Below are 112,649 nucleotides of genomic sequence, written 5' to 3' on the forward strand. Positions count from 1 at the left end.
ACGCTGGTCACCGATGTCGAGCTGGACGAGCTGGCCCAGGTCTATCACCTGCGCCTGGAACTCGCGGCACTGATGGGTCGCCTGTCGCCGGTCCAGCCGGACGCGGCGGCAGTGGAACGGATCGAGGCCCTGATCGAGCGCTGCGACGAGCAGTCCGCGGGCGGGCTCGACCACATGGCGTTCGCCCGCCTCAACATGGCCTTCTTCGCCGAGATCATCGCCATGATCGGCAACCAGCCGCTGCGCGAGATCAGCGAGCGCCTCTACTACCAGACGTCCCGCATCGTCCTGAAGCTCCTGCCGACCATGAACCTGCAGGAGGAGTTCTCCGCGTTCCGCCAGGAGATGGTCGAGATCCTGGCGGCGGTGCGGCTGGGCGACATCGTGTCGGTGGGCCATCTGCGCCGCGTCCATATCTCGATGAGCTTCCAGCGCATGCTCCGCCGGGCAGGCGCCGCCCACCGCTGAGCGGGCGTGGACAGAACGGGCGCGGCGTCCGATCATCCCGGCACCACGACATCCTGGGGGAGAAGGTCCGATGGCGCTGTTGATCCGTGGCGGCACCGTGGTCAACGCCGACCGCAGCTTCCGCGCCGACGTGCTGGTGGATGGCGGCCTGATCCAGGCCGTGGGCGAGAAGCTCGACGCACCCACGGGGGCCGAGGTGATCGACGCCGGCGGCGCCTATGTGATGCCGGGCGGCATCGACCCGCACACCCATCTGGAGATGCCCTTCATGGGCACGGTGGCGGTCGAGGACTTCTTCTCCGGCACGGCCTCGGCGCTGGCCGGCGGCACCACCATGCTGATCGACTTCTGCATCCCCGGGCCCGGGCGCAGCCTGACCGACGGGCTGGACGACTGGCAGTCTTGGGCGAAGAAGGCCTGTGCCGACTATTCCTTCCATGTCGCCATCACCGAATGGACCGAGCGCACCGCCCAGCAGATGGCCGAGGTGGTCGACCGCGGCGTGACCAGCTTCAAGCACTTCATGGCGTACAAGGGCGCCCTGATGGTCGACGACGAGATCCTGTTCCACAGCTTCTCGCGCTGCCGCGACCTGGGTGCTCTGCCGATGGTCCATGCCGAGAACGGCGACGCCGTCTTCCTCCTCCAGCAGCAGCTCCTGGACCGCGGCATCACCGGCCCGGAAGGCCATGCGCTGTCCCGCCCGCCCCATGTCGAGGCCGAAGCCGCCAACCGCGCCATCATGATCGCCCAGACCGTGGGCTCGCCGCTCTATATCGTCCACACGTCCTGCCGCGAGGCGCATGAGGCGATCGCCCGCGCCCGCGCGTCCGGCCTGCGCATCTATGGCGAGCCGCTGATCCAGCACCTGGTCCTGGACGAGAGCGTCTACTGGTCGACCGACTGGGAGTTCGCCGCATCCCGAGTGATGAGCCCGCCCTTCCGCTCCAAGGAGCACCAGAAGTCGCTCTGGGACGGGCTGGTCGCCGGCTCGCTCCATGTGGTCGCCACCGACCACGCCGCCTTCACCCTCCAGCAGAAGAAGATGGGCCTGGACAACTTCACCCTGATCCCGAACGGCACGGGCGGGCTGGAGGAGCGCCTCAAATGCCTGTGGCATTTCGGGGTGAACACCGGGCGGCTGACCCCCAACGAGTTCGTGGCCGCGGGCTCGGCCAACTGCGCGCAGATCTTCGGCCTCTACCCGCGCAAGGGCGTGATCCAGGCCGGCTCGGACGCCGACCTGGTGGTCTGGGACCCCAGGGCCAGCGGCACCATCTCGGTCAAGACCCATCACTCCAAGATGGACACCAACGTGTTCGAGGGGATCCGGGTGGAGGGCCTGCCGGCGATCACGATCGCCAATGGCAAGGTGGTCTGGCGCAACGGCCAGCTCGACGTGCAGCGCGGTGCCGGAAGGATGATCGAGCGCAAGCCCGGCAGTGCCGTCACCGAGGCGCAGGCCAAGGTCAACGAGCGCACCCGCCCGCAGGGCGTGCGCCGCACGGTGAGCGCCCAGCAGACGCCCTGACCTTCAGGGCTTCGTACGGGCCGAACCGTTCAGAGATTGCTCGCCAGCTGCGCCTCCGGGGCGTGGCGGGCGCGCTGGGGATCTAGGTCGGTGCAGGCCGGGGCCAGAATCGGGGCCGGCCCGGTGTCGAGCTGCCGCTCGACCGCGGCATGGCGCACCACCATGCCCTCCTCGGTCGTGATCAGGAACACCTCGACCGCGCAGCCATCCAGGTGGAAGCGCCACCACTGCGCTGGGCCGGCGTTCATCACCATCTCCGGCTTGCCGAACATGGCGTCGAGCTGGCGGGCATTCATGCCCACCAGGTCGAGCCGGCGCGGCAGGGCATCCGCCGCGATGACGGACGCCGGCTCGGCCGGCGCCATGGCCGCCGGCGGCGGGGGCACGCTGCAGCCCGTCACCAGGACGAGCAGGCCCGCCACCGCCAGGCGGGAAAAGCTGGACTGCCGCTGCATCAGCTGGCGACTGCCTCCTGGACCGGCTGCGCCTGGGTCTGTCCCTGGCCCTGGGACGGGGCCTGGGCCTGCTCCGGCCGCCCTTCGATCATGCTGACCGAGCCGGACAGGAGCCCGCCGCGCTCGATCTCGATCTCGCCATAGCGGACATTGCCCTTCACCTTGCCCGAGGCGCGGATCAAGAGCCGCTTGCGCACGGTGAGCTCGCCCTCGTACACGCCGCTGATCTCGGCCTCCTCGACCTCGCAGCCGCCGATGAACCGACCGGATGCGGCGATCTCCAGCGCCCTGGTCTCGTTCAGCGTGACCTCGCAGAACCCCTCCACGACCAGCCGGTCGCAGGCGGTGATCTCGCCGGCCAGCCGGATCCCCTGGCCGACGATCAGCCGCTTGCCGGCCACGTCGTCGACCATCGCGGCACCGGGCCTGGGTGCCATCACGCTGGCCGCGGTCGGTGCCGGCGCCTCCTCGCGCTTGGGCACGGCCGGCATCATGGGCGGGCGCTGTTCCAGCGAGGGGCGGGCGGCGGGCGCGGGCTCCAGCTTCTCGGGACGAGGCGGCTCGTTGTCTTTCCTGCGGAACATGCGGTCACCGTCGGCTTGGGGTTCGTCGGAAGGGCTCCGACCTCCACAGAAGCGTCCCACGGCCGCGAGGCCGCGGATACGAGTCCGGCTCTAGCACTCGTGCCCGGCGGGTAGAACCCGGCACGTCCCGCACCCGGACGAACGCGACAAGGATGCCGTTTCCGGTAGGCCCGGCAAAGATGCCCGCCGGTGCCGGCGCCAGCCGATCAACCACACGTTGCATAAGCGACACAAAATCGCGTGCTCATGCCCGCCGTTGCCCGCTCCGGTGACATCGCTATGGTCCGGCCGCAGCACCATTGGAGTTTCCCGAACATGCCGGCAGCCGCTTCCTTGCCCGACCAGCTCGACGTCGTGGGCCTAGGCAATGCCATCGTCGACGTCGTGGCCGATGCGGACGAGGCGCAGCTCGCGAGCCTGGGCCTCGTGAAGGGGGCGATGACCCTGGTCGATGCCGAGCGCTCCGAGTTCCTTTATGCCCATATGGGGCAGGGGGTGGAGCAGTCCGGCGGCTCCTGCGCCAACAGCATGGCGGCACTGGCCGCCCTCGGCGCCGATGTCGGCTATGTCGGCCGGGTCAAGCAGGACCAGCTCGGCAGCATCTTCGCCCACGACATCCGCGCCACCGGGGTGATCTTCCCCAACCATCCGGCCACCGACGGCCCGGCCACCGCGCGCTGCCTGGTCTTCGTCACGCCCGACGCCCAGCGCACCATGCAGACCTATCTGGGCGCCTGCGTGATGCTGGACGAGAGCGATGTCGACGAGGATCTCGTGGCCCGCGCCAAGGTCACCTATCTGGAAGGCTATCTCTGGGACCGTGATGGCGCCAAGGCCGCCTGCCTGAAGGCGGCGGGGATCGCGCAGGCGAACGGCCGCAAGCTGGCGCTGACCCTGTCCGACAGCTTCTGCGTCGACCGCTGGCGCGCCGAGTTCCGCGACCTGGTGCGCGACCGGGTCGACATCCTGTTCGCCAACGAGAGCGAGATCACCAGCCTGTACGAGACCGACAGCTTCGACGAGGCGATGGCGGCGGTCCGCCGCGAGGTGGATCTGGCCATACTGACCCGCGGGCCCGCGGGCTCGGTGATTGTGGCCGGCGACGAGGCGCACCCCGTCGAGGTGGTGCGCCCGGCCCAGCTCCTCGACACGACCGGGGCGGGCGACCTCTACGCCGCGGGCTTCCTCTACGGCTACACCCACGACTTCCCGCTCGCCGCCGCCGGCCGCCTGGGCAGTGCCTGCGCCGCCGCGGTGATCGAGCAGTATGGTGCCCGGGTGCGCCGCCCGTTGCGCGAGCTGATCCGGGCCGCGATGGGCTGAGCCCGCCCGGCAACTGACCGGCCAGCGCCGATGCCGCCCTCCAGCCGGCTGGCCGGGATCGGCTGGGCGCTGTCCGGCGTCCTGGTGTTCACGATCATCTTCGCCGCCGGCAAGCTCACCGGCGGCGAAGTGCCGCTCGCCCAGCTCGTGACGCTGCGCCTGCTGGCGGCCTTGCCGGTCCTGGCGGTCTGGCGCCTGGCCGCGGGCAAGCGGATCCCGCTCTTCACCCGCGCACCCGGCTGGAGCGTCCTGCGGGTGCTGGCCGGCTATGGCGGGCTGATCTGCGCGCTGGAGGCGGGCGTGCGCCTGCCGCTGGCGCAGGCCAGCACGCTGGGCCTCCTGGAGGGCGTGCTCGCGGTCCTGTTCGGCGCCCTCCTGCTCCACGAGCAGGTGAGCCGCCGCCACACGCTCGCGGCCGCGGTAGGCCTCGTCGGCGCGGTGCTGGCCGCGGAGCCCTGGCAGGTCGACTGGCAGGCCTCGATCGGCGTGCCGATCGCCCTCGGCAGTGCCGTCCTGTTCGCCCTGGAGGCGGTGGTCATCAAGAAGCTGGTCGAGCTGGACGAGGCATGGACGGTGATCTTCACCGTCCACGTGCTGGGCCTCCTCATCCTGGCAGTGCCGGCCGCACTCACCTGGCGCGCCCTGGACTGGCCGACCACCCTGTTCGTCCTGAGCCTGGGGCCACTCGGCATCATCGGCCAGTTCATGAACGTGCGCGCCTGGCGGGCCCTGCCGGTCTCGGTGATCGGCCCGCTCACCTATAGCTGGGTGCTGTTCGCCGGCCTGCTGGGCTTCGTCATGTTCGGCGAGCTGCCGGGCCTTTGGACCCTGGCGGGGGCTGCCTGCATCCTGACCGGCGGCGTGCTGCTCGCCCGCGACGGGCGCTGAGCCAGCCGGCACGGCCCGCGCTGGACCGGCGCCGCAACCGCCATCATGCTGCGTGCGCCCGCACGGTGCGCGGCATCCGGAGGCGGCCATCGCCCAGATCGTGAACCATCCGGCCCATGCGGGCTGGCAGGCGCTGCAGCGGTTCCGGGCCACCGGTGCCGCCGAGGCGCTGGTCGAGGCCGCCTGCAGCGTGATCGAGGGCAGGCAGGCCGCGGCACCGGTGCAGGCGGCCCTGGCCGAGCGCACCGATGACCTCGTGCTCGGTGATGCCTATGCCGACACGCTGCTGGCCCGGCTGCTGCTGGAGGAGCGGGCCGACGACGACGGCGCGGATGCGCCCTACGCCCTGCCCGACCAGGGCGAGCCCGGGCGCTGCCATCCCTTCGTGCCGGCCGCCCTGGCCGACAGCCTGTTCCAGAACCTGGCCGATGCCGAGCACCCTGCGGTCGTGATCGCCGGCTGGCTGCAGGTGATCTTCCCGACGGCTTCGGTCGAGCCACGCTGGACCCACCATCTCAAGGAGATCCCCGATCACGCCAGCGCGCTCGTCCAGGACGTGGTCCGGCGCATCTGTGCCGCACCCGGCGGAGGTGGGGAGGAAGTCGCCGAGCTGGTCCTGATCGCCGCCGCCCTCCTGGAGCCCTCGGCACGCGATCGCCTCCCGAGGGCGCCAGCGGCGGTCGCCCGGCTCGACAATGTCTGGCGCGAGGAACTGCCGCAGGCGATCAACGCCTGGGCCTGGAGCGACGACGCGTTCGCCGGCTTCCTGCCGGTGCTGGAAGCCCTGCTGGCGCTGCCGATGGAAGGCGAGCCCGAGGACGGCTCCGGCCTGATCCACGCCCGCCCGAACCTCCTGCTCGAGATAGCGAACATGGTGAGCCGCTACGATATGGACCGCGGTCCGCGGGTCATCGAGAACTGGCCGCCGGACCAGCCGCTGCCCGTGAACTTCATGTCCGAGAAATACCCGGGCAGCGGATACGAAGTCATGTCGATCGACCCGGCGCCGGAGCAACTCGCGGTGCGCCCGGCGATCCTGGCCGCGGCCAAGCGCTTCTCCGCCGTGGTCGCCGATGCCCACCACCTGGCCTGCCCGCTGCCGCGCCACCTGATGCGCGGCCTTGCCGCCGACCTGCGCCGATTCGATGCGAGCCCCCGTGACGTGGGCTGGCTGTTCCTCCTGGCGGATCAGATGGTCCCGGACTGGGACTTCAACTGGCTGGGTGATACCACCGACTGGCCAGACGACGCGATCGACTGGCCCTTCTTTGATCGGCACCGCCACCCCGCCACCACCCGCGCCCCGATGCTGGGCGACACCATCGACGAGATCCGTGCGCTCGGCCTGGACGCGCTGGCGGACGCATTGACGGTCTGGCTGCTGGGCACCCAGGTCCTGTTCTGGGAGGGTGACCTGGGCCTCCCGCCGGCGCGGGTGCGGTCGCTCGTCCTGGCGATCACCACCCGCGAGACGACGATGCGCGCAGCACTGGACCGGGTGGTGGCGGCCTGCGCCGAGGCCGCCGGGCGCGGTGCCCGCCACGCCGCGGTCTATGCCCGGCTCCTGCAGAGCCTGATCACCCCGCCCAGGCGATCCAGCCTGGTGGCACTGGCCGGCCCCCGCTGACGGCAGCAGGGGCCATGCCCTGTCAGCGCATCGCCTGCTTCAGCGCCTGGTCGAGGTCCGCGATGATGTCGGACGCCGTCTCGATGCCGACCGACAGCCGCACCACGTCCGGGCCGGCACCGGCCGCCACCTGCTTCTCCGGGGGGAGCTGGCGGTGCGTGGTCGACGCCGGGTGGATGATCAGCGAACGGGTGTCGCCGATATTGGCCACGTGGCTCAGCAGCTCGCAGCTGTCGACCACCTTCACGCCCATCTCGTAGCCGCCCGTGACCCCGAAGGTGAAGACCGAGCCCACGCCGTTCGGGCAGTACTTGTCCAGCAGCGGGGTGCGGTTCTTCTCCAGCCGCGCATAGGACACCCAGGACACCGCCGGATGCCCTTCCAGGAAGGCCGCGACCTTGTCGGCATTCTCCGCATGGCGCTGCATGCGCAGGGGCAGGGTCTCGATACCGTTCAGGATCAGGAAGGCATTGAACGGCGACATGGCCGGGCCCATGTCGCGCAGCCCGATCGCCTTGTTGCGCACGGTCAGCGCGAAGGTGCCGAAGGTCTCGTAGAAGCTGAGGCCGTGATAGGCCGCCGTCGGCTTGGTCATGAGCGGGAACTTGTCGTTCTGCGCCCAGTCGAACCGGCCGCCCTCGACGATGCCGCCGCCCACCGAGTTGCCCTGGCCGCCCAGATATTTGGTCAGCGAGTGGACGACGATGTCCGCCCCCCATTTCAGCGGATTGCAGAAGTAGGGGCTGGGCAGGGTGTTGTCGACGATCAGCGGGATGCCCGCCGCATGCGCGATCTCGGCGATCGCCTCGATGTCGGCGACGATCCCGTCCGGGTTCGACACGCTCTCGATGAACAGCGCCTTGGTCTTCGGCGTGATCGCCGCCTTGAAGTTGCTGGGCTCGCGCGGGTCGACGAAGCTCACATGCCAGTCGAACTGCGGGAAGGTGCCGCTCATCTGCGCGATCGAACCGCCATAAAGGCGGTTCGACGAGACCACATGGTCACCCGGCGAGAGCAGGTTCAGGAATGTCAGGAACTGCGCGGCATGGCCCGACGCGGTGGCGCAGGCGGCCGTGCCGCCCTCCAGGGCCGCGAGGCGCTCCTCCAGCACCGACACGGTCGGGTTGGTCAGCCGGCTGTAGATGTTGCCGAACTTCTGGAGGTTGAACAGCGCCGCCGCGTGGTCGACATCGTCGAACACGTAGGAGGTGGTCTGATAGATCGGCACCGCCCGCGCACCCGTGGTCGGGTCGGGGGCCGCTCCCGCATGCACCGCCAGCGTCTCGAACCCGTAGCCCGTCTCTTCCGCCATCGACTGTCTCCCATCCGGCACGTGACGCGGTGCTGCATGAGAAGCCCATAACTTTCAAGCTCCGCCGGTTTCCGGCATGGTCCGCACCCATGAAGCTCGCGCGACGCTCCCTCCTGGCCGCCCTGCCCGGCCTCCTGTCCGCCTGCGCCTCGATCGGGCCCCTGACCATCGTGCGCGACCAGCGCGACTACACCGAAGCCATCGCCGATGCCGCCAAGCGCCAGGTGCTGGGCGCGGTGGTGCGCCTGCGCTACGGCGACCATGTCAGCTTCCTGGACATCGGCTCGGTCGTGGCCGGCTACCAGTTCGAGACCGGGATCGGCACCGGCACCTCGCTCACCAGCGGCCTGGATCTCGGCGAGAACGTCCGGCTCTCGGTGGATGGCCGCTATGTCGACCGGCCCACCATCACCTGGCAGCCGGTGGCCGGCGCCGCCTTGTCCGAGCGGCTCCTGCAGCCCTTGCCGCCGGGCGTGATCGCGGTGCTGGGCCTTACCGGCTACCCGCCCGAGATGGTGTTCGGCCTGACGGTGGCCTCGATGAACGGCCTGTCGAACGGCTCGACCCGGCCCGGCGAATCGATCCCGGCGCATCCGCGCTGGGAGATCGTGATCGACCGGTTCCGCGTGCTGCGCACCACGGGCGTGCTGGGCATCCGCACCGAGCGCGACGGGCTGGGCCGGCCGCGCTTCGTGCTGGTCGACGAGAGCCGCGGCACCGACCGCCGCGTCCAGGACATCCGGATCCTGCTGGGCCTGGACCCGGAGGAGAACGAGTTCCCGCTGGTCTACGGATCGGGGGCCGGCAACGGCCACGAGATCCGGATGATCACCCGCCCGCTCCTGGAGGTGCTGCTCGAGGTGGCCGGGCGCATCAAGGTGCCCGCTGTCGACGTCGAGTCCGGCCGCACGCCCGCCACCGTCACCGACGTGCCGAGCCAGCCGGTCCTGCGCATCGAGGCGGCCGAGGAGCGGCCGGACGGCGCTTATGTCGAGGTCGACTATGGCGATGGCTGGTTCTGGATCGACGATCGCGACTATGCCAGCAAGCGCACCTTCACCTTGCTGATGCTGCTCGTCTCCCTGGCCCAGACCGATTCCGACCGCCAGCAGCCGCTGCTGACCATCCCGACCGGGTGAGGGCGCAGCGGCGCGGGCAGGCGCGGGCGGCCCTGGCTAGCTGCCGATGTCCTCCATGCGCAGCTCCGTCACGCCCATCAGGGTGATGTCGCCCAGGCCGAACATGCGCGGGTCGAGGTGATGCAGCTGCCCGGTGTGGATGACCAGCGCCTGGGCCGTCCGGTCGCCGAGCGTGGCCGTGGCGACTTCGAAGCCGATGTCGCCGGCATCCAGGGCGCCATCCTGGTTGCTGTCCAGCATGTCCGCCGTGATCGCCAGGAAGAAGTCGCTCTCCGGGTCGGGGCCCCGGTTATCCGTCCAGCTGATCGAGAGCTGGTCCTCGCCGCTCACGAAGTCGGCGATGATCGGGTTCAGGTGATTGCCCTGCTCCGGGTCAAGGCCGGGGTTCCCCGGCACCTCGAACTCGATCCGGAAGCTGTCGGCGCCGGTGCCGCCCCACATCCGGTCGGTCTGGCCATCCGTGCGGAGCTGGCCGAGCCCGGTCACGGTGAGGACATCGTCGCCGGCTCCGCCGATCATCACGTTGTCGCCGGACCTGCCGTAGAGCTGGTCGTTGCCATCCCCGCCATCCAGGCGATCATTGCCTTCGCCGCCCTGGAGGAAATCGTCGCCGGCTTGGCCGTAATAGGAGTTGTGCCCGCCGCCGCCGACGATGACGTCGTGCCCGTTGCCCCCGAAGACCAGGTTGTGGCTGCCCGGAACCGGCTGCCCAGCCCAGCTGGCGGACATGCCGCGGAAGTGGTCGTCACCGTCGCCGCAGTCGATGAAGTTCACGCCACCGCCGTCGTCGATATGGTCGTCACCGCTGCCGGCATAGACGATGTCGTTGCCCAGGCCGGCGAAGACGTTGTCGTCGCCGCTTCCGCCCGAGATGAAGTCGTCGCCCATCCCCCCGAAGAGCTGATCTTCGTCGGCTCCGCCATAGAGCCGGTCATCACCGTCACCGCCGCTCAGATGGTCGGCATCCTCGTCGCCGTGGATGACGTCGTTGCCGGCCCCGCCCTCGATGAGGTCGAGGCCGCGCCCGCCGAAGACGAGGTCGTGGCCGGGGCCGAGGTCGATCTGGTCGTCGCCCCCAAAGGCATGAACAATGTCATGACCGGCTAGGCCTGAAATCCGGTCCCCGCCGCTGCTGCCATGGAGAATATCGTTTCCGATCGTGCCAGTCCGGGTTACCATATTATCCATCCCTGAATTATATCATCATTTTGTAGTTGCCTGAGCGGATCGTGTCAAAGGGGTCATGATTTCCGCCTTGCTGGTCCGACGGATGGTCAGCATTCGGTGGCACGCTCCCTTCAGCGCGCCGCCAGGCAGCGGCCCGGCGCCGGTCGATCTGCACCACGTCGAGTTGCAGGCACATGACGTCGGCAAAGGGACCGCAAGCCCGGGCCTGCTCCTGGAGCTTCCTTACCGCTCAGGTCGCCTTGTCACGCAGGGGCGGGAACAAGCCCGGCACCGATGCCGCCGCGGCGCTGGCAGGTCGACTATGGCGATGGCTGGTTCTGGATCGACGGCCGCGATCATGCCAGCAAGCGGACCTTCAACTTGCTGACGCTGTTCGTTCCCCTGACCCAGGCTGATTACGAGCGCCGGCAGCCGCTGCCGACCATTCCGACCGGATGAGGCATGGCCCGGGCAAGGCAGGTGGCAGTCACCTCTGCCACCTGCGCCCGCTCAGCGGACGATGTCCTCCATGCGCAGCTCCGTCACCCCCATCAGGGTGATGTCACCCAGGCCGAACATGCGCGGGTTGAGGTGATGCAACTGCTCGGTATGGATGACCAGTGCCTGCTCCGTCCGGTCGCCGAGCGTGGCCGTGGTGAGCTCGAAGCCGATGTCGTCGGCATCCAGGGCGCCGTCCTTGTTGCTGTCCAGCATGTTCGCGGTGACGGGCATGAAGAAGTTGTCGCCCGGGTCGGAGCTGCGGCTGTCACTCCAGCTGATCCACAGCTTGTCCTCGCCACTCACGAAGTCGGCGATGATCGGGTTCAGGTGGTTGCCCTGATCCAGGCTGCCGTGAAAACCATGGATTACCTGGAACTCGATCCGAAAATTGTCCGCGCCGGATCCACCCCATAGGCGATCGCTCTGTCCCTGTTCACGAAGCTGCCCATGCCCGTTCACGGTAAGCGCATCGTCGCCAGCACCACCGATCATGACATTGTCGCCCGCGTCACCGTAGAGCTGATCGTTGCCTTCCCCACCGTCGAGCCGGTCATTGCCGGCGCCACCTTGCAGGAAGTCGCCGCCGGCCTCGCCATAGAAGCTGTTGTGCCCGCCGCCTCCGAAGATGCCGTCACCCCCATTGCCGCCATGGACGACGTAGTGGATGCCCGGGACCGGCTGTGCGCCCCATGCCTCGGAGAGCCCGCTGAATCGGTCGTTGCCGTCACCGCAGTCGATGAAGCTCACCCCGCCCAGCTGGTCGATGAAGTCGTTGCCGCTGCCGCCATAGATGATGTCGTCCCCCAGACCGGCGAAGATGTCGTCATGGCCGGCGCCGCCCGAAAGGAAGTCGTTGCCCATGCGCCCGAACAACTGGTCGTCGCCGGCCCCGCCATAGAGGCGGTCGTCACCGTCGGCACCGGTCAGCCGGTCGGCATCCTCGTTGCCGTGGATGACGTCGTTGCCGGTCCCGCCCTCGATGATGTCGCGGCCGCGCCCGCCGTAGGCGAGATCATGGCCGGGGCCCAGCTCGATCCGGTCGTTGCCTGCGAACCCATGGACGATGTCATGGCCGGCCAGGGCCAGGAGCTGGTCGTCACCCGTCGTGCCGAGAAGAAGATCATTGCCGATCGTGCCGGTCCGGGCTGCCACTTCCTGTCTCCCTGCTGCGCCCTCCGGAAGTAGTTGTCTGACCAAATTGTGTCAAAATCTTCATCGAGAAGGGGCTATACGCTCGGCGGTATGGAAACCGGCAGCCGCTCAGTGCCCGATGTCGAACAGGTCGCGATGCTGCCGCGGCCGTGATGCCAGGTACTGGGCAGGTGCCGTGACCTGCCCGCCGAGATGGGCAGCCGCGTGCCAGGGCCAGCGCGGGTCGTAGAGGATCGTGCGCGCGAGCGCGATCAGGTCGGCATCGCCGGTGGCGACGATGGCCTCGGCCTGGTCGAACTCGGTGATCAGCCCGACCGCGACCACCGGCATCCTGATCGCTGCCTTCACCGCCCGGGCGAGCGGCACCTGGTAGCTCGGCCCCACCGGGATCCGCTGGGCCGGGTCCAGCCCGCCGCTCGACACATGGATGGCGCCGCAGCCGCGTGCCTCCAGCGCCTGGGCGAACGCGATGGTCTGGTCGATGTCCCAGCCGCCATCCACCCAGTCCGAGCCGGACACGCGCATCGTGACCCCGCGATCGGCGGGGAATGCGGCGCGCACCGCTTCGAACACTTCCAGCGGAAAGCGCATGCGGTTCTCCAGGCTGCCGCCATACGCGTCGTCGCGGCGATTGGAGAGCGGCGAAAGAAACTCGTGCAGCAGGTAGCCATGCGCGCCGTGAATCTGGATGGCCTCGATGCCCAGCCGCGCGGCCCGTCGCGCCGCCGCCACGAACGCATCCCGCACCCGCGCCAGGCCGTCCCGGTCGAGCGCCGCCGGCGGGTGCTCGCCCGCCTCATAAGGGACCGCGGACGGCGCCACCGTCTGCCAGCCATTCGCCTGGCCGGGCGGGATCTGCGCGCCGCCCTGCCACGGTACTTCGGTCGAGGCCTTACGGCCGGCATGGGCCAGCTGGATGGCGACCGGCATCTCGGACCAGCGCCGCACGCTCTCCAGCGTGCGCGCGATCGCCGCCTCGGTCCCGTCGTCCCAGAGCCCGACATCGGCATAGGTGATCCGCCCTTCGGGCAGGACGGCGGTCGCCTCGATGGTCAGGAGCGCCGCGCCGGAAAGCGCCAGATGGCCCAGATGAATGAGGTGCCAGTCGGTCATGCAGCCATCGACGGCCGAATACTGGCACATCGGCGCGATGACGATCCGGTTGGCCAGCTCGAGATTGCCGACCCGGATCGGCGTGAACAGCGTGCTCATGCCGGGTGCTCCTGCCATGGCCGCCAGGGACGAGCCGGCGGTCCCGCCGCTCCAGCCTGACGAGCGTTGGAATGCGTTCCGACGAGGATCCAGGACGCCGAAGGCGGGCTGCCCCGTTCAGACCAGAGCAACGCATGCCTGCGGCAGCAGTTCCGGCATGGTCATGCGCAAGCCATGACCGGCCTGCATGCCCAGCCGGGCGATGCAGGTGCCCGACCGGGCCACGCCGGCACCTCGGCTGCCTGAGGGACAGGATCAGCGGCCGCCCGGCTATACGGCGCGAACGCAAGTAAGCAGGCTTGGGCTGGCGCGCCGCGGCTCCCGGTCGCCCGGAGGCCGCAGGAACGACGGCCTTCCATGCCAGGTCGTCCGATGCGATGATGGCAGGCTGTTCCGGATGAAGGGGCCGGCAACCTGCACGGAACTGATTTTCTGCGAAACGAACCCGAGGACCCGGCCTGTTTCAACGACTTGAACAGTTTCGACAGCCGGGATCCGGCCGGATCAGGGCCTGGCCCGGAACTTCGAGAGCTGCATGGCCTGGCCCTTCTTGGACGAGATCATGCCGCGGTTGACCCCCATCCAGCCGATCTCACCGAACAGCCGGCCGTACTCGATCTTGGGGCAGCGATCCATCACCACGGTGAGGCCGGCGGCCTCCGCCTTGGCCGCGGCCTCCTCGTGGCGCACGCCGAGCTGCATCCACACCACCTTGGCGCCGATCCGGACCGCCTCGTCCACGATGGGCGGCGCGTCCTCGGAGCGGCGGAAGATGTCGACCATGTCCGGCACGAGCGGCAGGGACTGGAGGTCCGGGTAGACCGTCTCGCCCAAGAGGGTCTGGCCGGCATAGCGCGGGTTGACCGGGATCACCCGGAAGCCTTTGCCCTGCAGATAGAGCATGGCGAAGTAGGACGGCCGCATCTCGTTCATCGATGCGCCGACCATGGCGATGGTCTTCACCTCCTTCAGGATCCGGCGGAGGTCGGCATCGGCGTAGCGCAAGGGGGCGGTCATGGAGGTCCAGGCGGCTGGGAAGGGCAGGGTGAGGGGGCAGATCAGCCGTTCGGCCAGACCGGCTTGCGCTTCTCAGTGAATGCGGCGACCCCCTCGCCGAAGTCGGGGCCGGCCGCGTTCTTGACGATCACTTCCGTGGCGTGCCGGTAGGCCTCCTCCAGCCCCAGGCCTGCCCCCTCGTGGAAGGCCCGCTTGCCGAGTGCGATCACGTCGAACGGCTTGTCCGCGATCCGGGCCGCGAGGCTGCGCACCGCCCCGTCCAGCTTCGCCTTCGCCACCACCCGGTTCACCAGGCCCAGGCGCAGCGCCTCGGCGGCATCGATGAAGTCGCCGGTGAACAGCATCTCCAGGGCGGCCTTCTGCGGCACGGCCCGGCGCAGCGCCACGGCCGGCGTCGCGCAGAACAGGCCGTACTTCACCCCGGACGTGGCAAAGCGGCTTTCCTCGGTGCAGACCGCGAGATCGCAGGCGGCGACGAGCTGGCAGCCGGCCGCCGTCGCGATCCCGTCCACCCGCGCCACCACCGGCTGCGGCAGGCGGGCCAGCTTCACCATCACCCGGGAGCAGTGGCTGAACAGCTCGGTGAGCGCTGCCTCGCTGCGGTCGGCCGCCAGCTCCTTCATGTCGTGCCCGGCCGAGAAGGCGGCCCCATGCCCGGTCAGCACCACGACCCGCACGGTGCGATCCTCGGCGATCTGGTCGAGCTGTGCCTCCAGCTCGGCCAGGACCGGCCGGGACAGGGCGTTGAAGGCTTTTGGCCGGTTGAGGGTGAGCGTGGCGACCCCGTCCCGGTCGTCCCGCAGGATCAGTGGCTCGTTCTGGATGCTGGTGCCGGACATGGCGGACTGGTCCCGGAAGCGCGGATGCGGCCCGTGAAGGGCTGGCTGGAACCCTCCATATAGTGTCGGACCGGGCTCTCCCACCCCCTGATGGCAGGGGATCAGATGCCGCCCCCGTCCCGGGTATGGGCGTCCCAGCCCAGCATCGCGATCCCGGCCACGGCCTCCAGCTCGCCGCGGCCAGCACCGTCGCGGGCCAGGATCGACATGCCGCTCTGGACGGTCTGGACGAAGCGGGCCAGTGCCTGGACGTCGGTGGAGGCCGGAAGCTCACCCTCGGCAACCGCCTGGTCCAGGCGTGCCTCCAGGCGGTCGAGCATGGCGGCCCGCGCCCGGCGCATCCGCGCGTCGAGTTCGGCATGACCCTCGCCGTCGACCGACGAGAGCGTCACCATGCAGCCCGGCGGGTTGCCGTCGCACGTGTTGGTCAGCGCCGCGGCGGAATCCAGCAGCAGGCATTCGACCGCCTGCCGCGCCGTCGCTGCGGCATCGTACCTGCCCCAGACCAGCTCGCTGTAATGGTCGGCGTAATAGCGCAGCGCCTCGAGATAGAGCGCCTCCTTCGAGTCGAAGGCGGCGTACAGGCTGGGCGAGCCGATCCCCATGGCCTCGGTCAGGTCGGCGATCGAGGTCGCCTCGTAGCCCTTGAGCCAGAACAGGCGGGTGGCCTTCGCCAGGGCCGCCTCGCGGTCGAAGGCACGGGGCCGCCCGCGCGGGCGGGCCGCTGCCGTTTCGTCGGCTGACACGATCTGCCCCGATTTCTGCATCGGTCACTACATTATATCCCTTGATCGGCCTCCTCAACGCTCCTAGCTATTTATGTATCAACCGATACAGAAAGATCGAGCCATGAGTGAACTGACTGGCAAGCGCGCCCTCGTCACGGGCGGCTCGCGCGGCATCGGCGCCAGCATCGCGCTGGCGCTGGCCGAGAAGGGCGCGGATGTGGCCATCACCTTCGAGCGCTCGGCCGATCGTGCCGCCGCGGTCGTCCGGGAGATCGAGGGCAAGGGGCGTAAGGGGCTCGCGATTCAGGCCGACATTGCCGATCCCGCGGCCGTGAAGCGCTCGGTCGAGGAGGCGGTCGAAGGGCTGGGTGGCCTCGACATCCTGGTCAACAATGCCGGCATCGCCCATCATGGTCCGTTCACGGACATCAGCCTCGCCGAGATCGACGCCCTCCTGCACGTCAACGTGCGAGGACCCGTGCTGGCCGCGCAGGCGGCCATCCCGCACCTGAAGCAAGGGGGGCGTGTCATCTCCATCGGATCGGGCCTGGGCGAGCGCGTCCCGTTCCCGAACGTGACGGTGTACTCGCTGACCAAGTCGGCGCTCCTCTCTCTGACGCGGGGCCTGGCCCGCGAGCTGGGGCCGCGCGACATCACCGTGAACCTGGTTCAGCCGGGTTCCACCGACACCGACATGAACCCGGCCAATGGCGATCAGGCCGAAGGCCAGCGCGCCCTGACCGCGCTTGGTCGCTACGGCACGCCGGACGACGTGGCGGCCGCCGTGGCCTTCCTGGCCAGCCCCGCGGCACGGCAGATCACCGGGACCGTCGTCACGGTGGATGGCGGCGCCATCGCCTGAACCGCCCCTGCCGATCCCGACGTCCCACCAGAACGGAGCAGCCGAATGGCAAAGCCGGAATTCTTCATCACCCCCGGATACGGGGAACGCCTGCTGGAACAACTGCACTACGCACAGGCGGTGAAGATCGGCGACCGCGTCGAGATCTCGGGCCAGGGCGGCTGGAACGACGAGCTGGAGATCCCGGAATCGCTCGAGGAGGAGATCGCCCAGGCGTTCCGCAACGTGGAGCGGACCCTGGCCGCCGCCGGTGCCGGCTGGGAGCATGTCGTGCACGTCAACTCCTACCATGTCGGCGGCTTCCCCCCGGAGGTCAATGCGACGATGGCCAGGCTGTACCGCCACTACATGCCGGATCATGCCCCCATCTGGACGCAGCTCGGCGTGGCGGCCCTGGGGCTGCCGACGATGCGCATCGAAATCCGCGTGACCGCCATCCTGCCCTGAGGCAGGCCTTCCCCGAGCCTCGCAGCGAGAACAAGGAGCGGTGTCGGCTGTCGCCTTCGCCGCTCCTGCCGCCCTGCCAGTCCGGGCTGGTCCCGCGGGCATGGATACGGCAAGAGGGGCCGGAACCGGCCGCATGGAATCCCTGACCCAGTGTCGAACGCGTCTTCCTCATCCCCGGAGCCCCTGGATGCCGCGGGCTTCGAAGCCCTGGCACGCGGCAGCGTGCCGCTCGCCGAGACCCTCGGCCTGAAGGTCGACCGGTTCGATCACGACGGTGCGGTGGTGCGCCTGCCCTGGTCGGCCACCGCCCTGCGCCCGGGCGGCTCGGTGTCGGGCCCGGCCATGATGACGCTGGCCGACATCGCCTTGTGGGGTGCGATCCTGGCCAGGATCGGCCACGAACCCTTGTGCGTCACCACCGACCTGACCTTCCACTTCCTGGCCAAGCCCCGCCATGCCGATGTGCTGGCGGAAGCCCGCCTGCTCCGGCTCGGCCGTACGCTGGCGATTGCTGAGGTCAGGCTGATGTCCGAGGGCAGCGACCAGCCGGTGGCGCACGCGGTCGGCACCTATGCGATCCCGCCCAGGCCACGGGACGATGGCGCGCCGGCTTGACAGGGAGCGGGGGCGGCCGCTAAACGACCGCGCACCGCTGGAGGCATCGGCTCCCGGCGATGAACGTCTTGTGGCTGCCGTCAGGTAGCGTTGATGGCAGAAGTGAGTTGATCTGATGGGCACCTATTCCGCCAAGCCGGCCGACATCCAGCGCGACTGGCTGTTGATCGACGCCGAAGGCCTCGTCTTGGGCCGGCTCGCGAGCTACGTGGCCAACCGGCTGCGCGGCAAGCACAAGGCGATGTACACGCCGCACATGGACACGGGTGATCACGTGGTGATCATCAACGCCGAGAAGGTGGTCCTCACCGGCAACAAGCGGACCCAGAAGGTCTATTATCGCCACACCGGTCACCCGGGCGGCATCCGCGAGGCCCGTGCCGACAAGATCCTGGACGGTCGCTTCCCCGAGCGGGTCATCCAGAAGGCGGTGGAGCGGATGATCACCCGCAACCCGCTCGGCCGTGACGTGATGCGCAAGCTCCACGTCTACAAGGGTGCGGAGCATCCGCATCAGGCGCAGCAGCCGACCCAGGTCGACTTCGCCGCGCTGAACACCAAGAACGCCCGCACCGCAGCCTGAGCAGATCCATGGCCGAGACCGCCCGTTCCTTTTCCGAACTCGCCCGCCTGCGCCCCGCCAATCCGGTGGAGCCGGTGGCCGCACCCGCACAGCCCAAGATCGACCCCCAGGGCCGCGCCTATGCCACCGGCCGCCGCAAGGAGTCGGTGGCCCGGGTGTGGGTGAAGCCCGGCACCGGCAAGTTCACGGTCAACGGCAAGGAGATGCCGGCCTACTTCGCCCGGCCGACCCTGCAGATGATCGTCAACCAGCCGTTCGAGCAGATCCAGGCGGTCGGCCGCTACGACATCGTCGCGACCGTGGCCGGCGGCGGCCTGTCCGGCCAGGCCGGTGCGGTGCGCCACGGCATCAGCCACGCCCTGGTGGCCTATGACCCGGCGGCCCGCCCGGCGCTGAAGGTCCGCGGCTTCCTGACCCGCGACTCGCGCATGGTCGAGCGCAAGAAGTACGGCAAGGCCAAGGCCCGCCGCAGCTTCCAGTTCAGCAAGCGCTGAGCCGCAAGTCAGCTTCGAGCTTATTGGGAAGGGCCGGGCGGCGACGTCCGGCCCTTTTCGCGTCTTCTTCCGGCCATTGGCGCGCGTCGGGTTGCGGCGCGCCAGATCCCCTGCAACACTGGCGGCCGCCAGAACGAAGCCCTGCAGGATGGTGACATGCCCGAGAGTTGGACGTGGCCGGCTTCTTGCCGCTGCGCAGCGATCTTCTGTCGGGGGTACCGTCGCTGATGACCAGGGTCCTGCAGATTTCCGACACCCATGTCGGCTTCGCCAAGCGACACTTCCTGGACAACTGGCGTAAGGTCCAGGCCTGGGCGGACAGCCAGGACGCCGACCTGCTGATCCATACCGGCGACGTTACCCTGGATGGCGCCGGCGATGCCCGCGACATCCCCTACTGCGCCGAGCTCCTGCAGGGCCTGGACGTCCCCTGGCAGTCTGTGCCGGGCAACCATGACGTGGGCGACCCGGATTCCCTGGCCCAGCCGGTCAACGACGCACGGCTGGCCGCCTGGGGGGAGGGGTTCGGCACCGGCAACTGGATCATGGACCTGGAGGAATGGCGGCTGCTCGGCCTGAACTCCATGCTGATCGGCAGCGGCCGGAGCGAGGAGGCGGCGCAGCTCGCCTGGCTGAAGGACAGCATGGCCGGTGCCGGCACGCGGCGGATCGGCTGGTTCCTGCACCGGCCCTTGTTCATCCATGAGCCCGAGGATCCGGACATGGGCTACTGGGCGGCCAAGCCGGAGCCGCGCCAGGCCTATATGGACCTCATCGGTCGGCACGATGTCGGCCTGGTCGCGTCCGGTCACCTGCACAAGTCGCACGATTTCGAGCTGGACGGGGTACGCTATGTCTGGGCGCCGTCCACCGCCTTCGCGCTGCGCCCGGACCAGCAGCCGGGGATGCCGGGCGAGAGCCGGCTGGGTGCCGTGGTCTACGAGTTCGCGGGCAGGGAACTGTCCGTCGCCCGTGTCGACGTGCCGGAACTGCAGATGTTCTGGATCGACGACGTCCTGCACGAAATCTATCCCGGCAGCTCGGTCTCCTGACCGTCCTGCGACCCGTCTGACCGGATCGGCCCTTCCATGGCGCAGCTCGACCTTCGCGGCATCAGCAAGTCCTTCGGCGACACCGCCGTCCTGCGGGACATCGACCTCTCGATCGCCGATGGCGAGTTCCTGACCCTGGTCGGGCCGTCGGGCTGCGGCAAGTCGACCCTGATCCGGATCATCGCCGGCCTGGAGCCGCAGACCGCCGGCAGCATCGCGGTGGATGGGGCCCCGATCGACCATCTGCGCCCGCACGAGCGGCGGGTCGCCATGGTGTTCCAGAGCTATGCGCTCTACCCGCACATGACGGTGTTCCAGAACCTGGCCCTGCCGCTCACCATGGCCCGCCTGACCATGGCCGAGCGGCTGCCGCTCCTCCGCCTCCTTTCGCCCCGGCGCCGCCGGATCATGGCGGGGATCGGCCAGGAGGTCGGCGCGGTCGCCGAGCAGTTGCAGATCGACCGGCTGCTCGACCGCCGCCCGGCCCAGCTCTCGGGCGGCCAGCGCCAGCGCGTGGCGCTGGGCCGCGCGATGGTCCGCCATCCCGCCGTGTTCCTGATGGACGAGCCGCTCTCCAACCTGGACGCCAAGCTGCGCGTGCACATGCGCAGCGAGCTGGCCGACCTCCATGCCCGGCTGCGCGCCACCTTCGTCTACGTGACCCATGACCAGGTCGAGGCGATGACCATGTCGGACCGGGTCGCGATGATGCATGGCGGCCGGATCATCCAGCTCGGCACGCCCGCCCAGCTCTATGACCGTCCGGCCAACCTGACGGTGGCACAGTTCATCGGCAGCCCGACCATCAACCTCATCAAGGGCCGGATCGGCAGGGATGATGCGATCGAGATCCCGGGCGGCCGGATCGGTCTCGCCACCGGCCTGCCGCCCGGTGCGGAGGTCACGGTCGGGCTCCGGCCGGAGGCGGTGGTGCCGGCGCCGCTGGTCCCCGCCTTCCAGGATCCCGTGCGCCTGCCGGCCCGGCTGCACCGCCGCGAGAATCTCGGGCCTGAGCAGATCCTCCATTTCGACCTCATGGGTACGGAGAAGGCCGGCCTGACCTGCCGGGTGATGGGCAGTGAGACGGTCGTGGCGGACGAGCCGGTCGACCTGCTGTTCGAGGCCAGTGCCTGCCATGTCTTCGATTCGGCGGGCGAGCGGGTCGACCTGCCGGCACCCGTGACATCGAGCCCGCCGCCGGTTCGCCCGGTGGCACCGCTGGCCGGAGGTCCCGGCGCATGAGTGCCGCGGCGCTGCCGTTCCGGCGCCAGCTCCTCTGGCAGAAGCTGACCGGGGCCGGCTTCGCCCTGCCGGCCTTCCTCCTGCTGCTGGCGCTCCATGTCGTCCCGCTCCTGGTGCTGGCGGGCCTGAGCTTCACCGACTACGAGCTGGGCGTGGTGACGTTCGAGTGGGTGGGGCTGGACAACTACGCCCAGGCCTTCTCCGACGAGGTGTTCCGCCGCTCGCTGGTCAACACGCTCTATTACGTCGCGATCGTGCTGCCGGGCTCGGTGATCCTCTCGCTGCTAGTGGCGGTCCTGGTCCACCAGCGCAAGCGCACCCGCTCCTTCTACGAGATCATCTACTTCCTGCCGGTCACCTCGACCCTGATCGCGATGGCGACGGTGTGGCAGTTCCTGCTCCACCCGAGCCTGGGCGTGATCAACGCCGCCCTGCGCAAGCTGGGCTTCGGCGAGGTGCCGTTCCTGAGCGACCCGGACCTGGCCCTGCCGACGCTCGCCATGATCGGCATCTGGCAGCTGGTCGGCTTCAACATGATCCTGTTCCTGGCAGGATTGTCCTCGATCCCGCGCGACCTCTACGAGGCCTCCGCGATCGACGGGGTGGGCAACGGCGTCGACCGGTTCCTCACCATCACCTGGCCGCTGCTGGGCCCGACCACCCTGTTCGTGATCGTCACCACCTCGATCACCGCCTTCAAGGTGTTCGACACGGTGGCGGTGATGACCAAGGGCGGCCCGCAGGGTGCCACCGAGGTGATCCTCTATGCGATCTACCTCGAAGGCTTCTACTATTTCCGCACCGCCTACGCCTCGGTGCTGACCCTGGTCTTCCTGACCTTCGTGGTGATCTTCTCGGTGATCCAGACCTTCGTCCTCGACCGGCGGACCCACTACTGATGCAGGCGACCCTGTCCACCCGCACCGCACCGGCTGGCGAGGTCTCGCCGGCCGCGGTGATGATCCGCCGGATGAGCGGCCTGTTCTTCGTTCACGCCTTCCTCCTGGCCGGTGCGGTCTTCATCCTCCTGCCGTTCGTCTGGATGCTGGTCACCTCGATCAAGCCGCCGGAGGAAGTGTTCAGCGCCGAACTGTCCTTCTGGCCCGACCGCTTCTATGGGCTCGAGAACTACAGCTTCGCGCTGACCGCCGCCCCGGTGCTGCGCTTCGCTTTGAACGGCGTGATCGTCTGTACCGGGATCCTGGTGGTCCAGCTCCTGATCGCGATCCCCTGCGCCTACGCGTTGGCCAAGCTCCAGTTCCCGGGCCGCCACCTCCTGTTCGTCCTGGTGCTCCTGGCGCTGTGCATCCCGATCCAGGTCCCGGCCCTGCCGATCTACATGGCGCTCGCCTGGCTGGGCCTGCTCAACACCTATTTCTCGATGATGGTCCCGTTCTTCCTGTCGGTGTTCGGGATCTTCCTGTTCCGCCAGTTCTTCCGCAGCTTCCCGGACGACATCATTCACGCCGCGCGGCTGGACGGGATGAGCGAGTTCGAGATCGTCTGGCGGATCGTGACGCCCAGCGCCTGGCCGGCGATCGCCGCCTTCTCGGTGTTCTCGATCGTGGCCCACTGGAACGATCTGTACTGGCCGCTCATCGTCATCAGCGACATCAACCTGGCGCCGCCGCCGCTCGGCATGATGTATTTCGCCGATGCCGAGACCGGCTCCAACTATGGTGCGCTCACCGCCGCCGCGACGGTCCTGACCGCGCCTTTGGTGGTGACCTTCCTGTTCGCCCGGCGCAGGTTCATCGAGGGGATCACGATGACCGGTGTCAAATAACGGTCGCTGCCGGGCTTTAACCAGCGATCCGCATTGCTCAGGGGGAAGATGGAATGAAGCGACGCACTCTGCTTGCCGGCACCGCGCTCGGCGCCACCACGCTGGGCGCCATGCGGCTGGGCATGCCGGCCTTGGCCGCCGAGGAGGTGACGCTGGACGTGTTCTACACCCAGCCCTCCTTCTCGCAGTTCCACGAGCCGATCGCTGCCGAGTTCATGAAGCAGCGCCCGGACATCAAGATCGTCTACCGGGCGCCCGCGGCGGACTATGACGAGGGCCATCAGGTGATGCTGCGCGCCGCCGTCACCAACCAGCTCCCCGACGTCTATTATGCCGGCTACCACCTGCTGGCCGAGCTGACCCACACGCTGGAGCGCCGCGGCCAGATCATGGACCTCGGCCCGCTCCTGGAGGCCGAGCCCGCCGAATGGCGGGAAGCCAACTATGCCCCGGCCATCCTGAGCGTCGGCCAGGTCGACGGCGTGCAGCGCGGCCTGGGCGTCGCGGCCTCCAGCTGCGTCATGTACGTCAACGAGGACCTGGTGCGGGCGGCCGGCGGCGACCCGGACAACATGCCGACGACGCTGGACGAGATCATCACGCTCGCCGGGAAGATCAAGGACGCCACGCCCGGCGTGTCCGGCATCACCTACAACGTGCATGACTGGCCGGACGACTGGCTCTGGCAGACCCTGATCTTCCAGGCAGGCGGCGAGCTCTACGACCCTGCCACGGGCAAGGTCGCCTACGACAACGAGCTCGGCTTGCACGTCCTGGAGGATGCGCGGCGCTTCGTCGCCGAGGGCGGCATGAAGCTGATCAACTTCAACGAGTCCCGCCAGCAGTTCGTCGCCGGCCAGACCGGCATCCAGTTCGACACGCCGGCCCGCGTCCGCCAGGTCACCGAGCTGATCGGCGACAAGTTCAAGATGCGGACCGTGGCCTTCCCGGTGAGCAACAAGGAAAACGGCAAGCTGCCGACCGGCGGCAATGCCGCGATCATCACGGCGAAGGATGAGGCCAAGCAGAAGGCCGCCTGGGAGTTCATCAAGTTCGTGACCGGCCCGCAGGCCCAGACGATCGTGGTCGAGACCACCGGCTACATGCCGACCAACAAGCTCGCGACCGGGCCAGACTATCTGGGGCCGTTCTACGAGGCCAACCCGAACTTCGCCACCGTCACCAGCCAGATCGACCGCTCGCGCCCGTGGCAGGGCTATCCGGGCGGCAACTCGGTACGCATCTGGCGCACCCAGCGCGACATCATCGCCAACGTGATGCGCGGCGATGTCGAGCCGAAGGACGGCTTGGCCCAGATCGTCGAGCAGACCGAAGCGCTGATGAAGTGAGCCGAGCCTCGGCGCAGGCTGGCTGAACGAGGGCCGGGCGGCAGCGTCCGGCCCTTTCTCGTCGGTGGCCGTACCCGGAGCATCCCACGCTCGTGCAGGTGATCTTGATCACTGTCCCGCCCGCACGGCGGCGCGTACCCGTTCAGGTCCGGGCATCTGCCTGGACCGAGCAGCTCCGGAAGGATGCAGATGGACACGGCCAAGCTCAGGCGGCGCGACGGCAGCGCGCTTTCCCATGATTCGATCGAGACGTTCCGCAACGGCTTCCACGGCCAGGTGATCCTGCCGGGGGACGCCGGCTACGACGCGGCGCGCCGGATCTGGAACGCCCAGATCGACCGGCGGCCCAGCCTGATCGTACGCTGCGCCGGCGTGGCCGACATCGTCGCCGCGGTGAACTTCGCCCGTGCCGAGAACGTGCTCCTGGCGGTGCGCAGCGGCGGCCACAACGTCGCCGGCCGGGCCTTGTGCCATGGCGGCATGGTCATCGACCTGTCCGGCCTGCGCGGCGTGTTCGTCGACCCTGAGCGCCGTACCGTACGGGTCCAGGCGGGTGCCACCCTGGGCGATGTCGACCGGGAGACCCATCTGCACGGCCTGGCGGTCCCGACCGGCGTGGTGTCCCGCACCGGCATCGCCGGGCTGACCCTGGGCGGCGGGGTCGGCTGGCTGGTGCGCCGGTACGGGCTGACCTGCGAGGTCGTCACGGCCGCGGGCGAGGTGGTCACCGCCAGTGCCGAGCAGAACCCCGACCTGTTCTGGGGGCTGCGTGGTGGCGGCGGCAATTTCGGCATCGTCGCCTCCTTCCTGTTCCAGGCGCACCCGGTCAGGACCGTGCTGGGCGGCCTCCTGATCTACCCGCGCGACCAGGCGGCGGCCCTGCTCCGCCACTACCGCAGGGTGATGGCCGAGGCGCCGGACGAGCTCACCGCCTATGCCGGCTTCCTGACCACCCCGGACGGGGCTGCGGCGGTCGGGTTGATCGTCTGCCATTGCGGCGATCCGGCCGAGGGCCAGCGCGCCGTCGCAGCACTGCGCGCCTTCAGCCTGCCGATGGTCGACGCGGTCCAGCCCATGCCGTTCCCGGCGATGCAGCGCGTGCTCGACGACGCCTTCCCGGACGGCACGCACAACTACTGGAAGTCGACCTTCCTCCAGGCCCTGACCGACGAGGCGATCGACCTGGTGATCGAGCATGCCGACCGCATGACCTCGCCGATGTCGGCGGTCGTGGTCGGGCTCTATAGCGGAGCTGCCAGCCGGGTGCGGCCGGACGACACCGCCTTTGCCTTCCGCCACGCCCAGTTCAATGTCGGGCTGATGGCGCAGTGGCGGGATGGCGCCGAAAGCGCCCGGCACATCGCCTGGGCGCGGCAGGCCTGGGAGGCCCTGCAGCCCTTCTCCAGCGGCGGCTACATGGGCAACTTCGCCAGCGAGGAGGTGCCCGAAGCGGTGCAGCGTGCGTTCGGCAGCAACCATGCCCGGCTGGCGAGGCTGAAGGCGAAGTACGATCCCGCCAACCTGTTCAGCCTGAACCAGAACATCCTGCCGGCGGCGGACAGCGTGGCGCCGCTCTGACGCAGGCCGGTGCGGACGGGCTTGCCTCCGCCGATGGCCGGCGCGATGGACCCTGCGACGCATCCGGAGAGCATGGCCCCATGACGCCCGAGGAGTTCCGCCGCCACGGCCACGCCCTGATCGACTGGCTGGCCGACCACCAGACCAGCCTGCCCGGGCGCCCGGTCCAGGCTCCCAGCCGGCCGGGCGAGCTGCGCGCCGCCTTGCCCGCGGCACCGCCAGAGACGCCTGAGCCGTTCGAGGCGGTGATCAGCGACCTGGACCGGCTGATCGTCCCGCATCTGTCCTTCTTCCAGCATCCGCGCTTCTTCGGCTACTTCCCGGCCAATGCCCTGCCGGCCGGGGTGCTGGGCGATCTGGTCAGCACCGCGCTCGGCGTGATCGGCTTGTCCTGGCAGTCCTCCCCGGCACTCACCGAGCTGGAGGAGGTGGTCACCGACTGGATGCGGCAGATGACCGGGCTCTCGACGGCCTGGCAGGGGGTCATCGGCGACACTGCGTCCACCGGCACGCTGGTGGCCCTGATCTCCGCCCGCGAGCGCGCCACCGGCTATGCCCTGGCCCAGGGCGGCCTGCAGGCGGAGGCGGCCCCGCTCACCGTCTATGTCTCGGCCGGCAGCCATTCCTCGGTGGAGAAGGGCGCGCTGCTCGCCGGCATCGGCCGCGACCATATCCGGATGGTGCCCACGGACGCCGCCCATGCCATGCGCGCCGACGCGCTGGCCGAAATGGTGGCCGCCGACCTGGCGGCCGGGCGACGCCCCATGGCGGTGGTCGCCACCACCGGCACCACCGCCACCACGGCCCTCGACCCGATCGCCGCCATCGCCGATGTGACGACCCGGTACGGCATCTGGCTGCATGTCGATGCCGCCATGGCCGGCAGCGCCATGATCCTGCCGGAATGCCGCTGGATGTGGCAGGGCATCGAGGCCGCCGACAGCCTGGTCTTCAACCCGCACAAATGGCTGGGCGTCCCGTTCGACTGCTCGCTCTATTTCGTGCGTGACCCGCAGCATCTGGTCCGGGTCATGTCCACCAACCCCTCCTACCTGCAGTCGTCGGTGGACGAGGAGGTGCGCAACTTGCGCGACTGGGGCATCCCGCTCGGCCGGCGCTTCCGCGCGCTGAAGCTGTGGTTCCTGATTCGGGAGCAGGGCGTGGAGGGCTTGCAGGCCCGCCTGCGCCGCGACCTGGCCAACGCCCAGGCCCTGGCGAAGCTGGTCGCGGAAACGCCGGACTGGCGCGTCCTGACACCCGTGCCCTTGCAGACGGTCTGCGTGCGCCACGAACCGCCAGGGCTGACCGGCGAAGCGCTCGACCGCCATACCCGCGCCTGGGCCGAGGCAGTCAACCGCTCCGGCGCGGCCTATCTGACCCCGGCCATGGTGGACGGGCGCTGGCTGGTCCGGGTCTCGATCGGCGCACCCGGCACGGAACTGGCCGACGTGACGGCCACGTTTGCCGCGATGCGCCGCGAGGCGGAAAAGGCCCTTTCGGGCTGAAGCGGAGGCTCAGCCCAGCTTCGGTAGCTCGGCCAGGGCCTTCTTCACCATCGCCTCGACCCGTGAGCGGTCCTCGCCGGCAATCGTCAGGCGCGGGGCGCGCACCCGCTCGCTGCCGCGCCCGACCAGATGCTGGACCAGCTTGATGTACTGGACCAGCTTCGGGCTGGTATCGAGATGGAACATGGGCGTGGCCCAGCGGTAGAGCGGCAGCGCCTCGGCATAGCGGCCTTCTGCCATCAGCTCCCACATCCGGACCGTCTCGGCCGGGAACGCGTTGGCGATGCCATGCACGCAGCCAGCCGCACCCAGCACTGCGCTTTCCATCATCAGGTCGTCGACGCCGCAGAACAGGGTGTAGCGGTCGCCGGTCAGGTTCACGATGTCGGTGAGCCGGCGCGGGTCGTCCGAACTCTCCTTGATCGCCACCAGGGTCTTCTGGTCGGCCAGCTCGACGAAGGTCTCCGGCTTCAGGTCGACGCCGTAGACCATCGGGTTGTTGTAGGCGAGCACCGGCAGGTCGGTGGCATCCAGCACGGTGCGGAAATGGGCGACGTTCTCGCGCGGGTCGGCCTTGTAGATCATGCCCGGCAGGACCATCAGCCCGTCCAGGCCGATCTTCGCGCAGTCCTCGGCATAGCGGCAGGCTTCCCTGGTGAGGTTCTCCGCCACGCCGGCCACCACCGGCACCCGGCCCGCCACCAGCTCCTGGGTGGCCTTGAGCACGTCGCGCTTCTCGTCCGCACTGAGCGAGCCGTTCTCGCCGACCGTGCCGAGCATGATCAGTCCGTGCACGCCGCTCTCCAGCAGCCACTCGACATGTTTGGCGTTGGCTGCGAAGTCGATGCTGTCGTCGTCCTTGAACTGGGTGGTGACGGCGGGAAACACGCCGTGCCAGTCGATCGCCATGCCAGGTCTCCCGAGGTGAGGGGGGCGGATCAGGTGATGGTGAAGAGCGGTTGGCCCAGCTCGTCCAGGCGTGGCGTCACGCCCAGGCCCGGACCGTCCGGCAGGCGCATGATCCCGCCTTCCCGGCGTGGTGCGCCATCGGCGAAGCTGCGGGTCACGTAGCCGTTGAAGTCGGTGGCGGCGAACAGGTTGCGCTCAGGCGTGCTCGCCGCCGCATGGGCGATGGCCGCGGTGGCGACGTCGCCGCCCCAGCTGTCCTCGACGATCATGAGCAGGCCCAGCCGCACGCACAGGTCGCGCAGGAGGCGGGCCTGGGTCAGGCCGCCCAGCTTGCTGAGCTTGATGTTGACCATGTCCATGGCGCGAAGATCGGCCGCCCGCAGCAGGGGCTCCAGCCCGTCGATGCTCTCGTCCAGCACGAAGGGCAGGGTGGTCCGCTCGCGCACCGCACGGCATTCCTCGAAGCTCTGGCAGGGCTGCTCGATGAACACGTCCAGGTCGCGCACGGCATTGACCACCCGCAATGCGTCTGCCGGCAGCCAGCCGGTATTGGCATCGGCGACCAGTCGGTCGCCCGGCTCCAGCACCGCGTGGCAGGCGCGGATCCGGGCGATGTCCTCGTCCGGGTCGCCACCCACCTTGAGCTGGAAGCGACGATAGCCGCTGTCGCGGTGCGCCTGCAGGTTGGCGGCCATCTCGTCGGCCGGGAGCTGGCTGATCGCCCGGTAGAGGGTAACCTCCTTCTGCATGATCCCGCCCAGCAGCGTCGCCACCGGCAGGCCGGTCGCCTTGCCCAGCAGGTCCCAGACGGCCATGTCCAGCCCGGACTTGACGAAGGGGTGGCCCTTGAGCCGGCCGTCCATCGCCTGCCAGAGCCGGCCATGCTCGCGGGGATCCAGCCCCAGCAGATGCGGCCCCAGCTCGCGGATGCCACCGCGCACGCCCTCGGCATAGGCCGGCAGGTAGACCGGTCCCAGCGGGCAGACCTCGCCGAACCCGCAAAGCCCGGCATCAGTGTCCAGCGCTACCAGCGTGCTGTCGAACACCTCGACCGATTTGCCGCCGGCCCAGCGATAGCTGCCCTCCTTCAGCGGCAGCTCGATGCGCCAGACGCGGATCGCGGTGATCCTCATGCCGCCTTCTCCCGCCGGGCGATCCAGCCGGTGAGTTCGTCCCGGGTCCGCTCCAGATGATCGACCAGCACGGCCGTGGCACGTCCCACGTCCCGGGCCGCCACCGCATCCACCAGGCGGCGGTGCTCCGCGATCGCCCGTGGTGCTATCCCCTCCAGGCCCAGATGGGCTGCGACATAGGCTTCCATGCGCTCGTCGAAGCCCTGCGCCAGCGCTGCGATGCGCGGCCGCCCGGCCGGTGCATAGAGCTGGCGGTGGAAGGCCCGGTTCGCGGCACCCCAGCGCTCACGCTCGCCGCTGTATAGCGCCTGCTCGAAGCCCGCCGCCGCCTGCTCCAGCGCCGCCAGCCCGTCCGCCCCGAAGCGCGGCACGGCCCGGCGGAGCAGATGCGGCTCCAGCAGCAGGCGCAGCTCGAACAGCTCCGCCACCTCCTCGGCCGACAGTCCGGACACGAACGCCCCCCGATGCGGCGCAAACCGGACCCAACCCTCGGCATCCAGCCGCTGCAGCGCCTCGCGCACGGGAATCCGGCTCAGCCCGAACATCTCCGCCACCGCCTCCTGGCGCAGATGCGCCCCCGCCGGCAGCTCGCCCGACAGGATCCGCCGGCGCAACTCGGCGACGACCTGATTGGCGGCGGTACGATGGATGCTCGGCATGACCGTCCGGCGTGGTGGCTGCTGGATTGGATACAATATCCATTATCTAGTCGCAAGCATCAGCTCGGGCGGCTAAGAGAGGGGGCGGTGGCTCGCGACGGAGGTACCGGCTGACAGACGGCGGCAAGGCTCCCTGTGCAAGCTAGAGGCCACAGTGGCGGTGCCGCCATCGCAGCCGGACGCATGGCGAACGTCTGGCAGCGGCCCATGGGCCGCTCATCGGACGTCGGCAGCGCTGGTCAGAGGCTCAGAAAGCCAAGGCGCAAATTGGGCTGGCCGACAGAATTGGTCAGGCGGGCGGATCTTCTGCTCGAAGGAAGATAGGCAGCCGGTTGCCGGTACAGCCGCCGGCGACCATCAGGATCGGCAGCTCAGCCCGGCGGCCGTCCCGTGGTCGCAGGCAGGGCGCCGACCAGGCGGCCGTCCGGGCTGCTGGCCGAGAGCCAGATGCCCCAGGCGACCATGGCCAGGCCGATGACCAGGCTCCAGTGCAGCGGCTCGCCCAGCAGCAGGGCGCCGATCAGGGCGGCCAGCACCGGGTTGACCGTGACCGAGATGGCGACGCGGGTGGGCGTGGTGTGGAGCAGGGCGAATGCCCACAGCCAGAAGGTCAGCGCACCGCCGAACACACCCAGATAGAGCACTGCCGCCCATTGCCCGGTCTCGAGCCGGGCGAGGCTGGCAAGGCCGCCCGTGCCCGCCGAGACCATGCCCAGGCACAGGGCACCCACCACCATGCCGAACGTGGCGAACGGCACGGCACCCAGCCGGCGGACCAGCCGCCTCGACCAGACATTGTAGAGCGCCATGCAGCCGGCCGCCGCGACCATCAGCAGGTCACCCCGCCAAGCACCCTCGGGGGCCTTGGCCAGGGAGAGCAGCAATGCCGCGGCGACCCCGGCCATGGCGACCAGCACGCCCAGGCTCTTGCGGAGCGTCAGGCGCTCCACCCCCAGCAAGGCAGCAGCCAGCATGGTCAGGAGCGGCAAGGTCGATAGGGCCAGGCCGCCGCGCGCCGCGGTGGTGAAGATCAGGGAGGCGTTGAACAGGATCGGGAACAGGCCGAAGAACAGGAGGCCCAGCCCGATCAGGCCCGGCCAGTCGTCCGGCTGCGGCCGGCCGCCAGGTACGCGCAGCGCCAGCGGCAGCAGCAGCAGCGCGCCGATGCCGAAGCGCAGCGCACCCAGGGTCAGCGGATCGAGCGCTTCCGCCAGATAGCGGGTGGCACCCACCGACGTGCCGCCGAGCCCGCTCGAGAGGACGGCCGCCAGCACGCCCAGCCATTCCATCGCCTGTCCGCTCCCGCCATGTCGCTTGCCGGCGGAATAGCTTCATCCTACCCATCAAGGAATGGCATTGGCCTGATAAGCATCATCACAGGATATGATGGGTACGCCTGACCTGGACCCCGACCTGCTCAAGGCGTTCGTGGCGGTGGCGGACCTCCGCTCCTTCACCCGCGCGGCCCGCCTGCTCCACCGCACCCAGTCGGCGATCAGCATGCAGATCCGCCGGCTGGAGGAGCGGCTGGGCACGGCGCTGTTCCACCGCAGCACCGTCCAGGTCGAGCTCAGCCCCGCCGGCGAGAACCTGCTGGACTATGCCAGGCGGATCCTGGCGCTCCAGGCCGAGGCGCTGGCCAGCCTCCGGACCCCAGACCTGGCCGGCACCGTCCGGCTGGGCGTGATGGATGATTACGGCACTCAGGTGCTGCCGGGCCTGCTCGCCGCCTTCACCCGCTCCTACCCGCAGGTCCAGGTGGCGATGGAGACGGGGCTGACCGGGGGCATGCCGGAGCGGCTGGGCGCGGATCTCGACCTGGTGGTCGCCCTGCATCCGGAAGGCTCGGGCGAGGGCCAGTTCCTGTGCAGGGAGCAGCCCTGCTGGGCGACCGGCCCGGGCCAGGCCTACCACCGGCTGGACCCGCTGCCGCTGGCGCTCTACCCGCCCGGATGCCTGTTCCGGCAGTGGGCGACCCGCGCGCTCGACGGGGCCGGGCGGCGCTGGCGGCTGGCCTTCGTCAGCCACAGCCTGGCGGCGGTTGCCGCCATTGCCGCCGAGGGCTTGGCCGTCACCGTGGTGAAGTCCACCACCTTCCCGGCCCGGCTCCGGCGCCTGGATGCTGCCGACGGCCTGCCGCCCCTGCCGGCCGCCGAGCTGCGCCTGCACCGCTCGCCCAGCCTGTCTCGGGCCGGTGCCCTGCTGGCCGAGCATCTGGCGGCAGCACTCGGCACCGGCGCTGCGGACCAAGGCCCGCTCAGGCCGCGCGTCGAAGCGTCGTGACCTCGATCGGGGTGCCGCCGTCCAGATCGTCGTCCTGCGGCGGGTACATCCGGTCGAGCTGCGCACGCACCACCAGCACGCACAGCATCGCGAAGATCAGGCACTCCAGCGCGATCGAGACGGCCCATGCTGCCTTCAAATGCTGCGCATGGTGCAGGACGGCTTCGGCGCGCGTCATTGGCTGGTATTGCGGGATCTCCACCACCTTCCGTTCTTCCGTTGCTTCGCGGACGGCGGTGCGGAGCTGGGCCACCATCGTGCGCACTGGTGCCAGATCGGAACTGATGGTCCGGTGAATGATGGGGGCCTGATCCGCCAGGTTCAGCCGGGCCGCTTCTGCCGCGGGCTTGCCGGCATCGGCGAGCCTGCGCGCGATTTCGGGCTCATCTCCTGCAAGCGACGCCTGTCTTGCCTGATCCAGCTGGGCGCGCGCTCTTGCGATCAGGTCCTCGCGGCTGGTGATGATCCCGCCCGCTGCCTCCTGCACCTCGGCCAGCTTGGCCGACATCTCGCGGAGATCCCGGGCAATGGGCCCGACGCCCATCTGGCCACTCAGGGCGCCGATGGCCGCCTCATCGTCGGCCAAGCGGGCCAGGGAGTTACGGGCCGCAGTTATCTCCTGCAACACGGCATGGTCCGACCCAGCCTGGTCCTGGACCTTGCGCAGCGCCGTCTCGAGCACGTCGAACTGGGCCTGATGGTGGTGGCGCAGCGCCACACCACCGCCGAGCGCGCTGGTCAGCCACCAGGACGAGGTAAGGATCGCCAGCCCCGTCACCATCCCGCCCAGGAGGAGCACCAGCGAGATCATCGCGCCTTGCGCGCGTTGCGACATGCCTAGGACATAGTGCCAGGACGTCGACAGAAGACAGGCGAGGCCGATGGCGGCGCCGATCGGAATCAGCCATGAGCTGGCGAAGCCATCGGTGGCGAGCGCACCATGCATGCCCCAGAACGCGCCCAGGCCTGTCAGGACGCTCCCGACGATCGCCATAGAGGAGGCGAGACGAATATCGGCCATGTTCTATTCCTGCGTGAAAAAATGGATGGTTCGAGAATAATCGTGGATGTGCCGGGAAATGCCGCGCAGCGCAATCATCCAGTGCGCAGGGCCGGGCTGAATATGGTTAACAATTTGGGAGGCAGGGCAAAAAGCAGGAATCGAAGCACGAGGGCACCGCGTTGATTAAGAACATATCCGGATATGGAGAATGAGGGCTTTGAACTTGGGAGGAAGGTGCTGCCGGCGGATGATCCGACCGGTCACGGCGCCAGCTGGCCACCCTTGACCAGGGCGATCAGGCCCACGCCCAAGGCGATCAGCAGGCCGCTGGCCAGGCCGGAGGTCACTGCCGACCAGAACCGCTCACGCGCATTCTCATAGGCCCGCGCCAGCCGGATCGCGTTCTTCACCCCCTGCTCGTCGTCCAGGCCGAGCCGCGTCATCAGCCGGTCGACCGCCTGGCTCACCGCCCGCTCCGCCGCGCGCCGCGCCAGGATCTCGATCTCCCCCAACAGCTCGCGCTGCTCGTCACCCGGTAGCCGTGCCGGGGCAGGGGCAGGCAGGGCCAGTGCCTGGAGCTGGCGGCGCAACTGGCCGGTCCCGGCCGTGGCGAACAGGAGCGGGATTGCGGGAAAGGCCTGGCCCAGCGCGTCCACGATCTCGCTGCCCTCGCCGTCGGGCAGGGTCAGCTCCGACAGGATCGCGTCCGGCTGCCAGCCCGGCCGCTCGCGCAGCAGCATGGCCTCGGCCAGCCCGGCGGCACTGCGCAGGTCGAGCCGTTCACCCGGCTCGCGTGCGAGGCCGGCGGCAAGGCTGGGGTTGGTCGCCAGGATCAGGACACGCACCGGGCCGCTCCGAGGCATGGGACGGAACCCGATCTCTACCAGAAGTTGCGGCGAGGTTAAAGACTTTGATCCTATTTCGGATCACAATCCGCTGGTAAGACGCGCCTCGTCCAGGCCGCGCACCGGAAAACCCTCCGCGGCCAGGCTGTTGCGGATCTGCTGGGCATGCAGGGCATTGCGCGTCTCGATCGTCACGTCGACATCGGTCAGCATCACCGAGAGCCGCGCGAACGCCCGCTGGTGGGCCACGTCCACCACGTTGCCGCCGCAGCGCGCGATCAGCGCGGTCAGCTGGGTGAGGCTGCCTGGCCGGTCGGGCAGGCTGACCCGGAAGCGCACCATCCGCTCGGTCCGCACCAGCCCGCGCAGGATCACCGCCGAGAGCAGCCGGCTGTCGATGTTGCCGCCGCTCAGCACGAGCCCGACCTTGCGGCCGCGGAAGCGGTCGGCATTGGCCAGCAGGGCTGCCAGGCCCGCCGCACCCGCACCCTCCGCCACGGTCTTCTCGATCTCGAGCAGCATCAGCACGGCGGTTTCCAGCGCCGCCTCGTCCACCAGCATCACATCGTCGACCAGCGTATCGATGATCGGCAGGGTCACCTTGCCCGGCTGCTTGACCGCGATGCCTTCCGCGATGGTGGGGCCGCCCGCCTCGGTGGGCAGGCCGCGCCGCAGCCGCCAGACGGTGGGATAGAGCGCCGCCTCCACGCCCACCACCTCGATGGCCGGCTTGCGCGCCTTGGCGGCGATGGCCATCCCGGAGATCAGCCCGCCGCCGCCGACCGGCACCACCAGCACCTCCAGCTCGGGCACCTCGTCCAGCATCTCCAGCGCGAGCGTGCCCTGGCCGGCGATCACCTGCGGGTCGTCGAACGGGTGGATGAACAGCAGATCCTCGGCCGCGGCGATCTGGCGGGCATGGTCGGCCGCCTCCTCGACGCCGCTGCCGGACAATTCGACCCGGGCCCCCAGCTTGCGGGTGTTCTCCACCTTCACGATCGGGGTGAAGGCCGGCATCACGATCGTGGCGGGGATGCCGAGCCTGGCCGCATGGTAGGCCACACCCTGGGCGTGGTTGCCGGCCGACATCGCGATGACGCCGCGCGCCCGCTTATCCGGGTCGGCCTGGAGCAGCCGGTTGAGGGCACCCCGCTCCTTGAAGGAGGCGGTGTACTGGAAGTTCTCGAACTTCAGGTAAACGTCGGCCCCGGTGATCTCGGACAGGGTGCGCGACAGCCGCAGCGGCGTGCAGGCCACCGCACCGGCGATCCGCGCCCGTGCTGCCTCGATATCGGCGGGCGTGACGCTCACGGGTAGAGCGGACCGATGGTGAGCCCGCTGGTCTCGGCGAAGCCGGCCATGACGTTCATGTTCTGCAGGGCTTGGCCCGAGGCGCCCTTGACCAGGTTGTCGGTCACCGAGAGCAGGATCGCCCGGCCCGCCGCGCGGTCGGGATGCACCGCGATCAGGCAGTGGTTGGAGCCGCGCACCTGCTTGACCGAGGGCAGGCTCTTGGGCGGCAGGACATGGACGAACGGCTCGTCCGTATAAGTCTCCGCCAGCCGCTCCTGCAGGTCCGAGACCTCCACCCCGTCCTTCAGCCGGACATAGATGGTGGCGAAGATCCCGCGGCCCATCGGCACCAGATGCGGGGTGAAGCTCACCTCGACCCGCCCGCCCGCGAACTCGCCCAGGCACTGGTCGATCTCCGGCGCGTGGCGGTGGTTGCCGACGCCATAAGCCGAGAAATTGTCGGACGCCTCGGCGAACAGGAGGTTCTCGCGCAGGGAGCGGCCGGCCCCGGACACGCCGGACTTGCCGTCGATCACGATCGGGTCGCGCTCGATCAGCTCCTCAGCCAGCAGCGGGATCAGCGGCAGCTCGGCCGTGGTCGTGTAGCAGCCGGGATTGGCCACCAGCCGGGTCGTGCGGACCTTGTCGCGGTAATGCTCGGTGAGCCCGTATACCGCCTCCTTCTGCAGCTCGACGGCGGCATGGGGCTGGCCATAGACCTGCTGGTACTGCTTCGGGTCGTAGAGGCGGAAATCGGCCGACAGGTCGACGATCTTCACGTTGTGCGGCAGGTCGCGCAGCACCTCCTGGGTGGTGCCGTGCGGCAGGCAGCAGAACACCACGTCCAGCGTCGAGAAATCGACGTCCTCGATCTTCACCAGCTTCGGCAGCTTCTGCACCGCCAGATGCGGGAAGACCTCACCGATCTCCTTGCCGGCCATGCGGTCGCCGGTCAGCGTCGTGACGCGCAGCCCGTCATGCTGGGCAAGCAGGCGCAGGAGTTCCGCACCCGTGTAGCCGGACGCACCCAGGACACCTACCGCGAGTTTCGACGCTGCCATGTTCCTCACTCCTCCTGCAGAGGCAGATAGAGCCGGAGTGGTCGCTTGTGCAACGCAATGGACAGCAACACGCGGATTAGCTAGGTTGGCTACGAGAGGAGGGCATGGATGATCGTCAACATGCACGAGGCGAAGAGCCAGCTGTCGAAGCTGGTCGAGGCTGCCCTGCGTGGCGAGGAGGTCATCATCGCTCGGGCCGGTAAGCCCGTTGTCCGAATCGAGCCCGTGGAACCCGCCGGGCTTCGGCCGATAGGCGGGCTGGAAGGCAGGCTCGACCGGCAAGCCATCGCCTTTCTCGAGGAAGACCTGGGCGAGGAGTGGTGGGGCGACGTGCCGGCTCCGGCCGAGGCTCCATAATCTGTGGAGATGCAGCGCTTCCTGCTCGACACCAATATCGTGGTGCGCTGGCTGTACGAGCCAGAGCGGATTCCCGCGGACATCCAGGATCGGCTGCGGCGGAGCGTGACGGCGCCCATGTTCAGCGCCGTTACACCCTACGAGCTGACGCTGAAGTCCAACATCGGCAAGCTCGGCCTCGACGTGGCCGACCTGCTGGAGCGGCTGGCCAGCTATGGCTTCAGGGAGCTGCCGGTGCGTGCCGTGCACGCGGTCGAGGCCGGCCGGCTGCCCCTGTTCCACCGTGACCCGTTCGATCGCCTGCTGGTCGCCCAGGCGCGGATCGAGGACTGCATCCTCGTCACGACCGACGCGCAGCTTGCAGCGTTCGACGTGACGGTCCATCACGTCCCGCGCTGAGCGGAGATAGTTCCTGTGAAAACCCTCGTCATCGGCAGCGGCGGCCGCGAGCATGCCTTGTGCTGGTCGCTGGCGGCCTCGCCCATGGTCACCGAGGTCCTGTGCGCGCCGGGCAATGCCGGCATCGAGGCGGTAGCGCGCTGCATCCCGGTTGCGGTCGACGACATCGACGGCCTGGTCCGCCTGGCGAGGGACGAGGAGGTCGGCCTCGTGGTGGTCGGGCCCGAGCTGCCGCTGACCCTGGGCTTGGTCGACCGGCTGGCCGGTGAAGGCATCCGCGCGTTCGGGCCCAGTGCCGCCGCCGCCCGGCTGGAAAGCTCCAAGGCCTTCACCAAGGAATTCTGCACCCGCCACGACATCCCCACTGCCCGCTACCGCACCTTCACCCAGGAAGATGCCGAGGCGGCCCGTGCCTATGTCCGGGCCGAGGGAGCACCCATCGTGATCAAGGCCGACGGGCTTGCCGCCGGCAAGGGCGTGGTGGTGGCGACCACGCTGGACGAGGCGCTGGCCGCGGTGGACGACGCGCTTGCCGGCGGCTTCGGTGCTGCCGGCGCCACGCTGGTGATCGAGGAATGCCTGGTCGGCGAGGAAGCGTCGCTGTTCGCGCTCTGCGATGGCCGCCATGCGCTCGAGATCGGCACTGCCCAGGACCACAAGCGCGCCTTCGACGGCGACCAGGGGCCGAACACCGGCGGCATGGGCGCCTATTCGCCGGCACCGGTGCTGACCGATGCGCTGGTCGAGCAGGTGATGGCGCAGATCATCCGCCCGACCCTGGCTGGCATGGCGGAAGAGGGGCATCCCTTCACGGGCTTCCTGTATGCGGGCCTGATGCTCACCGCCGACGGCCCGAAGCTGATCGAGTACAATGTCCGCTTCGGCGACCCGGAATGTCAGGCGGTCCTGCCCCGGCTGATGACCGACCTCTGCCAGCTCCTGCTGGGCGCGCTGGACGGCCAGCTGCACCACATGAACCTGCGCTGGCTGCCGCTCCATGCTCTGAGCGTGGTGATGGCGGCCAAGGGCTACCCCGGCAGCTATGCCAAGGGCACCGAGATCCGTGGCACGGAGGGACTCGAATCGGACGACCTCCTCCTGTTCCATGCCGGCACGCGCCGGGAAGGCGGGCGGCTGCTGGCCCAGGGCGGGCGGGTGCTGAACGTGACCGGCCTGGGTGCCACGCTCGCCGAGGCGCAGGCCCGCGCCTACGCGGCGGTCGACCGGATCGACTGGCCGGACGGCTTCTGCCGCCGCGATATCGGCTGGCGGGAGCTCCAGCGCCGCTGACCGCTTGCGCTGGACGGCCTTCCACCTAAGCTTGCGCCGCTCTCTGCCTGGGAACCGCCATGTCCTCGACCCTCGTCACTCCGATCGACCGGCTCTGGCCTACCGACCGCCCGGTCCTGCGCAATGTCGTGCTGGTGCTGTTCGGCACGCTGCTCCTCTACGCCTCGGCCAAGGTCCAGGTGCCGTTCTGGCCGGTGCCGATGACCATGCAGACCGCCGTCGTGGCCCTGATCGGCATGGCCTATGGCTGGCGCCTGGGTGCCGCCACGGTGGTCGCCTACCTGGCCGAAGGCGCCATGGGCCTGCCGGTGTTCACCGGCACGCCTGAGCGCGGCATGGGCCTGGCCTATCTGGTCGGCCCGACCGGCGGCTACCTCCTGGGCTTCGTCGCCGCGGCCGCGATCGCCGGCCGGCTCGTGCAGTCCGACCGGAGCCTGGCCCGCATCGCCGCCGCGGTGGTGGCGTCGATCCTCACGATCTTCACCCTAGGCGTCGCCTGGCTGTCGGTGCTGGTGGGCCCTGAGGCCGCCATCGCCAACGGCGTCCTGCCGTTCATCCTGAGCGAGACCGCCAAGATCCTGCTCGCGATCGCCGTGGGTGCCGCCCTGCTGCGGAGCCGCCGCACCGGGTGACCCAGCCCGTTCCACCCGATCCGTCGACGGTCGAGGCGGCCGGGGCGCTCCTGCGCGCCGGCCGCCTCGTCGCGTTTCCGACCGAGACTGTCTATGGCCTGGGGGCCGACGCGACCCAGGACGAGGCGGTGCGCCGCGTTTATGCCGCCAAGGGCCGGCCCGCGCACAATCCCCTGATCGTCCACCTGCCCGACGTGATGGCTGCGGAGCCCCTGGTCCATCTGGACGAGCGCGCCCGCCTGCTGGCAGCGGCGTTCTGGCCGGGTCCGCTGACCCTGGTCCTGCCGGCCCGGCCCGGGAACGGGATCTCCGTCCACGCCACGGCGGGCCTGGCGACGCTGGCGATCCGTGTCCCGGTCCATCCGGTCGCCCAGGCACTGCTGCGCTCGGCGGCCCGGCCGGTGGTGGCCCCCTCGGCCAATCCGTCCGGCCGGGTGAGCCCGACCAAGGCCGTCCATGTGCAGGAGGATCTGGGCGAAGCCGTCGCCCTGGTGCTGGACGGTGGCGAATGCCCGGTCGGCCTGGAAAGCACAGTGATCGACCTGTCCCGCCCGGACCGCACGGCCCTGCTCCGCCCGGGCGGGCTCCCGCGTGAGGCGATCGAGGCGGTGCTGGGCCCGCTGGCCGGACCCTCGGGCGACCCGGCCCGCCCGGCGGCCCCGGGCATGCTGGCCTCACATTACGCGCCGGCAGCCCCGGTCCGCCTGGACGCCGAAAACGTGGCGCCGGACGAAGCACTCCTGGCCTTCGGCACCGACGTGCCGCCCGGTGCGCTGGCCACCTTCAATCTCAGCCCGTCGGGCAACCTCGCCGAGGCCGCCGCCAACCTGTTCGCCATGCTCCGCGCCGCCGACCGGGCCGGCGCTGAGCGCATCGCGGTGGTGCCGATCCCCGGCAGCGGCCTGGCCGAGGCGATCCGCGACCGGCTGCGCCGCGCGGCTGCACCGCGCGGTTAGGTGCACGATCCCGCCATGTAGGCTGACAGGTCGAGCCTGAACTGATCGAGTTCTCTGGCCGAGAACTGCCAGATGGACTCGTAGGGCGTGAGGCCGCACGGAGTCTTCAGGCGCAGGGCGTAGTTGTAGGCGCCTTCGAACAACTCCAGGTGCGCCGTTAGCTGGTCGCGGCTGTCGTAGTCGTACAGCTTGACCGTAGCGTTCCCCGGGTCCCTGCCCGGGGCAGGCTCTTGATCGTGCGGTTCATTTGCTCGACCTGTCCACGATCCGGCATGACGGCTTCGGTGTCCTGCTGTCCCGCAGATCTTCGGATCGGCGTCATGGCGAGCCCATCCGGGACGTGGGCGCCGGGAGCACGTAAGTGCGGGTAGGCCGACCCTTGAACCATGACCTGCGAGTCCGACCCGGTATTCGGCCGCCTATCGAGCATCAAGATTGGGCTCAGACAGCGGTGACGCGTCGCATCCAGATTGTGCGGCAGCACACGGCTGAAGACGATCGTGCAGTCGATCCTGCACGCGTACCTCGTGCCACTCTGTCCGCACGACGACCTGTTCGGGCCGTGAGGGCGGGCTTGGCTGCTGACACAGCCTTTGCGGACCGAAGAGAGCGACGCGGTCGTTTGGCACCTGCGCGGGCACGGCCGGCTGAACGAGGACCTGAAGGTGGTCGAGCGCGAGCTGGCGCGCGAAGCGCGGGCTGACCCGAATATCACGCGGCTGATGACGATCCCAGGCGTCGACATGGTCGTCGCAGTCGGGCTGATCGCGGCGATCGAACCGGTGGCGCGGTTTGCCGGTCCGGATCGGCTCGTGGCCTATCTCGGACTGAACCCGAGCATGCACCAGTCGGGAACAGGCAAGCCGCGGCATGGACGCATCACCAGGCAGGGCCGCACGCACCATGCTGGTCGAAGCAGCTTGGCAGGCGGCGCGTAGGCCGGAGCCGCTATGTGCCTTCTTTCAGCGTATTTCGATACGGCATGGTCGCACGTCGCGGCGATCTACACCTCTGCAATGTCGATGCGGCCCTCGGTCGAGCCCGTGGGCAGGATCCGCTGCCGGGTAGTCGGCAAATCACTTCTTGTCGGGTTGTCGCCTTCGACCTCCGGCCACGGCTGATGCCGTGTCTCGCCAAGCAGCGGTACAAGGACGAGCGGTCAGGTGCGGCTGCAGGCTATGGAGGCAATCGTCCAGCGGCAGGAGCGTGTGCTTGGCGGAAGGCGACGATCATCGCTTCCTCTTCAGGTGCCGGCACGATCAACCGAACTTCCTTTGGCCCCACGGGCGCGTCCGCGGTCGCCCGCCGCGCAGCACCACTTCCGGATCGTAGTCGGGCTGACGCCATAGCGCTTGACCAGCGCTCTCACGTTCTCTCGGCGTAACTGGGCGCCTGACGAACCGCCTCTGTCGTACGGGCGCAGCTATGAAGAACGTGACCCAGAGCGCATCTCTTGCCGCATGATGATCGACCATACCACCACACCCCAGGGTCAAGATCCAGAGGCTGTTACGTACTACGGCGAGTTCTGCTGCTCTTGGTTAGGAGGACGAAGCCGCAACAGGCATCAGGCAGTTTGACGGTCTGGAAGGAGATGCCAAGTGTGGCAGTAGCCGGAGCGGGTTGCTCGCCGGCGCAGCCTCAGCGACCTGGCCAGATCCATGTTTTGGTCAGCTACGTCCTGGGCGATCTCGGCCAGGATCGCCACGGCTGAACGATCATCGGCATGGGCGGGCGTGATGTGCAGCGACAGCAGGTGGCCGGGTGCTCACAGCCCAGTGCAGCTTCAAGTCTGGTGCCATGGTGCCCAGCACAGGCGCCCCTGCCGCCGCTCTCAAGGGCTGAGCGGAGTGTCCGTGTGGGACGGTACCGCCGCGTAGCCCCGGGGGCAGGCGGAGCACGGCGCAGGTCATGCGCCAGCATGTGGAAGCAGTCCGAACACCAAGCCACGCCTGAAGGACAGACAGCGCAGCCCGCTGCACATCTCCCAAAGCGGGTACTCACGTTGCCCGGCATCCTCCGACAGCAAGTTCGGACAGAGTCGCCAGCGCCCATGCGTCGTCGGATAGATCGGACAGGCCCCGCTTGCGGGATGGCATCCATCCCGGATGAGCACGCCGGCAGGTCCGTAACAGGCTCCAGGCGGCACAGGTCCGCACGTGCACGCGACAGGCCTTGCCTAGCGCTGCGTCGCAACTACGCTCGCCGAAATGTCTGCGGCGGCCGCGCCGCGCCTGGCCGGTTCCGTATGGGCCGGTCCCTTGGGAGACGAAGATGATCCGTCGTTCGGCGCTTCTCGCTGCAGCCAGCCTCCTCGGCCTGTCGCTGGCCGCACAGGCCCAGGACTTCCAGCCGGCCCTGCTCTTCGACATGGGCGGCAAGTTCGACAAGTCCTTCAACGAGGCCGCCTATAACGGCGCCGAGAAGTTCAAGGCCGAAACCGGGATCTCCTATCTCGAGTTCGAGGTGACCAACGAGAGCCAGCGCGACCAGGCGCTGGAGCGCATGGCCAGGCGGGCCAGCATCGTCGTGGTGGTGGGCTTCGCCTTCGGCACCTCGCTGGAAGCCATGTCCGAGCGCTATCCGGATGCGAAGTTCACGATCATCGATGCCAGCGTCGACAAGCCGAACGTCCAGTCGATCCTCTTCAAGGAGCACGAGGGCAGCTACCTGGTCGGCATGGCCGCGGCCCTGAAGAGCCAGACCGGCAAGATCGGCTTCGTCGGCGGCATGGACATCCCGCTGATCCACAATTTCGAGTGGGGCTACGAGCAGGGTGCCAAGGCGGCCAACCCGGACATCCAGTTCACCGCCAACTATGTCGGCACCACGCCGGCTGCCTGGAGCGATGCCACCCGCGCCAAGGAACTGGCCTTCAGCCATTATGACGGCGGCGCCGACGTGGTCTATGCCGCGGCCGGTGCGGCAGGGCTGGGCGTGCTGGAAGCGTCCAAGGACAAGGACAAGTTCTCGATCGGCGTCGACAGCAACCAGAACCACCTCTATCCGGGCAACGTGCTGACCTCGATGCTGAAAAGGGTCGACGTCGCCGTGTACGAGGCGTTCAAGTCGGCGCAGGACGGTAGCTGGAAGCCGGGCCTGCTCAATCTCGGCCTGAAGGAGGACGGGGTCGACTACGCGCTGGACGAGTACAACAAGGACGTGCTGACCCCTGACATCGTGACGAAGCTGGACGAGGCCAAGGCCAAGATCATCTCGGGCGAGATCCAGGTCCAGGACTACTACTCCAAGCAGGAGTGAGTGGCACTAGGCCGAACCGCACCGAAGCGAATCCCGATCAGGCGAAGCCACCCGATCGGGAAGAGGTCGCTCCAGGTTCATTGGCTAAGGCAAATTCCCCCATCGCGGAGCGCCGATGTTCCAGCGCCAGCAGCCCTCGTCGGCCCCGGCCGCGGTCGAGCTTCGCGGCATCGACAAGCGGTTCGGCCCGGTCCACGCCAACCGCGCGGTCGACCTGACGGTCCGGGCCGGCACGATCCACGGGATCATCGGCGAGAACGGCGCCGGCAAGTCGACCCTGATGAACATCCTCTACGGGTTCTATCAGGCGGATGCCGGCCAGATCCTGATCGACGGGCAGGAGGTGCGCATCACCGGGCCGCAGGACGCGATCCGGGCCGGGATCGGCATGGTGTTCCAGCATTTCATGCTGGTCGAGACCTTCACCGTGCTGGAGAACATGCTGCTGGGGGCGGAAGGCGGGCCGCTCCTGGCCGGCGGTGCCGCGCGCGCCCGGGCGGAGGTCGAGCGCCTGGAGCGCGAATACCGGCTGGACGTGCCGCTGGACGCACTGGTGTCGGACCTGCCGGTGGGCGTGCAGCAGCGCGTCGAGATCCTGAAGGCCCTGTTCCGGGGTGCGCGCATCCTGATCCTGGACGAGCCCACCGGGGTGCTCACCCCGCAGGAGGCCGACCATCTGTTCCGCATCCTGAAGAGCCTGCGCGCCCAGGGCCGCACGGTCGTCCTGATCACCCACAAGCTGCGCGAGATCATGGCGGTCACCGACCAGGTGAGCGTCATGCGCCAGGGAGCCATGGTGGCGCACCGCCCGACCGCCGGGACTTCGCGCGAGGAGCTGGCCGAGCTGATGGTCGGGCGCAAGGTCCTGCTGCGGGTCGCCAAGGGCGAGGCGCGTCCCGGGCCGGTGGCGCTGAAGGTGGACGATCTGGTGGTGACCGACCGGCAGAGCGTGCAGCGGGTCAAGGGCGTCTCGTTCGAGGTCCGCCGCGGCGAGATCCTGGGCATCGCCGGGGTGGCCGGCAATGGCCAGTCCGAACTCCTGGAGGCGGTCACCGGCATCCGGGCCGCCAGTTCCGGCCGGATCGAGCTGGACGGCCATCCGGTCCGGGGCGGCGAGGGGCGGCCAGAGGGGCTGGGCCACGTGCCCGAGGACCGGCTGCGCATGGGCCTGGTCGCCGGCTTCCCCGCCTGGGAGAACGCGCTGCTGGGCTACCAGGACCGCCCGGACTGCGTGAGTGGCCCGTTCCTGGACCGCCCGATGCTGCAGCGCCGCTGCGGCGAATGGATGCGGATCTTCGACGTGCGCCCACCTGACCCCGACTATGCCGCCACCGCCTTCTCCGGCGGCAACCAGCAGAAACTGGTGCTGGCCCGCGAGATCGAGCACGACCCGGTGCTGCTGGTGGTGGGCCAGCCGACCCGCGGCGTCGACATCGGCGCCATCGAGTTCATCCACCGCCGCCTGATCGAGCTGCGCGACGCCGGCAAGGCCGTGCTGCTGGTCTCGGTCGAGCTCGACGAAATCATGGCCCTGGCCGACCGCATCCTGGTGATGTTCGACGGCCACTTCACCGGCGAGGTCGAGGGCAGGGCGGCCGACGAGAAGCGGATCGGCCTGCTCATGGCCGGCGTGCGCAAAGAGGCTGCGTGACCAGGCCGATCGGGGACGATGGTCGTGACGCCGGCAGGGACCGAGTGCCGTCCTTGCCTGTGCACCGGCGGAACACCCGGGAACCATCTGCATCGGTCAGGCGGCACTTCGCTGGCCGGCTGCCTGGGTCGCGGCACGGTAGCTCATGACCGCCTCCAGCCAGGCATCCCCGTGATCCAGCACGTCCCAGATCGACAATGGGCGGTCCGGAAACCTGACGTAGGGTGACTCGGTCTGCCGTACCAGCGCGCCAGGAATGGCATCTGCCATCTCCTCCAGATAGGCGATCGTGATCGATCGGTCGGTCTGGAGCCACCAGACATAGCTCGTATCGGCATGGCCGTTCTGATCGACCACCAGCACCCGCACGCGGTCTCCTTCGGTCGGGAAGGCGACGATCAGGGTCTTCCTGACATAGATGAACAGGCCGATGTCCTGGCCCTTCTCGACCAGAGCGAGCAGACGGATGGAGGTTTCTGGGCGCCGCGCATCCAGGGCTGAGAAGAACTCCGCCTCCGTGATGTTGCTTGCACGCCGCGACCCCGCCGTGTCCGGCGGCGGCATGATGTGGACCGTTGGAACGGGCACCCCGGGTCGATCTTCCAGCAGGACGATCCCGCGCACCACGTTGGTTGTCTGCAGCGGGATGGATGGCACGACCACCCGCCCATGTCCGCGCAGATCGAAGATGGCGAGCTCGACCAGTGCCAGGGTGAAATGCAGCCCGGCATGCTGCTGCAGATAGTCGGCGATGGCCTGCATCGCTTCGGTGATCCCATCGCCTGCCACGATCAGCAGGACCCGCCCGAGCCGGAGGTTGCGGGCAACGGCATCGACGAACGTCGCTTCGTCCAGGTCGCTGTCGGCCAGTCGGTAGAGCGGGCTCTGGTCGCGCCGGGCGCGGCGGACGGCCTCCTCGAGCGCCTCGTAGTCCAGCCGGACCAGATCCTTCGGATAGTCGATGACCTGCGCCAGGACCTCCCGCCTTGCCTGCGGGTTGCGCCACAGCTTGCACTCGACGAGCACCAGATTGCCGTCCGGCGTCATCAGGAGGTTGTCGAGGCTACCTGAGCGCAGCGGCAGTTCCTGGCAGACCGGCACGATCCGCGTGAAGCCCGGCTCGATCCGCTCGATCGGCAGAACGGCCGGATGCTCGTGCACGAGCCGCTGGATCCAGCCCTCGTCATAGAGCGCGCTGCCGGACCGGTCGGCGGCCGGCAGCACTACCGCCTGGCCCTGTTCCGGCACGAAGACCGGTGCTGACTGCTGGCGCACGACCCCTCCGACCACGAACGATCCGGCTCATCTGGCAACCCATAGGAACCGAGCCGCGGCAGATCAGGATGCCGATCTGCCATGGATGGTGATCGGCAGCGGAGCGAACGTAGCAGGCAAATCTTACCAAATGATTGAGCGGCTCAGGCTCCTGTGAACCGGCTGCGAAGAGAGGGATCGGCTCTGTCGGCCGGCAGGCGCTGTGGTCAGTTGATCCGTCGCCCCGAGCCCGCCAAGCTCACGGCAGGGTGCTCGGGTGTGGAGCGCAGGTTGACCGTCCTGAAACGTGGTGGTCGAGGTAGGGGCCCGCGGGGAACGTGCGAGCTGGCAGGTCCGGGGGAGTGGTTGCCGAGATGGCGATGGTGAAGGACGACATGGCTCCAACCGACCGAGGCTCCCCCTGATGGCCATGGGCGGACGCAGCCCACTTCCAGCCTGGGCCGATTACGGCCTCCTGCCGCTGCTCAACCTGGTGGTAGCGTTCCTGATTGCTGGCCTCGTCGTGCTGGCGCTGGGCGAGAACCCACTGGAAGCGTCCGGCTACCTGGTGCGCGGCGCCTTCGGCAGCCCTGAGCTGCTGAGCTGGACCCTGTTCTACGCGACCAACTTCGTGTTCACCGGCCTGGCGGTGGCCATCGCCTTCCATGCGGGCCTGTTCAACATCGGCGCGGAAGGCCAAGCCTATATCGGCGGGCTCGGCCTGACCCTGGTCTGCCTGTATCTGGGCGACCTGCCGTTCTTCGTGATCCTGCCGTTGGCTACCATTGCGGCCGCGGCGTTCGGCGCCGCATGGGGCTTCATCCCGGGCTGGCTGCAGGCCAGGCGTGGCAGCCACATCGTCATCACGACGATCATGTTCAACTTCATCGCCGCGTCGATCATGACCTACCTGCTGGTCTATGTGCTGATCCGGCCCGGCAGCTCCTCGCCCGAGACCGTCACCTTTGCCGAGAACGCCTGGATGCCGCAGCTCTGGCAGCTGGGTGCCGCCATCGGGCTCGACCTGCCGCGGGCACCTCTCAACCTGTCGTTCTTCTGGGCGCTGGTCTGCACCCTGCTGTTCTCCCTGTTCCTGAGCCGCACCCGCGCCGGCTTCGAGCTGCGCGTGGTCGGCCGCAACGACCAGGCCGCGATCTATGCCGGCATCTCCCCCGCGCGCTGGCAGATGATCGCCATGGCCCTGTCCGGTGCGCTCGCCTCCTTCATCGCGCTGAACGAGGTGATGGGCAGCCACCACCGCCTGCTGCTCAACTTCACCGGCGGCTACGGCTTCGTCGGCATTGCGGTGGCGCTGATGGGGCGCAACCACCCGATAGGCATCCTGCTGGCAGCCCTGCTGTTCGGGGCACTCTACCAGGGCGGCTCGGAGCTGGCCTTCGACATGCCGGCGATCAACAAGGACATGGTCGTGGTGGTCCAGGGCCTGGTGATCCTGTTCGCCGGCGCCCTGGAGCATTTCTTCCGGCCGTCCCTGGAAGCCCTGTTCCGCCGCCGCCGGGCGGTGCCGGCGTGAGCGACCTCTGGCTCCCGGCCCTGCTCCTGCTGGACAGCACGATCCGGCTGGCGGCACCCTTGATCCTGGCGGCACTGGCCGGCCTGTTCTGCGAGCGCGCCGGCATCGTCAACATCGCCCTGGAGGGCAAGCTGCTGGGCGGTGCCTTTGCCGCCGCCGCTGCCGCACAGCTCACCGGCAGCGCCTGGATCGGCCTCATCGCCGCCATGGCGTTCGGCTGGGGCCTGGCCATGGTCCATGGCTTTGCCACCATCACCCATCGCGGTGACCAAGTCGTCTCCGGCATGGCGCTGAACATCCTGGTGGCCGGCCTCGGGCCGGTCCTGGCCAATGCCTGGTTCCAGCAGGCCGGCCGCATCCCGGTCACCGCGGAAGCCGCCCGCTTCCCCTCGCTGACGCTGCCGTTTGCCGAGGCGGCGCGCTCGGTGCCGGTCGTCGGCCAGATCTATGCCGAGCTGCTTTCCGGCCACAACCTCCTGGTCTATCTGGCTTTCCTGGCGGTACCGCTGACCTTCTGGGTGATCTGGAAAACCCGGTTCGGCCTGCGCCTGCGTGCGGTCGGCGAGAACCCGGCCGCGGTCGACACGGCCGGCATCTCGGTGCCGTGGATGCGCTACCGGGCACTCATGGTCTCGGGCGCCTTGTGCGGGATCGGGGGCGCCTATCTGTCGATTGCCCAGAATGCCGGCTATCTGCGCGACATGAGTGCCGGCAAGGGCTTCCTGGCGCTCGCAGCATTGATCTTCGGCAAGTGGCGGCCGGTGCCGACGCTGCTGGCCTGCCTCCTGTTCGCCTTCACCGACGCACTGCAGATCCGCCTCCAGGGCCTGCCGGTCCCGGGCATCGGCGAGATCCCTACCCAGTTCGTCCAGGCCATCCCCTATGTCGTGACCGTGGTCCTGCTGGCCGGCTTCGTCGGCCGCGCGGTGGCACCCAAGGCGATCGGCGTGCCCTACGTGAAGGACCGCTGACCATTCCTGCCCCCGCCGTGTATGATGGCCACCATGAGTACGACTACGTTGCCCGATGCCGGCCTGTATGACCGTGACTTCGCGCTCTGGGCGGAAACCCAGGCTGGCCGGCTGCGTGAGGCCGCCAGGACGTCGAACCTGCCGATCGACTGGGAGAACCTGGCGGCGGAGCTGGAAGGCTTGAGCAACAGCCAGCAGGCCGAGCTCGGCAGTCGTCTCACTACCATCCTCGAGCATCTGCTCAAGCTGCGTCACTCCTCGGCGCAGCTTCCCCGGCGCGGCTGGCGGGTCACGGTGGTAACCCAGCGGCATGATCTGGCGCGTCTGCTGCGGCTGAGCCCCAGCCTGCGGCGTCGATTGAGCGAGCAGCTCCCTGAGGCCTACGAGGCGGCCCGGCAGCGTGCCCAAACAGGCAAGCCGCCGGGCGAGCGCTGGAGCCGGGTGCCGGAGACCTGCCCCTTCGCGGTGGAGCAGATCCTCGACCCGAACTGGTTTCCCGCCCGGAGCAGCGTGTGACTGCCCCCGCCGATCTCCTGACCGCCGCGACTGCCGTGCTGAAATGGGCCTACGTGCCCTATTCGCACTTCCCGGTGGCGGCGGCCCTGCGCACCGTCGACGGCCGGATCCATGCCGGCGTGAACGTCGAGAACGTCGCCTATCCGCAGGGGCAGTGCGCCGAAGCCAGCACGATCGGCATCATGGTGGCTGCCGGCGACCGGCGGATCGCCGAGGTCCTGGTGCTGGCCAGGGGCGAGCGGCTGATCGCGCCCTGCGGCGGCTGCCGACAGCGGCTGGCGGAGTTCTCGTCCCCCGGCACGCCGGTCCATCTCTGCCATCCGGACGGGCGGCATCTCGCGACCAGCATGGCGGAGCTTCTGCCGCACGCGTTCACCACCGCGCATCTGGGCGCCGCCGAAGCGGCCGCGCCGGGCGAGGATGCCGCTGCGGTCGTCCGCCGGCAGCTGCCGGACCTGAATCCGCAGGTGGCGATCATCCTGGGCTCCGGCCTGGGCGGGCTGGCCGACGCGCTCGAGGGGGCCACGAGCTTCGCGTATGCCGACCTGCCGGGCTTCCCCGCTGCCGGGGTCCAGGGCCATGCCGGCCGGCTGGTGCTGGGTCGCCTGTCCGGCGTGCCGGTCATGTGCTTCCAGGGCCGGGTCCATCTCTACGAGGGCAGGCCGGCCACCTCAGTCCTGCCGCTGGTTCGCTTGGTCCACGAACTCGACTGCCGCCGCCTGGTCCTGACCAACGCTGCCGGCTCGCTGCGTCCCGAGGTCGGGGAGGGCTCGATCAGCCTGATCGCCGACCACATCAACCTCCAGGGCACCAGCCCGCTGGTGGGCGGGCCGAACTTCGTGGGCCTGACAGCCGTATACGACAGTGAGCTGCGCCGGGTGCTGCGGGAGGCCGCGCGGCGGCTGGCCCTGGACCTGCCCGAAGGCGTCTATCTCGCCACGCTCGGGCCCCAGTTCGAGACGCCGGCCGAGATCCGGGCGTTTCGCACGCTCGGCGCGGACCTGGTCGGGATGAGCACCGTGCCGGAGGCGATCGCCGCCCGGCAGCTCGGCCTGCGCGTCGCCGGTCTGTCCGCCGTCACCAACCTCGCCGCCGGCATGACCCCGGCCGAGCTCAGCCACGACCACACCCTGGCGGGTGCGGAGATCGCCGGGGCCAAGCTCCGCCGCCTGCTCACCGCCGCTCTTCCGGATCTCGCCCGCGTATGATCGACAAGAATACCCAGGACCTCCTGGCCAAGGCCGATGCCGCCCCCGCCACGCCCGATGTCGCCCGGCGTGCCATCCCGCTGGTCGACCTGACCTCGCTGTCCGGCAGCGAGACCGAGGCGGAAATCGAGGCGCTCTGCGCCAAGGCCCTGGCGCACGGCACGGCCGCGGTCTGCATCTATCCGCGCTTCCTGCCGCTCGCCCGGCCGCTGCTGGCCGGCAGCACCGTGCGTCTGGCGGCGGTCGCCAACTTTCCGGACGGTTCCGACGATCTGGCGCGGGCCGCGGACGAGGCCGCGGCGGCCGTGGCCGACGGCGCTGACGAGGTCGACGTGGTGGCGCCGGTCCAGGCGATCATGGAGGGCGATGTCGGCATCGTCGGTGAGCTGGTCGAGGCGGTCCGGGTGGCGATCGGCCCGTCTACCAGGCTGAAGCTGATCCTGGAGACCGGCGTGCTGGCCGATCCCGACCGGATCACCGCGGCTGCCCGCGCCGCGGTGATGGCCGGGGTCGACTTCCTCAAGACCTCGACCGGCAAGGTGCCGGTGGGTGCCACGCCCGAGGCTGCGGCCGTGCTGATGCGGGTCTGCGAGGAGGCCGGTCTGCGGGTCGGCTTCAAGGCATCGGGCGGCATCCGCACGGCCGCCGATGCCGCCCGCTATCTCTGCCTGGGCGACGCCATCATGGGGGCGGGGCAGATCTCGGCCCGGACCTTCCGCTTCGGCGCGTCCTCCATGCTGGACGATCTGGTCCGGGTGGCCGGGGGCGGTGGCTCGCAGGCGGGAGACAGCGGCTACTGATGCTCCCGCAGGAGATCATCCGGACCAAGCGGGAGGGCGGCACGCTCGACCCGGCAGCGATCCGGCTGTTCGTCGCGGGCCTGTCGGACGGGAGCTGGACGGAGGGCCAGGTGGCGGCCCTGGCCATGGCGATCGTCCTGCGGGGGATGGACTCGGCCGAGACTGCCCAGCTCACGCAGGCGATGGCCCAATCGGGCGAGCGACTCTCGTGGGACGGCCTGCCGGGGCCGGTGGTCGACAAGCACTCCACCGGCGGGATCGGCGACAAGGCCAGCCTGGTCCTGGCTCCGTTGCTGGCCGCCTGCGGCTGCTATGTGCCGATGCTCTCCGGCCGCGGCCTCGGCCATACCGGCGGCACGCTGGACAAGCTCGATGCGATCCCGGGCTACCGTACCGCGGCGCCCATCGAGCTGGTGCGCGCGACCGTCCGCTCGGCCGGCTGTGCCATCGTCGGCCAGACCGGCGAGCTGGCGCCCGCCGACCGGCGCCTCTACGCGATCCGCGACGTCACCGCGACGGTGGAAAGCATCCCGCTCATCACCGCGTCCATCCTGTCCAAGAAGCTGGCGGCCGGGCCCGGTTGCTTGGTGATGGACGTCAAGCACGGCTCCGGCGCCTTCCTGCCCGGTCTGGATGAGGCCGAGGCACTCGCCCGGTCGATCGTGGAGGTCGCCCGCCATGCCGGGCTGCCCTGCCGTGCACTGCTCACCGACATGGGCATGTGCCTGGGCCGGACCGCTGGCAATGCCGTGGAAGTCATGGAGGCCATCGAGGTGCTGGCCGGGCAGATCACTGCCGGACGCTTGGTGGAACTGGTCCTGGCGCTGGCCGAAGAAATCCTGGACTTGGCTGGCATCACGGATGGTGCTGCCAGGGCGCGGCAGGCACTGACCAGTGGTACGGCCGCAGAGCGCTTCGCCCGGATGGTCCAGGGCCTGGGCGGGCCATCGGGCCTGCTGGAGCGGCCCGACGTCCATCTCCCTTCTGCCCCGGTAGTTCGTCCGCTCCTGGCCGGGCCCGGGTTCGTCACCCGGATCGACGCCCGGGCGCTGGGCTTGGCAGTCATCGGGCTGGGCGGCGGGCGCACCCGTCCTGACCAGGCGGTCGATCATGCGGTGGGGCTCACCGATGTCCTGGAGGTGGGCGAGGCGACCGGGCCCGACCGGCCGCTGCTGATGGTCCATGCCCGCGACGAGGCGGCCGCCGAGGCTGCCATGGCCCGGTTGCGGCCGGCCTTCGAGGTCGGGCCGCAGCCTTGTGCCCCGCCGCCTGTGGTGACCGGGCGGATCGCCTGACGCCTCTTCAGCCGAGCTCGGTCAGGCCGAGCGCCAGGGCACGTCGGTGCATGCCCGGGATCACCTGATAGGCATCCGGATTCAGGACGGCCACGCCGTTGATCAGCAACTCCTGCCGCACCGCCGCCAGCCTTGGGTCGGCACAGGCTGCATGGGTCGCCCGGACCAGGGCTTGCCGGACAGCAACCGGGAGGTCCGGCCGGGAGATGTAGGGCAGGGCAGGGGTTGCGGGCGACCAGGCGAGCCGCCGGAGCCCGGCCACAGCTGTGGGCCGGACCCGGGTCGCCAGGGCGAGCGTCACCGCGTCGACCGCCGCGAGATCCGCCTGGCCTTCCTGGACTGCCGCCATGCTCGCCAGATGGCTGCCGGTCCACACGACCGCGCCGAAGAAGGGGCGGGCAGGGCTGGTCTCGGCCGCCATCACCCGCAGGACGTTGCAGCCGGACTGGCTGTCCTCGCTGTTGATCGCGAGCGTGGCACCCTCGGTATCGGCGAAGCTGGCCTGTGCCGCGTCCTCCCGCACCAGTATGGCCGAGCGGTAGAACGGTCCGTGGCAGCCTTGTGCCGCATAGCAGGGGGTGGCGAGGTAGCGCACGCTGCCGGCCAGCGCATGGGTCAGGGGATAGCCGCAGGTCTGCGAGAACAGGAGATCGGGCGAGCGCCAGTGCGCCAGCAGGTCGGCCGGCCGCTCCAGTTCCGCCTCGAAGCCGCCATGTTGGGCGATCCCCTGCCACCAGGCGGCCGTGGCGTCGGCCAGCTCCGGCAGGTCGTACATGGGCAGGCCAGCGATCATCGGCCGGTGGGCGTCACAGGCTGGCCAGGAGGCGCCGCAGGATCCGGGCCGAGCTGGCCGCGACCTCGTCCACGAACCGGGCGAAGTCGAAGCGCGATTCCTTGCCCGCGAGGTCGGACAGGGCGCGGATGTCCAGGTAGGGCACGCCGAACGCCTGGGCGACCTGGCCGATCGCACCGCCTTCCATCTCGATCGCCCGGCCGCCCAGCTCGCGGAACAGCCGCTCGCGGGTCCGCTCGCAGTGGAGATACTGGTCGCCCGACAGGATCGTCCCGTACACGATCCGAGCCGGCCGGCCGCTGCCCGACGCACTGACGACGCCCAGCTCGAAGCCGTAGAGGGCAGCCTTCACCGTGGCGAGCAGGTCCGGGTCGACCGGATAGCCCAGCCGGTCGGTCGGGTTGAAGAACGGCACGTGCCCGGCCTGGTAGGTCTGGATCTCGCCATCCTCGATCACGCCCGCATCATGCTGGACGGTGTGATCGGCGATCACCACGTCGCCGATCTGCAGCTCGGGGTCGAGGCCGCCGGCCACGCCGGTGAACACCACCAGCCGGCAGCGGAACCGGTCGCAGAGCAGGGTCGCGGTCAGCGCGGCATTGACCTTGCCGATCCCGGCACCCACCAGGATCACCTCGTGCCCGTCCAGCCGGCCATGGTCGAAGCGCAGCCCCGCCACCTCGACGACCTCGCGCGCCTCCAGCACGTCGCGCAGATGGGCCAGTTCCTGGGGAATGGCGCAGATCAGTCCGATCGTCACGGCCGGCAACTCCTGCTAGGGGCGGGGCTGCGTAGCTCTAGAGCAGTGTCCGGAGGAGGCAAGGGTGGCAGCAAGGCACCTGGACGGGATCGACCATCTGATCCTGGGCGTGCGCGACCTGGAGGCAGCCCGCCATGCCTTCGCGCGCCTAGGGTTCAACCTGACTCCGCGCGGCCGCCATGTCGGCTGGGGGACGGCCAACTACTGCATCATGTTCGAGCGGGACTATCTGGAGCTCCTGGGCATCCTGGACCCCGCGCAGTTCACCAACGGCCTGGACCGGCTGCTGGCCCTGCGCGAGGGCCTGCTCGGCATGGTGCTGCGCTCGACCGAGCCATCGGCCACCGCCGCTGCTTGGCAAGCGGCGGGCCTGCGCCCCGAGGGGCCGAAGGATCTCGGCCGGCTCCTGGAGCATGGCGGGCCAGGTGGCCAGATGCTGCGCTTCTCGAACGTCTACCCGGCTGCGGAGGCGACCGCAGGCCTGAACTTCTTCGCCTGCCACCATCTGACGCCGGAGCTGCTGCGCCTGCCGGTCTGGCTGGCCCATCCGAACGGTGCGGTGGGCATCCGCACGGTGACCTGGCTGGTCCCGGACGTGCCGCCCGTGGTGGACGTGCTGGCCCGCGTCCTGGGACCGGCTTCGGTCACCTGGACGGACGAGGTCGCCGCCGTTCATGTCGGCGACGCCACTCTGCTGCTGGCCCGCGCCGAGGACATCGGCATGCTCCATCCGCCTTTGGTCCGGCTGGAGCCGCCCGCGGCTCCGGTCGCGGTGGCGATGGGCATCCGTGCCGATCCGGACCGCACGCGCGACTTCCTGGAGCGGCAGGGTGTGGCTCATGAGGTCGACGCGGCGGGCGGGATCACCGTGGCGCCGGCGGAGGCCTGCGGCGTCCTGGTCGAGTTCGTGGCGGCCTGAACCTCGTCTTGGCGGCTAGGGCGTGCTATCTCGCCGTCCATCTGTCGCCAACGAGCCAGCCATGACCTCGTCGAAACCCGAACTCACGATCGTTCTCGCCAGCCCGCGCGGCTTCTGCGCCGGCGTGGACCGTGCCATCCAGATCGTGAAGCAGGCGCTCGCCGAGAACGGGCCGCCCGTCTATGTCCGCCACGAGATCGTCCACAACCGCTACGTGGTCGAGGAACTGGAGGCGATGGGTGCGGTGTTCGTGGAGGAGCTGGACCAGGTGCCGGACGACGGCATCGTGGTGTTCTCCGCCCATGGCGTGCCGAAATCGGTGCCGAACGAGGCCAGGCGCCGCCGGCTCCTGTTCGCCGATGCCACCTGCCCGCTCGTCAGCAAGGTCCATCGCGAGGTGGAGCGCCACCACAAGGCCGGCCTGACCGTGGTCCTGATCGGCCATGCCGGCCATCCCGAGGTGATCGGCACGATGGGCCAGGTGCCCGACGGCTCGGTGTTCCTGGTCGAGACGGTGGAGGACGTGGCGAAGCTGGAGGTGCCGGACCCCGAGCGCCTGGCCTTCTCCACCCAGACCACGCTCTCGGTGCTGGACACGGCCGGCGTGGTGGCGGCTTTGAAGGAGCGCTTCCCCCGGATCGAGGGGCCGCGCAACGAGGACATCTGCTACGCCACCACCAACCGCCAGCAGGCGGTGGCGGCGATTGCCCCTGGCTCCGACCTCACCTTCGTGGTGGGTGCCAAGAACAGCTCGAACTCGATGCGGCTGGTCGAGGTCGCCAAGCGCGAGGGCTGCCCGCGCGCCGAGCTGATCCGCACCGCGGCTGACATCGACTGGGACAGTCTGGACGGCGTGCGCCGCCTGGCGCTGAGTGCCGGCGCCTCGGCCCCGGAGATCCTGGTCGACCAGGTGATCGAGGCGGCCCGCCAGCGCTTCGAGGTGACCGTCGAGGAAGTGAAGCTGGTCGACGAGAACGTCACCTTCCGGGTGCCGCCCTTGCCCAAGCGCCGTCCTGCCCAGGCCGCCTGATCCAGCTTCGGAGCCCGCATGGCGGTCTATACGCCGGTCGATCGAGCCACTCTCGACGCCTTTCTCGCGCACTACGACCTGGGCCGACTCCTGGAGTTCCAGGGCATCCAGGCCGGCGTGGAGAACAGCAACTTCTTCGTCGACACGGAGCGGGGGCGCTACGTCCTCACCATCTACGAGCGCCGGGTGGATCCGGCCGACCTGCCCTTTTTCCTGGGGCTGATGGAGCACCTGGCCGAGCGCGGCATTCACTGTCCGTTGCCGATCCACGGGCGGGATGGCCGGGTCCAGCGCAGCCTGATGGGCAAGCCTGCGGCGGTCGTCACCTTCCTGGAAGGCCGCTGCACCGAGATCATCGATCCCGAGCATTGCCGGGCATTGGGTGCAGCGCTGGGCCAGCTCCATCGCGAGGGCCAAGACTTCCCGATCCGCCGGCAGAACGCGCTGTCGGTCGATGGCTGGCGCCGCCTGCTCGACCTGTGCGAGCCGGATGCCGGTAAGGTCCTGCCGGGCCTGGCCGAGGAGCTGGAGCGGGATTTCCGGGAAATCGTCGGCGCCTGGCCGACCGGCCTGCCGTCGGGCGTGATCCATGGCGACCTGTTCCCCGACAACATCTTCTTCCGCGATACCGACGTCACCGGCATCATCGACTTCTATTTCGCCTGCAACGACCTGCTGGCCTACGACCTGACGGTCTGCACCGTCGCCTGGTGCTTCGACGAGCGCCACGTCTTCCACCCGGAGCGGGCCCGGGCCCTGGTCAGGGGCTATGTCGCAGAGCGCGCGCTGGAGCCCGCCGAGATCCGGGCCCTGCCGCTGCTCTGCCGCGGCGCCTCGCTGCGCTTCCTCCTGACCCGCCTTTATGACTGGCTGAACCGGGTCGATGGTGCCCTGGTCCAGCCCAAGGACCCGCTGGAGTACCTGGCGAAGCTGCGCTTCTTCCGTGATGTCACCGACCCGGCGGTGTGCGGTGTCCGCTGAGCCGGCCGACCCGGTGCCGGTCGTCATCCACACCGACGGCGGCTGCAGCGGCAATCCGGGCCCGGGCGGCTGGGCGGCGGTGCTGAGCTGGAAGGGCACGGAGCGTGAGCTGTCCGGCGGCGAAGACCTCACCACCAACAACCGCATGGAGCTCATGGCCGCGATCGGTGCCCTGGAAACGCTCAAGCGGCCGATGAAGGTCGAGCTCTACACGGACAGCGTCTACCTGCGCGACGGCATCACCCGCTGGATCCACGGCTGGAAGCGCAATGGCTGGAAGACCGCGGCCAAGGCTGCGGTGAAGAACGAGGATCTCTGGCGCCGGCTGGACGAGGCGGTCCGGCGCCACGACGTCACCTGGCACTGGCTGAAGGGCCATGCCGGCCACCCGGAGAACGAGCGCTGCGACCAGCTCGCCGGGGCCGAGATCAAGAAGCGCAAGCGGCTGCTGGCCGGGGGCTGAGCGGGCTCGGCACCCGCCTGCCTCGCTTCGCATCAAGTCCTGCCTGAGGCGAAGGCAGGCTGCCGGCTGGTCGCGCAGCTGTCCGGTCTTGTGCGAAATTGTGCGAATTTCTGCCGCCAGCACCGATTCGCACGAAACTTCACGTTACTCGAAGATTTGGCTTGCTGGGCTTCAGCGGTTGCCGGATCCTTCCAGCGGTGCGGCCGGAGGCGCGATTCGGCCGCTGGTGCGCGGGCGCGGACCCGCGTGGCGGATGCAAAAAGCCCATCCGTTGCAAGTGATCCTTGGAGAGAATGATGGCGTTGCGCGTCGAAGAGGCCATTCTGGCCAGCCCCGTGGTCAAGCCTTCGCACCCGCTGGACCCGTTGAACGCGGACGAGATCAAGCAGGCCGCCGCGATCATCCGCGACCATTTCGACATGGGCGAGGATCTTCGGGTCGAGACCATCGACATCCAGGAGCCGCCCAAGAATCTGGTGCGCAACTTCGTCGAAGGCAGCGACTTCCCGCGCATCGCCCGGTTCAACGCCTACAAGCGCGGCGTGATGGGCGTGTGGGTCGGCCGGATCGACCTGAACAAGGGCGAGGTGGTCCAGAAGGAGTTCCGCGAGAACGCCCGGGCCATGGTCGCGGTCGAGGAGATCCTCGACATCGAGCGCAAGGTGAAGGACCACCCGGACTTCCGGGCAGCGCTGGCCAAGCGCGGCCTGCTCGACGAGGTCGAGTACATGGCGGTCGATCCCTGGACGGTCGGCAGCTTCGGCTACGAGAAGGAAACCGGCCGCCGGGTGATGAACTGCTTCATCTGGATGCGCACCTTCCCGCTCGACAACTATTACGCGCATCCGGTCGACGGCCTGCACGTCCTGGTGGATCTCGCGACCGCCGAGATCATCGAGGTCACCGACCATTTCGCCGAGAAGGGTGACTACATCCCGGTCCCGCGCGAGCCGCGCAACTACGATTCGGCCCTGCTCAAGGACTTCCGCAAGCCGTCCTCGCGCCTGGACGTGGTCCAGCCCGATGGAGCGGGCTTCGTGGTCGAGGGCAACAAGGTCACCTGGGAGAACTGGGACTTCCGGGTCGGCTTCAACGGCCGCGAGGGCCTGACGCTGCACTGCGTCGCCTATACCCATAACGACGTGCGCCGGCCGATCATGTATCGCGGCTCGATTGCCGAGATGGTGGTGCCCTATGGCACGCCGGAGCGCTCGCACTACCGCAAGAACGTGTTCGACAATGGCGAGCTGGGCTTTGGTCGCATGGCCAACTCGCTGGAGCTCGGCTGCGACTGCCTGGGCGTCATCCACTATTTCGACGCCGTGGTGCCGACCCTGTTTGGTGAGCCGCGCACCATCAAGAACGCGATCTGCCTCCACGAGGAGGACGCCGGCCTTTCCTGGAAGCACTACGACATGCGCACCGAGCGCACCGAGGTGCGCCGTGCCCGCAAGCTGGTGATCTCGTCGATCTCGACGATCGGCAATTACGAGTACGCGTCCTACTGGTACCTGCACCAGGACGGCCGCATCGAGTACGAGATGAAGGCCACCGGCATCATCAACACCGCCGCCTGCTGGCCTGGCCAGCCCGGCAAGTGGGGTACGGAGGTGGCGCCGGGCATCGTCGGTCACATCCACCAGCACGTGTTCTGCGCGCGCCTGGACATGGAAGTGGACGGGCCGAACAACACGGTGGTCGAGTGCGACACGGTGGCCGAGCCGATGGGCTCGGCGGAGAACCCCTACGGCAACGCCTTCTATGTCGTGCAGAAGCCGCTGAAGACCGAGCTCGAGGCGCGCCGCGACTTCGACTTCGCCAAGCAGCGCTACTGGAAGATCGTCAACCCGGAGAAGAAGAACTGGGTCGGCACGCCGGTGGGCTTCAAGCTGGAAACGCCGTCCGCCATCCAGGCCTTCACCCATCCGGACAGCCCGTCGGGCAAGCGCGGCCGCTTCATCCAGCACCACCTCTGGGTGACGCCCTATCACCCCGAGGAGCGCTATCCGGCGGGCGAGTTCGTCAACCAGTCCACGGGTGACGACAGCGTCGAGACCTGGAGCGACCAGAACCGGCCGATCGAGAACACCGACATCGTGCTCTGGCACAGCTTCGGCCTGCACCACCTGCCGCGGCCCGAGGACCATCCGGTCCAGCCCTGCGTGGTGTGCGGCTTCAAGCTGATGCCGAACGGCTTCTTCGACCAGAACCCGGTGATCGACCTGCCGCCGGAGAAGAACATGGCGAGTTGCTCGGCTTCGGCGAAGAAGAGCGACTGCTGCCACTGACGCAGCCGGAGGCCGCTGCTGCGGCCTCCTCCTTCACGTGACGAACCCCGCGTCGAGCGATCGGCGCGGGGTTCGTTGTTTTTCGGCACCGTCATCGTTCGCCCCACGGGAGCGCTCCGCACCGGCGGGGCTGAAGATTACATCGGCAACACGATCATCCAAGCCTGAAGCAATGTTGAAGCAGCGGCGCGGCCAGTCTGTGGCATCCTCGGATTGCCAGGAGGCCATGATGACCAGCGACGACAAGCCTGCTGTGGTTGATGCCGAATGCCTCGGCCGAGATCAATTCTTAGGCAGCGCTGCACAATATTTGGACTTGCACTTTGAGCATCGTGCCTGATCCTACCGGGCTAGTTCGACGGCAACCTGGAGGAAAGGCGACCTATGGCACTGCGACTGGAGGAGACCCTTGCCACCGGTGTGACGGCCAGGCCGGACCACCCGCTCGACCCGCTCTCTGCGGAGGAGATCGTGGCGGCCTCGACCGCCGTGCGTGGCCAGTTCGAGCCGGGCACCAACCTCCTGTTCGAGACGATCGACCTGGAGGAGCCGGCCAAGGAGGTCGTGCGCGCCCACGTAGCCGGGGCGGACTTCCCGCGCGTAGCGCGGTTCAACGCCTATAAGCGCGGCGAGCCCGGCGTCTATCAGGGCTTGGTCGACTTGGTCGCCGGCACGGTCGCCAGGATGGACTTCCTGCCCGATGCTCGGCCGATGATCTCGCCCGAAGAGTTCATGATGGTCGAGGAAGCGGCCAAGGCCGATCCACGCTTCATCGCTGCCCTGGAACGGCGTGGCCTGGCCGACAAGCTGGACCTGGTCTGCGTCGACCCCTGGAGTGCCGGCAATTTCGGCGTGCCCGGGGAGGAGAACCGGCGCCTGGCCCACACCTTCGTGTGGGTGCGGATGTTCCCGCTCGACAACTACTATGCCCACCCGGTCGAGGGCATCAACGTGGTGGTCGATGTCGACCAGATGACCGTCTTGCGGGTCGACGACTGGTATGAGGGCAAGGACCACCATGTCCCGGTCCCGACCACGCCCTGCAACTATGACCACGAGATTCTGACCGAGTACCAGCCGCATCCCAAGCCGCTCGACGTCATCCAGCCCGAGGGCCCGAGCTTCACGGTCGAGGGGCACAGGATCAGTTGGCTCGGCTGGGATCTGCGGGTCGGCTTCAACGGCCGGGAAGGCCTGGTCCTGCACCAGATCGGCTACACGAAGAACGGCAGGCGCCGGCCGATCGTGTATCGCGCGTCGATCGCCGAGATGGTGGTGCCCTACGGCTCCAAGGACAACGCGCATCACCGCAAGAACGTGTTCGACAGCGGCGAGTACGGCTTCGGCCGGCTGGTGAACTCGCTGGAGCTCGGCTGCGACTGCCTTGGGCACATCCACTATTTCGACGTGGACCTGTCCGACCTCAGCGGCAACGTGCGCACCATCAAGAACGCGATCTGCCTCCATGAGGAGGATGCCGGGCTCGCCTGGAAGCATTTCGACTTCCGCACCGAGCGGACCGAGGTGCGGCGGATGCGCAAGCTGGTGATCTCCTCGATCACCACGGTCGGCAACTACGAGTATGCCTCCTACTGGTACATCTACCAGGACGGCAACATCGAGTTCGAGATGAAGGCGACCGGCGTCATCAACACCGCCGCCTGCATCCCGGGCCAGCCCGGCAAGTACGGTACCGAGGTGGCGCCGGGCGTGGTCGGCCAGATCCACCAGCACGTGTTCAGCGCGCGCCTCGACATGGAGGTCGACGGGCCGAACAACACGGTGGTCGAGTGCAACACGATAGCGCCGCCGATAGGGCCGGACAGCCCGCATGGCAACGTCTTCTACATGGAGGAAACCAGGCTGGCTTCCGAGCTGGCGGCCAGGCGCAACGCGAACTTCGATACCCAGCGCTACTGGAAGATCATCAACCCGGAGAAGAAGAACTGGGTCGGCACGCCGACCGGCTACAAGCTGCTGCCGACCTCGGCGGTCAAGCCGTTCACCGACCCGCGCGGGCCGTCCGGCAAGCGGGCGGGCTTCATGCACCACCATCTCTGGGTGACGCCGTTTGCGCCCGAGGAGCGCTATCCCGCCGGCGAGTTCATGAACCATTCCACCGGGGAGGAGGGCCTGCCGGCCTGGACCGCGCAGGACCGGCCGGTCGAGAACACCGACATCGTCCTCTGGCACAGTTTTGGCTTGCATCACCTGCCGAGGCTCGAGGACCACCCGGTGCAGCCCTGCGTGCGCTGCGGCTTCATGCTGATGCCCACCGGATTCTTCGACCAGAACCCCGTCATCGACCTGCCGCCCGGCAAGAACCAGGCGAGCCGGACGAACGGCGGCGAGAGGTGCTGCTCGGCATAGTTCATCCCGGGGGGATTGCTCGATGAAGCGGAAGAATTTGTTGCAGTCCTTCAGCGCTTCCCGTCGGGAACTCCTGCGCCGATCAGCGGCCCTGGCCGGCGGCATCGCCGCCGCCTCGGCCCTGCCGCGCGCAGCGCTGGCCGCGCGCGAGAACGAGCTGACCGTCTATTGCTGGGAAGGGTACAACTCGGACAAGGTGCTGGACCCGTTCCGCACCGAGTTCGACTGCGACGTCCGTGCCCAGGGCCTGATCTCGGACCCGGATGCGGTCAACCAGCTCCGCGCCGGCGATACCCGGATCTGGGACGTCATCAACCTGAACAATAGCTGGGGCCGCCGCCAGCTCTATCCCGAGAACCTGATCGTGCCGCTCGACCAGGAGCGGTTCCGGCCGCACTGGGACATGATGCTGCCGGAGTTCAAGTGGCCCTATCACTGGGCCATGTCCGAGGACGGCAAGGAGCTGCTCGGCAACATCCAGCGCTTCGGCCCGTCCGGCATGAATGTCGACACCAACGTCATCTCGGTCGAGATGGCCGAGGACCAGGGCTACAACCTGATCCTCGAGGATGACTTCGCCGGCAAGTATGCCGTCCTGAAATATGACGACTGGGCCATCATGCATACGGCGCTGGCGGCGGGCTTCAGCCCGTTCCGCAAGCTCACCGAGGACGAGATCGGCAGGTTCGAGCAGGTGATGCGCAAGGTCATCACCAACGCCGCCTTCGTTTCCGACGACATGAATGCCATAGCACTGGGCGTCATCAACGGCTCGATCTCGGCGAGCTTCCCGGGCAGCGTATATACCGTGTCCACTGCCCGCTTCGACGGCAACCCGCACTTCACCTGCGTGGTGCCGAAGAACGGCCCGGCCGAGCTCGGCGGCAAGAACGGCGTGTGCTGGATGGAGCTGACCTCGCTGGTCAACAACCCGCAGCTCTCGCCGCGCGGCGCCGACTTCCTCGAATATGTCCTGCGTCCGGAGGTGTGCAAGAACGTCGCCTTTGCCGAGGGCACGTTCAACCCGGTGGCGCAGATGGGCGATCCCAGGGTGATGGAGCAGTTCTCGACCGAGGAACTGGACGCCTTCCAGTGGGACCGGATGCCGGAGCTGATGGCGCGCTGCGCCGACTTCGACGACATCCCCGACTATCCGAAGCTGCACGCGATCTTCACCACCGCGCTGCGCGAAAAGGGCGTCTGATCGCCCACCAAGGGCCGGGTCCGATCCCGGCCCTGTTCGTTTCCTGGCTCCGGATCACGGGAAAGCGTCCCAAGCGATGGTCACCACTGAAGCTGCGGCCCAGCCGATCCTCCAGCTCCGCGCGATCGAGAAGGTCTTCGACCAGTTCGCCGCGGTCGACCGCATCACGCTCGACATCCAGGAGGGCGAGTTCTTCACGATCGTGGGGCCGTCCGGCTCGGGCAAGACCACCATGGTCCGCATGCTGGTCGGCATGGACAAGCCGACCCGCGGCGACATCCTGCTGCGCGGCCGGCGAATCAACGACGTGCCGGCCAACCGGCGGCCGACCTGCATGGTCTTCCAGTCCCTGGCCCTGTTCCCGCACCGCACGGTCGGCCAGAACATCGAGTTCCCGCTCAAGATCCGCGGCGTCGATCCCGCCCTGCGCAAGAAGCGGGCGCTGGAGCTCCTGGCCCAGCTCCGCCTGCCCGACCACTACTACAACAAGGCGGTGACGCAGTGCTCCGGCGGCGAGCGGCAGCGCGTGGCGCTGGCCCGCGCCCTGGCGTTCGATCCCGAGATCCTGTTCTTCGACGAGCCGCTCTCCGCACTCGACTACAAGCTGCGCAAGGTGCTGGAGAAGGAGCTCAAGGACATCCACCGCCAGACCGGCAAGACCTTCGTCTACATCACCCACTCGCTGGAAGAGGCGATGGTGATGTCCGACCGGATCGGGGTGATGAACCGCGGCCGCTTCGTCCAGGTCGGCACGCCCAACGAGATCTATGGCAGCCCGACCACCCGGTTCGTTTCCGAGTTCATGGGCGAGGTGAACATCCTGGACGTGACCGTCGGCCCCGACGGCACGGCTACCGACGATGTCACCGGTGCCCGCTACCTGGTGCCGGCATCGGCCGGTGCCGGCCCATGCTCGCTGGTGATCCGCCCGGAATCGCTGCGCTTCGTGGCTGGGCCGGGCCAGGCCCAGAACGTCGTGACCGGCACGGTCTACAACGAGTACCTGCTGGGCTCGCGGGTCCAGTACCAGATCCGGGTCGGCGAGAAGCAGGTGCTCCTGCTCGAGAACCTGCGCGACCAGCGCTACGAGGGCGACCTGGACAGCCCGGTGACCGCCGGCTGGGACACGGGCGATTCGATGATCTTCCCGAAGGGGCTGCTGCAGTGATGCGCCGGCCCCTGGCTTTGCGAACCTCTGCCTTCCGGAGGCGCTAGATGGCGCAGGCAACCGGTATCGTGACGATCACGCCCGGCCAGAGTGCCCGAGCGGCGCCGGAGCCTTCTGGCTGGCGGGCCTGGCTCCGGCAGCCGGGCGTGCTCACCGCCCTGCCGATGGCTCTCCTGATGCTGACGGGCTTCGTGGCACCACTCCTGCTCGTGGTGGCGTTCGCCTTCATGCCGCCGCAGAGCTTCTCGATCCTGCAGCCGCCGACCCTGGCGAACTTCCAGGAGATCTTCGCCAACTCCTTCTACCGGTCCTTTTTGGCCTCGCTCTACCTGGCCGCTGCCACCACGCTCATCTGCATGGTCGTCTGCTATCCGGTGGCCTATGCCATGGTCCGGGTGTTCGGCCGGGTCGCGGGCGTGCTGGCGCTGCTGATCACGGCACCCTTGTTCGTCGCCGACAATCTGCGCCTGGTCGGCTGGATGCTGTTCCTGGTCAAGGGCGGCGTCCTGTCCGGGGCGCTGCAGGCCTGGTTCGGCATCGCCACCGATTCGATGCTCTACACGGTGAGCGCCACCCTGTTCGGCCTGGTCTACACCTATCTGCCCTTCATGCTGTTCCCCATGATCATGGGCATCGCCATGGTGCCGCTGGAGATGCGGGAGGCGGCATTCGACCTGGGCGCCACCCGCTGGCAGGTGCTCAAGGAGGTCGACATCCCGCTGGCCATGCCGGGCATCCTGATCGGCGCGCTGATGACCTTCATCCTGGCCGCCGGTGCCTTGTCCGAGCCGCGCATCCTGGGCGGCAGCTCGGTGGTGATGATCGCCCAGGACATCCAGAACGAGTTCACCTTCGCCCAGAACTGGCCGAAGGGCTCGGCCTTGTCGGTGCTGATGATCCTGGTGGCCGGCGTGCTCGCCGTGACGCTGCTCCGGCGCATCGACCTCGATGGCATCTTCGGGCGGAGATGAGTGCATGAACGAGATCCGCCGTCCGGCGCGCTGGCTCTACGGGACGTTGATCGCCCTGGTGCTGCTGTTCGTCTACCTGCCCATGATGACGCTGGTGATGGCGTCCTTCTCCCGCTCCAAGTTCTTCAAGTTCCCGATCCCGCAGTTCGCGACCAACTGGTATGCGGACGTGTTCGCATCGCTCTCGATCCGCAGCTTCTTCTGGACCTCGCTGGTGATCGCCCTGCTGGTCGCCACGATCGCCACGGTGCTGGCCTTTTTCGGTGCCCTGGCATTCGCCCGCTACCGCTGGGCCGGCCGCAAGCTCTACCAGAAGATCCTCCTGCTCCCGATCCTGTTCCCCCAGGCGGTGCTGGGTCTGGCCCTGCTCTTGTGGTTCTCCGCGATCGGGGTCACGCCGTCCTGGCAGGCCGCGGTGTTCGCCCATCTGGTCTGGATCGCGCCCATCACCACGCTGGTAATCGCCATCCAGGTCTATGCCTTCGACCCGGCGATGGAGGAGGCCGCGGTCGACCTGGGTGCGACCCGCTGGCAGACCCTGAAGGAGGTCACCCTGCCGATCCTCACGCCGGGCATCGTGTCGGGCTTCCTGTCCGCCTTTCTCCTGTCCTGGGCGAACTTCCCGCTCTCGATGTTCTCGACCGGCGCCGACCAGACCATCCCCGAATGGATCAGCGCCAAGATCCAGTCCGGCTACACGCCGCAGGTGCCGGCCGTCGGCACGCTCACCATGCTGGCCGCGGTCATCGTGATGGCGCTGGGCGGCTTCGCGGCCTGGCTCCATGCCAGGCGCCGTGCTGGCCTCGCCTGAGCGGCGACCGGGCTGCCGGGCGATGACCGGGTAGCCCGGTATGCCGGGGCCGAGGCCGGCCGCCGGCATTTCCATTTCGTTCACTGTTTCCAGGCAATCCTGCGCTTCGAGGAAACGCGACGGGCTCACGTAGAGGCCGCGCAAGCCGGAGCGCCTGATGATGCCGAGCATCATCCGTGCAGGCCTCGTCGCGGGGCTGGCACTGACATGTAGTCTCTTGCCCAGGGCGGTGGTCGCGATGCCCGCCATTTTCGAGACGGTGGAGGTGCGGGCGGACCGGCAGCTCGCCCTGCCGCAGTGGCGGCGGGTCGCCCAGCAGGTATTGGCCGAGGCGCCGATCTACCGCGCCTGTGCCGAGGCCGCGCCCGCCTGCCCGTCCAAGGCCACGATCGCCTGGCAGGCCCTGCTGCAGGACCTGCAGGGCCAGGATCGCCTGAGCCAGGTGCGGGCGCTCAACCGCTTCGCCAACCGCATTCCCTATCGCTCCGACCAGGAGGTCTGGGGACGGAGCGACTACTGGGCGTCGCCGCTGGAGTTCCTGCGCCGGACCGGCGACTGCGAGGACTATGCGATCCTGAAGTACCATTCCCTGCGCCAGCTCGGCGTGCCGGCCAGCGACATGCGCATGGTCGTGGTCCAGGACACGATGCGCAACCTCGCCCATGCGGTGCTGGTGGTGCTGGTCGACGGCCGGCTCCTGGTCATGGACAACCTGACCAACGCGATCATGCCGCAGGAGCGCACCCCCCATTATGTCCCCTATTACTCGGTGAACGAGGAGGCCCGCTGGGCGCATCTGGAGCGCGGCGGCCAGCGCTTGGCAGCGCTGGCTACCGGCCGGCCGGCACCGTCACGCTGACGGGTCGGCCGGGCTGGCCGGGCTGGTGTCGGCCCGGGTCTTCACATAGCTCCCGGGCGCGTCCTCGAGGGCGGGCAGGCCGCCTGCTCCCGGCACCCGGGCAGGCACCAGGGGGCCCGACTGCGGCTTGAGCCAGTCGCGCCAGTCGTCCCACCAGCTGCCCGCATGCTCCGTGGCGCCCGCCAGCCAGTCGGAAGGATCGGGCGGCAGCTCGTCGTTGACCCAGTAGCCGTACTTGCCCGAGTGCGGCGGGTTGACCACGCCCGCGATATGGCCGGAGCCCGCCAGCACGAAGCGCTTGGGTCCCTGGTAGATCTGTGTCGCGGCATAGGTGCTCCGCCAGGGCGCGATATGATCCTCGCGGGTGCTGATCCAGTAGACCGGCAGCTTCACCTTGCGCAGGTCGATCGGCACGCCGCAAAGCGAGATCCCGCCCGGCTCGACCAGCTTGTTCTCGTGATAGAACTTGCGCAGGTAGAAGCTGTGCATCGTCGCCGGCATGCGGGTGCTGTCGCTGTTCCAGTACAGCAGGTCGAACGGGAACGGCTCCTTGCCGAGCAGGTAGTTGTTCACGACGAACGACCAGATCAGGTCGTTGGCCCGCAGCATGTTGAAGGTGTGGGCCATCTCCGCACCTTCCAGATAGCCGGTGCGCGCCATCTGGGTCTCGATGGCCTTGAGCTGCTCCTCGTCGATGAACACGCCGAGCTCGCCCGGCTGCTCGAAGTCGACCAGCGTCGTGAAGAACGTCACCGCCTTGATCCGGTTGTCCCGCTTCGTCGCCATGTAGGCCAGCGTCGAGGCCATCAGCGTGCCGCCCAGGCAGTAGCCGATCGCGTTGATCGTCTTCTCACCGACCGCCTGCTCGATCGCGTCGAGCGCTGCCAGGATGCCTTCGCGCATGTAGTCCTCGAAGCTCTTGTGCGCGAGCTTCGCATCCGGGTTGACCCAGGAGACCACGAAGGTGGTGAAGCCCTGGTCACAGCAATACTTGATGAAGCTGTTCTTGGGCTGGAGGTCCAGGATGTAGAACTTGTTGATCCAGGGCGGCACGATCAGGAGCGGGCGCTTGTGCTGCTTCTCCGTGGTGGGCGCATACTGGATGAGCTGCATGAGATCGTTCTGGTAGACCACCTTGCCCGGGGTGGTGGCGATGTTCCGCCCCACCTCAAAGGCCTCCAGGTCGGTCATCTTGATCGACAGCCGGCCCTTGCCGCGCTCCAGGTCCTCCAGCAGATGGCTGAGCCCCTTCAGCAGGTTCTCGCCCTTGGTGTCGATCGTCTCGCGCAGGACCTGGGGGTTGGTGGCCACGAAGTTCGAGGGGGCCAGCGCATCGACGAACTGGCGGGTGTAGAAGGCCAGCTTGGCCTGGGTCTTCTCGTCCAGCCCGTCGGTCTCGCTGACCGTCTTGAGCAGGAAGCGGGAGGTCAGCAGATAGGACTGCTTGATGAAGTCGAACACGGGGTTCTCTTCCCAAGCCGCGTCCTTGAAGCGCCGGTCGCCGCGCTCGGGCACCACCACCGCTTCCGGCTCCCCGCCGAGCAGGCGCGAGGTCGTGGAGTTCCACAAGCGCAGATAGTCCTGCCAGAGCGAGAACTGCGCGCTCATCACCTCGGCCGGGCTGGACCACAGCCTGGCACCCAGCTCGACCATCGCCGAGCCCAGCCCCAGCGGGTCCATGCCCGGAGGTGCCTGCTCCAGGAGCTGCTGGCGTTCCATGAAGTCCTGGACGAGCTTCTGGCTGCGTCCGGCAATCTCGCCGAGGATCGCCGCTGTGTCCGGCTCATCGGCAGCTACCGCCTTCGCTTGTTCGCCCATGTTCTTGGACCCTCGGTGCCTTTGCCTCCGCCCCCAGACCTCGTGTAGACGAGCCGTGCCGCTCCTGCCAACGATGCCGGGCGATTGTGGAACCGCTAACCCAGACGGACGTGGCATGCTGAACCGACAGAATGTTCCTGGGCAGCGCAGGAACCGCCGCCGTCCGGCTGCCGGGCGGCTGGCGCAGGCACTGCTCGTCCTGCCGGTGCTGGCGGCCTGCAGCACCGCGCCCGAGCCCGAGCTGGTCGAGCCGGCCGAGCGGATCATCGCCGAGGACGCCGCCAGGGCCGCGGCCGCCCAGTCGGAGGAGAACAGCTATCCGAGCGTCCGCGAGGTCCCGCCGCGGCCCACGCTCAGCTACAGCCCCGCGCAGCGCCGGCAGATCCAGGACGGGCTCGTCGCGGACCGGGCCCATGCCAGGCGCACCGCGGAGCTGGTGCGCACCACCGAGGGGGCTACGCCGCCGCCCATGCCGCCCGTGCCGGAGGTGATGCCGGCCGAGGAGCCCCGGCCGGCCCCGCGCACCGTGCAGCCCCGGGCACCGACCGAGGTGCGGCTGATCGAGCGCCGCGACACGAGCGGCGACCTGTCGAGCTTCCTGGACGACGTCATGGCGGTGGGGCCGGAAGCCGACCAGATCGAGCCGTCCCTGGTGCCATCCACCCGCAGCCTGCCCGCCAGCCGCCAGCCGACGACGGGCACGGTGGACGGGGACGGTGCCGATGGCAGCCTGACGGCAGGCATGGCCGGGTTCTTCGGCGGCGACGTGGTCGCGGTCACCGGCACCGAGGATGCGCCCGCCGGGGCGGCAGCGGCGCCGCTGGAGGCCGGCCGGCGCTGGTTGTTCCCGCTCGAGGGTGGCGAGCTCGCACCGGGCAGCGCCGCGATGGAGCCGATGCTCGCCGAGCTCGTCGCCACCGGCGCGCTCACCGGCCGCAGCGTCGCGGTCACCGGCCGCTCGGCCGACGGCGAACTAGCCGGCCAGCGCGCCCGGGCCATGGCCGACCTGCTCCGCCGCCAGGGCGTGCCGGCCGACCGGATCGAGCCGGCGCAGGACACGGTCGGCCAAGGCGAGGCGGTCGATGTCAGGATCGTGGAGATCGCTGCGCCCGGAGGCTGACCCACCCCGCGGCCGATGCGATCGGGTGCATGTGCGAGCGGTGCCGATCGTGCTAGATGGCGCCCACCACGCCGATCCGTCCGCATCGCTGCGGGACTGCCGGGACATTGTTCGATGCAGCAAGCCTTTCACCGCATCCGCCGCCTGCCGCCTTATGTGTTCGCCGAGGTGAACCGGCTGAAGGCGGAGGCGCGGGCGGCCGGCCGGGACGTGATCGACCTGGGCATGGGCAACCCCGACACGCCCACGCCCAAGCACATCGTCGAGAAGCTGGTGGAAACGGTGCGCGACGGCCGGACCCATCGCTATTCCACCTCGCGCGGCATCCCGGGCCTGCGCCGCTCGCTCGCCAACTATTACGGACGCCGGTTCGGGGTGAAGCTCGACCCGGAGCGCGAGGTCTGCGTGACCCTGGGCTCCAAAGAGGGCCTGGCCAACCTGGCCCAGGCGATCACCGCCCCCGGTGACACGATCCTGGTGCCGAACCCGTCCTACCCGATCCACCCCTATGGCTTCATCATCGCGGGTGCGGGCATCCGGCACGTGCCGATGCGGGACGGGCCGGACCTCCTGCGCGAGCTGGCCCATGCCGCCGAGCATTCGGTGCCGGCACCGACCATGATGGTGCTGAACTTTCCGTCCAACCCGACCGCCAAGGTGGTCGACCGGAAATTCTACGAGGAGGCGGTGCGGTTCGCCAAGGCGAAGGACATGTTCATCCTGTCCGACATCGCCTATTCGGAAATCTGGTTCGACAGCCCGCCGCCCTCGATCCTGGAGGTGGAAGGCGGCTTCGACGTTGCGGTCGAGTTCTCGTCCTTGTCCAAGACCTATTCCATGCCGGGCTGGCGGATCGGGTTTGCCGCCGGCAACCAGCGCCTGATCGCAGCACTCACCCGGATCAAGTCGTACCTCGACTATGGCGCGTTCACGCCGATCCAGGTGGCGGCCACCGCCGCCCTGGACGGGCCGCAGGACTGCGTCGAGAAGATCCGCCTGCTCTACAAGGAACGGCGCGACGTGCTGATCGACGGGCTGGCCAAGGCCGGCTGGAACGTGCCGCCGCCGCCCGCCACCATGTTCGCCTGGGCGCCGATCCCGGAGCCGTTTCGTGAACTGGGCTCGCTTGGCTTCGCCAAGCTGCTGATCGAGGAGGCGGACGTCGCGGTCGCCCCCGGCATCGGCTTTGGCGAGTATGGCGACGGCCATGTCCGGCTGGCGCTGGTCGAGAACAAGCAGCGCCTGCGCCAGGCCGCCCGCAACATCAAGGCGTTCTTCGGGCGCCACGGCCTTTCGCCGAAGCCCGGCTCCTCGGTGCTGGAGGCGGCATGAGCCCGCTGCGCATCGGGGTCGCCGGGCTCGGCACGGTCGGCGCCGCCACCGTCCAGCTCATCGAGGAGAACGCCCAGGTCCTGGCCCTGCGCACCGGCCGCCGGCTGCAGATCACGGCCGTGTCCGCGCGCGACCGCGGCAAGGACCGCGGCTTTGCGGCGGACCGCTACCGCTGGTACGAGGATGCCCGCGCGCTGGCGGCCGATCCCGAGGTCGACCTGGTCTGCGAGCTGATCGGCGGCTCGGAAGGCGTGGCACTCGACCTGGTCCGCCAGGCGCTCCGTGTCGGCAAGCACGTGGTCACCGCCAACAAGGCGCTGCTCGCCCATCATGGCGGGATGCTCGCCCGGCTCGCCGAGGAGCATGGCGCGGTGCTGGCCTTCGAGCCGGCCGTGGCCGGCGGCATCCCGATCGTGAAGGCGCTGCGCGAAGGCTTGGCCGCCAACCGGATCCGCCGGATCACCGGCATCCTGAACGGCACCTCCAACTACATCCTGACCACGATGCGCGAGACCGGCCGCGACTTCGCGACCGTGCTCGCCGAGGCGCAGGCCAAGGGCTATGCCGAGGCCGATCCGTCCTTCGACGTGGACGGGATCGACGCCGCGCACAAGCTCTCGCTGCTGGCCAGCCTCGCCTATGGCTGCGTGCCGCAGTTCGACGCGATGCAGCCCGAGGGTATCAGGGCGATCAAGCCGGTCGACATCGATTTCGCCGGCCAGCTCGGCCTGCGCATCAAGCTGCTCGGCACCGCCCGCCTCACGGAGGCCGGGCTGGTCCTGCGCATGCATCCGGCCATGGTGCCGCTGGACGCACCGATCGCGGCGGTGGAGGGCGTGTTCAACGGGATCGCCGTGGAAGGCGACCGGGTCGGCACCACCATGTTCGAGGGCAGGGGTGCCGGTGCTGGGCCGACCGCGTCGGCGGTGGTGGCCGACATCGTCGACATCGCCCGCGGCCTGCGCCTGCCGACCTTCGGCGTGCCGGCCGCCGATCTGGTCGAGCGCAAGCTGGCCCCGGCCGAGGATCTGGTCGGCAGCTACTATCTGCGCCTGGAGGTGGTCGACCGGCCGGGCGTGCTGGCCGACATCGCGGCCGTGCTGCGCGACCACCAGGTCTCGATCGAGAGCCTGATCCAGCGCGGCCGCGACCCCGAGCAGCCGGTGACCCTGGTGATCACCACCCACGAGGCCGCCGAGGGTGCGATGACGCGCGCCCTGGCCGTGATCGCCGGCCTGTCCGTAGTGCTGGAAGCGCCGACCATGATCCGGGTCGAGCGCGCCTGACACGAGTTTTCGCAAGAACCAGGGCGCATGCCCGAAGAGGCCGATGATGAGCGACTATCAAAGTGAAGACCGCAACCTCGCCATGGACGCCGTGCGCGTCACCGAGGCCGCGGCGCTGGCGGCTTCCCGGCTGATGGGTCTGGGCGACGAGAAGGCGGCCGACCAGGCCGCGGTCGACGCCATGCGCTCCGCCCTGAACGTGCTCGACATCGAAGGCACGGTGGTGATCGGCGAGGGCGAGCGCGACGAGGCGCCGATGCTCTATATCGGCGAGAAGGTCGGCACCGGGCGCGGGCCCGAGGTCGACATCGCGCTGGACCCGCTGGAAGGCACCACGATCTGCGCCAAGGGCGGCTCCAACGCGCTGGCCTGCCTCGCCATGGCGGCCAAGGGCGGCTTCCTCAACGCGCCCGACGTCTACATGGAGAAGATCGCGGTGGGCGGCGGCCTGCCCAAGGACGTGATCCGGCTGGGCGACGCGCCCAAGGAGAACCTCCATCGCCTGGCCGAGGCCAAGGGCGTGCAGGTCAACGACCTCGTGGTGATGATCCTGGACCGGCCGCGCCATGCCGAGCTCATCGCCGACGTGCGCAAGGCGGGTGCCCGGATCCGGCTGATCGGCGACGGCGACGTGGCCGGCGTGATCGCGACCTCGCGCGCCGATACCGGCGTGGACATCTACATGGGCAGCGGCGGTGCGCCCGAAGGCGTGCTGGCCTCGGCGGCGCTGCGCTGCATCGGCGGGCAGTTCCAGGGCAAGCTCCTGTTCCGCAACGACGACGAGAAGGGCCGGGCGCGCAAGTTCGGGGTCGAGGACTTCGACCGCGTGTATCACCTGGAGGACCTGGCGAAGGGCGACGTGACCTTCTGCGCTACCGGCGTCACCGACGGCACCATGCTGCAGGGCATCCGCCGGATCGGCACGCGGATCACCACCCATTCGATCGTGATGCGCTCGAAGACCGGCACCGTGCGCACCGTGCATGCCGAGCACAATCTCGGCCTGAAGCGCGGCGTGGTTCCGCATTTCGGCCGCTGATCGTCCATTGCTGGATCAGCTGAGCCCCGTCTCGGGCCGACCCTGGCGGGAGCGGCCGGCCGATCCCGACCTCGTCGCCGCGCTGGTCCAGCGCAAGGGGCTGGCGGACGTGGTGGCGCGGGTGCTGGCCGGGCGCGGCATCGGCCTGGACGAGGTCGACCGCTTCCTGGAGCCGCGCCTGCGCGACTTCCTGGTCGACCCCTCTCATCTGGCCGACATGGACAAGGCCGCCGCCCGGCTGGTCCAGGCGGTGCGGGACAGGGAGCCGGTCGGGATCATCGGCGACTACGACGTGGACGGCGCCACCTCGGCCGCCTTGCTCAGCCGCTGGCTGCGTGGGCTGGGCGTCCCGGTGGAGATCGAGATCCCCGACCGGCTCCTGGATGGCTACGGGCCCAACCCGGGGGCGCTCGACCGGCTGCGGCTGGCCGGCTGCCGGCTGGTCGCGTCGCTGGACAGCGGCACCACCGCGTTCGAGCCCCTGGCCCATGCCGCCCTGCACGGCCAGGAAGTGATCGTGGTCGACCACCATGCGGCCGAGGCGGAGCTGCCGCGCGCTTTTGCGGTGGTGAACCCGAACCGGCAGGACCAGGACAGCCCCTGTACCGACCTGGCGGCGGTGGGGGTGACCTTCCTCCTGCTGGTGGCGGCCAATCGTGAGCTGCGCCGCCACGGCCTGGCGGAGCCCGACCTTATGGGCCTGCTCGACCTGGTGGCGCTCGGCACGGTCTGCGACGTGGTGCCCCTGCGCGGCCTGAACCGCGCCTTCGTGCGCCAGGGCCTGCGGGTCATGGCCAAGGGCGAGAACACCGGCCTGGCCAGCCTGTCGCGCGAGGCGAAGGCGCCGGAGCTGCTGGAGGCCTGGCATCTGGGCTTCCTCCTGGGGCCGCGCATCAATGCGGGCGGCCGGATCGACCGCGCCGACCTCGGCGTGCGGCTGCTCACCGAGACCAATGCCGGCGAGGCCGGGGCGATCGCCGCCAGGCTCGACCAGCTCAACGCCAAGCGGCGCCAGATCGAGCGGGAGATCCTGGATCTCGCCGACCGCTCGGTCCGCGCCCAGCTCGACGAGGACGCGCCGGTGCTGGTGGCCTCGGGCGATGGCTGGCACCCGGGCGTGATCGGGATCGTCGCCAGCCGGCTGGTGGAGCGCTACGACCGCCCGGTCTTCGTGATCGGCTTCGATACCGACGGCATCGGCAAGGGCTCGGCCCGGTCCGTGCCGGGCGTGGATCTGGGCCAAGCAGTGATCGCCGCCCGCCAGGCCGGCATCCTGCTCAAGGGCGGCGGCCATCCGATGGCGGCCGGCGTCACGGTCGAGGCCGCCCGGCTGGACGAGTTCCGTCGCCACCTGCTGGACCGGATGCCCGTCCGGACCGCGTCGAGCGGCCAGCGCCGGCCGGTCGAGCTCGATGCGTCGGTCGCGATCGGCGCCTGCCGGCGCGAGCTGGCGACTGCCTTTCAGCAGTTGCAGCCGTTCGGCCAGGGCAACGAGGAGCCCCGCCTCCATCTGGTCGACGCGCGCATCGCCAGCGCCCGCCCGGTCGGCACCGGCCATCTGGCCGTGCGCATCGAGGGCCGGGACGGCGGCCGGGTGGCGGGCATCGCGTTCCGGGCCCTGGAACGGCCGCTGGGCGACCTGCTGCGCAGCGCTGACCGGCCGATGCAGCTGGCGGGCACGCTGAAGCTCGACCGCTACCAGGGCGACGAACGGATCTGCTTCCACATCGACGACGCTGCGGCCTGAGGCGGTACGGAGCCGCCATGGCCAGCACGCGGTTCGACGGTTCCTGCCGATGATCGACGTACGGCCGGTGTTCTATGCGCTGGGCGCACTGCTGTGCATCCTGTCGATGTTCATGCTCGTGCCGATGCTGGCGGACCTGGCCTATGACAGCGACGATGCCGACAGCTTCCTGATCTCGGCCTGCGTCACCGGCTTTTTCGGCGTGGCGCTGGTGCTGGCCTTCCATGTCGAGGACCTGAAGGTCGACCGCCGCCAGGGCTTCCTCCTGACCGCACTCGCTTGGTTCGTGCTCTCGGGCTTCGCTGCCCTGCCGTTCCGGTTCAGCAGCATGGAGCTGAGCTTCGCCGGGGCGTATTTCGAATCGATGTCGGGCCTCACCGCCACGGGCAGCTCGGCAATCGCGGACCTGTCGATCGCCCCGCCCGGCATCCTGCTGTGGCGCGGGCTGCTCAACGCCCTGGGTGGAGCCGGGATCATCGTCGTGGCGCTGGTGATGCTGCCCTTCCTGTCGGTAGGCGGCATGCAGCTGTTCCGCGCCGAATCCTCCGACCGCAGCGAGAAGCTGTTTCCGCGCATCGACCAGATCGCCGGCGCCACCATCGCGGTGTATTCCGGCCTGATCATGCTCTGCGTGTTCGTCTATGCAGCCCTCGGCATGACCACGTTCGATGCGGTGGTCCATGGCATGACGACCGTCGCGACCGGCGGCTTCGGCAACTATTCCAACAGCTTCGCCTCCTACGATGCGCCGATCCTCTGGGCGGCGACGCTGTTCATGATAATTGGCAGCCTGCCCCTGGCGCTGATCGTGCTGTCCCTCAACCGGGGGCCGGGCGTCCTGCTGAAGGACCCGCAGATCCGGACCTTCTTGGCCTTTCTCGGCTGCGCCGTGGTCCTGGTCACTGTCTGGCTGGTCGTGATGGCCGGTGCACCCCTGTTCTGGGCGGTCACCCACGCCGCCTTCAACGTCGTCTCCATCGTCTCCACCACAGGCTTCGCCTCCGACGACTATCTGCAGTGGGGGCCGCTCCCGGTGGTGGCGTTCCTGTTCCTGTCCACGATCGGCGGCTGCACCGGATCGACCACCGGTGGCCTCAAGATCTTCCGCTACCAGGTCATGGCCATGCTGCTGCGCCGCCACCGCAACGAGACGGTGATGCCGCACACGGTCTATGTCCGCCGCTATGGCGAGCGGCCGATCGGCGACGATGTCGTGCGGGCGGTGCTGGTCCTGTTCGCCCTTTACGGCGCCACCGTGATCTGTTTGGCGCTGGGCCTGGCCGCGACCGGGCTCGAGTTCGAGACCGCGATCTCCGGTGCGGTCACCGCCGTCAGCAATGTCGGCCCCGGGATTGGCGACCGGATCGGGCCGGTCGGCAGCTTCGCCAGCCTGTCCGACCTGGCCTTGTGGATGCTCTCCTTCGGCATGCTGGTTGGGCGGCTGGAGTTCACCACCGTGTTCATCCTGTTCAGCCGCCGCTTCTGGCAGGCCTGATCAGCGCACCCCGGCCAGGTCGTTCACCGCGACCACGGCGGCCAGGATCGAGAGCACCACGCCCGCCACGGCGACGCCCAGGCCCACCACGATCACCGGCTCCAGGATCGACAGGATCCGCTGGATCCGCTCCTCGAGCCGGGTCTCGAACCAGCCCGCCGCCTGCTGCAGCGTGGCGCCGAGCCGCCCGGTCTCCTCGCCGATCCGGCACAGGCGGATCGCCTGGGGTGCCAGCAGGCCGGCATCGTTCAGGCAGAGCCAGAGCGGGCGGCCCTGGCGCACCCCGGACAGCGCCCGGTCCAGGCTGGCGGCGACCGCGCGGTTGTTCACCGTGTCGCGGGTGAGCTGCAGGGCCTGGGGCAGCTCCACGCCGCCGGACAGGAGCGAGCCCAGCATCCTCGTGGTCTGCGCCGTGGCGCGGGCCCGCGCCATCGGGCCGATCAGGGGTACCCGCAGGAGCAGGCGGTGGAGGAACCGGCCCCCGGCATCCTGCCGGGCGAGCGCCACCAGGAGGAAGACCAGCACCGCCAGCGCTACCCCGGTGACGAGGCCGTGGGTCTCGACGAACTGGGCGACGGCCAGCGTCACCTGGGTGGAGCCCGGCAGGCTGGCGCCGGCATCGGCGAACAGTGGCTCGAACTGCGGCACCACCACGGTCAGCAGCACCAGCAGCGAGCCGATCGCCACCACGGCCAGCAGGATCGGGTAGGTCATGGCCCCGATCAGCTTGGCGCGCATCCGCTCCTCGCGCTCGCGCAGGGCCGCCAGCTCCAGCAGCGACGAATCCAGGGCACCGGTGGCCTCGCCGGCGCGCACCATGCCGAGATAGGAGCGCGGGAACAGCTTTGGATGCTGGGCCAGCGCGTCGGTGAAGCTCTTGCCGCCCTTCACCTCGCCCAGGAGCTGCTGGATCACCGTGCCCATCTTGCCGAGCGTCTCGTCCTGCCCGAGCGTTTCCAGCGACCAGGCCAGGGTCTGCCCGGCCGACACCAGCGTGGCGAGCTCGCGGGTGAACTGGGTGACCACGGAGCCGCTGATGCCGAACAGGCCGCGCCGGGCGCTGGCCTGGACCGCCGGGCGCGGCTCGCTGCTCCGGGCGGCCGCACCCCGTGGGGTGGCCGCGCGTGCGGCACCCGGCCGGCCCTCCGCCAGCTCGATCGGCACCAGCCCCATCGCCTCCAGCGCGCGCACCGCCGAGGCGCGGTTGGCGCCCTCGACGTCGCCGCTGGTCACTTGGCCGGCCGCGGTCAGCGCCCGGTAGCGGAACGATGCCATGCGCTCAGAACTCCTCGGTGGCGCGCAGCACCTCGTCCAGCGTGGTGACCCCGGCCATCGCCTTGGCCACGCCGTCCTGGAACATGGTGGTCATGCCGCGCGACATGGCATGTGCCTGCAACGCCTGGCTGGGTGCGCGCTCGCGGATCAGGCGGCGGATCTCCTCGTCCACCTCCAGCATCTCGAAGATGCCGACCCGCCCGACGATGCCGATGCCGTTGCACTGCTCGCAGCCATCCGCGGCGAACAGGGTGATGGCGGTGTCCGCCTTGCCGAAGCGCGTCAGCACCGCCGTCTCCTCCTCCGTGGGCGGGTGGGCGCGCCGGCAGTTCGGGCAGAGCTCGGCCACCAGGCGCTGGCCCAGCACCCCGCGCAGCACCGATGCCAGCAGGAACGGCTCGACCCCCATGTCCAGCAGCCGCCCGACCGCACCCGCGGCACTGTTGGTGTGCAGGGTGGAAAGCAGCAGATGGCCGGTCAGCGCGGCGTTCACCGCGATGTCGGCGGTCTCGCCGTCGCGGGTCTCGCCGACCATGATCACGTCCGGATCGTGCCGCACCACGCTGCGCAGGATCCGGGCAAACCCTAAGTCGATCTCGGGCCGGACCTGGATCTGGGTGACGCCCTCCACCTGGTACTCGACCGGATCCTCGATCGAGATGATCTTGTCGGTCACCGCGTCGAGCTGGCGCAGCGAGGTGTAGAGGGTCGTGGTCTTGCCGCTGCCGGTGGGGCCGGTGACCAGGAACATGCCGTGCGGGGCGGCGAGCTGGCGGCGGATCGCCGCCTCGATCGCGGCCGGCATGCCGAGCTCGACGAAGCTGGGCGCGTCCTTGTCGGTCTCGAGCAGGCGGATCACCACGCTCTCGCCATGGACGGACGGTGCGGTCGCGACGCGCAGGTCGAAGCGGCGCTGGTCGACCACCACCCGGGCCCGGCCGTCCTGGGGCAGGCGCCGCTCGGCGATGTCCAGCCGCGCCATGATCTTGATGCGCGAAATCACCGCAGCCGCCAGCCGCGCCGGGGGTGCCCCGATCTCGCGCAGGCGGCCATGGACGCGGAAGCGCACGCGCAGCCGGTCGCGGGCGGGCTCGACATGGATGTCCGAGGCACTCATCCGCACCGCGTCCGAGAGCACTTGGTTCACGAAGCGGATGACCGGTGCGGCCTCGGCCTGGTGCTCCAGGCTCTCCTTGTCGTCCGGCATCTGGTCGAACAGGTCGCCGCCGGCTGCGGCCCGACCGATCTCGTCCAGCGACGGCGCCTCGGCGCGGACCGACTTCGCGATCGCCCGCTCCAGCTCGTCATAGGCCATCACCACCGGGACCACCCTGCGCCGCGTGGCGATCGCCACCGCGCGCATGGTGGCGTTGTCGGTAGGATCGGCCATCGCCAGCCAGACCGTGCGCTCGTCGTGACGGATCGGCAGGGCGCGGTTGGCCTCGAGGAAGCGCGGGGCGAGCTGGCCGCTGAAGAGCTGCTCCTTCGGCACCGCGTCGGCCGTGGCGATCTCGACATTGTAGAGTTCGGCCACCGCGCGGGCGAAGCCGGCGGGCGTCATCAGGCCGCTCTTGGCCAGGAGTGCCGGCAGAAACTCGCCGGCCCCGTTCGACTGCTCGCGCAGCCGGGCGAGGTCGGCCGCCACGAGCCGGCCGGATTCAACCAGGCGTGTCAGTATGAGGTCCATTTCTGTCTCTTCCCGGCAACACCGTCCGACAGGTGATACCCGGCCAGGGCTATCCCGCGTTGATTTATATGGTCTGCCCGATCACACGACCGCGTGTCAAAGCCGTGACGTGTCCTGCCGTGACTTGACGGGGCACAACGTGACCGGCACTACCTTTGGTGGAGACGGCCAGGTTGAAGCCGGGGGGTGGAAATGGTCGCTCACGCACCCATGACACGGTTGAAAACCAGACGGACAATGATGCCGAACGTGGCCAAAGATCGTGCGAGCCGAAAGCTTGTGCGGAATCTGCTGTACGTAAGTCTCGCGACATTGCTCGTCAGCTGTGCCTCCGACCAGGCTGGTCGGCAGGCCTCGATCACCGATCGGGTGCGTGACCTCGACTTCGCGCCGCCGCCCGAGGAGCCGGCCCTGTCCCAGCAGCCGCTGGATCTGGGGGTCAGCCGGGGCGCGCCGCCGCAGGCGCGCATCTACCGGGCCGAGGATACCACCCAGCAGCGTCCGACCTCGCCCGGCGCCGTCGTCAGCCCCGACGGGGCCGGCGTGCAGCTCAATTTCGAGGGTGCCGACCTGCGCGAGGTGGTGCGCACCATCCTGGGCGACGTGCTCCAGGTGAACTACACACTGGACCCGGCCATCCAGGGCTCGGTTACCCTCTCCACCTCGGCAGCGATCAGCCGCGAGGACCTGCTGGCCACGCTCGAGACCGTGCTGCGGCAGAACAACGCCGCGCTGGTGCAGGAAGGCGGCGGCTACGCGGTCGTCCAGATGCAGAACGCGGTGGGCCGGGCAGGCGTGGCCCAGCTCGGCGAATCACCGACGCGCGTCGAGCCCGGCTATGGCGTCACCATCATCCCGCTGCGGCACGTCCCGGCCATCACCGCCCAGGAATTCGCCCGGCCGCTGATCGCCAACCCGGACGACCTCCGGATCGACATGTCGCGCAACCTTATGCTGGTCAGCGGCACCGCCCAGGAGCGGCAGACCGTGGTCGACACGATCGCGGATGTCGACGTCGACTGGCTGGCCGGTCGCTCGGTCGGCATCTTCCCGCTGGAGAACACCACGCCGGAAGCGGTCATCCCGGAGCTGGAGGCGATCTTCGGCGTGCGCGGGGCCGCCGCGGCCCAGGACTTCACCGCCTATGAGGGCATGCGCTTCATCCCGATGCAGCGCCTGAACGCGGTCCTGGTCGTGTCGAGCGACACGGACGGGGTCGAGCGGGCGCAGGACTGGGTGGAGCGGCTGGATGCCGGCAGCAGCGTCGGCACCCAGCTCAACATCTACCAGCTCCAGTACACGCCGGCCGCGGCCATGGCGGCGACGCTGGCCGCGGTGATCGCGGAAGGCGGCGGTGCACTCGGCCAGCCGCTCGGCACCACCCAGGCGCCCGGCAGTGCCGTGGACAGCGGCCAGTTGCCGAACGTCGACGCCGGCCAGCAGCCCGACCTGGCGCTGGCCGATGCGGCGCAGCTCGATTTCGGCGGTACCGCCGCTTCCGGCCTCGCCGGCCCGCAGGGGCTGCAGCAGGTGAAGATCGTGCCGAACGAGACCAACAACACGCTGGTCATCCGTGCCACCCCCGACATGTACCGCATGATCGAGGCGACCGCCCGGCGGCTCGACACCCCGCCCGGCCAGGTGGTGATCGACGCCACCATCGCGGAAGTGCAGCTCAACGACCGCCTGCGCTACGGCGTGCAGTATTTCTTCGAGAACGGCGACTTCCGGTTCGGCTTCGTGTCGGGAACGACCGCCCGGCCGCGCAACGCCATCCCGGGCTTCAGCTTCCTGTTCAACAGCGGCAACGACCAGATCATCGCGCTCGATGCCCTCTCTTCGGTCACCGACGTGCGGGTGATGAGCGCGCCGACCCTGGTGGTGCAGGACAACAAGGAAGCGTCGCTCAACGTAGGCGCGGAGGTGCCGGTCACCATCCGGCAGGCCGAGGGTGACGATACTGATTCGCGCACGGTCAACACGATCCAGTACCGCGAGACCGGCGTGATCCTGACGGTGAAGCCGCGCATCAGCGGCAACGGGTCGGTGGCACTGGAGATCTCCCAGGAAGTCTCCAACGTGGTGCAGGCGGACTCCGAAGAGCAGAACCTCACGCCCACCATCAACCAGCGCAAGATCCAGACCGCGGTGTCGGTGCGCTCCGGCCAGACCGTGGTGCTGGGCGGGCTGATCGAGGACGGCGAGGAGCGCCAGCGCAGCGGCATCCCGCTCCTGTCCGACCTTCCTGGCATCGGCGACCTGTTCGCCAGCAACAACCGGGTCGGCCGGCGTACCGAGCTGATCGTGTTCCTGACCCCGCGCATTGTGCGGGACGCGCAGGACGCGGCGACCATCAGCCGCGAGATCCGCGACCGGATGCGCGGGATCACCGGCGGCTTCAACTCCAGGCCGATCGTGCCGGGTCCGGTGGAGCGCGGCACGATCCGCGGGCTCAGCCCGGATGCGTCGCTGGCACCGGAAGCTGCCGCCGACCAGGCCCGCGGCTGAACCGGCTCGTCCTGATCACTGCCGTCATGGGTGCCGCCGGCGCCTGTGTCGGCAGCTTCCTCGCCACCGTCGCTCGCCGCTGGCCGCAAGGTGCCGCCGCGGCCTGTGCCGGCCGCTCGGCCTGCGACCATTGCGGCACGACGCTGCAGGCCCTGGACCTGGTCCCGATCGTCAGCCGTCTCCTGCTGCGCGGCCGCTGCCGCCATTGCGGCGGACCCATCCCGCTGGTGGAGACCTGGGTGGAGCTGGCCGCTGCCCTGGTCGGGGTGACCGTGGTGCTGCTGGCCGGGCCTTCGAGCTGGCCCTGGCTCCTGGTGGCCGGCTGGCTCCTGGTGCTGCTGGCCGCCATCGACCATCTCCACGGCATCCTGCCCGACCGCCTGAACCTGGCTCTGCTCCTGGCGGGCCTGCTCTCGCTATGGTTCGACCCGGCAGCACCATCGCTGCTGGACGCGCTGCTGGGTGGCCTGGTCGCGGCCGGCGCATTCGCCGCCATTGCCTATGGCTATGAAGCCGTGCGCGGCCGCAGCGGCCTCGGCGGGGGTGACGTCAAGCTGATGGGTGCCATCGGCCTGTGGGTCGGGCTGGTGCAACTGCCCTGGGTGGTGGTGCTGGCCGCAGGCGGGGCGCTGCTGGCCGCCTTGCTGCAAGGCCGCGGCCGCTTCGATGGCGGGCGGGAGATCCGGTTCGGGCCCTGGCTCGCCGCGGCCGGCTTCGCCCTGACCCTGCTCGGCCGCTACTCGGTCATGGACGGGTCGAGCATGTAGTCGTCGACCCCGCCGTCCAGCGGCACGGGCGGCATCTCCTCCTCCGGCAGCGGCTCCTCGTAGTCCTCTTCCTCGCCATAGTCGGGAAAGTCCTGGTCGGGCGCGGGCGAGGTGACCGGCGGCGCCGCCCCGGACGGGCCGAACACCACGACCCGGCTGATACGCTCCCGGTCGCCGATCCGGTCCATGAAGATGGCACGGTCATGGCCGGCCAGGATCCAGTTCAGCAGCTCCAGCGCGCTGCCGGTGCGGCTGCCGGTCAGGCGCGCCTCGCTCGGCCGCACCATCCGCACCGTGAAGCCGAACCGTTCGCTGAGCGCGCTCACCGCCTCTTGCAGCGGGGCATCCTCCAGGTCGAGCCGGACACCGTCCGCCTGATCCTCGATCGTGACGGACTGGGCGTGGGCCGGGGCCGGATGAAGCGCGGGACCCAGGAGCAGGGCGAGCAGGAGGAGGAGCCGCAAGTGCAGAAATTCCCCTGATGGAAGTGTTGCCGAGCGGCTCCTATAGCCGCCCCGGCGGGTCGTTGGAACCGGCCCAGGGTGGGGCCCCCGCGGGCGGCTTGACAAGGCCGGCAATGCTGGCGGACAGGGGCTCCGCCCCACCTGCCAGACCGGAGGCGATGCCCGCCATGATGCGCCTCTACCTCGCCACCGGCAGCTCGGTCGAAGTCATGCAGGGTGTGTGCGACGAGGCCGTCCGCAGCCGGGTGATCTGGATCGACCTGCTGGAGCCCAGCCCGGCCGAGGTGCGGTTCGTCGAGGACATGCTGAGCATCGACGTGCCCACCCGCGACGAGATCGTCGAGATCGAGGCGTCCTCGCGGCTCTACGAGGAAGCCGACGCCCATTTCATGACCGCGATGCTCCTGTGCCGCGCGGAGAGCGAGAGCCCGGAGCTGACACCCGTCACCTTCATCCTGGTGGGGCCGCGGCTCGTGACCCTGCGCTATGCCGACCCGCTGCCGTTTCGGACCGCCGCCGCGCAGATCCAGCGCAACCCGCTCGCCTGGAACTCGGGCGAAACCGTGTTCGTCGGCCTGCTGGAGGCGATCGTCGACCGGCTGGCCGACATACTGGAAGCGATCGGCGCCGATCTCGACCGGGTCAGCCGGGAAGTGTTCACGACCGATGCCAAGGAGGCGGCGCGGCAGGCCCGGGACTACCGGCAGCTCCTGGCGCGGGTCGGGCGCGACGGGCTGATGATCGGCAAGTCGCGCGAAAGCCTGGTGAGCCTCGGCCGGCTGGCCGCGTTCGTGACCACCGCCTTCAAGGCCAAGGATCGCAAGAACCTGCAGACCAGGATCAAGACGATCAGCCGCGACGTCATCTCGCTCTCGGACCACGCCTCCTTCCTCACCAACAAGGTCACCTTCGCGCTCGACGCCATCCTGGGCCTGGTCTCGATCGAGCAGAACGGGATCATCAAGATCTTCTCGGTTGCGGCCGTGGTGTTCCTGCCGCCCACCCTGGTCGCCAGCATCTACGGCATGAACTTCGAGGTGATGCCGGAGCTCGGCTTCGATCTGGGCTACCCGATGGCGCTGGTGCTGATGGTGATATCGGCGGTGGCGCCCTACCTCTATTTCAAGCGCAAGGGCTGGCTCTGAGCGTTCAGCTGCCGACCGTGAGCGTCACCCGCTCGCCGGCCCAGACCGTGCAGTTGTAGGCGAGCGGCTCGCCCGCAGCACTCTGGTCCAGCGCCTCGGTCACCAGGACCGGCCGCTCGCGCGGCTGCTGCAGGTCCAGCGCCTCCTGCGGGGAGGGCAGGCGCGCATGGATCCGGGTCCAGGCGCGCTGGTAATCGGCATGGCCGGCTTCAGTGAACAGGGCGGTGATCGAGGGATCGGCCGTCAGGGCCGCAAAGGCGTCGGCAAACCGCGCCGCGGCGAGAAAGATCGTGCCGAGTGTGAGCGGCAGGCCGTCCGCCGAGGCCAAGGTGCGGTGGCGCAGGCCGGCCGTTCCAGCTGGCACGCCGAGCAGTGCCGCGACGGTCTCGTCCAGTGCGATCCGGTCGAGCGCCAGGGTGATGCGGGACGGCAGCCGGTCGCGGCTCGCCAGGTTGGCGGAGAACCGGGTCCGCGGGCCGATCGGATAGTCGATGGGCGGCCGGTCGACGAAGGTCCCGCGGCCCTGCTCGATGCGCAGGATGCCGCGCATCGCCAGGGCCTTGACCGCATGGCGCACGGTGTGCCGGTTCACTCCGAACTGCCTGGCCAACTCGGGCTCCGGAGGCAGCCGGCCGGACGGGCCGAAGGCACCGGCCAGGACGGCCTGCTCCAAAGCACTCTCGATCTGCCGCCAAAGCGCCACGCCCTGGCCGCGGGCGAGGCTGCCGGGCTCGGCAGCGGGCGGTGCCGTGATCGGGTCGGGCAGTGGCGAAGACAAGGGCTGGACGTCCTGCGGGCTCGGGCGGATGCGGGTCGAGGCTAGGCGGGGCAGGGACCGGCCGTCCAGCCCGGGACAGATCGGACACTCCGTCATGATCCGGTCACGCCCAGGTCGTTTACATCTGCCGGCGATCGGCTAACTTCCCTGAAGATTCATCTAGACGTTTAGACCATGACCGAGCTTCCTTCCCTGCGGGTACGCTGGTTGCAGGCCCTGGCGCTGGCCAGCGACGCCGAGGCCGAACGTTTCGGCCAGAGCTTCGGCGTGGGCGATGCCGCGTTCGAGCTGCTGCGTGCCCCGGAAGTGGGGCTGGTGATGGCCAGGGGCCGGGCCGGCGGTACCGGGACGGCCTTCAACCTGGGCGAGGTGACGGTCACCCGCTGCGCGGTCCGCTCATCCGGCGACCGGATCGGCATCGGTTGGGTGCAGGGCCGCCGGCTCGAGCGCGCCCGCCTGATCGCGCGCCTGGATGCCCTGCTGCAGTCGGCGCCATCCAAGGCGGTGGACGCGGCGGTGACGGAACTGGAGGCGGCACGCGCCGAGCGGCAGGCCGCCACCGCGCGCAAGGCCGGGGCCACCCGCGTCGAATTCTTCACCCTGGTGCGCGGGGAGGACTGAACCGATGGGCAGGATCGCGGCGGGCCTCGCGGATCCGGTGCATGATGCGCAGATGCAGTTCCGCGACCTGCTCTGGGCGATGAGCCGGCCGGGCTCGGTGGTGGTGCTGCGCGGCGGACTGCCAGCACCTCCGGAGCCGCTGGTGCCGGCCGCCTATGCGCTGCTGCTGGGCCTGGTCGACGGGGAAAGCCCGGTCTGGCTGGATGGTGACCATCCGGATGCCAGCCGGTCGATCCGCTTCCACACTGGTGCCAGCATGGTGGCGGAGCCCGGGCAGGCAGCGTTCGCGGTGGTGACCAGGGCATCCGGCCTGCTGCCGCTGGAGCGCTTCGCCCAGGGCAGCCACGATTATCCCGACCGGAGCTGTACCGTGATCCTCCAGGTGGACCACTTGGCCGCCGGTGCCGGGCTGAAGCTGCGCGGCCCGGGCATCGCCGGCACGGCCCGCCTCGAAATCGGCGGCGCTCCCGAAGGCCTCGTCCCGGGCCTGCAGGCGAACCGCCGGCGCTTTCCCTTAGGGGTGGATCTCGTGCTGGCGGCTGGGCGGTCGATCGCCTGCCTGCCGCGCAGCACCGACGTGGAGGCCTGAGCCATGTATGTCGCGGTCAAGGGCGGCGAACGGGCGATCCGCAATGCGCACCGGTGGCTGGCGGAGGAACGCCGCGGCGACCCGGACCTGCCGGAGCTGGATCCCGCCCAGTTGCGCGAGCAATTGGCGCTGGGCTGCGACCGGGTCATGAACGAAGGCTCGCTCTATGATCCGGATCTGGCGGCCCTGGCGCTCAAGCAGGCGAGGGGCGACACGGTGGAGGCAGCCTTCCTCCTGCGCGCGTTCCGCACCACCCTGCCGCGCCTCCTGAGCTCCGTACCGGTCGAGACGGCAGGCATGCGGGTGACGCGGCGGGTCTCGGCGACCTTCAAGGACATCCCGGGCGGCCAGATCCTGGGCCCCACCTTCGACTACACCCACCGGCTGCTCGACGAGACGCTGGGCGGGACCGATGCCGAGATCGCGCCGGCTGCCGTGGCGGAGCAGCCGGTCGATCCGGTCGTGCCGCGCGTCCTGGACATCCTGGACGCGGACGGGATGATCCAGCCGGAACCCGCGGCAGCGGAGGGCGAGCCCACGGACCTCACCCGCGAGCCGCTCCTGTTCCCGGTGGGGCGCGATGCCTGGCTGCAGAACCTGGCCCGCGGCGACGAGGGCTTCGTGTTCGCGCTGGGCTACTCGACCCAGCGCGGCTTCGGTTCCACCCACCCCTTCGTGGGCGAGCTGCGGGTCGGCACGGTCGACCTAGTGGTCGAGCCGGAGGAGCTGGGCTTTCCGATCGTGATCGGCGAGGTCGAGCTGACCGAGTGCGAGATGGTCAACCAGTTCCTGGGCTCGAAGACGGAGCCCCCGCAGTTCACCCGCGGCTATGGGCTGGTGTTCGGCCACCAGGAGCGCAAGGCCATGGGCATGGCCCTGGTCGACCGGGCGCTGCGCAATGCAGCGGACGGCCAGGAGCAGCGCGGGCCGGCCATGGACCAGGAGTTCGTGCTCTACCATTCCGACAACGTGCAGGCTTCCGGCTTCGTCGAGCATCTGAAGCTGCCGCATTATGTCGACTTCCAGGGCGAGCTCGAGACGATCCGCCGGATGCGCGAGGCAGCCGCCCGGGAGGAGGGTGGGGAATGAGCGGCGCCTACAACTTCGCCTACCTCGACGAGCAGACCAAGCGGATGCTGCGCCGAGCACTCCTGAAGGCAGTGGCGATCCCGGGCTACCAGGTGCCGTTCGCCAGCCGCGACATGCCGCTGCCCTATGGCTGGGGAACCGGCGGCATCCAGGTGACCGCTGCCGTGCTCGGCCAGGACGACGTGCTGAAGGTGATCGACCAGGGGGCGGACGACACCACCAACGCGGTGAGCATCCGCGCCTTCTTCAGGAAGACCGCAGGCGTCGCCACCACCGAGCGCACCGCGGAGGCCACCGTCATCCAGACCCGCCACCGCATCCCGGAACGGCCCCTGCATGCCGGGCAGATCCTGGTCTTCCAGGTGCCGATCCCCGAGCCGCTGCGCTTCCTGGAGCCGCGCGAGCGGGAGACCAGGCGGATGCATGGCTTGGCCGACTATGGCGCCATGCACGTCAAGCTCTACGAGGACGTGGCGCGGATGGGGCGGATCACCACCTCGTTCGCCTACCCGGTCAAGGTGGCCGGACGCTATGTGATGGACCCCTCGCCGATCCCGAAGTTCGACAATCCCAAGCTGCACGACTGCCCGGCTCTCCAGCTCTTCGGCGCCGGCCGGGAAAAGCGGGTCTATGCGATCCCGCCGCACACCACGGTCGAGAGCCTGGATTTCGAGGACCATCCGTTCGAGGTGCAGCGCTGGGACCGGCCTTGCGGCCTGTGCGGCTCGACCGACTCCTACCTGGACGAGGTGGTGACCGACGACCAAGGCGGCCGGCTGTTCTGCTGCTCGGATACGGATTTCTGCCGGGAGCGGCGGGACCGCATGGATGAGGGGCGATGAGCGCGCACGACCTGCCGCTGCTGGAGGTCCGCGACCTCGCCAAGTCCTATGGCGGCCTCCAGGCGTTGAAGCCCACTGGGTTCGAGCTTTGGCCGGGCGAGGTGCTGGCCATCGTCGGGGAAAGCGGCTCGGGCAAGACCACGCTCTTGAGCTGCCTGGCTGGCCATGTGCCGGCGGATGGCGGCAGCGTCCGGTTCCGCCTGCGCGAGGGGACTGGTGTCGACCTCTTGCAGATGGCGGAGGCGGAGCGGCGGCTGCTGGCGCGGACCGAGTTCGGCTTCGTCCACCAGAACCCGCGCGACGGGCTCCGGCTGAACATCTCCGCCGGCGGCAATATCGGCGAGCGGCTGATGGCGGCGGGCTGGCGGCATTTCGGCCGGATCCGTGGCGAGGCGCTGGCTTGGCTCGACCGGGTCGAGATCGACCGCAGCCGGATCGACGACCTGCCGCGCGGCTTTTCCGGGGGGATGCAGCAGCGTCTGCAGATCGCCCGCAACCTGGTGACCCGGCCGCGCCTGGTCCTGATGGACGAGCCGACCGGCGGGCTGGACGTGTCGGTGCAGGCGAGGCTCCTGGACCTGCTCCGCCGGCTGGTCGCGGAACTGGACCTGGCCGTGGTCATCGTCACCCACGACCTGGCCGTGGCCCGGCTCCTGTCCCACCGGATGCTGGTGATGCGCCAGGGTCAGGTGGTGGAGCAGGGCCTCACCGACCGCGTGCTGGACGATCCGCAGCATCCCTACAGCCAGCTCCTGGTGAGCTCGATCCTGGCGGCCTGACCGATGCAGCCTTCCCTGATCGCCGAGGGCATCGGCAAGACCTTCACCCTGCATCTCCAGGGCGGTGTGCGGCTGCCCGTGCTGGCGGGGCTGGGCTTTGCGGTCCGGCCCGGCGAGTGCGTGGTGCTGGAGGGCCCCAGCGGGGTCGGCAAGTCGACCGTGCTGCGCGCGATCTACGGCTCCTACGGCGTGGACCGGGGCCGGATCCTGATCCGCCATGACGGGGCGATGATCGACCTGGCGACTGCCGCGCCGCGCCAGATCCTGGCGGTGCGGCGCCGCACGCTCGGCTATGTCAGCCAGTTCCTGCGCGTGGTGCCGCGCGTGCCGACGGTGGAGGTGGTGGCCGAGCCGCTGCTGGCGACCGGCTGCGCGCGGGAGCCGGCGCTGGAGCGGGCACGCAGCCTGCTGGCCCGCCTCCGGCTGCCCGAGCGCCTGTGGGACGTGCCCCCTGCGACCTTTTCCGGCGGCGAGCAGCAGCGGGTGAACCTTGCCCGCGCCTTCGTTCATCCCTACCCGGTGCTGCTGCTCGACGAGCCCACCGCCTCACTCGATGCGAAGAATCGGGCGATCGTGGTGGAGCTGGTGCGCGAGCGGCTGGCAGAAGGGGCGGCGATGCTTGCGATCCTGCATGACCGGCAGGCGCGCGATGCGATCGCCACGAGGATGGTCGAACTGGCAGGGGTGGATCGGGCCACATGAGCGATTTCGTCGTCACGAACGCACGGATCGTCCTCGAGCACGAGGTCGTTCATGGCAGCTTGGCGGTGGCGGGCGGGAAGATCGCCGCGATCAGCGAGGGTGGCTCTGCCCTGCCGGGCACGGTGGACCTGGACGGCGACTGGCTGCTGCCCGGCCTGGTGGAGCTGCACACCGACAATCTCGAGCGCTGCTTCGAGCCCCGGCCCAAGGTGCGCTGGCCGGCCGATGCCGCGGTCCTGGCCCATGACGGGCAGTTGGCACAGGCCGGGGTTACCACGGTGTGCGACGCGATCTGTGTCGGCATCTATGGCGAGAAGCGCGAGCGGCTGGAGCTGATGGAGCAGTCGCTGCAGGCGATCGAGCATGCCAAGGGGCGCGGCGCGCTGGCCTGCGACCATCTCCTGCACCTGCGCCTCGAGGTGGCCGACCCGAACGTGGTGGCGCTGGCGGCCCCGCTGGTCGACGAGCCGAGCCTGAGGATGATCTCCTTCATGGACCACACGCCCGGCCAGCGGCAGTGGCACGACATCGAGAAGTACCGGCAGTTCCAGATGGGCCGCAACGGCACGTCGCCGGCCGAGCTCGAGGCGCAGATGGCCGAGCGCCTAGCGCTTCAGGCCCAGTATGCCGAGCGGCACAAGCAGGAACTGCTGGAGCTGTTCGCCCACCGCAAGCTGGTCAAGGCCAGCCACGACGACACCACGGTGGAGCATGTCGAGGAGGCCGCGCGCGACGGCTTCACCGTGTCGGAGTTCCCGACCACGCTGGCGGCGGCCCAGGCGGCGCGGCAGCACGGCATGATCAACGTGATGGGCGGGCCGAATCTCGTGCTGGGCGGCTCGCAGTCCGGCAATGTCGGTGCCGCGGAACTGGTCGAGGAGGGGCTTCTCGACTGCTTCTCTTCCGACTACGTACCGACCAGCCTGCTCACTGCCGCCTTCCTCATGCATCACCGCCTGGAGCGCACGCTGACGGAAGCGGTGGCGACGGTGACCGCGACGCCGGCCCGGGTGCTGGGCCTGGCCGATCGTGGGCGGATCGCAGTGGGGCTGCGGGCCGACCTGGTCCAGGCCCGCGAGGTGGGGTCGGCGGTCCGGGCGATGGCTGTCTGGAAAGAAGGGCGGAGGATCGCTTGACCGCGCGCTATGCGCTCTACTGGTGCCCCGACCCGGCCTCCAATCTGTGGCGCTGGGCCTGTCGCTGGCTGGGCCGCGACCCGGTTTCCGGGGTGGAATACCAGGGCGATCCGGCCCTGCGGCCCCTGGTGGAGGCGCCGCGGCGCTATGGCTTCCACGCGACCCTGAAGCCGCCCTTCCGCATGCGTGCCGACAAGGACCCGCGGAGCTTCATGGCTGCGGTCGAGGAGTTCGCCCGGGTGCGCGAGCCGTTCACCGCACCGCCGCTGCAACTGGCCGAGCTCGACGGCTTCCTGGCGCTGGTGCTTTCGGGCCCCAGCCCGCGCATGGACCGGCTCGCAGCCGACTGCGTGCGCGGCTTCGACGTCTATCGGGCACTGCCCGACGAGGCCGAGCTGGCGCGGCGCCGGGCGCGCGGGCTGGACGCGATCGAGGAGGCGAACCTGCGCGCCTGGGGCTACCCTTACGTGCTGGACCGGTTCCGCTTCCACCTGACGCTGACCGGCCAGGTCCCGGTCGACCCGGGCGTGCGCGCGCGCCTGGAAAGCGACACGGCCTCGTTCTGCCAGCAGCCGCTGCGGGTGGACGCGGTCACGGTGTTCGAGGAGCCGGAGCCGGGCACGCCGTTCCGCGCGGTGGCCCGCTTCCCGTTCCTCGGCTGAGCCCAGGAGCCGGCTAGCGGCGCCCCGGCGCCACGCCGCTTTGCAGGTAGAACCAGCCGCCCGGCAGGGTGCCGAGCAGCGACAGCACCAGCACCATGATCGACAGGGTGAAGGACTGCTCAGGCGGGATGCCGACCAGGCCCAGCAGCGAGATGAACGCCGCCTCGCCCACACCCAGGCCGCCCAGCGAGATCGGCACCATCATCACGAGCGAGACGATCGGCACCACCACCATGTAGGTCTGGAAGCTAGCATCGATGCCGATGGCGGCCCCCGCCACCGCATAGGTCGCCACCCGGAAGAGCTGGAAGAACAGCGCCATCGCGATGGCGCCGGCCAGCATGAGCGGCTGGTGGCGGTACTCGTCCAGGCGCAGATAGAGTTCCTCGATCTTCGCCCGCACCGGCGCCAGCAGCCTGCCCGGCAGGAGGCTCAGCGACAGGCGGCGGGTCGGGCCGATCATCAAAGCGAGGCTGCCCAGCGCCAGTGCCGCCAGCGCCGCCCAGGCGAACTGGCCGATCCAGGCGGGAAAGCCCGCATCGGAGAGCAGGAGGCCCAGCACGACCAGGACCACCAGCGCGCCCAGCGCCAGGACGCGCTCGACGATCACCGAGGACAGGGCCAGGGCCAGGTCGGCCGTGTGCCGGGACAGGCCATAGACCCGCACCGCCTCGATCCCGACGCCGGCCGGCAGGAAGCTGCCGATGAAGTTGCTGACGAAGGTCAGCCGGGCGAGCGGCGCGAAGCTCACGTCGACATGCTTGCCGCGCAGCAGCATGTACCAGCGAAAGGCGCCGAGCAGCCGGTCGCCCACCGCCATCAGCGCCACCAGCAGGACCAGCCAGGGATCGGCATTGGCCAGCACCGCGAAGGCCTGGGCCGGCTCCACGAGATGGAGCAGGTAGGCCAGCATCAGGAGGCTGACCGGGATCCGCAGCCAGCGCAGCGCCCGTTTGGCCAAGCCCTTCACGCCGCCGGTCGCGCGGGCAGGGGGGCTGCCGGCCGGATCGGGTTCGGCCAGGTCGGGCTGGGCGATCGGCAGGGTCACGGTTCGGCTACGGCGGCAAGGGCCTCCACCGGCGTCTCTTCCGGGCGGCGCAGGCGGTGCAGGCGTGCCGGCACGCCGGTGACGATCGCGTAGTCGGGCACGTCGCGCGCCACCAGGGCGCCGGCACCGATCACGGCACCCTTGCCGACCGTCACGCCGGACAGGACGATGGCGCCCGCCCCCAGCCAGCAGTCCGGCCGGATCACCACCCGCCCGGCGAGGCCCGGCTGGGTGCGCATCGGCTGGTCCAGGCGGCGGTCGGTCAGATAGGTGCCGCCGCCGATATAGCAGTGGGCCGCCAGCATGGTGTCGTCGCCGATCTCCACGCCGCTGCCGGCCATGATCGTGCAGCCATTGCCGATGCTGACCCGGTTGCCCAGCCGCAGCGGACCCTCGGCGGCGACCACCGTGCAGCCCCGGCTGATCAGCACGTCGTCGCCCAGCACGAAGCCGCCGACCGACGCCACCTTGGCATCCAGCAGCGTGTCGTCGTCGACCAGCAGGCGCGCACCAATCCGCATCTTCAGGGGCTGACGAAGCACCACGCCCCGGCCGAACACCGCACTGCCGCCGCACTCGTGGAACAGGCGCTTCCAGAACAGCTTGCGGAAGGCCAGGCCCAGCGCACCCGGCAGGGCACCGCCGAAGCCCACCACCAGCTCATGCTGGATCAGCTTCAGCCAGGACCGGCTGCCGACCATCATGTCCTGGTAGGTGGCGATCGCACTGCCGCCCTCCAGGCGGGTGGACAGGGTGCTGCTCAGCAGGGCGCTGTCCGGGCGCTGATCGGTGCGGTCTGGGTCCATGGCCTCGGGTTCGTTCGTGCAAAATGCGGTGTGGGACCGGCGCGGGCTCAGGCCGCCTGCCGCTCCGGCAGGGACGCCTCGCCATCATGATGGACGCGCAGCCAGGCTTCCAGCACCGCCATCGCCCAGAGCCGGTGCGAATGGTTGTGGCGCTTGGCACGGTGCTCGTCGATCAGCCGCTGGACGGCGGCCGGCTGGAACAGGCCGCGGCGGCGCACCGCATCCGGCGAGAGCTGGCCGGACACCCACTGCCAGAGCGGGCCGGTCTCGCGCAGCCAGTTCTTCATCGGCACGGAATGGCCGAGCTTGTCCTTGCGGTGGTTGATGATGTCGGGGAGCACCCCCTCCATCGCCTGCCGGAACAGCCGCTTGGTCCGCTCGATGCCTTCCAGCTTGAGCCTGGCCGGGATGCGCGCACCGTATTCTACCAGGGCCCGATCGTAGAAGGGCAGGCGGTACTCGATGCCGAAATGGCGCAGCAGCATCAGCCGGCTGAAATAATAGGTCGAGGTGGTGGTGTAGTCGGAATAAAGGTGCGGCGAGAGCCCGTCGTCCGGACCGTCATAGCCCTGGTATGAGGCGACCACGCTGGCGAACGGGTCCTGGCCGCGGACCAGGCCCTGTGCCGATGGGGTGAGCAGGGCCGGGAAGTCGTCCGGCGCGTAATAGGCGCGCCAGCGGAACGGGCCGATCGCCTTGGGTAGTCCGGCAGCCGGCAGGATCCGCTTCAGCTTGACCTTCAGGTCGCGCTTCTGGTCGCTGTCGGAGAACAGGTTGAAGGCGCCGGTCAGCGCCTTGTGGACGAATTGCGGGACCGGCAGCGAGTCGTAAGGGGCCAGCAGCTTCTGCGCCGCATAGACCGGATGGCTGGCCCAAAGCTCGTCGCCGCCGTCGCCGGTGAACAGGAACGGCACCTTGCCCGAGGCGGCACGGGCCACGATCCAGCTGCCCTCGTTGATGCCGACATCGGTGAACGGCACCTCGGAGGCGGCCGAGACGTCCGCGACGCTCAAGGCCTCCGCCTCGCCGTAGCGGACGGTCTCGTGCTCCGTGCCCAGCTCCTTGGCGAGCTGCGCGGCATAGTGGGATTCGTCGAACCCGGCACCCGCGCAGGAGAAGGCGAAGCTCCGGATCGTGCCGGGCTCGTGCCGGCGCAGGAAGGTAACGGTCGAGCTGGAATCCATGCCGCCGGACAGCATGATGCCGACGGGCGTGGTGGTCATGCGCCGGACCACGGCGGCTTCCAGCAGCTCGCGGAAGTTCCGGGCGATCTCCGCCTCGTCGGGCGCCACCGGGTCGGCAAACGACAGGCGGTACCAGGCCTGCTCGGTAGCCTTGCCGCTGGCGAGCTCGATCGTGACGTGGCTGCCGGGTGCCACCCGGCGCACGCCCTTGTCGAGCGTGGCCGTGCCCGGCACGTAGCAATAGGTCAGGAACTCGGCGAGGCCCAGCCCGTCCAGCCCGCCAGCCAGGAGGCCGGTGGCGCGCAGGTCGCGGATTCGCGAGGCGAACAGCACGCCGTCCGGCCGCTCCGCCCAGAACAGCGGCTCGGAGCCGAACCGGTCGCGCACCAAGACGAGCCGCCGCGCCGGGGCGTCGTACCAGGCCAGGGCGAACACGCCGTCCAGCTCGTTGAGTGCCGCGGTGCCGCGCTCCTTGAGCCTGGCCAGCACCCGGCCGGCCAGATCGCCCGCCGCCTCGTCCTCGCGCGCACTAGTGAGGATCGGCCGGCCGGACAGGGCCAGCCAGGAGCCGCTGGCCGCGTCCTTTGCTACCCGGTCCAGCGCGTCGAGTGCCTGGACCTGCCAGGGCAGCACGGCCAGTGCGGCACCGTCCGCCTGGAGCAGCCGGGCGCCGTCCGGGCCTGCCGACCATTTCTGGTCCTGGCGCCTGGAGAGAGCGCCAGTGGCACCGAGCAGCATGTCAGTTTCTCCCGCCGGCCGTGGCGGCACCGACCGGTGCGGCCTGGGCGAGGCTGCGATACATCCGGGCAAGGCCCGCGGCGTTGGCGCGCACGCTGTGGCGGTCCGCCACCTCGCGCGCGGCGGCAGCACGGCGCGCCCGGTCGCCCGGGTTGTCGATCATGTCGATCATCGCCGCCGCCAATGCCGCCTCGTCGTCCGGCTTGACCAGCACGCCGGCCGCCGAATGGGCCAGCAGCTCCTTCTGCTCGCCGAGATCGGTGGCGATCGCCGGCAGGCCGTGGGCAAAGCCCTCCAGCAGGTGCACCGAGCTGAACCGCTCGTTCTGGAACGGCACCACCACCGCGTCGGCAGCGGCCATGTAAGCGGTCGCCTGGTCGAGCTGCTCGATCAGGTCGACCCGCTCGCCGATGCCGAGCTCCGCGATCAGCTTCTTCAGCTCGTTCAGCATGTAGTCCGTGTCACGGATCCAGCTGATGCCCTCGTATTCCTTGGGCGTGCGGTGGTAGTAGGTGGGCTTGTAGACGAAGGCCAGCCGGGCATCCGGCCGCTCGGCCAGCACCTTCGCGAACGAGCGCATCAGATGCTCGTTGCCGCGCTCCGGCCCGAGCTTGGTCAGGCAGATGAACACCTTCTCGTCCATGCCCCAGCCGAGCTCGGCGCGGGCGGCTTCCCGGGTCACCGTGCGGGCCGCCTCGAAGCGCGACTCGGGGATGGCATGGGGCATGATCGACAGGCGATCCGCCGGCAGGCGGCGCACGTCGCGCATATAGTCGCGGCACATCGGCGAGGCGGCGAGGGCATGGCCGGTGGAGGAGGCCAGCAGCCGGTCGGCGACCTTCAGATAGGTGGGGTAGGGGAAGTAGATCTGCGTGTCGAAGTCGTGCACGACGGTGGGCACGCCGTTCAGCTTGCCGGCCATCCGCCCGAAGGTCGAGGCCGCGTAGCAGAACAGGTGCATCACGTCGATCTCGTGCTTCTTGCACAGCGAGGTGATGGTCGTGAGGGTGGTGAGGTCGTACTTGCCCTTGTTCAGGTTGACGACCTTCATGGGCGCCGTCTTGAACAGCTCCACCACCTCGTCGCTGGCGCGCAAGAAGTAGGGGAAGACCTTCACCTCGGCGGGATCGAACATCGGCGCCAGATTCATGAATAACCGGCCGCCGCCATGTAGACTGCCGTCATAGCAGACGTGGTCGATCAGCCAGAGCACGTTGATCGGCGCCATCTTTCAGTCCCGGCAGTAAAGTTTCTATCGAAGCGGCGAAGCGTGCATGCCCTGTTCCGGCGAAGCATCCGTCGCGGCCCGCAGCACCGACGCTCTATTAATGGCGCAGGGGCACTAAAGCAATCACGCCGACATCCGCGATGCATCGAGATACGAGAGTGGTGCGGGTTCGACCCAGTCCCGGCCGGTGCCTGGCGCCGATGCGCCGGAGGCCTACCAGTGCCACTCCACCGGAACCCAGGCGTACTGGCGCCCGTCGCGCACGATGTGGCCGAGGCCGGGGAAGGGGAAATGGGGCACCAGGACCAGATGGCGGTCGATCGCGGCCTGGTCCAGCGTCCGGCGCCGGATCGCGACCGCCAGCACCGGGTCCTGGTCGAAGCCGACATGCCATTCCGGATGGCCCAGGCCCAGCACGTGGTGGTGCACGATGTCGGCGACATAGAGCAGGTGCTCGCCGGCCGATTCGATCAGGAAGGTCAGCTGGCCCGGGGTGTGGCCGAACGCGGCCCGGGCGACGATGCCGGGCAGCACCTGGTAGCCCGGCCGCACCAGCCGGAGCCGGTCGGCCATGGCGGCGAGCTGGCGGCGGATCGGCGGGACCCGCGCGGCGGGATCCCCGAGCCCGCGTTGGTCCTGGGCAGCCCGGCCGGTCCAGTACGCCCATTCGGCCTCGCCCACCACATAGCCGGCGTTCGGGAAGACCCGCTGCCCGTCCGGGTCGAGCACGCCCATGACATTGTCCTCATGGGCATGGGAGATCACGACCGTGTCGATCTCGGCGGGCTCGACCCCGGCCCGGCGCAGGTTGTCGGTGAGCCGGCCCAGCGCCGGCCCGAGATAGGGGCCCGCACCGGTATCGATCAGGACCTTGCGGCGGCCGTCGTCGATCAGCAGCGCGTTGACCTGGAGATCCACGGCCTGTGGCGAAAGGAACCTGGAGCGCAGCATGGCCGCGAAGTCGGCAGGCGGTGCCTCGGGCGCCAGCATTGGCTGGGCCGGTTCGGCGTGGAACACGCCATCGCTCACCGACATCATGGCGAGCTCGCCCAGGCGGAAGCGATAGAAGCCCGCCCCCTGCAGGTCGCCCTGCGCGGGTGCGGCTGCCGCCCGTGCCGGCCCGGCCTGGAGCGATGTGGCCGCGAGCGCACCGGCGCCTGCGAGAAGGCCGCGGCGCGACGTGCCGGCGACGTTCATGGTGACACTCCAGCCAAGGTTATGTGCCGGCCGTTATGAAACCCGCATTGCCAGTGTCAACCAGTTTTGTTACGAGCGTCACAAATCCACTGCGGTAGGGGGAGCACCGCGTTGGAAGCCGTGCAGCAGCGCAACAAGGGTGGGCGGCCACGCAAGTTCGTGCGCGAGGAGGCGCTGGACCGCGCGCTGGCGCTGTTCTGGGAGCGGGGCTACGAGGCCACCTCCATGGCGGACCTGGCCCTGGCCATGGGCATGCACAGTCCCAGCATCTATGCGGCGTTCGGCTCGAAGGAGGATCTGTTCCGCGAGGCTGCCGCCCGCTACGAGCAGCGCTTCGCCTCCCGGCTGAACCGGCTGCTGGAGGAGGCGCCCACCGCCGTCTCGGCGATCCGCGCCTTCTTCACAGAAGCGATCGAGACCTATGTCGAATGCGCTCGGGGCTGCTTTCTCGTCATGGCGACGGCGAACGGTCCTGCGGACAGCGCGGTAGTCCAGGAGCGCCTGGCAGGTAAGCGGGAGCGGGGGCTGCAGGCCATCCGTGCCCGGCTGGAGCGCGGGCGCCGCGAGGGCGACCTGGATCCCTCCTGCGATGTCGACGCGCTGGCCGCCTACGTGATCACGGTCGCCCAGGGCCTCGCCATGCAGGCGCGCCAGGGCGTGCCCAGGGAAACGCTGGCATTGGTGACGCAGACTGCTCTTGCCGGGATCGAGCGGCATGGCTGGCCATAGGCGAACCTATGGCCAGCCCTCCGGTCAGTTGACGAACTGCGGCATCATCAGGCGCGGCAGCCATAGCGAGAGCGCCGGGATGAAGACGACGAGCGCCAGGATCGCCAGCATGGGCAGGAGGATCAGCGCCACGTCCTTCAGCGCTGTCTTCACCGGAATCTTCGCGATGGCGCAGGAGATCAGCAGGCACAGGCCGTAGGGCGGCGTGACCAGGCCGAAGGCCAGGCTGATGATCCCGATCATCGCGAAGTGGATCGGGTGCATGCCGACTTCCTGGGTCACCGGAAAGAGGACGGTGCCCAGGATGATGATGGCCGGGATCGCGTCGATGAAGCAGCCGATGATCAGGAACGCGATCGCCACGGCCAGGCCCATCTCGACGACCCCCAGGTCCAGGGCCTGCACCACGCTGATCAGGGCCGCCGGGATCTTGAAGTAGGCCAGCGTCCAGCCGAACGCGCTGGCGGTGCCGATGCAGAACAGGGCGATCGCGGCGAACCGGCCGGTGTCGTAGAAGACGTCCGCGATCCGGCGGGGGCCGGTGGTGCGGTAGACGATCATGCCCAGCGCCAGCGCGTACAGGGCGGCGACCACCGAGGCCTCGGTCGGCGTGAAGAAGCCGCCGACGATGCCGCCGACGATGATCACCGGGGTCAGGATCGCCAGGAGCGCGCCAAGGAAGGCGCCACCGAGCTCGGCGAGCGTGGCACGGCGGTGCAGCCCCATGCCGTGGCGGCGGGCATAGACATACACGGCCACCATCTGGGCCAGGCCGATCAGGATGCCCGGAATGATGCCGGCGATGAACAGGCCGCCGATCGAGACCGACATCAGCCCGCCCCAGACCACCATCAGGATCGACGGCGGGATGATCACGCCCATCACCGAGGAGCAGGCGGTCACGGCGACCGAGAAAGAGGCGGAAAAGCCTTCCTTCTTCATCTGCGGGATGAGCAGGGAGCCGATGCCGGCCGCATCTGCGGTGGAGCTGCCGGAGATGCCGGCGAAGAACATCGAGACCACGATGTTGACGTGGCCGATGCCGCCTGGGAGATGGCCGACCATGGCGCGGGACAGACGAATCAGCCGGTCGGTGATGCCGGCCGCGTTCATGAGGTTGGCGGCCAGCAGGAAGAACGGGACGGCCAGGAGCACGAAGGAGTTGTAGGAGCGGAACATCTCCTGCAACGCCAGGACCGGGGTCAGGCGCGGCTCCAGGAAGAAGATCGGGATGCAGGAGAGCAGCAGCGCGAAGGCCACCGGGACCCGCAGGATGATCAGCAGGAACAGCAGGCCGAACAGGATGGCGGCGACGAAACCCGGCGTCATGCTCGTGCACCCCGCATGATGGAGATCTCCTTGGCGATCTTCTCAGCGAGGAACAGGACCGAGACGACCCCCATCATCGGCCAGGCGACGAAGATCCAGTTCATCGGCAATTGCGCGATCTCGGAGACCTGGAACCAGCCGAACAGGAGGAACCGCCAGCCATACCAGATGAAGATGATGGCCGCGATGAAGATCATCAGGTGGACGAAGATCCGCTTGGCGGCCTCGACCTTGGGGTTCGGCGATTCCGGCAGGACTTCGAGGTCGAAATGCGTGCCGTCGCGCACCGCGCACATCGCCCCGATCATGATCATCCAGACGAAGCAGAACCGGGCGATCTCCTCGGTCCAGATGTAGCGGGGGATGAAGTCGACGAAGCGGGCCAGGATCTGCATCGTCACCGGCACGAGCAGGCCGGCGACGAGCAGGGCCAGTGCCAGCTTGAGCACGAGGTGAATGGCGTCGAGCACGCGGGTCATCAATGCCCTCCGAGGCGGGAGCAGGTGCAGGGCGGACCGGACGGCAGGCAAGCGGCCGGGGCCATGCGGGCCCCGGCCTGGTCACGTTCCGCCGAGCGGCAGGTCACTGAACGGCCTGGACCGCCTTCAGCACGTCGGTGGCGCCCAGTTCCTCGGCATAGGCCTCGATGACCGGTGTGGCCGCCTCGATCATCTTGTCACGCTCGGTGAACTCGTGGGTCGTGAGCAAGCCCTTTTCCACCAGCGCCTGGATCTTCTGGGAGTCCTCGCTGCTCTCCGCGTCGCGGGCGAACTTCGCGGCCTCCGGGCCGGCCTGGTCGATGCACTGCTGCAGCTTCTCGGGCAGGCGCTGGTAGGTCTTGTTGGAGATGAACAGGGGCCTGATGGTGATGGCATGCTGGGTCAGCGAAAGTTGCGGGCCGACCTCGTAGAACTTCATCTGCTCCACGCCGGCCGCCTCGTTCTCGCCCGCCTGGATCACGCCGGTCTGGATGCCGTTATAGATCTCATTATAGGCGATCACCGTCGGTGCCGCGCCCAGCGCGTTGAAGACGCTGGTCCAGATGGGCGCCCCCTGCATGCGGATCGATAGCCCCTTCAGATCCTCCATGGTCGTCAGCGGCTTGGTGGCGAAGATGTTGCGCACGCCACCGCCGCCATAGCCCAGCAGGCGGATGTCGGCCTTTTCCAGGATGTCGTCGGCCACGGGCTGCATGGCATCCGTCTCGAGCACCTTGTTCCAATGGTCCAGGTCACGGAACAGGAACGGCATGTCCATCAGCGGCGCCATCTGCGAGAAGGTCGACATATGCGCCGGCGAGGCCACCGCATAGTCCACCGAGAGGCCCTGGTTCATGTAGGCCACATAGTCCTTCTCGAGGCCCAGCTCGGAATTGGGATGCATCTCCCAGGTAATGGGCTCGTCCGTGTAGCAGGCGTTGACCAGTTCCTCGAACTTGCGCATGTGCCTAGTATAGACATGGTTCTCGTCGAACTGGCTCGCACCCACCAGGGTGATGTCGGCCTTTGCCGGGGTGACCGCCACGGCATTGACTGCGAGTCCCGCAACACCGGCCAGGCAGACCCCGACCATCTTTGAGATTGTGCTGAAATTCTTCATGGTTCTTGCCTACCCTGAGCAAAGTCGTACTGAATCGGTCAGTCGAACGACTTGCGACTGCGGCACAGTATCTTGCTGCGCCGTCCCATTGTCATTTCAGGTATAGCCGTTGACCTGATGAGGTCAACGGCACCCCTCGCGGATTCGTGATTCCGGTTGCCGGCATCGCCTCGCTGGCTCAGCCCAGCGCCTTGCGGACCGTGCCGGTGCTCCGCATCAGCAGCGCCAGCGCGCCGACCGTGATGATGCTGAAGCCGATCAGCAGCGTCGCGATCGCGGTGATGGTCGGGTTCACCTGCAGGACCAGCTCGTTGAACATCCGCTTGGGGATGGTCTCGATTCCGCCGGCCAGGAAGATGGTGACCACCACCTCGTCGAAGCTGATCACGAAGGCGAAGATCCAGGCCGCGCCGGCGCTGGGGGCCAGGTTGGGCAGGAGGACCCGCCGGAACATGGTGGGCCAGGAGGCACCCAGCGTGAGTGCCACCTGCTCGATCCGCAGGTCGAAGCTGCGGATCGCCACGGTCATCACCAGCACGACATAGGGGATCGCCAGCACGGTGTGGCCGACGATCAGGCCGAACAGGGTGCCCAGCAGGCCGAGCTTCGCGAAATAGATGTAGAGGCCGACCGCGGTCACGATCTGCGGGACGATCAGCGGCGCCATCACGTTGCTCTCGACCAGGGCACGGCCGCGGAAGCTGCCGCGCACCAGGCCATAGGCGGCGATGCTGCCGATCAGAAGCGCCAGCGTGCTGGCGATCAGCGCCACGACGATCGAGTAGCCGGCCGCCACCAGCCAGCGGCCGTCGCCGAAGAAGGCTTGGTACCAGCGCAAGGAGAAGCCGGGCGGGGGGAACTCCAGCGAGCTGGCGCTGGAGAACGACATCGGCACCACGATCACGATCGGCAGGCACAGGAACAGCAGCACCGTGATGCCGGCGAGCGTCAGGAGCAGGCGGGGCAGGTGGCCGGGTTCGGTCATCTCAGTTCCCCGCCTGGCGGCTGAGGCGGACATAGAGCAGGTGCAGGAGCACGGTCAGGATCAGGAGGATGATGGAGATCGCCGAGGCCAGCTCCCAGCGCGGCAGGCGGTTGATCAGCATGTCCAGCATGTTGGCGACCATCGGCACCCGGCCGCCGCCCAGGATCGCGGGCGTGACGTAGAAGCCGAGGGTGAGGATGAACACCAGCACCATGCCCGCGGCCAGGGCCGGCACGGTGAGCGGGAAGAACACCCGACGGAAGATCGTCCAGCGCGAGGCGCCGAGCGTTTCCGCCGCCTGCAGGATCCGCCCGTCGATCCGGATCATCGCGGCATAGAGCGGCAGCACCAAGAAGGGCAGCAGGAGGTTGGTGGTGCCGATCACCACGCCCAGGTCGTTGTAGAGGAAGGCCACCGGCTCGCTGGCCAGGCCCAGGTCCATGAGCCCCCGGTTGACCACCCCGTTATTGCCCAGCACCACGATCCAGGCATAGGAGCGCACCAGGATGCTGACCCAGAACGGCAGCACCACCAGGGTGAGCGCCACCAGCCGCGCCGTGCCGCTGAGCGAGCGCAGCCAGTAGGCCAGGACATAGCCCAGCACCGCGCAGGCGACCGTCGCGATCGCGGCGATCCGCAGCGTGTTGAGGATCACCTTGAGATAGACGGGGCGGGTGAAGAACTCGATGAAGGGCGCGAACATGCCCTTGGCGCTGGTCAGCGCCCAGCCGAACATCATCAGGACCGGCACGTCGAACGCGACCAGCAGGAACAGGCTGACCGGCAGGGCGAAGCCGAGCCCGGTGGCGCCGAGGCGGCCCGCACGCGCGGACCGCCCCGGACGGATCGAGGCAGTGGGAGACTGGGTCACAGGGTCAGCTTGAATTCCTGCCAGCGCTGCTCGACCTCGTCGGCATTCTCGAACCACCACTGGCCGTCATTGAACATCTGCACGTTCTTGTTGGCGGTGGTGGTCGGGAACTCGCCGATCCGGTCCTGCGGCAGCAGCTTCTCGAGGTCGGGGCTGGGGCCGGTGTAGGAGACCACCTCGGCGGCCACGGCCTGGTTCTTGGCGACGCTCATCTCGTGCAGGAGGCCCATCGCCGCCTTCTTCAGCTCGGGATCCACGCCCTTGGGCACCACGAAATAGGCGAGGTCGAGCAGCCCCTGCTGGTAGGTGAACTCCATGCCCGGCGCACCGGCGACGCGGCCGGACCAGCCCGCCGCATACTGCACCTCCTTGTCCTTGAGCAGCTGCGGCGGCTGCGCGCCCGCCTGCCACCAGACCGACACGCTGTCCTTGATGCGCTCCAGCGACTCGAAGGCCTTGTCCAGGTCGATCGGATAGATGTTCTCGATCGAGCTGCCGGCGGCGAGTGCTGCCATCGGCAGGATATAGGCGGCGTAGTCCGGCAGGGTCCGCTTGCCGGACAGCGCCTCGGGATCGAAGAACTCCGCCCAGTCCTTGGGCGCCCGCTCGCCCTCGCCCCAGGCCATCACCGTGGAATAATACTGGTAGCCGAAGCCGTACTCGTGCTTCGCCTCGTCGAACATCGGGTCGGGGTTCACCACGTCCCAGTCGATCGGCTCCACCAGGTCGAGCGCCACGGCCTGGTAGAGTTCCGGGCTGCTCACCTCGAGCAGGGGAACCGAGCTGTCGCCGGATTCGACCAGGGCGCGCAGCTTGCCGAGCCCGCTCGGGCTCTCGCGCAGGACCCTGGTGCCGGTCTGCTCGGTGAACGGAACGATATAGCCCTTCTCGATCGATTCGCCGGACGTACCGCCCGCCTCGATCATCCGGAACTCGCCGGCCGCGGCCCGCGACGGGCCGGCGCGCAGCCCCAGCGCCGACAGGGCGACCAGCCCTGCCGAATTTTTCAGCAATTGCCGCTTGGTGAAAATCATCTCGGCCTGTCCTTCCCCGCTACTTCGGTTGAGGCTAATGGATGGTCGAACATCGTGCCAGCCGCTGTGAAAGCCGGCTGGCCCAGGGAGCGAATGAAAACGACATGCCGATCGAGCCCGCCCGCCGCAACGCGACGCTCCAGAGCGCAGTGGAAGATGCCGAGCGCCGCTATGTCGCGGCGAACCCCAACAGCCGGGCGCGCGTGGAGCGGGCGGAGGCCGTCATGCCGGGCGGCAGCACGCGGACCATCCTGCATTTCTCGCCCTTCCCCCTGACCATCGTCAAAGGCGTCGGAGCCACGCTCCACGACGCCGATGGCCATGTCTATCTCGACTATCTGGGCGAGTACACGGCAGGGTTGTACGGCCATTCCAACCCGGCGATCCTGAACGCGGTCCGGACGGCACTCGACAGCGGCATCACGCTGGGCGGCCCGAACCTGTACGAGGCGGAACTCGCGGCGCTGATGTGCCAGCGCTTCCCCTCGCTGGACCTGGTGCGCTTCTGCAATTCCGGCACCGAGGCTAACCTGAACGCGTTCTGCGCCGCCCGCGCGGTCACCGGCCGTGGCAAGATCCTCCTGTTCAACGGCGCCTACCATGGCGGCTGCTTCACCTTCGCGAACGGGCCGGGCGCCATGAACGCGCCGTTCGACGTGGTGCTGGCGGACTACAACGATCTCGACGGCACCCGCGCCCTGATCCGCGCCCATGCCGAGGACCTCGCGGCCGTGGCGCTGGAGCCGATGATGGGGGCGGGCGGCGCCATCCCGGCCGGGCCCGAGTTCCTGGCCATGCTGCGCGAGGAGACCGAGCGCCACCGCATCGTGCTGGTGTTCGACGAGGTGATGACCTCGCGGCTGGCACCGGGCGGCCTGCAGGAGGCCACCGGCGTGATCCCGGACATGACCACGTTCGGCAAGTATCTGGGCGGCGGGCTGACCTTCGGCGCGTTCGGCGGCAGGCACTGGATCATGGACCGGTTCGACGCCCGCAAGCCGGGCGCACTCGGCCATTCCGGCACCTACAACAACAACGTGCTGACCATGGCGGCCGGGGTGGCGGGCCTGCGGGAAGTGTTCACGCCCAAGGCCGCGATTGCGCTCAGCGAAGCCGGCGACCGGCTGCGCGCCAGGCTCAACGCTGTGTTCCAGGAGCGGCGGGTGCCGTTCCAGGTGATGGGGCGAGGCTCGATCAACTGCGTGCATTTCCACGACCGGCCGATCCGCCGCCCGCAGGACGCGCCGGCACGGCCCGAGCTGCAGACCCTGTTCCAGCTCGAGATGATCGAGCGCGGCATCTACCTGGCGCGGCGCGGCTTCATCACGCTCTGCCTGCCGCTCACCGAGGCCGACCACGACCGGTTCGTGGCCGCGGTCGAGGATTTCTGCGACGTGCACGGGGCGATCCTCCGCCAGTAGCGCCGAAGCCGGCGGACATCCGGGTCAGTGCATGCCCGCGGCGGGCGGGATGATCCAGCCGTCCGCCGGCGCCCAGCCGAGTGCCACCCGCTCGCCCCGGCCAAAGCGTGCCATCCGGTCGGCACTCTGGGCGACGATCCGCTGGCCGCCCGGGCCTTCCAGCACGTAGCGGACCGACTGGCCCAGATAGATCGCGTCCGTGACGGTGGCGGCCAGGCCCGGCGCGCCGGCGGGCTCCAGCCGGATCCGCTCGGGCCGGACCAGGAGGTCGAGTTCCGGTGCGCCGCGGCCGTCCGGCAGGGCCGGGCAGGGCAGGAGCTGGCCGTCCCCCAGGCGCAGCCGCATCTGCCCGCCCTCTTCGACCGGTCGGCCGGTGAAGATGTTGGCCACGCCCAGGAAGTCGGCGACGAACCGGTTGGCGGGATGCAGATAGGCATCGGTCGGGGTCGCCACCTGCTGCACCCGGCCATGGTCCAGCACCATGAGCCGGTCGGACAGGGACAGCGCCTCCTCCTGGTCGTGGGTCACCAGCACGCTGGTCAGGCCCAGCGACTTCTGCAGTTGGCGCAGCTCGATCTGCACCTCCTCGCGCAGCTTGCGGTCCAGGGCACCCAGGGGCTCGTCGAGCAGCAGGATCGAGGGACCGAACACGATCGCGCGGGCCAGCGCCACCCGCTGCTGCTGGCCGCCGGAGAGCTGGGATGGCCGGCGCTCGGCAAAGCCGCCAAGGCGCACCATGCCCAGCGCCTCGCCGACCCGGCGCTCGATCTCGCTGCGCGGCAGGCCGCGGATCGAGAGCGGGAAGGCGACGTTGTCGAACACGCTCATGTGCGGGAACAGCGCATAGCTCTGGAACACCAGGCCGATATTGCGCTTGGCCGGCGGCACCCTGGTCACCTCCTGCCCGGCCATGCTGATCCGCCCGTCCGACAGCTCGGTGAGCCCGGCGATCAGGGTGAGCAGCGTGGTCTTGCCCGAGCCGCTGGGCCCGAGGATGGTCAGGAACTCGCCGTCCTGGACGTGCAGGTCGATGTCGTCCACCACCGTGACGCCGCCATAGCGCTTGGTGACGCCGCGCAGTTCGATGTCGCTCATCTGGGCTCCTGAGGCTGGACGAGGGTGCCCGGCCTTAGCTGCCGGAACTGGTTGGCGGACGGGGCAGAACAGCGGATCCACGATCCGGCCGGCTGGGCCGCGAGCCGATGCACGGCTGCCATGGATGGCCTCCGGCGGGTCGTGCGGCTAGCTTGCCGGCGGATGAGAACCACCGCCTGCCTCGTCAGGGCCAGTTTTCCAGGGAGTGACGCATTGAGCAACGGCAAGCCAAGCATCGGATTCATCGGCCTCGGCCTGATGGGCGCGGCCATGGTTGAGCGGCTGCAGGGCCTGGGCTACCCGATGACCGTGATGGCCAACCGCAGCCGGGCCAATGTGGAGGCCGCGGTGGCGCGCGGTGCCACCGAGGTGGCGACGGCGCGCGAGGTCGCTTCTGCCAGCGACATCGTCATGCTGTGCATGGACACCTCCGCTTCGGTGGAGGCCCGGATGTACGGGCCGGACGGGGTGATCGCCGGGGTGCGGTCGGGGGCGCTGGTGATCGACTTCGGCACGTCTCTGCCGGATTCGACCAAGCGGATCGGGCCGGCCGTGGCCGAGCGCGGTGCCACCTACATGGACGCGCCGCTCGGGCGCACGCCCTCGCATGCCAAGGAGGGCAAGCTCAACATCATGGCCGCTGGCGACGAGGCGGCATACCAGCGGGTCCTCCCGGTGTTCCGCGACCTGGGCGAGAACGTGTTCCATGTCGGCGAGCTCGGTGCCGGGCACACGCTGAAGCTGATCAACAACTTCTTCGCCATGACCACGGCCTGCGGGATGGCGGAAGCCTTCGCCATGGCCGACCGGGCGGGGATTGCCCGCGACCGGCTCTACCAGGTGATGTCGGCGGGCCCGCTCCGCTCGGGCATGATGGACTTCGTCGCCGCAAACGCGCTGGAGGGCGACCCCAGCAAGCTCGCCTTCTCGATCGCCAACGCGCGCAAGGATGTCGGCTATTACAGCCGGATGGCCGAGGACCTGGGCGTGCCGACCATCATGTCGGTCGGTGCCCGCCAGGCGCTGGGGCTGGCGGTGGCCCAGGGCCAGGGTGACCGGATGGTGCCGGAGATGGTCGACTACCTGGCCGGGCTGTTCGGCGGCAAGCGCTGAGCCAAAAAAGGGAGCGCCTCTGGTTGGAGGCGCTCCAGTTGGGAGGTCGTCCCGTAAGACGACGTCGGGAGGACCGGCCGGGCAGCGCAGGGGTGCCGGCCGGCCTCGTCAGGTCTGGCCGAGCACCAGGAGGGTGCCCGCCAGGAAACTGTCCCCGAGCCCGATCGTGGCGGCTGGCCGGCGCAGCCAGGGCGTGGCGCAGGCCGCCAGGTTCCAGCGGCCGAGTGTGCCGACCGGCGGGCAGGGGGGCGGCTGGAACATTGCCCCTCGCGGCACCTGGTCGGGCACCCGCACCTCGCCATGCCAGGCCCTGGTCGAGGCCAGCAGCGAGCCGGCCATCAGGGCCTGCAGCTCCGCCTGCGGATCGTCTCGGGTCACCGCCAGCGCATAGGTGTCGTAATGGACCGCCACCCGGTCCACCGCCATGCGCTCTGCCAGCTCCACCGCGCGCTCGGGCACCGGGCGGCCGTCCGGCAGGAGTGCGTCCAGCTCTGACAGGCTCAGCCCCAGCGAGCTGGCGGGCCCCCGCAGGCCATCCATGACCTGCCAGGCCGTCGCCATGTCGGGAAAGTCACCGAGCTCCAGGTGGATGAGGCGCAGGCCGGCCGCACGCCAGGCCGCCGCCAGCTCGTTGGTATGCGCCAGCGCCGCAGCGAGCTGGTCGGGCGGGACCTCGTTGTAGCCGGACAGGATCGCGGCACCCGCTTGCCCCGCGAGACGGCGGCTGTGCGCCTCGAACCAGGGATCGTGCTCCAGCGGGTCGTCGGCGAAGCGGCAGATGATCCGCGACGAGCGCGGCAGGGCCCGGCCGCCCACCTCGCTGTCGGCGGCGAACTCGATGATGTAGTGGGCGGGCTTGCCAGGAATTGGCCCGCCTGCCACCGCGGCCACGGGTACCGGCCCCTCGGCCAGCGCCACGCCGACCTTTGGATGGAAGCGCTCCAGTTGCCGGGCACTGCGGTCGCCCACCGTCACCAGCGTCGGTGCCCCCAGCGTCGCCAGCACCTGGGCCGCCTGGGCGCCGGTGCCGCCCAGCCCCAGCCGGGTCGGCAGGTTGGCATCGAGCCAGGCCGGGCCTTCTGGCCAGTCGACATGGATCTCGCCGCCGACCCCGCGCCAGGCCCGTTCCAGTACCTGGCGCGCCAGCCGGCCGGCCGGCCTCGCCGGGTCGGCCTCCAGCAGCGGCCGGGCCTCTTCCAGGCGGATATAGGCATCGACGCAGGTGCTGAAGCCGCACAGCGTGACCGGCGCCCGGGCAGCGAGTCCCGGCAGCTGCCGCACGAGTCCGGCATAGGCGCTGTGCCAGTCGACTGGTGCTTGCGGCGCCCGCAGGTCATGCGCTGGCGCCGCCGCCACCCCCGTATGGTCCGGCAGGTCGGGATCTCGAGATTCCGGCAAGATCCGGCCTCCCCGACCGGCATGCTCCGCTTAGCCGGCCGCACGTTCCGGTGCCGGTCGCCTTGGGCGCAGCTTCATGCAGTTTTATGCTCTTTTCAGCTGGAATGTAGCGGTCCGCCAGTGGCGGCGTCAAGCTGGCCCGCCTATGGTCGCACGTCATGAACGATCGCCAAGACGCAGCGGCAGGCGAATCCGACCTCCGCGACACCCTGCCGGCCAAGCGCCGGGCCGAGCTCGTCCGCCTGGTGCGCGCCCGCGGCCAGGTGACGGTGACCGAGCTGGCTGCCCTGTTCGACATCTCGGTCGACACGGTGCGCCGCGACCTTGACCAGCTGGCCGAGCGCGGCCTGCTCGCCCGCACCCATGGCGGTGCCGTGGCGGCGGGCGACCTCGTCACCCAGGACACGCCGTTCATCGACCGGCTGGTGCGGCAAAAAGGGGCCAAGGCCCGGATCGCCCGGGCGGCGGCGGCCCTGATCGGCGACGGTGAGACCTTGCTGATCAATGGCGGCTCGACCACGCGGGCCGCCGCCGCCGAGCTCGGCCTGCGCCGCAACCTGACGATCGTCACCAACAACCTCGCCCTGCCGCAGATCCTGCCGCCGGACGCCTGCCGCGACGTCTATGTGATGGGCGGCCATTACCGCCACGAGGCCCAGGTCACGCTGGGCGAGGTGCGCTTCGCGTTCGCCGCCGGCATCAACGTGGACACCGCCCTGATCGGCATTGGCGGGATCAGCGCCGAGCGCGGCCTGTCCACCACCTCGATCGCCGAGGCGGTGATGATCTCGGAGATGATGAAGGTCGCCCGCCGCTCCGTGGTGCTGGTGGATTCCAGCAAGTTCGGCCATGATTCCTTCGCCACGATCGGGCCCCTGGCCCGGATGCATGTCCTAGTCACCGACGAGGCGCCCGGCGCAGAGCTGGCGGCGGCGCTTGCCGAGAGCCAAGTGGACGTGGTGGTGGCACCCGGCTGACCTGCCGGCCGGGCAGCCGTCCGCCGCGCTGCATCGGCCAGAAGCGCGCAGTGCTGCAACCTGTCCGTTGACCCGCCATGGCCGGGTCGCTAGCGGCGAACCATTGGCAAGGCGAGACATTGCTGCACATGGTTGATCCGATCGTCGTCCCCGTGGTCCTCGCGGGTGGCTCCGGCACCCGGCTCTGGCCGATCAGCCGGAGTTCCTACCCGAAGCACCTGGTGGAGATCCTGGGCGAGGAATCGCTCCTGCAGGCGACGGTCCGGCGTGGCCTGGCGCTGGCACCACCCGAGCGGATCCTGACGGTGGGTGCCGCCGCCCAGGCCTTCCTGATCGGCCGCCAGCTCGGCGAGCTCGACCCGGCGCTGCGGGCCGGGCTGGTGCTGGAGCCGTCCGGCCGCAACACCGCGGCAGCGATCGCGCTCGCGGCCATGGTCGCGGTGGCGCGCGGCCTGGGCGACGCGGTGCTCTGGGTCTGCCCCTCCGACCATCTGATGCGCGATGCCGAGGCGCTGCTGGGCGCGGTGCGCGCAGGCGCACCCGCGGCGGCCAGGGGCGAACTCGTGACCTTCGGCATCCACCCGTCCCGGCCGGAGACCGGCTACGGCTATATCCGTCTGGGTGACGCCGACCCTGACCTGCCGGCGGTGCGCAAGGTCGCGCGCTTCGTCGAGAAGCCGCCGCTGGCCGAGGCGGAGGCGATGCTGGCGGAAGGCGGCCATGTCTGGAATTCCGGCATGTTCCTGTTCCGCGCCGACCGCCTGCTGGAAGAGCTCGGGCGGTTCGAGCCGGAGCTCCTGGCCGCGGTGCAGCGCGCATTTCCCCCTGCCGGTCACGCGACCGATGGAGCGCCAGAGCTGGCGCCGGAGGCGTCCGCCTGGGCTGCCGTGCCGTCCGTGCCGATCGACAAGGCCGTGATGGAGCGCTCCGAGCGGGTGGTGTGCGTGCCCTGCGACCCGCAATGGTCCGATGTCGGCTCCTGGCAGGCCATCTGGGAACTCATGGACCAGGATGCCCGGGGCAATGCCACGACCGGCGACGTCCTCCTGGCGGATGCGGACGACAATCTGGTGCGCTCGGAGCGACGCCTCGTGGCGCTGGCCGGCGTGCGTGACCTGGTGGTGGTGGAAACCGCGGACGCGGTGCTGGTCGCCGACCGCGCCCGCTCTGAGCAGGTGAAGAACCTGGTGGCGGCGCTCACCGCTGCCGGCCGCCGCGAGGCGGTGGTGCATGCCAGCGAGATCCGGCCATGGGGGCGGCTCACAGCACTGGCCGATGGTCCCGGCTTCCGGGTGCGCGAGCTGATGGTCGATCCCGGCGCCCGGCTGTCCCTGCAGCGTCACCCCGAGCGGGTCGAGCACTGGGTGATCGTGGCCGGCCAGGCCTCGGTCGAGCTGGACGACGACGTGCGCCGCCTGCGCCCCGGTGCCGTGGTCACGGTCCCCGCTGGCGCCGTCCACCGCCTGTCCAATCCGGTGGACATGCCGCTGCGCCTGATCGAGGTGGCGCTCGGCACCGACCTCGACGACACCCGCACCGAACGGCTGGACCCGCCCGAGACCGGCCACGGCTGACGGCGGGCAGCCATGGCCGGTCGATGACGCGGCCGTGCTGCCGACCTGACGACATCCCG

The 112,649-nt window shown here is 69.2% G+C and carries 104 protein-coding genes and 3 pseudogenes (1 of these 107 only partly in view); 67 read left to right on the plus strand and 40 right to left on the minus strand.

Translation table 11 applies throughout. The features are described 5' to 3' along the window. Both HLA95_RS03225 and hydA read left to right on the plus strand, forming a co-directional pair. Positions 1 to 468, plus strand: partial view of a GntR family transcriptional regulator gene (locus HLA95_RS03225; RefSeq protein WP_191060297.1) — the 3' portion only. The gene continues 228 nt to the left of window position 1, outside the view; 468 of the gene's 696 nt are visible here — the last part of the coding sequence; the start codon falls outside the window, past its left edge; its stop codon occupies positions 466 to 468. A 70-nt stretch (positions 469 to 538) separates the two neighbouring features. Continuing rightward, on the plus strand, positions 539 to 1,999 hold the full coding sequence (gene hydA, locus HLA95_RS03230) for a dihydropyrimidinase (RefSeq protein WP_191060296.1): 1,461 nt from the start codon (positions 539 to 541) through the stop codon (positions 1,997 to 1,999). Positions 2,000 to 2,028: 29 nt separating this feature from the next. Here the strand turns inward: hydA and HLA95_RS03235 are convergent, their stop codons facing one another. Then, positions 2,029 to 2,454: a hypothetical protein gene (locus tag HLA95_RS03235; RefSeq protein ID WP_222182387.1), complete on the minus strand. Its 426-nt coding sequence runs from the start codon at positions 2,452 to 2,454 to the stop codon at positions 2,029 to 2,031. Further along, a complete protein-coding gene (locus HLA95_RS03240; RefSeq protein ID WP_222182389.1) occupies positions 2,454 to 3,038 on the minus strand; it encodes a bactofilin family protein in 585 nt (194 codons plus the stop codon). Before HLA95_RS03240 ends, HLA95_RS03235 begins: the two co-directional genes overlap by 1 nt. A gap of 315 nt (positions 3,039 to 3,353) precedes the next feature. On the opposite strand from HLA95_RS03240, the gene HLA95_RS03245 reads away from it, so the two are divergent. From HLA95_RS03245 to HLA95_RS03255, 3 genes are read left to right on the plus strand one after another with little or no spacing between them, the layout of a single operon-like run. Further along, positions 3,354 to 4,361 carry an adenosine kinase gene (locus HLA95_RS03245; RefSeq protein ID WP_191062316.1) on the plus strand — a complete coding sequence of 336 codons (1,008 nt, stop codon included), beginning with the start codon at positions 3,354 to 3,356 and terminating at the stop codon, positions 4,359 to 4,361. Between the two features lie 30 nt (positions 4,362 to 4,391). Beyond that, the gene (locus HLA95_RS03250) at positions 4,392 to 5,249 is read left to right on the plus strand and encodes a DMT family transporter (protein WP_222182391.1); all 858 of its coding nucleotides are present in this window, start codon (positions 4,392 to 4,394) and stop codon (positions 5,247 to 5,249) included. 52 nt (positions 5,250 to 5,301) lie between these two features. Further along, positions 5,302 to 6,876, plus strand: a complete 1,575-nt coding sequence (locus HLA95_RS03255) for a hypothetical protein (protein WP_222182393.1) — start codon at positions 5,302 to 5,304, stop codon at positions 6,874 to 6,876. Between the two features lie 22 nt (positions 6,877 to 6,898). Here HLA95_RS03255 and HLA95_RS03260 read toward each other — a convergent pair whose 3' ends face one another. Then, on the minus strand, positions 6,899 to 8,188 hold the full coding sequence (locus HLA95_RS03260) for an O-acetylhomoserine aminocarboxypropyltransferase (protein ID WP_191059916.1): 1,290 nt from the start codon (positions 8,186 to 8,188) through the stop codon (positions 6,899 to 6,901). Between the two features lie 89 nt (positions 8,189 to 8,277). On the opposite strand from HLA95_RS03260, the gene HLA95_RS03265 reads away from it, so the two are divergent. Next, positions 8,278 to 9,327 carry a hypothetical protein gene (locus HLA95_RS03265; protein WP_191059917.1) on the plus strand — a complete coding sequence of 350 codons (1,050 nt, stop codon included), beginning with the start codon at positions 8,278 to 8,280 and terminating at the stop codon, positions 9,325 to 9,327. 36 nt (positions 9,328 to 9,363) lie between these two features. Here the strand turns inward: HLA95_RS03265 and HLA95_RS03270 are convergent, their stop codons facing one another. Further along, positions 9,364 to 10,506 carry a calcium-binding protein gene (locus tag HLA95_RS03270; protein WP_191059918.1) on the minus strand — a complete coding sequence of 381 codons (1,143 nt, stop codon included), beginning with the start codon at positions 10,504 to 10,506 and terminating at the stop codon, positions 9,364 to 9,366. 282 nt (positions 10,507 to 10,788) lie between these two features. Here HLA95_RS03270 and HLA95_RS03275 point away from each other — a divergent pair, with 282 nt between their 5' ends. Further along, positions 10,789 to 10,953: a hypothetical protein gene (locus tag HLA95_RS03275; protein WP_191059919.1), complete on the plus strand. Its 165-nt coding sequence runs from the start codon at positions 10,789 to 10,791 to the stop codon at positions 10,951 to 10,953. A 51-nt stretch (positions 10,954 to 11,004) separates the two neighbouring features. On the opposite strand, the gene HLA95_RS03280 is transcribed toward HLA95_RS03275, so the two are convergent. The 5 genes from HLA95_RS03280 to HLA95_RS03300 form a co-directional block, all read right to left on the minus strand. Further along, a complete protein-coding gene (locus HLA95_RS03280) occupies positions 11,005 to 12,147 on the minus strand; it encodes a calcium-binding protein (RefSeq protein WP_191059920.1) in 1,143 nt (380 codons plus the stop codon). A gap of 108 nt (positions 12,148 to 12,255) precedes the next feature. Continuing rightward, the gene (locus HLA95_RS03285; RefSeq protein ID WP_222182395.1) at positions 12,256 to 13,359 is read right to left on the minus strand and encodes an NADH:flavin oxidoreductase/NADH oxidase; all 1,104 of its coding nucleotides are present in this window, start codon (positions 13,357 to 13,359) and stop codon (positions 12,256 to 12,258) included. Positions 13,360 to 13,863: 504 nt separating this feature from the next. After that, complete coding sequence (locus HLA95_RS03290) at positions 13,864 to 14,376, minus strand: CoA-binding protein (RefSeq protein WP_191059789.1); 513 nt, start codon at positions 14,374 to 14,376, stop codon at positions 13,864 to 13,866. A gap of 41 nt (positions 14,377 to 14,417) precedes the next feature. Then, a complete protein-coding gene (locus tag HLA95_RS03295) occupies positions 14,418 to 15,215 on the minus strand; it encodes an enoyl-CoA hydratase (RefSeq protein ID WP_191059788.1) in 798 nt (265 codons plus the stop codon). A 101-nt stretch (positions 15,216 to 15,316) separates the two neighbouring features. Continuing rightward, on the minus strand, positions 15,317 to 15,982 hold the full coding sequence (locus HLA95_RS03300) for a TetR/AcrR family transcriptional regulator (RefSeq protein ID WP_191059787.1): 666 nt from the start codon (positions 15,980 to 15,982) through the stop codon (positions 15,317 to 15,319). An 82-nt stretch (positions 15,983 to 16,064) separates the two neighbouring features. On the opposite strand from HLA95_RS03300, the gene HLA95_RS03305 reads away from it, so the two are divergent. The 12 genes from HLA95_RS03305 (at position 16,065) to HLA95_RS03360 (ending at position 27,456) form a co-directional block, all read left to right on the plus strand. Continuing rightward, positions 16,065 to 16,805: an SDR family NAD(P)-dependent oxidoreductase gene (locus tag HLA95_RS03305; protein ID WP_191059791.1), complete on the plus strand. Its 741-nt coding sequence runs from the start codon at positions 16,065 to 16,067 to the stop codon at positions 16,803 to 16,805. 45 nt (positions 16,806 to 16,850) lie between these two features. Beyond that, positions 16,851 to 17,252, plus strand: coding sequence for a RidA family protein (locus tag HLA95_RS03310; RefSeq protein ID WP_191059786.1), 402 nt, complete (start codon positions 16,851 to 16,853; stop codon positions 17,250 to 17,252). Positions 17,253 to 17,402: 150 nt separating this feature from the next. After that, positions 17,403 to 17,867, plus strand: a complete 465-nt coding sequence (locus tag HLA95_RS03315) for a PaaI family thioesterase (RefSeq protein WP_191059785.1) — start codon at positions 17,403 to 17,405, stop codon at positions 17,865 to 17,867. A gap of 115 nt (positions 17,868 to 17,982) precedes the next feature. After that, a complete protein-coding gene (gene rplM, locus HLA95_RS03320) occupies positions 17,983 to 18,450 on the plus strand; it encodes a 50S ribosomal protein L13 (protein ID WP_222182398.1) in 468 nt (155 codons plus the stop codon). 8 nt (positions 18,451 to 18,458) lie between these two features. After that, positions 18,459 to 18,944 (plus strand): 30S ribosomal protein S9, encoded by a 486-nt coding sequence (gene rpsI / locus HLA95_RS03325; protein WP_191059784.1) that lies wholly within the window; start codon positions 18,459 to 18,461, stop codon positions 18,942 to 18,944. Positions 18,945 to 19,117: 173 nt separating this feature from the next. Then, positions 19,118 to 19,996, plus strand: a complete 879-nt coding sequence (locus HLA95_RS03330) for a metallophosphoesterase family protein (RefSeq protein WP_191059783.1) — start codon at positions 19,118 to 19,120, stop codon at positions 19,994 to 19,996. 36 nt (positions 19,997 to 20,032) lie between these two features. Next, positions 20,033 to 21,238 carry an ABC transporter ATP-binding protein gene (locus HLA95_RS03335; RefSeq protein ID WP_222182400.1) on the plus strand — a complete coding sequence of 402 codons (1,206 nt, stop codon included), beginning with the start codon at positions 20,033 to 20,035 and terminating at the stop codon, positions 21,236 to 21,238. Continuing rightward, positions 21,235 to 22,137, plus strand: a complete 903-nt coding sequence (locus tag HLA95_RS03340) for a carbohydrate ABC transporter permease (protein WP_191060539.1) — start codon at positions 21,235 to 21,237, stop codon at positions 22,135 to 22,137. The genes HLA95_RS03335 and HLA95_RS03340 overlap by 4 nt, the downstream gene beginning before the upstream one ends. A gap of 71 nt (positions 22,138 to 22,208) precedes the next feature. Then, a complete protein-coding gene (locus HLA95_RS03345) occupies positions 22,209 to 23,024 on the plus strand; it encodes a carbohydrate ABC transporter permease (protein ID WP_191060542.1) in 816 nt (271 codons plus the stop codon). Between the two features lie 53 nt (positions 23,025 to 23,077). Beyond that, entirely contained in the window at positions 23,078 to 24,373 is a 1,296-nt protein-coding gene (locus tag HLA95_RS03350; protein ID WP_191060540.1) for an ABC transporter substrate-binding protein, read from the plus strand. Between the two features lie 189 nt (positions 24,374 to 24,562). Beyond that, entirely contained in the window at positions 24,563 to 25,951 is a 1,389-nt protein-coding gene (locus tag HLA95_RS03355; RefSeq protein ID WP_191060541.1) for an FAD-binding oxidoreductase, read from the plus strand. 80 nt (positions 25,952 to 26,031) lie between these two features. Next, positions 26,032 to 27,456 (plus strand): pyridoxal phosphate-dependent decarboxylase family protein, encoded by a 1,425-nt coding sequence (locus HLA95_RS03360; RefSeq protein ID WP_191061250.1) that lies wholly within the window; start codon positions 26,032 to 26,034, stop codon positions 27,454 to 27,456. Between the two features lie 9 nt (positions 27,457 to 27,465). On the opposite strand, the gene HLA95_RS03365 is transcribed toward HLA95_RS03360, so the two are convergent. The 4 genes from HLA95_RS03365 to HLA95_RS03380 all read right to left on the minus strand — a co-directional run bounded on the left by HLA95_RS03365 (position 27,466) and on the right by HLA95_RS03380 (position 31,446). Then, the gene (locus HLA95_RS03365) at positions 27,466 to 28,365 is read right to left on the minus strand and encodes a dihydrodipicolinate synthase family protein (protein WP_191061251.1); all 900 of its coding nucleotides are present in this window, start codon (positions 28,363 to 28,365) and stop codon (positions 27,466 to 27,468) included. Between the two features lie 29 nt (positions 28,366 to 28,394). Next, positions 28,395 to 29,498: a cis-3-hydroxy-L-proline dehydratase gene (locus tag HLA95_RS03370; RefSeq protein ID WP_191061252.1), complete on the minus strand. Its 1,104-nt coding sequence runs from the start codon at positions 29,496 to 29,498 to the stop codon at positions 28,395 to 28,397. Further along, positions 29,495 to 30,157: a GntR family transcriptional regulator gene (locus HLA95_RS03375; RefSeq protein ID WP_222182402.1), complete on the minus strand. Its 663-nt coding sequence runs from the start codon at positions 30,155 to 30,157 to the stop codon at positions 29,495 to 29,497. The genes HLA95_RS03370 and HLA95_RS03375 overlap by 4 nt, the downstream gene beginning before the upstream one ends. A gap of 371 nt (positions 30,158 to 30,528) precedes the next feature. After that, the gene (locus tag HLA95_RS03380; RefSeq protein ID WP_191061889.1) at positions 30,529 to 31,446 is read right to left on the minus strand and encodes a DMT family transporter; all 918 of its coding nucleotides are present in this window, start codon (positions 31,444 to 31,446) and stop codon (positions 30,529 to 30,531) included. Between the two features lie 97 nt (positions 31,447 to 31,543). On the opposite strand from HLA95_RS03380, the gene HLA95_RS03385 reads away from it, so the two are divergent. Further along, positions 31,544 to 32,440, plus strand: a complete 897-nt coding sequence (locus HLA95_RS03385; RefSeq protein ID WP_255591404.1) for a LysR substrate-binding domain-containing protein — start codon at positions 31,544 to 31,546, stop codon at positions 32,438 to 32,440. Here the strand turns inward: HLA95_RS03385 and HLA95_RS03390 are convergent. The 4 genes from HLA95_RS03390 to argC all read right to left on the minus strand — a co-directional run bounded on the left by HLA95_RS03390 (position 32,415) and on the right by argC (position 36,642). After that, a complete protein-coding gene (locus HLA95_RS03390) occupies positions 32,415 to 33,461 on the minus strand; it encodes a hypothetical protein (RefSeq protein ID WP_191060266.1) in 1,047 nt (348 codons plus the stop codon). The two genes, HLA95_RS03385 and HLA95_RS03390, sit on opposite strands and share 26 nt — an antisense overlap. 242 nt (positions 33,462 to 33,703) lie before the next feature. After that, positions 33,704 to 34,288, minus strand: coding sequence for a response regulator (locus HLA95_RS03395; RefSeq protein ID WP_191060267.1), 585 nt, complete (start codon positions 34,286 to 34,288; stop codon positions 33,704 to 33,706). Positions 34,289 to 34,369: 81 nt separating this feature from the next. Next, positions 34,370 to 35,599, minus strand: a complete 1,230-nt coding sequence (locus HLA95_RS03400; protein WP_191060268.1) for a threonine ammonia-lyase — start codon at positions 35,597 to 35,599, stop codon at positions 34,370 to 34,372. Further along, positions 35,596 to 36,642: an N-acetyl-gamma-glutamyl-phosphate reductase gene (gene argC, locus HLA95_RS03405; protein WP_191060269.1), complete on the minus strand. Its 1,047-nt coding sequence runs from the start codon at positions 36,640 to 36,642 to the stop codon at positions 35,596 to 35,598. The genes HLA95_RS03400 and argC overlap by 4 nt, the downstream gene beginning before the upstream one ends. A 108-nt stretch (positions 36,643 to 36,750) precedes the next feature. Between argC and HLA95_RS03410 the strand changes: the two genes are divergently transcribed. From HLA95_RS03410 to HLA95_RS03430, 5 genes are read left to right on the plus strand one after another with little or no spacing between them, the layout of a single operon-like run. Continuing rightward, on the plus strand, positions 36,751 to 36,999 hold the full coding sequence (locus tag HLA95_RS03410) for a type II toxin-antitoxin system Phd/YefM family antitoxin (RefSeq protein WP_191060270.1): 249 nt from the start codon (positions 36,751 to 36,753) through the stop codon (positions 36,997 to 36,999). 9 nt (positions 37,000 to 37,008) lie between these two features. Further along, positions 37,009 to 37,398, plus strand: coding sequence for a type II toxin-antitoxin system VapC family toxin (locus tag HLA95_RS03415; RefSeq protein WP_191060271.1), 390 nt, complete (start codon positions 37,009 to 37,011; stop codon positions 37,396 to 37,398). A 15-nt stretch (positions 37,399 to 37,413) separates the two neighbouring features. Next, positions 37,414 to 38,688, plus strand: a complete 1,275-nt coding sequence (gene purD / locus HLA95_RS03420) for a phosphoribosylamine--glycine ligase (protein WP_191060272.1) — start codon at positions 37,414 to 37,416, stop codon at positions 38,686 to 38,688. Positions 38,689 to 38,747: 59 nt separating this feature from the next. Next, a complete protein-coding gene (locus tag HLA95_RS03425) occupies positions 38,748 to 39,320 on the plus strand; it encodes a biotin transporter BioY (protein WP_222182406.1) in 573 nt (190 codons plus the stop codon). Further along, on the plus strand, positions 39,317 to 40,276 hold the full coding sequence (locus tag HLA95_RS03430; protein WP_222182408.1) for an L-threonylcarbamoyladenylate synthase: 960 nt from the start codon (positions 39,317 to 39,319) through the stop codon (positions 40,274 to 40,276). The genes HLA95_RS03425 and HLA95_RS03430 overlap by 4 nt, the downstream gene beginning before the upstream one ends. Here the strand turns inward: HLA95_RS03430 and HLA95_RS29880 are convergent. Then, positions 40,273 to 40,538: pseudogene (locus HLA95_RS29880) on the minus strand (IS481 family transposase); the annotation flags it as partial. The gene HLA95_RS03430 and the pseudogene HLA95_RS29880 overlap by 4 nt on opposite strands. A 189-nt stretch (positions 40,539 to 40,727) precedes the next feature. Between HLA95_RS29880 and HLA95_RS03435 the strand changes: the two are divergent. Then, positions 40,728 to 41,289: pseudogene (locus tag HLA95_RS03435) on the plus strand (transposase); the annotation flags it as partial. Here HLA95_RS03435 and HLA95_RS28000 read toward each other — a convergent pair. Further along, positions 41,283 to 41,719, minus strand: a pseudogene (locus tag HLA95_RS28000) (transposase family protein); the annotation flags it as partial. The pseudogenes HLA95_RS03435 and HLA95_RS28000 sit on opposite strands and share 7 nt — an antisense overlap. An 831-nt stretch (positions 41,720 to 42,550) precedes the next feature. On the opposite strand from HLA95_RS28000, the gene HLA95_RS03440 reads away from it, so the two are divergent. Continuing rightward, on the plus strand, positions 42,551 to 43,537 hold the full coding sequence (locus HLA95_RS03440) for a BMP family lipoprotein (RefSeq protein ID WP_191058886.1): 987 nt from the start codon (positions 42,551 to 42,553) through the stop codon (positions 43,535 to 43,537). 115 nt (positions 43,538 to 43,652) lie between these two features. Beyond that, complete coding sequence (locus HLA95_RS03445) at positions 43,653 to 45,188, plus strand: ABC transporter ATP-binding protein (protein ID WP_191058885.1); 1,536 nt, start codon at positions 43,653 to 43,655, stop codon at positions 45,186 to 45,188. 96 nt (positions 45,189 to 45,284) lie between these two features. Here the strand turns inward: HLA95_RS03445 and HLA95_RS03450 are convergent, their stop codons facing one another. Continuing rightward, the gene (locus HLA95_RS03450) at positions 45,285 to 46,463 is read right to left on the minus strand and encodes a hypothetical protein (protein WP_222182410.1); all 1,179 of its coding nucleotides are present in this window, start codon (positions 46,461 to 46,463) and stop codon (positions 45,285 to 45,287) included. A 403-nt stretch (positions 46,464 to 46,866) separates the two neighbouring features. Between HLA95_RS03450 and HLA95_RS28005 the strand changes: the two genes are divergently transcribed. The 6 genes from HLA95_RS28005 to HLA95_RS03475 are packed head-to-tail and all read left to right on the plus strand — an operon-like array spanning position 46,867 to position 52,766. Then, positions 46,867 to 47,976 carry an ABC transporter permease gene (locus tag HLA95_RS28005; protein WP_223861439.1) on the plus strand — a complete coding sequence of 370 codons (1,110 nt, stop codon included), beginning with the start codon at positions 46,867 to 46,869 and terminating at the stop codon, positions 47,974 to 47,976. After that, a complete protein-coding gene (locus tag HLA95_RS28010) occupies positions 47,973 to 48,947 on the plus strand; it encodes an ABC transporter permease (RefSeq protein ID WP_223861438.1) in 975 nt (324 codons plus the stop codon). Before HLA95_RS28005 ends, HLA95_RS28010 begins: the two co-directional genes overlap by 4 nt. Positions 48,948 to 48,980: 33 nt before the next feature. After that, positions 48,981 to 49,463: a DUF29 domain-containing protein gene (locus HLA95_RS03460; RefSeq protein ID WP_222182412.1), complete on the plus strand. Its 483-nt coding sequence runs from the start codon at positions 48,981 to 48,983 to the stop codon at positions 49,461 to 49,463. Further along, complete coding sequence (locus HLA95_RS03465) at positions 49,460 to 50,671, plus strand: purine-nucleoside phosphorylase (protein WP_223861437.1); 1,212 nt, start codon at positions 49,460 to 49,462, stop codon at positions 50,669 to 50,671. The genes HLA95_RS03460 and HLA95_RS03465 overlap by 4 nt, the downstream gene beginning before the upstream one ends. Next, on the plus strand, positions 50,668 to 51,471 hold the full coding sequence (gene deoC, locus HLA95_RS03470) for a deoxyribose-phosphate aldolase (RefSeq protein WP_222182414.1): 804 nt from the start codon (positions 50,668 to 50,670) through the stop codon (positions 51,469 to 51,471). The genes HLA95_RS03465 and deoC overlap by 4 nt, the downstream gene beginning before the upstream one ends. Next, positions 51,471 to 52,766, plus strand: coding sequence for a thymidine phosphorylase (locus HLA95_RS03475; protein WP_191058030.1), 1,296 nt, complete (start codon positions 51,471 to 51,473; stop codon positions 52,764 to 52,766). The genes deoC and HLA95_RS03475 overlap by 1 nt, the downstream gene beginning before the upstream one ends. A 7-nt stretch (positions 52,767 to 52,773) precedes the next feature. Here the strand turns inward: HLA95_RS03475 and HLA95_RS03480 are convergent, their stop codons facing one another. Continuing rightward, entirely contained in the window at positions 52,774 to 53,559 is a 786-nt protein-coding gene (locus tag HLA95_RS03480) for a phosphate/phosphite/phosphonate ABC transporter substrate-binding protein (RefSeq protein WP_191058029.1), read from the minus strand. 13 nt (positions 53,560 to 53,572) lie between these two features. Continuing rightward, positions 53,573 to 54,319 (minus strand): 5'-methylthioadenosine/adenosylhomocysteine nucleosidase, encoded by a 747-nt coding sequence (locus HLA95_RS03485; protein WP_191058028.1) that lies wholly within the window; start codon positions 54,317 to 54,319, stop codon positions 53,573 to 53,575. A 64-nt stretch (positions 54,320 to 54,383) separates the two neighbouring features. Here HLA95_RS03485 and HLA95_RS03490 point away from each other — a divergent pair, with 64 nt between their 5' ends. The 11 genes from HLA95_RS03490 to HLA95_RS03540 all read left to right on the plus strand — a co-directional run bounded on the left by HLA95_RS03490 (position 54,384) and on the right by HLA95_RS03540 (position 67,383). Further along, the gene (locus HLA95_RS03490) at positions 54,384 to 55,238 is read left to right on the plus strand and encodes a VOC family protein (RefSeq protein ID WP_191058027.1); all 855 of its coding nucleotides are present in this window, start codon (positions 54,384 to 54,386) and stop codon (positions 55,236 to 55,238) included. A gap of 61 nt (positions 55,239 to 55,299) precedes the next feature. Further along, positions 55,300 to 56,268 (plus strand): 4-hydroxy-3-methylbut-2-enyl diphosphate reductase, encoded by a 969-nt coding sequence (ispH, locus tag HLA95_RS03495; RefSeq protein ID WP_191058026.1) that lies wholly within the window; start codon positions 55,300 to 55,302, stop codon positions 56,266 to 56,268. 18 nt (positions 56,269 to 56,286) lie between these two features. Next, complete coding sequence (locus tag HLA95_RS03500; RefSeq protein ID WP_191058025.1) at positions 56,287 to 57,249, plus strand: homoserine kinase; 963 nt, start codon at positions 56,287 to 56,289, stop codon at positions 57,247 to 57,249. Further along, positions 57,215 to 57,712, plus strand: coding sequence for a ribonuclease HI (rnhA, locus tag HLA95_RS03505; protein WP_191058031.1), 498 nt, complete (start codon positions 57,215 to 57,217; stop codon positions 57,710 to 57,712). Before HLA95_RS03500 ends, rnhA begins: the two co-directional genes overlap by 35 nt. Positions 57,713 to 58,008: 296 nt before the next feature. After that, the gene (locus tag HLA95_RS03510; protein ID WP_222182417.1) at positions 58,009 to 60,000 is read left to right on the plus strand and encodes a primary-amine oxidase; all 1,992 of its coding nucleotides are present in this window, start codon (positions 58,009 to 58,011) and stop codon (positions 59,998 to 60,000) included. Positions 60,001 to 60,384: 384 nt separating this feature from the next. Then, positions 60,385 to 62,370: a primary-amine oxidase gene (locus HLA95_RS03515; RefSeq protein WP_191058023.1), complete on the plus strand. Its 1,986-nt coding sequence runs from the start codon at positions 60,385 to 60,387 to the stop codon at positions 62,368 to 62,370. A gap of 22 nt (positions 62,371 to 62,392) precedes the next feature. Continuing rightward, entirely contained in the window at positions 62,393 to 63,574 is a 1,182-nt protein-coding gene (locus HLA95_RS03520) for an ABC transporter substrate-binding protein (protein ID WP_191058022.1), read from the plus strand. Between the two features lie 76 nt (positions 63,575 to 63,650). Continuing rightward, the gene (locus HLA95_RS03525; protein ID WP_191058021.1) at positions 63,651 to 64,742 is read left to right on the plus strand and encodes an ABC transporter ATP-binding protein; all 1,092 of its coding nucleotides are present in this window, start codon (positions 63,651 to 63,653) and stop codon (positions 64,740 to 64,742) included. Between the two features lie 47 nt (positions 64,743 to 64,789). Further along, on the plus strand, positions 64,790 to 65,713 hold the full coding sequence (locus HLA95_RS03530; RefSeq protein ID WP_191058020.1) for an ABC transporter permease: 924 nt from the start codon (positions 64,790 to 64,792) through the stop codon (positions 65,711 to 65,713). Between the two features lie 4 nt (positions 65,714 to 65,717). Next, positions 65,718 to 66,524, plus strand: coding sequence for an ABC transporter permease (locus tag HLA95_RS03535; RefSeq protein ID WP_191058019.1), 807 nt, complete (start codon positions 65,718 to 65,720; stop codon positions 66,522 to 66,524). 157 nt (positions 66,525 to 66,681) lie between these two features. Next, positions 66,682 to 67,383 (plus strand): transglutaminase-like cysteine peptidase, encoded by a 702-nt coding sequence (locus tag HLA95_RS03540; protein ID WP_222182419.1) that lies wholly within the window; start codon positions 66,682 to 66,684, stop codon positions 67,381 to 67,383. Here the strand turns inward: HLA95_RS03540 and HLA95_RS03545 are convergent. Next, positions 67,375 to 69,201 carry a PHA/PHB synthase family protein gene (locus tag HLA95_RS03545; protein WP_191062011.1) on the minus strand — a complete coding sequence of 609 codons (1,827 nt, stop codon included), beginning with the start codon at positions 69,199 to 69,201 and terminating at the stop codon, positions 67,375 to 67,377. The genes HLA95_RS03540 and HLA95_RS03545 overlap by 9 nt on opposite strands. A 115-nt stretch (positions 69,202 to 69,316) precedes the next feature. Here HLA95_RS03545 and HLA95_RS03550 point away from each other — a divergent pair, with 115 nt between their 5' ends. From HLA95_RS03550 to HLA95_RS03575, 6 genes are all read left to right on the plus strand, one after another. Then, positions 69,317 to 70,321, plus strand: a complete 1,005-nt coding sequence (locus tag HLA95_RS03550) for a hypothetical protein (RefSeq protein WP_222182421.1) — start codon at positions 69,317 to 69,319, stop codon at positions 70,319 to 70,321. 114 nt (positions 70,322 to 70,435) lie between these two features. Continuing rightward, positions 70,436 to 71,653, plus strand: coding sequence for an LL-diaminopimelate aminotransferase (locus HLA95_RS03555; protein WP_191060659.1), 1,218 nt, complete (start codon positions 70,436 to 70,438; stop codon positions 71,651 to 71,653). Next, positions 71,650 to 72,939 (plus strand): homoserine dehydrogenase, encoded by a 1,290-nt coding sequence (locus tag HLA95_RS03560; RefSeq protein WP_191060658.1) that lies wholly within the window; start codon positions 71,650 to 71,652, stop codon positions 72,937 to 72,939. The genes HLA95_RS03555 and HLA95_RS03560 overlap by 4 nt, the downstream gene beginning before the upstream one ends. Before the next feature lie 46 nt (positions 72,940 to 72,985). Continuing rightward, complete coding sequence (gene glpX, locus HLA95_RS03565; RefSeq protein WP_191060657.1) at positions 72,986 to 73,978, plus strand: class II fructose-bisphosphatase; 993 nt, start codon at positions 72,986 to 72,988, stop codon at positions 73,976 to 73,978. Between the two features lie 7 nt (positions 73,979 to 73,985). Further along, positions 73,986 to 75,725: a single-stranded-DNA-specific exonuclease RecJ gene (gene recJ / locus HLA95_RS03570; RefSeq protein ID WP_255591408.1), complete on the plus strand. Its 1,740-nt coding sequence runs from the start codon at positions 73,986 to 73,988 to the stop codon at positions 75,723 to 75,725. A gap of 49 nt (positions 75,726 to 75,774) precedes the next feature. Continuing rightward, positions 75,775 to 77,220 (plus strand): TrkH family potassium uptake protein, encoded by a 1,446-nt coding sequence (locus tag HLA95_RS03575; RefSeq protein WP_191062140.1) that lies wholly within the window; start codon positions 75,775 to 75,777, stop codon positions 77,218 to 77,220. Here HLA95_RS03575 and HLA95_RS03580 read toward each other — a convergent pair whose 3' ends face one another. After that, positions 77,221 to 78,495: a type II secretion system F family protein gene (locus HLA95_RS03580; RefSeq protein WP_222182423.1), complete on the minus strand. Its 1,275-nt coding sequence runs from the start codon at positions 78,493 to 78,495 to the stop codon at positions 77,221 to 77,223. It abuts the gene before it with no gap. A 4-nt stretch (positions 78,496 to 78,499) separates the two neighbouring features. Beyond that, positions 78,500 to 80,182 carry a GspE/PulE family protein gene (locus HLA95_RS03585; protein ID WP_191061496.1) on the minus strand — a complete coding sequence of 561 codons (1,683 nt, stop codon included), beginning with the start codon at positions 80,180 to 80,182 and terminating at the stop codon, positions 78,500 to 78,502. A gap of 369 nt (positions 80,183 to 80,551) precedes the next feature. On the opposite strand from HLA95_RS03585, the gene gspD reads away from it, so the two are divergent. Together gspD and HLA95_RS03595 are read left to right on the plus strand one after the other, a co-directional pair. Next, complete coding sequence (gene gspD / locus HLA95_RS03590; RefSeq protein WP_222182425.1) at positions 80,552 to 82,690, plus strand: type II secretion system secretin GspD; 2,139 nt, start codon at positions 80,552 to 80,554, stop codon at positions 82,688 to 82,690. Between the two features lie 26 nt (positions 82,691 to 82,716). Then, the gene (locus HLA95_RS03595; protein WP_222182427.1) at positions 82,717 to 83,457 is read left to right on the plus strand and encodes a prepilin peptidase; all 741 of its coding nucleotides are present in this window, start codon (positions 82,717 to 82,719) and stop codon (positions 83,455 to 83,457) included. Here the strand turns inward: HLA95_RS03595 and HLA95_RS03600 are convergent. Beyond that, entirely contained in the window at positions 83,427 to 83,921 is a 495-nt protein-coding gene (locus tag HLA95_RS03600; protein ID WP_191061385.1) for a hypothetical protein, read from the minus strand. The genes HLA95_RS03595 and HLA95_RS03600 overlap by 31 nt on opposite strands. A 167-nt stretch (positions 83,922 to 84,088) precedes the next feature. Here HLA95_RS03600 and HLA95_RS03605 point away from each other — a divergent pair, with 167 nt between their 5' ends. Next, positions 84,089 to 85,066, plus strand: a complete 978-nt coding sequence (locus HLA95_RS03605) for a magnesium transporter CorA family protein (RefSeq protein WP_191061384.1) — start codon at positions 84,089 to 84,091, stop codon at positions 85,064 to 85,066. A 4-nt stretch (positions 85,067 to 85,070) separates the two neighbouring features. Here the strand turns inward: HLA95_RS03605 and phnF are convergent, their stop codons facing one another. Then, on the minus strand, positions 85,071 to 85,940 hold the full coding sequence (gene phnF, locus HLA95_RS03610; RefSeq protein WP_191061383.1) for a phosphonate metabolism transcriptional regulator PhnF: 870 nt from the start codon (positions 85,938 to 85,940) through the stop codon (positions 85,071 to 85,073). 78 nt (positions 85,941 to 86,018) lie between these two features. Here phnF and phnG point away from each other — a divergent pair, with 78 nt between their 5' ends. Genes phnG through HLA95_RS03650 form a run of 8 tightly spaced genes read left to right on the plus strand, consistent with a single transcriptional unit; the run spans position 86,019 to position 92,264 of the window. Continuing rightward, positions 86,019 to 86,465, plus strand: coding sequence for a phosphonate C-P lyase system protein PhnG (gene phnG, locus HLA95_RS03615; protein ID WP_222182430.1), 447 nt, complete (start codon positions 86,019 to 86,021; stop codon positions 86,463 to 86,465). Between the two features lie 4 nt (positions 86,466 to 86,469). Next, positions 86,470 to 87,054 carry a phosphonate C-P lyase system protein PhnH gene (gene phnH / locus HLA95_RS03620; RefSeq protein ID WP_191061288.1) on the plus strand — a complete coding sequence of 195 codons (585 nt, stop codon included), beginning with the start codon at positions 86,470 to 86,472 and terminating at the stop codon, positions 87,052 to 87,054. Positions 87,055 to 87,057: 3 nt separating this feature from the next. Next, positions 87,058 to 88,143: a carbon-phosphorus lyase complex subunit gene (locus tag HLA95_RS03625; protein WP_191061287.1), complete on the plus strand. Its 1,086-nt coding sequence runs from the start codon at positions 87,058 to 87,060 to the stop codon at positions 88,141 to 88,143. Next, entirely contained in the window at positions 88,140 to 88,985 is an 846-nt protein-coding gene (locus HLA95_RS03630; RefSeq protein ID WP_191061286.1) for an alpha-D-ribose 1-methylphosphonate 5-phosphate C-P-lyase PhnJ, read from the plus strand. Before HLA95_RS03625 ends, HLA95_RS03630 begins: the two co-directional genes overlap by 4 nt. Beyond that, on the plus strand, positions 88,982 to 89,764 hold the full coding sequence (phnK, locus tag HLA95_RS03635) for a phosphonate C-P lyase system protein PhnK (protein WP_191061285.1): 783 nt from the start codon (positions 88,982 to 88,984) through the stop codon (positions 89,762 to 89,764). The genes HLA95_RS03630 and phnK overlap by 4 nt, the downstream gene beginning before the upstream one ends. A gap of 3 nt (positions 89,765 to 89,767) precedes the next feature. Next, the gene (phnL, locus tag HLA95_RS03640; protein WP_222182432.1) at positions 89,768 to 90,466 is read left to right on the plus strand and encodes a phosphonate C-P lyase system protein PhnL; all 699 of its coding nucleotides are present in this window, start codon (positions 89,768 to 89,770) and stop codon (positions 90,464 to 90,466) included. Further along, entirely contained in the window at positions 90,463 to 91,602 is a 1,140-nt protein-coding gene (locus tag HLA95_RS03645) for an alpha-D-ribose 1-methylphosphonate 5-triphosphate diphosphatase (RefSeq protein ID WP_191061528.1), read from the plus strand. The genes phnL and HLA95_RS03645 overlap by 4 nt, the downstream gene beginning before the upstream one ends. Then, entirely contained in the window at positions 91,599 to 92,264 is a 666-nt protein-coding gene (locus HLA95_RS03650) for a DUF1045 domain-containing protein (protein WP_191061527.1), read from the plus strand. Before HLA95_RS03645 ends, HLA95_RS03650 begins: the two co-directional genes overlap by 4 nt. A 13-nt stretch (positions 92,265 to 92,277) precedes the next feature. Here HLA95_RS03650 and HLA95_RS03655 read toward each other — a convergent pair whose 3' ends face one another. The 5 genes from HLA95_RS03655 to HLA95_RS03675 all read right to left on the minus strand — a co-directional run bounded on the left by HLA95_RS03655 (position 92,278) and on the right by HLA95_RS03675 (position 98,465). Beyond that, complete coding sequence (locus HLA95_RS03655) at positions 92,278 to 93,312, minus strand: lysylphosphatidylglycerol synthase transmembrane domain-containing protein (protein ID WP_222182434.1); 1,035 nt, start codon at positions 93,310 to 93,312, stop codon at positions 92,278 to 92,280. Then, positions 93,309 to 94,118: an acyltransferase gene (locus HLA95_RS28020; protein ID WP_255591416.1), complete on the minus strand. Its 810-nt coding sequence runs from the start codon at positions 94,116 to 94,118 to the stop codon at positions 93,309 to 93,311. The genes HLA95_RS03655 and HLA95_RS28020 overlap by 4 nt, the downstream gene beginning before the upstream one ends. A gap of 47 nt (positions 94,119 to 94,165) precedes the next feature. Continuing rightward, on the minus strand, positions 94,166 to 96,040 hold the full coding sequence (locus HLA95_RS03665) for an asparagine synthetase B family protein (RefSeq protein WP_222182436.1): 1,875 nt from the start codon (positions 96,038 to 96,040) through the stop codon (positions 94,166 to 94,168). 1 nt (position 96,041) lies between these two features. Further along, positions 96,042 to 97,268, minus strand: coding sequence for a glycosyltransferase family 4 protein (locus tag HLA95_RS03670; RefSeq protein ID WP_222182438.1), 1,227 nt, complete (start codon positions 97,266 to 97,268; stop codon positions 96,042 to 96,044). Between the two features lie 213 nt (positions 97,269 to 97,481). Further along, the gene (locus HLA95_RS03675) at positions 97,482 to 98,465 is read right to left on the minus strand and encodes an MBL fold metallo-hydrolase (RefSeq protein ID WP_222182440.1); all 984 of its coding nucleotides are present in this window, start codon (positions 98,463 to 98,465) and stop codon (positions 97,482 to 97,484) included. A 120-nt stretch (positions 98,466 to 98,585) separates the two neighbouring features. Here HLA95_RS03675 and HLA95_RS03680 point away from each other — a divergent pair, with 120 nt between their 5' ends. Continuing rightward, on the plus strand, positions 98,586 to 99,194 hold the full coding sequence (locus HLA95_RS03680; RefSeq protein WP_223861505.1) for a TetR/AcrR family transcriptional regulator: 609 nt from the start codon (positions 98,586 to 98,588) through the stop codon (positions 99,192 to 99,194). A 24-nt stretch (positions 99,195 to 99,218) separates the two neighbouring features. Here HLA95_RS03680 and HLA95_RS03685 read toward each other — a convergent pair whose 3' ends face one another. The 6 genes from HLA95_RS03685 to HLA95_RS03710 all read right to left on the minus strand — a co-directional run bounded on the left by HLA95_RS03685 (position 99,219) and on the right by HLA95_RS03710 (position 105,012). Further along, on the minus strand, positions 99,219 to 100,523 hold the full coding sequence (locus HLA95_RS03685; RefSeq protein ID WP_191059627.1) for a TRAP transporter large permease: 1,305 nt from the start codon (positions 100,521 to 100,523) through the stop codon (positions 99,219 to 99,221). Beyond that, positions 100,520 to 101,002, minus strand: coding sequence for a TRAP transporter small permease (locus HLA95_RS03690; RefSeq protein ID WP_191059626.1), 483 nt, complete (start codon positions 101,000 to 101,002; stop codon positions 100,520 to 100,522). Before HLA95_RS03690 ends, HLA95_RS03685 begins: the two co-directional genes overlap by 4 nt. 103 nt (positions 101,003 to 101,105) lie before the next feature. After that, positions 101,106 to 102,095: a TRAP transporter substrate-binding protein gene (locus HLA95_RS03695; RefSeq protein WP_222182443.1), complete on the minus strand. Its 990-nt coding sequence runs from the start codon at positions 102,093 to 102,095 to the stop codon at positions 101,106 to 101,108. Positions 102,096 to 102,300: 205 nt separating this feature from the next. Next, positions 102,301 to 103,107: an ABC transporter permease gene (locus tag HLA95_RS03700; protein ID WP_191059624.1), complete on the minus strand. Its 807-nt coding sequence runs from the start codon at positions 103,105 to 103,107 to the stop codon at positions 102,301 to 102,303. 1 nt (position 103,108) lies between these two features. Further along, the gene (locus HLA95_RS03705; RefSeq protein ID WP_191059623.1) at positions 103,109 to 103,978 is read right to left on the minus strand and encodes an ABC transporter permease; all 870 of its coding nucleotides are present in this window, start codon (positions 103,976 to 103,978) and stop codon (positions 103,109 to 103,111) included. Then, positions 103,975 to 105,012 carry an extracellular solute-binding protein gene (locus HLA95_RS03710; protein ID WP_191059622.1) on the minus strand — a complete coding sequence of 346 codons (1,038 nt, stop codon included), beginning with the start codon at positions 105,010 to 105,012 and terminating at the stop codon, positions 103,975 to 103,977. The genes HLA95_RS03705 and HLA95_RS03710 overlap by 4 nt, the downstream gene beginning before the upstream one ends. Positions 105,013 to 105,116: 104 nt before the next feature. Here HLA95_RS03710 and HLA95_RS03715 point away from each other — a divergent pair, with 104 nt between their 5' ends. Next, entirely contained in the window at positions 105,117 to 106,433 is a 1,317-nt protein-coding gene (locus HLA95_RS03715) for an aspartate aminotransferase family protein (RefSeq protein WP_191059621.1), read from the plus strand. A 24-nt stretch (positions 106,434 to 106,457) separates the two neighbouring features. Here the strand turns inward: HLA95_RS03715 and HLA95_RS03720 are convergent, their stop codons facing one another. Continuing rightward, a complete protein-coding gene (locus HLA95_RS03720; RefSeq protein WP_222182445.1) occupies positions 106,458 to 107,528 on the minus strand; it encodes an ABC transporter ATP-binding protein in 1,071 nt (356 codons plus the stop codon). Positions 107,529 to 107,741: 213 nt separating this feature from the next. On the opposite strand from HLA95_RS03720, the gene HLA95_RS03725 reads away from it, so the two are divergent. Next, positions 107,742 to 108,641 carry an NAD(P)-dependent oxidoreductase gene (locus HLA95_RS03725; RefSeq protein ID WP_222182446.1) on the plus strand — a complete coding sequence of 300 codons (900 nt, stop codon included), beginning with the start codon at positions 107,742 to 107,744 and terminating at the stop codon, positions 108,639 to 108,641. Between the two features lie 108 nt (positions 108,642 to 108,749). Here HLA95_RS03725 and HLA95_RS03730 read toward each other — a convergent pair whose 3' ends face one another. Further along, complete coding sequence (locus HLA95_RS03730) at positions 108,750 to 110,039, minus strand: ADP-dependent glucokinase/phosphofructokinase (RefSeq protein ID WP_222182448.1); 1,290 nt, start codon at positions 110,037 to 110,039, stop codon at positions 108,750 to 108,752. A gap of 158 nt (positions 110,040 to 110,197) precedes the next feature. Here HLA95_RS03730 and HLA95_RS03735 point away from each other — a divergent pair, with 158 nt between their 5' ends. After that, positions 110,198 to 111,016, plus strand: a complete 819-nt coding sequence (locus tag HLA95_RS03735; RefSeq protein WP_191062232.1) for a DeoR/GlpR family DNA-binding transcription regulator — start codon at positions 110,198 to 110,200, stop codon at positions 111,014 to 111,016. A 128-nt stretch (positions 111,017 to 111,144) separates the two neighbouring features. Further along, positions 111,145 to 112,590, plus strand: a complete 1,446-nt coding sequence (locus tag HLA95_RS03740) for a mannose-1-phosphate guanylyltransferase/mannose-6-phosphate isomerase (protein ID WP_222182450.1) — start codon at positions 111,145 to 111,147, stop codon at positions 112,588 to 112,590. Positions 112,591 to 112,649: the final 59 nt, after the last annotated feature.

The organism is Geminicoccus harenae (assembly GCF_019800005.1).
Taxonomy (GTDB): Bacteria; Pseudomonadota; Alphaproteobacteria; order Geminicoccales; family Geminicoccaceae; genus Geminicoccus; species Geminicoccus harenae.

Excerpts from the sequence above, each read along its gene's own strand:
- HLA95_RS03410 (WP_191060270.1), top strand. The coding sequence starts at position 36,751 with ATGATCGTCAACATGCACGAGGCGAAGAGCCAGCTGTCGAAGCTGGTC.
- HLA95_RS03305 (WP_191059791.1), top strand. The coding sequence starts at position 16,065 with ATGAGTGAACTGACTGGCAAGCGCGCCCTCGTCACGGGCGGCTCGCGC.
- HLA95_RS03345 (WP_191060542.1), top strand. The coding sequence starts at position 22,209 with ATGAGCGGCCTGTTCTTCGTTCACGCCTTCCTCCTGGCCGGTGCGGTC.
- HLA95_RS03310 (WP_191059786.1), top strand. The coding sequence starts at position 16,851 with ATGGCAAAGCCGGAATTCTTCATCACCCCCGGATACGGGGAACGCCTG.
- HLA95_RS03300 (WP_191059787.1), bottom strand. The coding sequence starts at position 15,982 with ATGCAGAAATCGGGGCAGATCGTGTCAGCCGACGAAACGGCAGCGGCC.
- HLA95_RS03295 (WP_191059788.1), bottom strand. The coding sequence starts at position 15,215 with ATGTCCGGCACCAGCATCCAGAACGAGCCACTGATCCTGCGGGACGAC.
- HLA95_RS03555 (WP_191060659.1), top strand. The coding sequence starts at position 70,436 with ATGCAGCAAGCCTTTCACCGCATCCGCCGCCTGCCGCCTTATGTGTTC.
- HLA95_RS03630 (WP_191061286.1), top strand. The coding sequence starts at position 88,140 with ATGAGCGGCGCCTACAACTTCGCCTACCTCGACGAGCAGACCAAGCGG.
- HLA95_RS03695 (WP_222182443.1), bottom strand. The coding sequence starts at position 102,095 with ATGGTCGGGGTCTGCCTGGCCGGTGTTGCGGGACTCGCAGTCAATGCC.
- HLA95_RS28020 (WP_255591416.1), bottom strand. The coding sequence starts at position 94,118 with ATGGACCCAGACCGCACCGATCAGCGCCCGGACAGCGCCCTGCTGAGC.
- HLA95_RS03710 (WP_191059622.1), bottom strand. The coding sequence starts at position 105,012 with ATGATTTTCACCAAGCGGCAATTGCTGAAAAATTCGGCAGGGCTGGTC.
- phnK (WP_191061285.1), top strand. The coding sequence starts at position 88,982 with ATGAGCGCGCACGACCTGCCGCTGCTGGAGGTCCGCGACCTCGCCAAG.
- HLA95_RS03700 (WP_191059624.1), bottom strand. The coding sequence starts at position 103,107 with ATGACCGAACCCGGCCACCTGCCCCGCCTGCTCCTGACGCTCGCCGGC.
- HLA95_RS03380 (WP_191061889.1), bottom strand. The coding sequence starts at position 31,446 with ATGGAATGGCTGGGCGTGCTGGCGGCCGTCCTCTCGAGCGGGCTCGGC.
- HLA95_RS03480 (WP_191058029.1), bottom strand. The coding sequence starts at position 53,559 with ATGATCGCTGGCCTGCCCATGTACGACCTGCCGGAGCTGGCCGACGCC.
- HLA95_RS03285 (WP_222182395.1), bottom strand. The coding sequence starts at position 13,359 with ATGAGCACGCTGTTCACGCCGATCCGGGTCGGCAATCTCGAGCTGGCC.
- HLA95_RS03525 (WP_191058021.1), top strand. The coding sequence starts at position 63,651 with ATGGTCACCACTGAAGCTGCGGCCCAGCCGATCCTCCAGCTCCGCGCG.
- HLA95_RS03440 (WP_191058886.1), top strand. The coding sequence starts at position 42,551 with ATGATCCGTCGTTCGGCGCTTCTCGCTGCAGCCAGCCTCCTCGGCCTG.
- HLA95_RS03665 (WP_222182436.1), bottom strand. The coding sequence starts at position 96,040 with ATGCTGCTCGGTGCCACTGGCGCTCTCTCCAGGCGCCAGGACCAGAAA.
- HLA95_RS03530 (WP_191058020.1), top strand. The coding sequence starts at position 64,790 with ATGGCGCAGGCAACCGGTATCGTGACGATCACGCCCGGCCAGAGTGCC.
- HLA95_RS03390 (WP_191060266.1), bottom strand. The coding sequence starts at position 33,461 with ATGGCCGATATTCGTCTCGCCTCCTCTATGGCGATCGTCGGGAGCGTC.
- HLA95_RS03460 (WP_222182412.1), top strand. The coding sequence starts at position 48,981 with ATGAGTACGACTACGTTGCCCGATGCCGGCCTGTATGACCGTGACTTC.
- HLA95_RS03235 (WP_222182387.1), bottom strand. The coding sequence starts at position 2,454 with ATGCAGCGGCAGTCCAGCTTTTCCCGCCTGGCGGTGGCGGGCCTGCTC.
- HLA95_RS03265 (WP_191059917.1), top strand. The coding sequence starts at position 8,278 with ATGAAGCTCGCGCGACGCTCCCTCCTGGCCGCCCTGCCCGGCCTCCTG.
- phnF (WP_191061383.1), bottom strand. The coding sequence starts at position 85,940 with ATGACGGAGTGTCCGATCTGTCCCGGGCTGGACGGCCGGTCCCTGCCC.
- HLA95_RS03445 (WP_191058885.1), top strand. The coding sequence starts at position 43,653 with ATGTTCCAGCGCCAGCAGCCCTCGTCGGCCCCGGCCGCGGTCGAGCTT.
- HLA95_RS03625 (WP_191061287.1), top strand. The coding sequence starts at position 87,058 with ATGTATGTCGCGGTCAAGGGCGGCGAACGGGCGATCCGCAATGCGCAC.
- phnL (WP_222182432.1), top strand. The coding sequence starts at position 89,768 with ATGCAGCCTTCCCTGATCGCCGAGGGCATCGGCAAGACCTTCACCCTG.
- HLA95_RS03545 (WP_191062011.1), bottom strand. The coding sequence starts at position 69,201 with ATGGGCGAACAAGCGAAGGCGGTAGCTGCCGATGAGCCGGACACAGCG.
- HLA95_RS03245 (WP_191062316.1), top strand. The coding sequence starts at position 3,354 with ATGCCGGCAGCCGCTTCCTTGCCCGACCAGCTCGACGTCGTGGGCCTA.
- HLA95_RS03560 (WP_191060658.1), top strand. The coding sequence starts at position 71,650 with ATGAGCCCGCTGCGCATCGGGGTCGCCGGGCTCGGCACGGTCGGCGCC.
- HLA95_RS03360 (WP_191061250.1), top strand. The coding sequence starts at position 26,032 with ATGACGCCCGAGGAGTTCCGCCGCCACGGCCACGCCCTGATCGACTGG.
- HLA95_RS03535 (WP_191058019.1), top strand. The coding sequence starts at position 65,718 with ATGAACGAGATCCGCCGTCCGGCGCGCTGGCTCTACGGGACGTTGATC.
- HLA95_RS03595 (WP_222182427.1), top strand. The coding sequence starts at position 82,717 with ATGGGTGCCGCCGGCGCCTGTGTCGGCAGCTTCCTCGCCACCGTCGCT.
- rpsI (WP_191059784.1), top strand. The coding sequence starts at position 18,459 with ATGGCCGAGACCGCCCGTTCCTTTTCCGAACTCGCCCGCCTGCGCCCC.
- HLA95_RS03335 (WP_222182400.1), top strand. The coding sequence starts at position 20,033 with ATGGCGCAGCTCGACCTTCGCGGCATCAGCAAGTCCTTCGGCGACACC.
- HLA95_RS03415 (WP_191060271.1), top strand. The coding sequence starts at position 37,009 with ATGCAGCGCTTCCTGCTCGACACCAATATCGTGGTGCGCTGGCTGTAC.
- HLA95_RS03350 (WP_191060540.1), top strand. The coding sequence starts at position 23,078 with ATGAAGCGACGCACTCTGCTTGCCGGCACCGCGCTCGGCGCCACCACG.
- HLA95_RS03425 (WP_222182406.1), top strand. The coding sequence starts at position 38,748 with ATGTCCTCGACCCTCGTCACTCCGATCGACCGGCTCTGGCCTACCGAC.
- rnhA (WP_191058031.1), top strand. The coding sequence starts at position 57,215 with ATGTCACCGACCCGGCGGTGTGCGGTGTCCGCTGAGCCGGCCGACCCG.
- HLA95_RS03510 (WP_222182417.1), top strand. The coding sequence starts at position 58,009 with ATGGCGTTGCGCGTCGAAGAGGCCATTCTGGCCAGCCCCGTGGTCAAG.
- HLA95_RS03580 (WP_222182423.1), bottom strand. The coding sequence starts at position 78,495 with ATGGCATCGTTCCGCTACCGGGCGCTGACCGCGGCCGGCCAAGTGACC.
- HLA95_RS03240 (WP_222182389.1), bottom strand. The coding sequence starts at position 3,038 with ATGTTCCGCAGGAAAGACAACGAGCCGCCTCGTCCCGAGAAGCTGGAG.
- HLA95_RS03550 (WP_222182421.1), top strand. The coding sequence starts at position 69,317 with ATGCTGAACCGACAGAATGTTCCTGGGCAGCGCAGGAACCGCCGCCGT.
- HLA95_RS03340 (WP_191060539.1), top strand. The coding sequence starts at position 21,235 with ATGAGTGCCGCGGCGCTGCCGTTCCGGCGCCAGCTCCTCTGGCAGAAG.
- HLA95_RS03645 (WP_191061528.1), top strand. The coding sequence starts at position 90,463 with ATGAGCGATTTCGTCGTCACGAACGCACGGATCGTCCTCGAGCACGAG.
- HLA95_RS03675 (WP_222182440.1), bottom strand. The coding sequence starts at position 98,465 with ATGAACGTCGCCGGCACGTCGCGCCGCGGCCTTCTCGCAGGCGCCGGT.
- hydA (WP_191060296.1), top strand. The coding sequence starts at position 539 with ATGGCGCTGTTGATCCGTGGCGGCACCGTGGTCAACGCCGACCGCAGC.
- phnH (WP_191061288.1), top strand. The coding sequence starts at position 86,470 with ATGGGCAGGATCGCGGCGGGCCTCGCGGATCCGGTGCATGATGCGCAG.
- HLA95_RS28005 (WP_223861439.1), top strand. The coding sequence starts at position 46,867 with ATGGCCATGGGCGGACGCAGCCCACTTCCAGCCTGGGCCGATTACGGC.
- phnG (WP_222182430.1), top strand. The coding sequence starts at position 86,019 with ATGACCGAGCTTCCTTCCCTGCGGGTACGCTGGTTGCAGGCCCTGGCG.
- HLA95_RS03290 (WP_191059789.1), bottom strand. The coding sequence starts at position 14,376 with ATGACCGCCCCCTTGCGCTACGCCGATGCCGACCTCCGCCGGATCCTG.
- glpX (WP_191060657.1), top strand. The coding sequence starts at position 72,986 with ATGAGCGACTATCAAAGTGAAGACCGCAACCTCGCCATGGACGCCGTG.
- HLA95_RS03720 (WP_222182445.1), bottom strand. The coding sequence starts at position 107,528 with ATGAGCGACATCGAACTGCGCGGCGTCACCAAGCGCTATGGCGGCGTC.
- HLA95_RS03275 (WP_191059919.1), top strand. The coding sequence starts at position 10,789 with ATGCCGCCGCGGCGCTGGCAGGTCGACTATGGCGATGGCTGGTTCTGG.
- HLA95_RS03270 (WP_191059918.1), bottom strand. The coding sequence starts at position 10,506 with ATGGTAACCCGGACTGGCACGATCGGAAACGATATTCTCCATGGCAGC.
- HLA95_RS03250 (WP_222182391.1), top strand. The coding sequence starts at position 4,392 with ATGCCGCCCTCCAGCCGGCTGGCCGGGATCGGCTGGGCGCTGTCCGGC.
- HLA95_RS03355 (WP_191060541.1), top strand. The coding sequence starts at position 24,563 with ATGGACACGGCCAAGCTCAGGCGGCGCGACGGCAGCGCGCTTTCCCAT.
- HLA95_RS03500 (WP_191058025.1), top strand. The coding sequence starts at position 56,287 with ATGGCGGTCTATACGCCGGTCGATCGAGCCACTCTCGACGCCTTTCTC.
- HLA95_RS03475 (WP_191058030.1), top strand. The coding sequence starts at position 51,471 with ATGCTCCCGCAGGAGATCATCCGGACCAAGCGGGAGGGCGGCACGCTC.
- HLA95_RS03260 (WP_191059916.1), bottom strand. The coding sequence starts at position 8,188 with ATGGCGGAAGAGACGGGCTACGGGTTCGAGACGCTGGCGGTGCATGCG.
- HLA95_RS03540 (WP_222182419.1), top strand. The coding sequence starts at position 66,682 with ATGATGCCGAGCATCATCCGTGCAGGCCTCGTCGCGGGGCTGGCACTG.
- HLA95_RS03515 (WP_191058023.1), top strand. The coding sequence starts at position 60,385 with ATGGCACTGCGACTGGAGGAGACCCTTGCCACCGGTGTGACGGCCAGG.
- HLA95_RS03375 (WP_222182402.1), bottom strand. The coding sequence starts at position 30,157 with ATGCCGAGCATCCATCGTACCGCCGCCAATCAGGTCGTCGCCGAGTTG.
- deoC (WP_222182414.1), top strand. The coding sequence starts at position 50,668 with ATGATCGACAAGAATACCCAGGACCTCCTGGCCAAGGCCGATGCCGCC.
- HLA95_RS03735 (WP_191062232.1), top strand. The coding sequence starts at position 110,198 with ATGAACGATCGCCAAGACGCAGCGGCAGGCGAATCCGACCTCCGCGAC.
- rplM (WP_222182398.1), top strand. The coding sequence starts at position 17,983 with ATGGGCACCTATTCCGCCAAGCCGGCCGACATCCAGCGCGACTGGCTG.
- ispH (WP_191058026.1), top strand. The coding sequence starts at position 55,300 with ATGACCTCGTCGAAACCCGAACTCACGATCGTTCTCGCCAGCCCGCGC.
- HLA95_RS03685 (WP_191059627.1), bottom strand. The coding sequence starts at position 100,523 with ATGACGCCGGGTTTCGTCGCCGCCATCCTGTTCGGCCTGCTGTTCCTG.
- argC (WP_191060269.1), bottom strand. The coding sequence starts at position 36,642 with ATGGCAGCGTCGAAACTCGCGGTAGGTGTCCTGGGTGCGTCCGGCTAC.
- HLA95_RS03690 (WP_191059626.1), bottom strand. The coding sequence starts at position 101,002 with ATGACCCGCGTGCTCGACGCCATTCACCTCGTGCTCAAGCTGGCACTG.
- HLA95_RS03520 (WP_191058022.1), top strand. The coding sequence starts at position 62,393 with ATGAAGCGGAAGAATTTGTTGCAGTCCTTCAGCGCTTCCCGTCGGGAA.
- HLA95_RS03740 (WP_222182450.1), top strand. The coding sequence starts at position 111,145 with ATGGTTGATCCGATCGTCGTCCCCGTGGTCCTCGCGGGTGGCTCCGGC.
- HLA95_RS03370 (WP_191061252.1), bottom strand. The coding sequence starts at position 29,498 with ATGAGGATCACCGCGATCCGCGTCTGGCGCATCGAGCTGCCGCTGAAG.
- HLA95_RS03715 (WP_191059621.1), top strand. The coding sequence starts at position 105,117 with ATGCCGATCGAGCCCGCCCGCCGCAACGCGACGCTCCAGAGCGCAGTG.
- HLA95_RS03365 (WP_191061251.1), bottom strand. The coding sequence starts at position 28,365 with ATGGCGATCGACTGGCACGGCGTGTTTCCCGCCGTCACCACCCAGTTC.
- HLA95_RS03670 (WP_222182438.1), bottom strand. The coding sequence starts at position 97,268 with ATGGCGCCGATCAACGTGCTCTGGCTGATCGACCACGTCTGCTATGAC.
- HLA95_RS03585 (WP_191061496.1), bottom strand. The coding sequence starts at position 80,182 with ATGGACCTCATACTGACACGCCTGGTTGAATCCGGCCGGCTCGTGGCG.
- HLA95_RS03385 (WP_255591404.1), top strand. The coding sequence starts at position 31,544 with ATGGGTACGCCTGACCTGGACCCCGACCTGCTCAAGGCGTTCGTGGCG.
- HLA95_RS03575 (WP_191062140.1), top strand. The coding sequence starts at position 75,775 with ATGATCGACGTACGGCCGGTGTTCTATGCGCTGGGCGCACTGCTGTGC.
- HLA95_RS03605 (WP_191061384.1), top strand. The coding sequence starts at position 84,089 with ATGATGCGCCTCTACCTCGCCACCGGCAGCTCGGTCGAAGTCATGCAG.